Origin of the sequence: Corynebacterium imitans, assembly GCF_000739455.1 — a bacterium.
GTDB classification, from domain to species: Bacteria; Actinomycetota; Actinomycetes; order Mycobacteriales; family Mycobacteriaceae; genus Corynebacterium; species Corynebacterium imitans.
The window spans coordinates 512,228-626,747 of record NZ_CP009211.1; the positions used below are offsets into that span (position 1 = coordinate 512,228).

Below are 114,520 nucleotides of genomic sequence, written 5' to 3' on the forward strand. Positions count from 1 at the left end.
GTATGTGGGTCATTAGCACGTCAGCGGAACACATTGAGCTCGCCTTGCCATCCGGGGGTGTCTCTACCAACAGAGATCGTAGTCAGGGCCTGGTGTTTCGTCGATCGAAACTGCTCCCGATGGACATTGGCGACGTTGACGGGCACCGACTGACAACCGGTTTCCGCACTTTCGCTGACATCGCCCGCTACCACGGATTCGTCGAGGGACTCGTGGCGGCCGACTACCTACTCCGGAGAGGGTTCGATCTGGAGATGCTGCATACACATGCAGCCTTGCTCGGAAGAGCCAAGGGGATCGGCACGGTGAGAAAATGTTTGGACCACGCGGTAGCCAACTCCGATTCACCGTACGAATCCCTCGCGCGTGGGCTGCTCATCCAAGCAGGAATTGGTCCGGTGACAACGCAGTATGAGGTGGCTGGGCGGTATGCCGATCTGTGCATCGATGGCTGGCTGCTCATCGAGATCGATGGTGAGGTGAAATACCAAGGTCCAGACGCAGAACAGGTGAGGCAGAAGGAATTTCGCCGGCAAAAGCGGATAGCGAACCAGGGGTATGTGTTCCTGCGGTACTCGCCGGGCTTCCTGCGCAGAAATCCGGAGACGTTTGTGCAAGAAGTGCGCGACACTCTGGTGGGGCAGCAGAAAGCGGTGCGGCGGAGGCTACGTTGATGCGGCTGACACGAAAGCTAAAACGTAGCGGGAGAAGCGTAGCCCCTAAAACGTAGCCTTTCGAGTAAATCATGTTTGAGTTGGCCAAAGTTTTTCCGTTTACTCGAAAGGCTACGTTCTAGAGGCTACGCATTAGGGGCTACGCTTCTGGGGCTACGTAATGCGGCATCGACAGGCCAGGTCAAGAGTCGCAAACCAAAACCCCGGCCGCCGCGAAAACGCAGCAACCGGGGCCGGAAAGTCGGACAGTCGACCTAACGCTTACTTCTCCAGCGCGTCGATGATCTTGTTAAACGTTGCGGACGGGCGCATGACCGCGGAGGTCTTCTCCTCGTCCGGCCAGTAGTAGCCGCCGAGGTCGGCAGCGTTGCCCTGGGCGTCCAGGAGCTCCTTGTCGATGGTCTCGGCGTTTTCGCGCAGGGCCTTGGCGATCGGCTCGAACACGGAGGCCAGCTCGGCGTCGTCGGTCTGGGCGGCCAGTGCCTCTGCCCAGAACAGGGAGAGCCAGAAGTGGGAGCCGCGGTCGTCGATCTCATTGACCTTGCGGGAGGGGGACTTGCCTTCGTCGAGAAGCTTTTCGGTGGCCTTGTCCAGCGCAGCGGCGAGGACGCCGGCGCGCTCGTTGCCGTTGGTGTTCTTCTCGTGGCGGAAGGACTCAGCCAGCGCGAGGTACTCGCCAAGCGAGTCCCAACGCAGGTGGTTCTCCTCCTGGACCTGCTGGACGTGCTTCGGGGCGGAGCCGCCGGCACCGGTCTCGAACAGGCCGCCGCCAGCCATCAGCGGGACGACGGAGAGCATCTTCGCGGAGGTGCCCAGCTCGAGGATCGGGAACAGGTCGGTGTTGTAGTCACGCAGCACGTTGCCGGTCACCGAGATGGTGTCCTCGCCGCGGCGGATGCGCTCGACAGAGGTCTTGGTGGCCTCAATCGGGGACTGGATGGAGATGTCCAGGCCCTCGGTGTCGTGGTCAGCCAGGTACTTGTTCACCAGGTCGATCAGGTTGCGGTCGTGCGCGCGCTCCTCGTCGAGCCAGAAGATGGCCTTCATGCCGGAGAGGCGGGCGCGGTTGACGGCCAGCTTGACCCAGTCCTGGATCGGGGCGTCCTTGGTCTGGGTGGCGCGCCAGATGTCGCCGGCCTCGACATCGTGCTCGATCAGCACGTCGCCTGCGGAGTTGACGACCTGGACGGTGCCGTCGGCCGGGATCTTGAAGGTCTTGTCGTGGGAGCCGTACTCCTCGGCCTTCTGCGCCATGAGGCCGACGTTCGGGACGGTACCCATGGTGGTCGGGTCGAAGGCACCGTTGGCGCGGCAGTCGTCGATAACAGCCTGGTAGACGCCAGCGTAGGAGGAATCCGGAATGACGGCCAGGGTGTCCTGCTCCTGGTCGTCGGCGTTCCACATGTGGCCGGAGGTGCGGATCATGGCCGGCATGGAGGCGTCGATGATCACGTCAGACGGCACGTGCAGGTTGGTGATGCCCTTGTGGGAGTTGACCATGGCGAGCGCCGGGCCGTCGACAAGCTGCTGCTCAAACGCCTTGCGGATCTCCTCGCCGTTGTCCAGCTCGGACAGGCCGTCGAGGATGGCGCCGAGGCCGTTCTCGCCGTTGAGGCCAGCCGCCAAAAGCTCCTCGCCGTACTTGTCAAAGACGGGCTTGAAGTAGGCGCGCACGACGTGGCCGAAGATGATCGGGTCGGACACCTTCATCATGGTGGCCTTCAGGTGCGCGGAGAAGAGCACGCCCTCTTCCTTCGCGCGCTTGACGGCCTCTTCCAGGAATGCGTCGAGCGCCTTCGCGGACATGTAGGTCGCGTCGATAACCTCGCCGGCCTGGACCTTTAGGCCCTCCTTGAGCACGGTGCCGTCGGTCATCTTGATGGTGAGGGTGTCCTCGGCCGGGATAATGACGGACTTCTCGTTGTGGCGGAAGTCGCCGGTATCCATGGTGGCGACGTTGGTCTTGGAGTCCTTCGACCACTCGCCCATGGAGTGCGGGTGCTTCTTGGTGTAGTTCTTCACGGCCTCCGGCGCGCGGCGATCCGAGTTGCCCTCGCGCAGTACCGGGTTGACGGCGGAGCCCTTGACGGCGTCGTACTTCTCCTGTGCGTCCTCGTAATCCGGGATGTCGAAGCCCGCGGCCTGCAGTTCAGCGATGGCCTTCTTCAGCTGCACCAGGGAAGCGGAGATATTCGGCAGCTTAATGATGTTGGCCTCGGGCGTCTTCGCCAGCTGGCCGAGCTGTGCGAGCGCGTCGTCGACCTTCTTGTCGCCGAGGCGGTCCGGGAACTGCGCGAGGATGCGGCCGGCGAGCGAGATGTCGGCGGTGTCCACGTCGATGCCGGCGCGGGAAGCGAAAGCCTCCACGATCGGCTTGAGGGAGTATGTCGCCAGCAGCGGCGCTTCGTCGGTGCGAGTCCAGATGATCTTAGCCATTGTGCTCCTCATAACTCAGGTTGGCAGTATTCAACTCTTCAGCGTACAGCTTTTGCATACCGCTTGTCCTGTAATAGGTAGTCTCGGGGGCATGAGTCTCACTATCGCTTCTGTGAATGTCAACGGGATTCGGGCCGCCACGAAGGTCCGCAACGAGCGCAATCTCGGGATGTTGGAGTGGCTGCGGCACACCCCGGCCGAGGTGGTGCTGATGCAGGAGGTCCGCGCGACCGAGGAGCAGGCGCGCGCTGCGCTCGCCCCGGCGCTGGAGGAAGGCTGGGAGCTTCTCGTCGCACCCGCCGAGGCCAAGGGGCGGGCCGGGGTTGGCATTTTGTCGAAGCGCCCGCTTATCGACGCCCAGATCGGCCTCCCCGGCTTCGAAACCGCCGGCCGACTCATCGCCGCCACCCTGCCGGGCGGGGAGCGCGTCGCCTCGCTGTACCTGCCGTCGGGCGCGGCCGAGACCGCGAAGCAGGACGAGAAGTACGAGTTCCTGGACCGCTTTGAGCCGCTGCTTCGCGAGTGGGCCGTGCAGTACCCGCAGATGGTGATCGGCGGCGACTGGAACATCTGCCACCGCCGCGAGGACCTGAAGAACTGGAAGGGCAACCGGAAGAAATCCGGCTTCCTGCCCTCGGAGCGCGCGTTTATGGACTCGGTGTTCGGCGCGTTCCCGGACGAGGAGGCACAGGATATAGAGGACAAAGACGTGGCCGGTTGGGCGGGCGCGGTCGAGTACGGCACGACCGGCACCGTGCCCGCTGCGCGTACCGCTGCGACCGAGCCGGTGTGGTTCGACGTGGCCCGTCGCTTGTCGCCGGACGCTGCGCCGTACACGTGGTGGACGTACCGCGGTCAGGCTTTTAATAACGACGCGGGGTGGCGCATCGACTACCAGGCGGCCACTGCCGACATGCTCGCGCGGGCCCAGCGCAGCTGGGTGGAAAAGGCGGAGGCGGTGGAGCTGCGCTGGTCGGACCACTCGCCGCTGTTGGTGGAGTACGCGGAGGGCTGAGCATGATCGCTGATTTTTTCGCCGGCTTCAGCACTGAGCACCTGCTGGTCATCCTCTACCTCATCGGCATTATCGCCGAGGCCATGACCGCGGCAGTCGCGGCGGGCCGGATGCGCATGGACCTCTTTGGCGTGATCACCCTGGGCGCGCTCACCGCGCTCGGCGGCGGCACGGTCCGCGACGTCGTCCTGGGGACCTACCCGGTCACGTGGGTCGAGCAGCCGCTCTACCTGCTCACCGTGATTATCGCTGCGGCCGTGACGGTGCGGATCAGTTGGTTGATGGTGCGGTTGCGGCGCAGCTTCCTCGTCGCCGATGCGATCGGGCTGGCCACCTTCGCCGTGCTGGGCATCCAGACCGCGGTGAGTCACGGGCACGGCTTCATCATCGCGTGCGTGGCGGCAGTGACCACGGGCGTGTTCGGCGGCGTGCTCCGCGACGTGCTCTCGGACCGCGTCCCGCTCGTCTTCCACAAGGAGATGTACGCCTCGGCCGCCGTTATCGGCGTCATGGTGTGGTGGGGGCTTGACTGGCTGGGCGCGCACGAATGGGTGGTCATCTTGGCTACGCTCGCGACAGTCCTCGGAGTACGACTGCTCTCCCTGAAGCGGGGCTGGAGCCTGCCCGTCTACGAGTACGACGAGGAGGCGGCGGCCGCCTACGACCCTCGCGACGCGCTGACCACGTTTTTGTATCAGCGCGCCCGCCGCATCCCGGGTGCCCGGACGGCGTACCGGGGCCTGCGGAAGATGCGGCTGCCTCCGAGCAGCGAGCGCCGCCGGCCGGAAAACTAAGATGCGCGCTCCGCCCCCAGATTTGGGGAGGCGGGGCTTTTTTCGGGGATTGACTGAACGGTGTTCAAGGTATGCGGTAGCCTTTTGTCAGTCATTACATTGAGAACGGAGTATTACCCATGTCACATGCACCAATTCTTGATATCGCCCGCGAAAAGGCCCTGGAAAAGGGCGAAGGCCTGAACCAGGAGGAGATCCTCCAGGTCCTCCAAGTTCCGGACGAGGACCTGAAGGAACTGCTGGAGATCGCGCACGAAACCCGTATCAAGCACTGCGGCGTGGACGTCTCGCTCGAGGGCATCATCTCCCTGAAGACCGGCGGCTGCCCCGAGGACTGCCACTTCTGCTCCCAGTCCGGACTGTTCGAGTCCCCAGTCCGCGCCGTGACCCTGGACATCAACGAGCTCGTCGAGGCTGCCAAGCAATCCGAGAAGATGGGCGCGGCCGAGTTCTGCATCGTCGCCGCCGTGAAGAGCCCGACCCAGCAGCTGCTCGACCAGGTCGCCGAAGCGGTCACCGCCATCCAAGAGGAAGTGGACATTTCTATTTCCGCCTCCCTGGGCATCCTCACCCAGGACCAGGCACGCCAGCTCAAGCAGATGGGCGTGTCCCGCTACAACCACAACTTCGAAACCGCGAAGTCCTTCTTCCCCAACGTGGTGACCACCCACACCTGGGAGGAGCGCAAGAACACCCTCGAGTACGTGCTGGCAGAGGGCATGGAGACCTGCTGCGGCGGCATCATCGGCCTGGGCGAGTCCCTGGAGCAGCGCGCCGAGTTCGCCGCCCAGCTCGCCGAGATCGAGCCGCACGAGGTTCCGATGAACTTCCTCGACCCGCGCCCGGGCACCCCGTTTGAGGACCGCCCGCTGGTTCCGCAGGGCGAGGCGCTGCGCGCTGTGGCCGCGTTCCGCCTGGCTATGCCGACCGCCCAGCTGCGCTTTGCCGGCGGCACCGAGCTCGCGCTTGGCGACGACGGCACCGAAGCCGGCCTCCTTGGCGGCGCCAACGCGATTATCGGCGGTAACTACCTGACCACCCTGGGCCGCCCGATCGAGCAGGACCGCGAGGCCGTTGACCGCGTGCTCGACCTGGGCATCACCCCGGTCGGCCAGAAGATGAAGTCCGGCCACGGCGCGCTCTACGACACCATCAAGGCCCTCTAATGCGCGTGCCCGACAGCACCGAGCTTGCCGACGCCATCCTGTCCGGCGAGCTCCAGCTGCCCGTCAACCCGAACCGCCCCTACGACGCGCCGCGGATCTGCCCGGTCTGCGAGCGCCGCATGGTGGTGAAAATCAGCCCCTTCGGGTGGGAGGCCTGCTGCTCCCGCCACGGGCTGCTGCGCTCGGAGTGGTTGGAGCATTAGAGGTCCTGGAGGGGCTCAGTGAAGTCGGATTGCTGCGTCCAGTTCAGCAGCCTCTTTCCGCCACTCTGGGTCGCGAGCTCAGCTCCGCTCCTGATTTGTCCAACGGCGCGTTTGTCATGCCAAAACCCTAGTGGTGCGTCTAGCCAAAGTGAAGGGCGGCGGAGACTGAACCTCCGGGAGTTTTCCCACCCAAACCCGCTCTTCCGCCCGCGCTACGGATAGACTAAGGAGCCATGTCGAAGCAACGCGTCCTTTCCGGAATCCAGCCCACCGCCGACTCCTACCACCTGGGGAACTACCTGGGTGCGCTGAAGCAGTGGATCGACCTGCAGGACGACTATGAGGCGTTCTACTTCATCCCCGACCTGCACGCGATCACGGTAGAGCAGGATCCGGATGAGCTGCGCCAGCGCACGATCGCCGGCTGCGCGCAGCTGATCGCGCTGGGTATCGACCCGGAGAAATCCACGCTGTTCGTGCAGTCGCACGTGCCGGAGCACGCCGAGCTGACCTGGGTGCTGCAGTGCCTGACCGGTTTCGGCGAGGCCAGCCGCATGACGCAGTTCAAGGACAAGAGCCAGAAGCAGGGCCAGGACCGCACCTCGGTGGGTCTGTTTACCTACCCCGTCTTGATGGCCGCGGACATTCTGCTCTACTCGCCGCACCTCGTGCCGGTGGGTGAGGACCAGCGCCAGCACCTGGAGCTGACCCGCAACCTGGCCGAGCGCTTCAACGCGAAGCGCGGCGAGACTTTCGTGGTGCCGGAGGGCTTCATTCCGGAGGGCGCGGCGAAGATTTACGACCTGCAGGATCCGACCTCCAAGATGAGCAAGTCGGGCGCGAACCCGAAGGGCCTGATTAATCTGCTGGATGAGCCGAAGACGTCGGCGAAGCGCATCCGCTCCGCGGTCACCGACACCGACGGCGTGATCGCCTACGACAAGGAGAACAAGCCGGGCGTGTCCAACCTACTGGTCATCCAGTCGGCGCTGACGGGCAAGTCCATCGACGACCTGGTCGCCGGCTACGAGGGCCAGGGATACGGCGCGCTCAAGGTGGACACCGCGGACGCGCTCGAGGCCTTCACCACGCCGCTGCGCGCCCGCTATGAGGAGCTGATGGCGGATCGCGCGGAGCTCGAGGCGATCCTGGCTCGCGGTGCGGCCCGCGCCCGCGAGGTGGCTGCGCCTTTGCTCGCCGAGGTCTACGAGAAGACCGGTTTTCTCAAGCGCGCCTAGGCGCTCGCTTATCGACGGCTGCGTCTTTCCTCTACGATTGAGTTCCTGACACCAGCTCACTGAACTTGAGGAAGGACTGCCGTATGGCAACATCGACGTCGCCAACCAAGGCGTACACCGACGACCATGGCATCGAACGCGCAACGAAGCAGCAGCAGGAGGGCGCCGCTGACGAGATCGCGGAGAAGGCCCCGGCCGTCGGCCACCTGATGCGCATGAACGAGCGCTTCGCGGCGCAGGGCGGCAACCAGTTTGCCGCGGGCGTGACGTACTTTTCTGTGTTGTCGCTGTTCCCGCTTTTGATGCTGGTGTTCGCTGGCCTTGGTTTCTTCCTCAACGCGCGGCCTGACCTGATGCAGCAGATTCAGGACCAGGTCACCCAAAGCATGGACGGGGACCTAGGCGAGATGGTCAACGGCCTGATCGCCTCTGCGATTGATCAGCGCGGGGCCGTGGCCGGGATCGGTTTGCTCACCACCCTGTGGTCCGGCCTGGGCTGGATGAACAACCTGCGCGTCGGTGTGTCCGCCATGTGGAACCTGGACGCGGACGAGGGCGGCAACTTCGTGACGAAGAAGCTGTGGGACCTGCTCGGCCTCATTGGCCTGATCGTCCTGTTCGTCGTCGCGTTTGCAGTCACGGCGCTGGGCGTGTCCAGCTGGACTAATACTCTGCTTGAGTACGTCGGTCTCGACGAGGTACCGGGCGCGCGCGTGCTCGTGTGGGTGGTTGGCCTGCTCGTTGGCGTGCTGGCGAACTTCCTGGTCATGCTGTGGGTGGTCATGTTCCTGCCACGCACGAAGGTGCCGGTGAAATCCGGTATGAAGGGCGCGCTGCTCGGCGCGGTCATCTTCGAGGTGATCAAGCAGTTCGCCGGCGTGATCATCAGCTCGCTGACGGGCAACCCGGCCGGTGCCATCTTCGGCCCGTTGATCTCGCTGATGGTCGTGATGTACCTGATCTGGCGCGTGGTGCTCTACGTCTCCGCCTGGACGGCGACGACGGAGGAGAGCCTGCGCCTGGCACCGGCAGAGGTGCCGGAGCCCGCAGTGATTAACGTGCGCGCGGGTGCCGCCCGCCAGGAAACGCGCAGCACTGGTACCGGCAAGGCGGTCGGTGTTGGCGCGGCTATTGGCGCGCTCGGTGTCGGGGTCGTTTCCCTCTTGACCCGAGACTAAGCACAAGCGCCACAAGCGCGAGCACGGTGACACCGGCGACGATCCCGATGGACAGCCACGGGATTGTTGCCGGTTTTTCTTCTATTGCAGGGGCAGCAGTCGGGGTGGGAGTAGGCGTGGGGGAGGGGGTCACGGGGGCGTCGAGAAGCGAGGCGACGCCCGCACCTGCGGCGATCGGGTAGGCGGCATGCAGCAGCTCCTGCGCCTGGCCCCACGCGCGGTGCTTACCGATCGTGGTGTCGAGGACGACGGCAAAAAGGCGGCGGCCGTCGTGGTTGACGGCGCCGACGAAGGTGTGGTTCGCGTCGTCGGTGAACCCGGTCTTGCCGCCGATCCCGTCCGGGTCCTGCAGGTAGAGCTGGTTGTCGTTCCACATCTCGAAGCCGGGTGTGTCATCGAAGCCGGGGAAGGGGTAAGACTCCGTGTCGACCGTCGCCGCGAAGACGGGGTTGTTGAAGGCGGCGCGGTAGGCCAGGCCCAGGTCCCAGGCGGAAGACGACATGCCGGGGGCGTCGAGCCCGGAGTAGGAGGCGACGAAGGTGTCGCGCATGCCCAACTCGTGGGCGAGCGCGTTGACCTTGCGCAGGGTTTCCTCGTCGCCGCCGAGCTCCTGGGCGAGCGCGTGCGCCGTGTCGTTGCCGGACGACATGAGCAGACCGTGCAGCAGATCGTCGACGGTGTAGATGCCGCCCGCGCCGAGGCCTGCGCGCGAGCCTTCCTGGTCCGCGGACTCCGCCGAGACGGTGACCTGCTTGTCCAGCGGGAGCTCATTGATGGCGACGAGCGCGAGGAGCACCTTGATCACCGACGCAGGCCGGTAGCGCCCGTGCGGATCCTTCATTGCCACGACCTCGCCGGTGTCCGCATCGGCGACGAGCCAGGCCGAGGCGTAGACGTCGTCGGGGACCTCGTAGCCCGCCGGGGCGCTGACGCCGCACGGGCCGTCGTAGTCCTGCGGCAGTGGGGGCGGGGTAGGCGCGCCCGGCGCGAGCCGCTCCGAGGTGGACACGGCCCGGGGCGGGTGCTGCGCGTTCGGGCAATTATCGGTGTTGGGTGCCTCGATGCGCACAGGCGGGATCCATTCGCCGTTGTCGGCGAAGTAGCCCTCAACCGGCTCCAGGGGCCACTCCGTCAGCGGATCGGGTTCTTGTGCGGCAGCCGGGGAAGCGAGCGCGAGCGGGGCGCTGAGCAGCAGCGCGGAGAGACAGAGTGAAAGATGAGCGTTTCCAGGCACAGGGACTGATGCTACGCCGCCGGACACGCGGGGCAGTGGCGCGGCACGCGCTACGCCTCCTTATCGCGTTGCGCGTAGCGGGCGGCGAGGCGTTCGATCAGTTCGTCGGTGAGTTTTTCGTCGGCGAGGATCGTGTCCAACATGTCGTTGTGCATCGCCACCGTCTCCGGATCGACGGCCTCGAACTGGCCGGTAGTGTGGGTTTCTGCGTCGTAGTCGTCGTAGGAGTCGCCGGCGAGGTCGACGCCGAGGCCGTCGAACAGGCTCTCTTCCTCTTTGGCGTACTCGGGCTGCGGGATGCCCGCCTCAGCGAGCATCGACGGGTCGATCGCGGCGAACTCGGTGGTGAAATCCTCGAGGAAATCGTTCGCCTCGTGCTGCGCGGTGGAGCGGCGCTTGCCCTTCTTTACCTCGTTTTCGATCCGGCGTTGCAGCGCCTTTTCCATCTGGCGGTGGCGCCAGGAGCGCACGCGCGTCGGCTCCAGCTCGCGGGCGACGGCGCGGGAGCGGTGCTCCGCCTTCTTCGCCAGCGTGGCCACCTGGGCCGCGCCCTGGTTTACCGGGGCGTACTCGGAGTTGGTGGACACGCGCCAGTTGCCGTAGTACCCGATGAGGAACAGCGCAAAACTCACCACGGGTCCCAGGATCATGCCGAGCGCCATATACCCGGTGGCGCTACCGAGCAGCGTGATCAGCGAGCAGGCGACCGCGGGGATGACGGTGGGTTGGTTGTCGCCGAAGATGGAGGGCACGCCGCCGGTGACGACGTCGCGAAGCATGCCGCCGCCGGTCGCGGTAAACACGCCCATCATGATCGTGGGCAGAATTGGCAGCCCGTATTGGATCGCTTTCGATGCGCCTGTCGACGCCCACAGCGCGGACACCAGCGCATCGCCGTGGCTCTGGAGGAACTCCCAGGCTTTGCCCTTGAAATAGGTGAAGCGGGCGATCAGTGCGCCCGTGAACGCGAGGATGAGGTACTCCGGCTGGCTCATGGCGGCGACGGTGCCTTCGTTGATCAGGACGTCGCGAAGCATGCCGCCGCCGAGGGCGGACAGCATGGCGATGAAGAAGAAGCCGATGATGTCGTAGCCGCGGTGGCGGGCGAGCGTGCCGCCGATGACGCCCATCAGCAGCACGCCGGATACGTCAAACCAGCGGTAGATGGACGTGATGAGCGGATCGACTTGGTCGGCAGTCATAGCACCACATTCTAAGAGATGACCAGTGGCGGCGGCCGAAGAGTGCGACCTAGAACTTGGAGAAGCGCTTGATCAGCTGGTCTTCCATCTCGCGCCAGCTCTGCGCCTTATCCGTAAACGGTGCGGACGGCACGTAGCCTGCGGCCTCGGTGGAGCCGAGCATGTACGCCAGGTAGTCCTGGAAGCGCGGGTTGGCCAGCAGGAACTCGTTGAGGGAGTCGTCCTTGGCCCAGTCCGCGGCGTCGGCAAGCAGCTCGTAGGCCTTCGCCATCTGCTGGGTGTCCACCGCGTCGACGCCCTTGGCAATGTCCTCAGCCAGGCCGTTGAAGGAATAGGAGTTGTCCGGGTGGACCTCCACCTTCAGCGTGCCGGCGTTTGCCGCGCTGACCAGATCAGGCCAGGTGGACACGCCGCCGAGGTCGTGGTCGTCGTGCTCCAGGATCCAGCGGGTCAGGTGCTTGCCGGTGGGGAAGGTAAAGATTTCGCCGAACTTGCCCAAGAACACCGGGGTGGAGCCCAGGTAGGTGCGCAGCGTGTAGACGCTTTTGCCCTGCACCGAGATTTTCACCGGGTCGATGCCAGCGGTGGCCCACAGCGTGGAGTCGTACGGGTCGGCGGCAGCGGCCTGCTCCCGCGCCTTGGACTCTTCCGCCTGCTTCGCCTGCGCGCGGGCGGCCTCGGCGGATTCGATGGCGCTTTGAGCGGCGCTGACCGCAGTCGCGTCGAGCTCGCTTGTCGGCACGCGGCGCACCGAGTCATCCAGCGAGGCGACGACGTCCTTCCAATTCGCCAGCACGACGTGGCCGAGGCCGGACCATTCGTCCATGCCGTTGTCGCCGGAGTAGTGCTCCGAGCCGCGGGCGACGTTGCCCAGCACCGAGTGGGAGGCGAAGAAGATCTGCGCTTGCTCGGCGCTCGCCACATCAGCCAGGGAGCGCGCGACCTGCAGCACGCCGTTGAGCGAGGACACGTTCACGTGGCTCGGGCGCCCAGCCAAGTACTCGGGCGCGCCGATGATGTCGAAGGTGTGCTTCTCATCCGGAACAACCCGGTCGTCGCCCTGGGCGCTAAAGGCCTTCCACTTCGGGTGGTCGCTCAGGTCGTGCTTGGCGTGCGTGTTCAGGTACGCCAGCAGCTCGGCTGGTGAGTCGAACACTAACACGGATTCGTCATCGCCCAGGAACGCCTGCCATTCGGCGCCGTGTTCCTTCCAGGTTGGAGCCCACAGGGTGTAGAAGTCGCCCTGGGTCAGCGAGATTTTCACGGGGAGGATTGCGCGCGTGCTCATGAACGCAAACTCTACTAAAACCCAGCGCGCGCACCACACCCAACCCGCGCGCTAGGCAGTCGGCCGCCAGAAGCCACGGAACGGCATGCCGATGTTTTCGGTGCGCACCGGGTTGAGCTGGACGGGGTCGCCCGCCTCGATCATCATCCCGTCCCCGGCGTACATGGCCACGTGCCCGTCCCACACCACCAGGTCGCCTTCCTGCAGGTCCTCGTAGGCGACCTGCTGGCCGATGGCTTGTTCCGCGGCGGTGCGCGGGATGTCTACCCCGGCCTGGTTGTAGGCCCAGGAGGTCAGTCCTGAACAGTCGAAGCCGCCCGGCTGGCTGCCGCCCCACACGTACGGGGTGCCCAGCTGCGACTTCGCTGCCTGGACGGCGGCGTTGCCCGCGGCGTTGGGGCGCTCGCCCAGCTCGTCGGAGACCGGCTGGTTCGGCTCCGGCGGGGCGACATCTGTGGAGGCGGCGGTGGGGGTGACCTGTGGGGCGTCGGCAAGCGAGCGCAGCGTATGCTCGGCCTGCTGGGCAATTGGCGACGCCTTAAGCGCCTGCTGTGCCTGACGCGCCGCCGTCGTTTCATTGAGCTGGTTGGCCAGGCTATCCAAATCCTTGCCGAGCGTATCCAGGATGAGACCCGCCCGGGTCAGGCCGGCGGTGACGACGGGCGCGGCTGCGGCGAGTTGGGCGAGCGGGCCGCCCACGGTGGCGGCACCAGCTGCGGCGAGCGCGTTGCGCACCATCGAATTGGCGGTGGTTACGAGCTCGGCGACTGCCGTGGCGACGTAGACGCCGCCCGCAACGACGAGGTCGCTGATCTCGTCGCGCTGCGCGGCGAGCGACACGGCGGCCTCCTGGAAGCGCTGCGGGTCACCGCCGACCATTGCAGCGAGCGCGCCGAAGTCGTCGAAGCCCGGGGTGGAAAACGGCGGCAGGGTGGGGATCGGCTCGGGGCATGCCCCGAGGATCTTGCCCATGGCGTAGATCGGGTCGATGGGGGAGCCTTTGACCACGTTGAGCGTGGCGTCAACCGTGGGGTGCTGCGCGAATTGGGTGAGCGCGCTACCGAGTGTTGGTGTGCTCACAGTCCTGCCTCCAGACACTGGCCGGTGGTTTCATCGACGTGGTAGGCCGCCTGGGCGGTTAAGTCCATGTTGCCGGCGATGCGGTGGGCGGCCTCCCGCAACTCGTCGGCCTTGGTGTTAGCACAGGCAATGGCGCTGTCGACGGCGCGGGCGAAGTTGGCTACGGGCCCGAGTTCGGGGATGGGGAGATGCGTCAGGTGGTTGAGCGCACCGGCGTCGGCGCGCAGGGAGTCGGTGTGCGAGTTGACGAGCGAGGCTTCGAGTTCAAATATGTCCATGCATTGTTAGACGCACGCAACGCGGGTCCGGTTCCCTCCGGAGGCGAAAAAGTTTAAAAAGGCGTCCGCGAACACGTCGTCTACCATTGGGGCCTATGGACATCACCATTGTGGAACACCCCCTGGCCGCCTCCCGCCTGACGATCATGCGCGACGAGCGCAGCAACAACGCCGCCTTCCGCGCCGCGCTCGCTGACCTCGGAGCCATGCTGATTTATGAGGCCTGCCGTGACCTCGAGGTGGAGACCTTTGACACCGCCACGCCCGTGGCCACCGCGCGCGGTTCGCGGCTGCGCACCCCGCCGATTATCGTGCCGATCATCCGCGCGGGTCTCGGCATGATCGACCCGGCGCTCTCGATGATTCCGGATGCGCAGGTCGGCTTCATCGGCATGGCGCGCAACGAGGAGACCCACGAGCCGGTGCCATACTTGGAGGCGCTGCCGGAGGACCTGTCCGGCCAGCCGGTGTTCTTGGTTGACCCGATGCTGGCCACCGGCGGTTCGCTCATCCACGCGATTGACCTGCTCGTGGCGCGCGGGGCGGACGATATTACGTGCGTGTGCATGGTGAGTGCGCAGCCGGGCGTCGATAAGCTCAAAGCTCACGGCGGGCCGGTCCGCCTGATTACTGCGGCGATTGACCCGGGCCTCAACGAGCAGGCCTACATCGTGCCGGGCCTGGGGGACGCGGGCGATCGCCTGTACGGGCCGCGCAACATCGACGTGTAAGGGGGCGCGTAGACTTAACACGTTCAACACCTAAATCAGCGAGGCAGAAGGAGGCGCAGTGGCAGAAACGGCATCAATCGCCGCGGCCGTCGACGCTTGGGTGACGCAGCACCACGACGAGGTTTTGGGGTGGCGTCGCCATCTGCACTCGCACCCGGAGCTGTCCAACGAAGAGGTGGAGACCACCAAGTTCCTCCACGATGTGCTGGTCGCGCACGGTCTGCAGCCCGTGCCCTTTCCCGGCACCGGTCTGTACGTGGACATCGGCCCGGAGACGGGGGATCGCCTCGCGTTTCGCGCGGACATCGACGCGCTGAAGGTCACTGAGCAGACCGGTCTGCCTTTCGCCTCGACGGTGCAGGGGATCTCCCACGCCTGCGGCCACGACGTGCACACCACCGTGGCCTTGGCGCTCGCCTGCGCGCTTGCCGACGTCGACCTGCCCCACGGCGTCCGCATCATCTTCCAGCCGGCCGAAGAGGTCATGGGCGGCGGCGCGCTCGACGTGATCAAGTGGGGCGGGCTCGAAGGCGTGCGCACCATCTACGCGCTGCACGCGGAGCCGAAGCTGCGCGTTGGCCAGGTCGGTGTGCGCGCCGGGGCGATCACCTCGGCCTCGGACGTGCTGCGCCTGCGGGTCGAAGGCCCGGGCGGGCACACCTCGCGCCCGCAGCTGACGGCCGATGTGGTCTACGCGCTCGGCGCGCTGATCACCCAGCTGCCCGCGCTGCTCTCGCGCCGTGTGGACCCGCGCACCGGCACGGTGCTGGTCTTCGGGCACGTGGATGCGGGCGACGCGCCGAACGCGATCCCGAAGGCGGGCGTGCTGGAGGGCACGATCCGCACCGCGGATATCACCACCTGGCGCGGCCTGGAGGACCTGCTCACGGACCTGATCGACCTGGTCGTCGCCCCGACTGGCTGCACGTACCACCTCGACTACGTGCGCGGGGTGCCGCCGGTGCTGAACGACGACGCGGCGACCGCCCTTGCCGCCACCGCCGGCCGCGCAGTCGACCCGCACGCGATCGTCACGGCCCCGCAGTCCTCCGGCGGGGAGGACTTCTCTTGGTACCTCGAACACGTCCCGGGCGCGATGGTGCGCCTCGGTGCGTGGAGCGGAGCGGGCGAGAAGTACGACCTGCACCAGGGCAACCTGAACATCGACGAGCGCGCGATTGCCGTCGGCGTGCGCTTCTTCGGCTCGGTGGTGGAGCAGTACTTCAACGCACAATCAGCGTCGCCTGCGCCTGGCCGGTAGACTGGCTCAGGAAAAATCTAGATTCACGTACATAAGGGGAGAAGAACTCGGTGTCGAAGAAGATCGTCATTGTTGGTGGAGGCCCGGCGGGCTACGAGGCGGCGCTGGTCGCCTCGAACTACGGCGCGGAGATCGTCGTGGTGGAAGACCAGGGGGCTGGCGGTTCGGCGATCCGGAAGGACGTCGTGCCGTCGAAAAGCTTCATTGCGGGCGCCAACATTAAGACGGACTTGCGCCGCGCCGACGACATGGGGCTCAACCACGGCCTGGGCGAGGCGAAGCTGGCGCTGAGCGCGCTGAACAACCGTGTCGTGGCGTTGGCCGCCGAACAATCGCGCGACATCCGCGAGCAGCTCGACCGCGTGGGCGTGCAGTTTATCGACGGGCGGGCGCGCTTTACCGACGAGCAGAAGGGCCACACCACCCACAGCCTCGAGGTCGAGCTTGCCGACGGCACGACCGAGGAAATCACCTGCGACATGGTACTCGTCTGCACCGGCGCGAGCCCGCGCGTGCTCAAGGGTGCGGAGCCGGACGGGGAGCGCATCCTCAACTGGCGCCAGATGTACAACCTGATCGAGATGCCCACCCACTTGATCGTGGTCGGCTCCGGTGTCACCGGTGCGGAGTTCGTCTCCGCCTTCGCCGAGCTGGGTGTGAAGGTGACCATGGTCGCCTCGCGCAACCGCATTCTGCCGCACGACGACGCGGATGCCGCCGACGTGCTCGAGACCGTCCTGGGCAACCTGGGTGTGCAGCTGGAGAAGGATGCGCGCGTCGAGCGCGTGGAAAACACCGGTGACGGCGTGATCGTCCACACCACCGACGGGCGCGCCATCGAGGGCTCGCACGTGATGATGTCGATTGGCTCGATCCCGAACACCGCCGACCTGAACCTGGAAGCTGCGGGCGTGGAGACCACCCCGTCCGGCCACATCCACGTCGACCGTGTTTCCCGCACCAACGTCGCCGGTATCTACGCAGCGGGCGACTGCACCGACCTCATGCCGCTCGCCTCTGTCGCCGCGCAGCAAGGCCGCATCGCCGTCGACCACGCGCTCGGCGAGGGCGTGAAACCGCTGCGCATCAAGACTGTCGGCAACGCCGTGTTCACCCGCCCGGAGATCGCGGCGGTGGGCGTGACCGAGCAGGAGATCAAGGACGGCAAGATCGCCGCCGACGTGTACAAGCTGCCGCTGGCCACCAACGCGCGCGCGAAGATGCGCTCGCTGCAGCACGGCTTTGTCAAGATCTTCGCCCGCAAGGGCTCCGGCCAGGTCGTCGGTGGCGTGATCGTCGCGCCGACCGCCTCCGAGCTCATCCACTCGCTGACCATCGCGGTGGCGAACAACCTCACTGTCGCGCAGCTGGCCAATTCCATGGCGGTCTACCCGTCGCTGTCCGGCTCCGTGACGGAGGCGGCGCGCCGCCTGGTGAAGAAGTCAGATCTGGACTAGACCTGTCATGTCTAAGGGCTTTTTGGACAAGGAGTCCAACGACTTTTTGGACGGGATGTCTAAGGGCATTTTGGACATTCCCAGTAGCGGAAAGGCTGAATGGTTTTCGCTATAGAAAAACGCCGCGAGCTGGTTGCCCTCGAGTCCCCTAATGTCGACAAAGCCATCACTCCGATGGCGTCGTTCAGAAGCGCGGATGAAAGTCCAAGGCCAACTACGCGGGAGCAGCGGTGCGTGTATAGCCGCCGACGGCAGACCACCCTAAGACTCAAGGAGCACGTGCTTTAAGCCCTGGTCGCCGCCGACAGCCCCGAGATGATCTACACAGCCCCTGGCGGCGAGAGCTCTTCAGTGCGCAGCCTCCGGCAGCGGTACGCCACGGGCCGCACGGCCGGTGAGCCAACCTCACCTTGCCGAGGCAACGAAGCACGATCAAGCACGGCGAAGCACCCCGTAACTGTCCTGCTTGTGACCGCAGCACAGACCACGAGAATGATCCGCTAGAAAGTGTCCAAGAACTCCATGGATTCCGTGTCCAATAAGTCATTAGACTCCGTGTCCAAAAACTCTATAGACATAACAGATCTGGACTAGACCTGGACTAGTTCACAGCGCTGGGAACGCCCGCTGCGGGCATTCGTGCCGCGGGCAAGTCTCGCAGCCGGGCCCGATCGGGGTGGCGGAGTCCGGTGAGAGGTCGAGCCCGTCGGCGTAGACCATGCGGTCGGCGTGGGCTGCGTTGCAGCCGAGCGTCACCGCGTTTTCTTTCCGGGGCGCGCCGAATTCCACGGCGGGGCCCTGCACCATCCGCGCCACCCACATGTACGTGCGCCCGTCGGGCATGACGGAGACCTGCCGGGTGACGCGGTTTGGCGTTTCGAAGGCGCGGTGCACGACCCACAGGGGGCAGGTGCCTCCGCGCTGTGAGAAGTGGAACGAGGTGGTGGACTGCCGCTTCGAAATGTTGCCCGCCCGGTCGGTGCGGATGAACACGAAGGGGATTGCGGCGGCGCCGGGGCGCTGCAGGGTGCCGAGGCGCTGGCAGGTCGACTCGAAGCCGGTGCCGAAGCGGGCGGAGATGACGTCGATGTCGTAGCGGGTCTCCTCGGCCGCCTCCAGGAAGAGCGAGTACGGCATGGTGACGGCGGCGGCGAAGTATTGCGCGAGTCCGTGGCGGGCGAGTTGGCGGGCGCGGGGGGCGGCGATGGGGGAGACGTGGGCGTCGAGAAGCGGGCGGTGCGCGATGCGCGCGTAGTGGTAGGACAGCTCGAAGCACTGCTGGGCTTCGGTGAGCCCGGCGCGGACGCGGATTTCGCGGCTTGCGGCATCCGCGAGTGAGCGCTCGCCGGCGGTTGCCTGGTTGAAGCGGACGGTGTAGCCGTAGTCGCGGTCGAGCGCGCCGGCGATGCGGGTGAGCCGCAGTTGGCGGGCGTGGGCGCCGGCGGCGAAGTCTTCGGCGGCGCAGTCGAGGTCGTGGAAGTAGTTGTTGTGCTGCTGGAAGAAGTCGCGGACCACGATGTGCGGGTTGTTGGCGGTACCGGCGAGTAGTGCGGGCAGCGCTTTGATGCCTTCGGCGACGGCGGGGTAGCGCAGGGCGATGTCTGCGAGGTCGGCGTCGGGGACGCCGGGAAGCAGCTCTGCGAGCTCGCCGGCGACTCGCTGTTCGGAGGCGGGGGAGAAGTAGCTGGCGTCGAGGCCGAACACCTGGGTGAGTTGCAAAAGCACGGTCACGGTGAGTGGCCGCTGGTCGTTTTCGAGCTGGTTGAGGTAGCTGGTGGAGATGCCGAGTTTGCGCGCCATGTCCACCTGGGTGAGCCCTTCGGTGGTACGCAGCGTGTGAATTCTTGCCCCCGCGTAGTGCTTGGCCATCGCGTTTCGCCTTTGCTTCCCTGTCCTGAACTGTATGTTTACAAAGTTTACAAAATTTACGCGCCCGTGACACTAATTTTCACACATTGGAGAATGACCTGGCACACATTTACGGCCCTAGTATGAGTTCCGACAACAGGGCCATCGCTTATCGACGCCCACTCGTCCCCACACAAGCCGAGGAGTTGCACTCACAATGATCAACCATGAAGTTCGCACCCGGAAGTCCGCCGACGACTTCCCCATCGAAGAGCACCTTGCGTACAAGGTGGCCAAGGTTGCCGCTGACCCGGTCGAGGTTCCGGAAGACACCCGCGAGATGATCATCAACCGCATCATCGACAACGCGTCGGTCGCGGTCGCCTCCTACGGCCGCCGTCCCGTCGCCACCGCCCGCGCGATGGCCGAGGCGCACCCGGTCGCCGAGGGTGGCGCGCAGATCTTCGGCATCGACGGTTCCTTCTCCGCAGAGTGGGCCGCCTTCGCCAACGGCACTGCCGTGCGTGAGCTGGACTTCCACGACACCTTCCTCGCCGCCGAGTACTCCCACCCGGGCGACAACATCCCGGCGCTGCTCGCCGTGGCCCAGCACAAGGGTCTCGACGGCAAGGCGCTGATCCGCGGCATCGCCACCGGCTACGAGATCCAGGTCAACCTGGTCAAGGGCATCTGCCTGCACGAGTGGAAGATCGACCACGTCGCCCACCTCGGCCCGTCGGTTGCCGCAGGTATCGGCACCATGCTCGAGTTGGACGTGGACACCATCTACCAGGCCGTCGGCCAGGCGCTGCACACCACGACCGCGACCCGTCAGTCCCGCAAGGGCCTGATCTCCTCCTGGAAGGCCTCCGCCCCGGCGTTCGCCGGCAAGATGGGCATCGAAGCCGTCGACCGCACCATGCGCGGCGAGGGTGCCCCGGCCCCGATCTGGGAGGGCGAGGACGGCTTCATCGCCTGGATGCTGCACTCCCCGGAGCGCACCTACATCGTCCCGCTGCCCGCAGACGGCGAGGCCAAGCGCGCAATCCTGGAGACCTACACCAAGGAGCACTCCGCCGAGTACCAGGCGCAGGCCCCGATCGACCTGGCGCGCCGCATGAAGCAGACCATCGCCGATGCCGGCAAGTCCACCGCCGACATCGAATCGATCGTCCTGCACACCTCGCACCACACCCACTACGTCATCGGCACCGGCGCGAACGACCCGCAGAAGATGGACCCCACCGCATCCCGCGAAACCCTGGACCACTCGATTATGTACATGTTCGCCGTCGCGCTCGAGGACGGCACCTGGCACCACGTCAACTCCTACACCCCGGAGCGCGCCGGCCGGAAGGAAACCGTCGAGCTGTGGCACAAGATCTCCACGGTCGAAGACGAGGAGTGGACCCGCCGCTACCACTCGCAGGACCCGAACGAGAAGGCCTTCGGCTGCCGCGCCGTGATCACCTTCGCGGATGGCACCGTCATCGAAGACGAGATGGCAGTTGCCGACGCCCACCCGTTCGGTGCCCGCCCGTTCGAGCGCGAAAACTACATCACCAAGTTCCGCACCCTGGCCGAGGGCATCGTCACCCCGGAGGAGCAGGACCGCTTCCTCGCAGCCGTGCAGGACCTGGAAAACCTGAAAGACCTGTCCGAGCTCAACGTCGTGGTGAACGACGAAGCGAAGGCAAACGCACCTGAGATCCCGGGAGGTATCTTCTAAATGTTTGCACCAGAAAAAACGCCGCATGAGCGTCGTAAAGCACTGCGCGAATCGCTCGCCGCGGAGACCATCACGAAGCTGCCGGGCGCGTTCAACCCACTGACCGCGCGCCTGATCGAGGACATCGGCGCCTTCGAAGGCGTCTACGTCTCCGGCGCAGTGGTGGCCAACGACCTGGGCCTGCCTGACATCGGCCTGACCACCCTGTCTGAGGTGGCCAACCGCGGCGGCCAGATCGCGCGCGCCACCAACCTGCCGGTGCTCATCGACGCTGATACCGGCTTCGGCGAGCCTATGAGCGCCGCCCGCACCGTCGCCGAGTTCGAAGCCGCCGGCTTGGCCGCGCTGCACCTGGAGGACCAGGTCAACCCGAAGCGCTGCGGCCACCTCGACGGCAAGGAGGTCGTGCCGCGCGACCTGATGGTCCGTCGCATCACCGCCGCGGTGCGCGAGCGCTCCGACGACCAGTTCGTCATCTGCGCCCGCACGGACGCCGCCGGCATCGAAGGCATCGACGAGGCCATCGAGCGCGCGAAAGCCTACGCGGATGCGGGCGCGGACCTCATCTTCACCGAGGCGCTGTACTCGGAGGAGGACTTTGCAAAGTTCCGCGCCGCCGTCGACACGCCGCTTTTGGCCAACATGACGGAGTTCGGCAAGACCGAGCTGCTCTCGGCAGAGACGCTGCAGAACCTCGGCTACAACGCCGTGATCTGGCCGGTGACCACCTTCCGCATCGCCATGGGCCAGACCGAGGCGATGCTGCGTGACATCGCAGAAACCGGCATCCAGACCGAATGGCTGGACAAGATGCAGCACCGCTCGCGCCTCTACGAGCTGGTCCGCTACAACGAGTACAACCAGTTCGACCAGTCCGTCTTCACCTACTCCAAGGACAGCTACAAGTCCACCTTCGAGTAGGGCAGAAGCAGCCAACCCCCAACCCATTTCTTTCCAAAAAGGAGTACACATCATGTCTGATCAGGAAATCCGCAAGGGCCTCGCCGGCGTCGTCGCCGACTACACCGCCATCTCTAAGGTCAACCCGGAGACCAACTCGCTGCTGTACCAGGGCTACCCGGTCCAGGAGCTGGCCGAGAACTGCACCTTCGAGGAGGTCGCCTACCTGCTGTGGCACGGCGAGCTGCCGGACGAGGCAGGCCGCGAGGAGTTCCGCAACGGCTGCATGACCAACCGCGACATCGACGAGGAGCTCATCCAGGTCATCAACTTCCTGCCGAAGGACTGCCACCCGATGGACGTGCTGCGCACCGCAGTGTCCTTCCTGGGCACCCGCGACGAGTACAAGTTCACCCCGAACTCTGAGCACATCCGCAAGATCGGTACCCAGCTGCTCGCCCAGCTGCCCACCGTTGTGGCCACCGACATCCGCCGCCGCCAGGGCAAGGACTACATCGCCCCGACCAAGGACAAGGGCTTCGCCGAGAACTTCCTCTGGATGGTCTTCGGCGACGAGGAGGGCTCCCCGGCCACCATCAAGTCCGACATCGAGGCTTTTGAGAAGTCGCTCATCCTGTACGCGGAGCACTCCTTCAACGCTTCCACCTTCACCGCGCGCACCGTCACCTCCACGCAGGCGGATGCCTGGTCCGCCATCACCGCGGCCATCGGCGCGCTGAAGGGCCCGCTGCACGGCGGCGCGAACGAGTTCGTCATGCACAACATGGTCGATGTCGGCTCGCCGGAGAACGCGGAGGAGTGGACGCTGAACAAGCTGAAGAACAAGGAGCTCGTCATGGGCTTCGGCCACCGCGTCTACAAGAAGGGCGACTCGCGCGTGCCCACTATGGAGGCCGCTTTCAAGAAGCTGGCTGCCGAGCACCCGGAGAAGGACGCCCAGAAGTGGGTGGAGATCTACGACATCATGGCCAAGACCATGTACGAGAACACCTCCATCAAGATCCGCCCGAACCTGGACTTCCCGTCCGGCCCGGCCTACTACATCCTGGGCTTCGACATCGAGTTCTTCACCCCGCTGTTCGTCATGGCGCGCATCACCGGCTGGATCGCTCACATCATTGAGCAGTACGAGAACAACTCCCTGATCCGCCCGCTGTCCGCCTACAACGGCCCGGAGGAGCGTCACCTCTAAGCGCCTGCCGCTTCTCGACGCCCCGCTCACCCCAGCCCGCCGCACCGCTTCGCCGCCGGCGGGCTGCGGCGTGTGTGAGCCCACCCCCGTTTCGCAGATTTCCCAAATAAAAATGACCATTACAGTCGGGATTAGCGGTATGATCGATCTGCTGTGTTCGACATGCGAACCGCGCGCTCCTGGCACAAAAGCGAAAGGACCTACCTCCAGTGGACACGCTTCCTCTCAATGACCTGCCCGCATTCAAGAAGATTCTGGTTGCGAACCGCGGTGAGATCGCCGTCCGCGCGTTCCGCGCCGCGTTTGAGACCGGGGCGAAGACAGTCGCCGTCTACCCCCGGGAGGACCGCAACTCCTTCCACCGCCCGTTCGCGGACGAGGCGGTGCAGATTGGTACCGAGGGCCAGCCCGTCAAGGCGTACCTGGATATCGACGAGATTATCCGCGCCGCGAAGCAGACCGGCGCCGACGCCGTCTACCCGGGCTACGGCTTCCTTTCCGAGCGCGCTGACCTCGCCCGCGCCTGTGCCGCCAACGGCATCAAGTTCATCGGTCCGTCTGCCGAGACCCTGGACCTGACCGGCGACAAGGCCGCCGCCGTCCACGCCGCCGAGCGCGCCGGCCTGCCCACGCTGAAGGACTCCGAGCCCTCCGCCGACCCGAAGCAACTGGCCGAGTATGCGAAGGAATTCCAGTTCCCCGTCTTTGTCAAGGCTGTCGCCGGTGGCGGCGGGCGTGGCATGCGCTTCATTGAGAAGCCGGAGGACGTCGAGGCCCTCGCCGCTGAGGCATCCCGCGAGGCGGAGGCCGCTTTCGGCGACCCGAACGTCTACATCGAGCGTGCTGTGATCAACCCGCAGCACATCGAGGTGCAGGTCATGGCCGACTCCTACGGCAACGTGATCCACCTCTACGAGCGTGATTGCTCCCTGCAGCGCCGCCACCAGAAGGTCGTCGAGATCGCGCCCGCTCAGCACATCACCGAGGAGCAGCGCCAGCGCATCTGTGCTGATGCCGTGGCGTTTTGTAAGGAGATCAACTACGAGGGCGCTGGCACCGTCGAGTTCCTCGTGGACGAAGAAGGCAACCACGTCTTCATCGAGATGAACCCGCGCGTGCAGGTTGAGCACACCGTGACCGAGGAGGTCACCGGCGTGGACATCGTGAAGAACCAGATGTACATCGCCGCGGGCGCGAAGCTCGCGGACATCCACCTGGAGCAGGACCTCATCGAGGTCAACGGTGCGGCCCTGCAGTGCCGCATCACCACCGAGGACCCGAACAACGGCTTCCGCCCAGACTCCGGCACCGTGACCGGTTACCGTTCCCCGGGCGGCGCGGGTGTGCGCCTCGACGGTTCTGTGGCCGTGGGCACCGAAATCACCCCCAACTTCGACTCGCTGCTGGTCAAGATGACCTGCCGCGGCCGCAACTTCCAAGTGGCCGTGGACCGCGCCCTGCGCGCGCTCAACGAGTTCACCGTCAACGGTGTCTCCACCAACATCGGTTTCCTGCGCGCGCTGCTGTCGCAGCAGGACTTCCAGAAGGAGCGCATCAACACCGGCTACATCGCCGCGCACCCCTTCCTGCTGGAGGCCCCGCCGGCTGCCGACGACGCTGGCCGCATCCTGGATTACCTGGCTAACGTCACGGTGAACCGCCCGAACGGCCCGCGCCCGACGGAGATCCGCCCGTCGAAGAAGCTGCCCACCACCGACTACGGCGAGACCCCGCGCGGCTCTCGCGACGAGCTGCTCGAGCTCGGCCCGACAAAGTGGGCGGAGAAGCTGCGCAACCAGACCGCGCTGGGTGTGACCGAGACGACCTTCCGCGACGCGCACCAGTCGCTGCTGGCCACCCGCATCCGCACGAACACGCTCGTCGCAGCGGCGAAGCATGTCGGCCACCTCACCCCGGAGCTGACCTCCGTGGAGGCCTGGGGCGGCGCGACCTACGACGTGGGCATGCGCTTTTTGCACGAGTCGCCGTGGATGCGCCTTGATGAGCTGCGCGAGGCGATGCCGAACGTGAACATCCAGATGCTGCTGCGCGGCCGCAACACGGTCGGCTACACCCCGTACCCGGACTCGGTCACCCGCGCGTTCGTGCAGGAGGCGGCGAACTCCGGCATCGATATCTTCCGCATCTTCGACGCGCTCAACGACGTCTCCCAGATGCGCCCGGCCATCGACGCCGTGCTGGAGACCAACACCACCGTCGCCGAGGTTGCCATGGCCTACTCCGGCAACCTGCTCGACCCGGCCGAGGACCTCTACACGCTGGACTACTACCTGAAGCTGGCGGAGCAGATTGTCGACGCCGGCGCGCACGTCCTTGCCATCAAGGACATGGCCGGCCTCATGCGCCCGGGCGCGGCGGCGAAGCTCGTCACCGCGCTGCGCGAGCGCTTCGACCTGCCGGTCCACGTGCACACCCACGACACCGCGGGCGGCCAGCTGGCCACCTACCTCGCCGCCGCCAACGCCGGCGCTGATGTAGTTGACGTGGCATCCGCCCCGCTCGCCGGTACGACCTCGCAGCCGTCGATGTCCGCCCTTGTCGCGGCGTTTGCCAACACGGAGCGCGACACCGGCATTTCGCTGCAGGCTGTCTCCGACATGGAGCCTTACTGGGAGGCCGTGCGCCAGGTCTACGCGCCGTTCGAGTCCGGTATTCCCGGCCCGACCGGTCGCGTGTACAAGCACGAGATCCCGGGCGGCCAGCTTTCCAACCTGCGCACGCAGGCCAACGCCCTGGGCCTGGGCGACCGTTTCGAGCTGATCGAGGACTACTACGCCGCAGTCAACGAGATCCTCGGCCGCCCCACCAAGGTCACCCCGTCGTCGAAGGTTGTCGGCGACCTGGCGCTGCACCTCGTGGGCGCGGGCGTGGACCCGAAGGACTTCGCGGAAAACCCGCGCAAGTACGACATCCCCGAGTCCGTCATCGGCTTCCTGCAGGGTGAGCTGGGCACGCCTCCGGGCGGCTGGCCGCTGCTTCGCGACGCGGCACTCGCCGACCGCAGCCCCGTCGATCACACCGTCGAGGTCCCGGCCGAGCTCGAGGGTGACCTCGCTTCCGAGGACCACACCACCCGCCGCGCGGCGCTGGACAAGCTGCTGTTCCCGAAGCAGTACGCGGAGTTCCTCGAACACCGCCGCACCTACGGTGTGACCGACCAGCTCTCCGACAAGACCTTTTTCTACGGCCTTGTCGAGGGCGAGGAGACCATGATTTGGTACGGCGAGATCGACGAACAGCGCCCGCCGCTGTCCGTGCGCCTCGACGCCGTCGGCGAGCCGGACGAGAAGGGCATGCGCCAGGTCATCCTCACCGTCAACGGCCAGATCCGTCCGATGCTGGTGCGTGACGAGAGCGCCGAGTCCACGGTCGCGGAGGCTGAGAAGGCCGACACCTCGAACCCGGGCCATGTGGCCGCACCGTTCGCGGGCGTGGTCAACCTCACCGTGAAGGTGGGCGACGAGGTCAAGGCCGGCGACCAGGTCGCCACGATCGAGGCGATGAAGATGGAGGCCGGCATTTCCGCCACCAAGGACGGCACGATCGAGCGCCTCGCGTTTAGCCAGCCGACCAAGGTGGAGGGCGGCGACCTGGTGGTGGTCATCTCCTAGCGGTTATTTTGCCCACCCGGGTGCTCGGGTAGACTCGGTGGGGTGAAAAAACTCGTTGTGGCCTGCGGTGTGGCGGCGCTTGCGCTGTCTCACACTGCAGCGACCGCGGCGGAGCCGACGGTGGTGGACCAGGGCGACGGGATCGTCGTTAATGGCTCTGCGTGCACCGTCGGCTTTAACCTTGGCGCATCCAGCTACACCGCAGCGCACTGCGGGGAAAGTGGCGACCGGGTGCGCCTTTTGCTTGCCGACGGCACGCTCACCCCGCCCACCGGCACCCTCACCACCTCCGCCACGAGTGAGGGCACGACGAACGACTGGGCGCGCATCGACTGGGACGCGGGCGTCGAGGTCGGGCCCAACGAGTACAGCGGCGACGGGGCAGTGGCGCTGGATGCGGTCCGCCCTGGCGAGCCGGTGTGCACCTACGGCCGAGCGACGCGGGCCACCACCTGCGGGGTCTTCCACGCGCGGGTGGGCAACTCTTTCCTCGTCGACATCGCGCCAGGCGAGCCCGGCGACTCCGGCGGACCGGTGTGGGCCCCGGGCCGCGGGTTTATGGGCGTGCACTCCGCCACGGTTTCCGGGCGCAACAACCTCAACGGCGAGACCAAGACCTTGCTGCTGGGTGCCACGACCGCCGACGGCGATGACATCGCAGACGCGCTAGCGGACGCGTTCGTCGACTACTTCGGCAGCCCGGCGCTTGCGGGCGCGCCGAAGCCCCCGCCGACGGCGGCGGGTGGGGCCATCCCCGAGGACAGCGCGCCGCAGGAGACTGGTGGGGAGTCCTGGTACATGGCGGCGCTCATCGGTGTGGTCGCGCTGTTGACCGCGGTGATTAACCTGATCCTCTAGGCGGTGCGCCTTGGGCGGGTCCGCCGATGATGGTTTCGGCATCAATGTAGTCGCGGCCGGTGAATCTGGGTGTGCCGTATTTTGGGCCGATCCAGGCGATCCGGCCGTCGATGCGCGCCATCCTGCCCCGGTCTGGTTGCCCGTTAACCGCGTTGTGGTGCGGGCACAGCCAGCACATATTCGACGGGTGCGTCTCTCCACCTTGGGCGTAGTCGGTCAGGTGGTGGGCCTGGCACTTGGAAATCGGGGTGGTGCAGTCCGGCCAGCAGCAGGTTGGCGAGTCCGCCTCCAGTGCGAGGCGCTGCACCGGTGAGGCAAGGCGTGCCCGGTGGGTGTTAATGGGACCTAAGTGTGGTGCGGCCAGCGTGATGTAGCCATCCGGCAGGATATGTCGGCGCAGCACCTGGCTGGTGGTCATCTTCACACCGGTGTTGGTCACCACCACAGGTTCCTGGTCGGGTTTATCGTCGGTGCCGGAAAGGACGTGGTCGATGTCCTTGTCGGTGATAATCGCGTGTATTGCCACGGGGGCTTGGACGATGTGGCGGTTGTTGACCAGCCAGTCGATCGGATCAATCGGTTTTCCATCCTCGCCGGGGGTTTCAAACGTGGTGACCAGGTCCTGTAAGTCGTTGGTGGGCCCGGTGAGCCGAATGATGAATTTGTCGTGTTGTTCGCTGCGTTGGATGCGTACCCCGTCTTGTGGTGGGCGCGGCGGCAGGAAGGTTTTGCGCAGCCGGGCGGCCTTTTTGCTGATGGTGGTGGTATCACCCTCGGTGGCGCACAGCTGCGCGGTGTATTCCCAGCGTTTGGTGGGGTTGGTGATGCGCCTGGCGGTGCGTTCGATGAGTTCTAGGGTTTCGATGCAGTGGCGGTTGGTTTCTGCCGCGCTTCGTGCTTCGAGTTGGTAGCGCGAGTGGCTGGTGGGCCGAAAGAAGCGGCGGGCAAGGCGCACGAGTGTGTCGGCGTAGTCGTCTGCCGCGCCCATCCCAATGAGCGTATCCGCATCAAGGCCTGCCTCGTAGACAAGCCGGAGTGTGGCGATTCCCCCTGCTTTAAAGGCCAAAAAGGCCCGTAATTGTTGTTGATCCCCCATAGGCCCACAACCTAATGCAGCCCCGGGCACCCCGCAACTTAGAGATTGAGCGCCATGACGTTGGCTTTGCCCTTGACGTCGTCGAAGCCGAACTGCTCGTAGCGGTGGCGGGCCCGCGGGTTGTCCGGGTCGACCCACAGGGCGAGGCGCTCGGCACCCTGCTCCTGGCCCAGAAGTACGGCCTGCTCCAGCAGGAGCGCGCCGAGCCGGTGCCCGGCGTAGCGGCCCTCCACGGCGATGGCGAGCTCCGGGATGTCCGGGCCGAGGTTCGCGTGCCCCTCATCCGGCGAAGCCCAGTAGCGGAACCAGATGCCGCCGGCCGGGGTGTGGAATTCGTCGCTGACGATGATGCCGCCGTCAGAATCCGGGTCCCAGCCGTAGATGTACTCGTGCACGCCGGCGACGATGCCCTCGCGTTCCTGCGGGTGCATCGGGGCCGTCTCGTCACCGAAGACCTCGGTGAGGAAATTGAGACGTTGGAGGTAGGTGCGGTCGGCTTCTTTGGCTCTGCGGAAGTGGAATTCCATGCGCCCCACAATAGCAAGGCGATAGGTTGTACTATTTGGCCCATGCATACCGTTGCCCGTCGCGCCGCCGTCTTCGCCGCAGCTGCCGCACTTGCCGCCCCGCCGGTTGCGGGAGCGGCAGAAGTGGTGCAGCAGGGCTCGCAGATCGTTGTGGCGGACGCCTCAAGTTGCGCGATCGCCTACAACGACCGCGCGGAGAACATCAGCTACACCGCAGCACACTGCGGGCTCACCGGTGAGCGGGTGCGCCTCAAGCGCGCGGACGGGTCAACCACCGGCGAGGTGGGCACGTTTTACCCCTCATCAAAGTGGGGCAAAGGTACCGGCAACGACTGGGCCGCGATCCGCTGGGATCCAGGCGTGCGGGTGGGGGTGAATGGTCGGAGTGGGGACGCGGTGGCGTCGCTAAGCGAGATGGCGAAAGGCGAGCAAGTCTGCACCTTTGGGGTGGCCTCGCGGCAGGTGCAGTGCGGGACGTTCGCCGGCAGCATCGACAACAATCTCTACTTCGACGGGGTCAGCGGGCAGCACGGCGACTCCGGCGGGCCAGTGTGGTCGCCGCGGCGCGGGTTCCTCGGGGTCTACTCGGGAATCAGCGTTATTCGTACGACGAGCGGCAGCGAGCACCAGCTCTCGCGCGCGTCCGTACCGAACAACGGCGACGAGGTGACCGAAGGCGAGGAGATCCGGCTGATCGCCGACTACTTCCGCGCCCCACAGGTCAACGACCACCGCGCGGAGCTGCCGGACGACGCGCTGTCCGGCGCGGCGGCGGGGTCCGCACGCCGCATCGAGGCCAGCAGCAATATGGATGAGGGTACGCTGCCGGTCATCGCGATTATCATCGTCGGCGTGCTCGCCGCCTCGGCACCGGTGATCGGCCAGATTTTGCAGACCGTGGCGCAGTGGCGCATCGACGGCCTGCTGCCGCGCTAGGCTAGTTCAGCTCCATCAGCACGGCGGCCTTGTTCACTTGGGCGCCTTCCTCGGCGGCCAGGCCGGTGACGGTGCCGGCTTTGTGCGCCTTGACGGGGTTTTCCATCTTCATGGCCTCGAGCACCACGAGGACGTCGCCCTCTTCGACGGTGTCGCCCTCGGAAACGTTGCACTTGATCACGGTGCCCTGCATCGGCGCAGCGACGGCATCGCCCGAGACGGCAGCCTTCGAACCGCTGGAGCGGCGCTTCTTCGGGCGCTTGCGCTGCGCCCCGCCGAGCAGCAGGGAGGAGGGCAGAGCCACCTCGATGCGGCGGCCGTTGATTTCCACGGCGAAGGTGCGGGAGTTGTCGGTGTCCGTCTCGGTCTCGGTATCCGCGTCGGCGGCGGGCAGCTCGTTGACCCACTCCTCCTCGATCCAGCGGGTGTAGACGCCGAAGGAGTCGCCGTCGCCGACAAACGCCGGGTCGTCGACGATCGCGCGGTGGAAGGGGATGACGGTGGGCAGACCCTTGACCACGTACTCGTCGAGCGCGCGGCGGGCGCGCTGCAGCGCCTCCTCGCGGGTCTCGCCGTGGACGATCAGCTTGGCCAGCATGGAGTCGAACTGGCCGCCGATGACCGAGCCGGCGCGCACGCCGGAGTCGACGCGCACGCCCGGGCCGGCCGGCTCGGCGTACTCGGCGACGGTGCCCGGCGCCGGCATGAAGTTCGCCGCGGCGTCCTCGCCGTTGATGCGGAACTCGATGGCGTGGCCGTGCGGGGCGGGGTCGGCGTCAAAGCGGAGCTCCTCGCCGCGGGCGATGCGGAACTGTTCGCGCACCAGGTCCACGCCGGTGGTGGCCTCGGTGACGGGGTGCTCGACCTGCAGGCGCGTGTTGACCTCCAAAAACGAGATGAGCCCGTCGGAGCCGACGAGGTACTCCACGGTGCCGGCACCGTAGTAACCGGCCTCCTTGCAGATCGCCTTCGCCGAGGAGTGGATGCGCTCGCGCTGCTCGTCGGTCAAAAACGGGGCCGGGGCCTCCTCGACCAGCTTCTGGAAGCGGCGCTGCAGGGAGCAGTCGCGCGTACCCATCACGACGACGTTGCCGTGCTGGTCAGCGAGTACCTGGGCCTCCACGTGGCGGGCCTTGTCCAGGTAGCGCTCGACGAAGCACTCGCCACGGCCAAACGCGGCGGTGGCCTCGCGGGTGGCGGACTCGAACAGCTCCGGGATCTCCTCGCGGGTGTAGGCGACCTTCATGCCGCGCCCGCCGCCGCCGAAGGCTGCCTTGATGGCCACCGGCAGGCCGTGCTCGTCGGCAAACGCGAGGACCTCCTCGGCATCCGCAACCGGGTCCTTGGTGCCCGGCGCCATCGGGGCGTCGGCAGCCTCGGCGATGTGGCGGGCGGTGACCTTGTCGCCGAGTGCCGCGATGGCTGAAGGCGAGGGGCCGATCCAGGTCAGGCCCGCGTCGATGACGCGCTGGGCGAACTCGGCGTTTTCGGACAAGAAACCATAGCCGGGGTGGATGGCGTCGGCGCCGGACTTCGCCGCGGCGTCGAGAAGCTTGTCCATGTCCAGGTAAGACTCCGCCGCGGTCGCACCGCCGAGGGCGAAGGCCTCGTCGGCGAGGGCGACGAAGGGGGCATCCTTGTCCGGCTCCGCGTACACGGCGACAGAGGCAATACCTGCGTCTTTCGCCGCGCGGATGACGCGGACGGCAATCTCGCCGCGGTTGGCTACCAGCACCTTCGTCAGCGAGTGGCTGAGGTTCTGGGTGGCTGCGGTAGAAGCGTCGTTTGAAGTAGGCACGAAAACATCCCGTCTTTCTTGCAAGCGATTAGTGATGCCAAACTATATCGGTTCTCGACGCCCCATGTTACAACTCGCCGGTAGGTCCCAGCGATTTCCTGCAACCAGGGCGCATGAAAAAACGCCGCGGAGGCGGGCGGCCAACGCGACGTCGAGAAGCAAACTAGGCCCCCGAGCCCTGCTCAACGGGCACGCGCACCATGTTGCCCCACTCGGCCCACGAGCCGTCGTAGAGCGAAATATTGGTGAAGCCGAGGATGTGGTTGAGCACGTACCACGTGTGCGCGGAGCTCTCGCCCAGCTGGCAATACACAACCGTTTCGGCATCCCGGTCGAAGTCCTCGTAGATCGCCGCGATGTCCGGCAGGTCCTTAAACAGCGCGTTGGGGAACAGGGAGCGGCCCCAGGTCACGTTCACCGCGCCCGGGATGTGGCCGTGGCGCAGCGTGGAGGGCGACTTGCCGGGCGCGCGGTCGGAGGCGTTGCCGTCGGTGCCGTCGAACTGGCCGGGGTGGCGGGCGTCGATAAGCTGGGCGGGAGTGTGCTGCAACAGATCGGTAGCGAAGGTGCGGTACGGCTTGTCCTGCCGCTGAACCACCGGGTACTCGGTGGCGGGGTACTCCGGCACGGCAAACGAGGTGTCGCGCTCCTCGCCCATCCACGCATCCCGGCCGCCGTCGAGCAGGCGCACATCCGGGTGGCCGAACAGCTCGAAGATCCAGGCAGTGTAGGCGGCCCACCAGTTAGACTTGTCGCCGTAGACCACGACCGTGTCGTCGCGGGAGATGCCGCGGTCGCTCATGAGCTTGGCAAAGGCCTCGCCGTCGATGAAGTCGCGGGTGACGGGGTCATTCAGATCGCGGTGCCAGTCGATGCGCACGGCGCCCGGGATGTGCCCGATGTCGTAGAGGTAGGCGTCCTCGTCGCTTTCCACCACGCGCAGCCCCGGCTTGCCCAGGCGCGCGGACAGCCACGCTGCGGAGACGAACTTCTCCGGGTGCGCGAAGTCTTTAAACTTCGGGTGATCATCGAGCTCAATGGCCATGGTTGCTCCCCTTCATCTGCATGCTTATCGACGCTCCCACGCCGGTTTTCTCCGCCCCAACCCTACAGAATGTACGCCCCCGGCGAGGCAAAATCGCCGCGCGGGGGTGCCTTGCGCACGGCTCAGCGCAGGGGGAGGGCGGCGGGTGTGAACTTGCCCACTTGGGGCGCGCTCGTGGAGAGAAAACGTGGCACTGGTCTTAAAATTTAATGGGTAAGAGCTGATTGGCGCCGGAACATAGCCGGGCCAAGAGAGAAAGGGCCACCCCGTGCACAAAGCAATTGTTGTCTTCGAGGTTGAAGGCGGATCCGACAAGTACTTTGACGGCCACCGCAAAGACACCATGCCCATCGTCAACGCCATCAAGGATGCCGGCTGGCACGCCGAGGTGGTCTACTACCGCCCCGAGTGGAGCGACGACATCTACGCGTACGTCAGCGAGAACTTCGACGGCTACATCTCGCGCGTCAACCCCGGCAACATCCCGGGCGGCGAGCAGGGCTACTTCCAGCTGCTGACCAGCCTGTCGGTCGCTGGCCTGGTCGGCATGTCGACCCCGGGCGAGATGATGGCCTACGGTGCCAAGGACGCCCTGGTCAAGCTCAACGACACCGACCTGGTGCCCGCCGACACCGCCGCCTACTACGACGTGGAGACCTTCCACAAGACGTTCCCGACGTCGCTGTCCTACGGCGAGCGCGTGCTCAAGCAGAACCGTGGCTCCACCGGCTCCGGCATCTGGCGTGTGCGCCTCGACGATGAGGAGGCCGCCGCCAGCGTCGAGCCGGGCACCGCGCTGCCGCTGGACACCAAGCTGCGCTGCACCGAGGCCGTGGACAACCACACCGAGGTCCGCCAGCTGGGCGAATTCATGGACTTCTGCGACCAGTACATCGTGGGCGACAACGGCATGCTCGTGGACATGCGGTTCATGCCGCGCATCACCGAGGGCGAAATCCGCATCCTGCTCGTCGGCCCGCACCCCGTCTTCGTGGTGCACAAGAAGCCGGCCGAGGGCGGCGACGCGTTCTCCGCGACCCTGTTCTCCGGCGCGAAGTACACCTACAACAAGCCGGAGGAGTGGCAGGAACTCATCGACATGTTCGCCGAGGCCCGCCCGGTGATTGCGGAGAAGCTCGGCGGCGACAACATCCCGCTGATCTGGACCGCGGACTTCATGCTTGCCGACGACGACGAGACCGGCGAGGACACCTACGTGCTCGGCGAGATCAACTGCTCGTGCGTCGGCTTCACCTCGGAGCTGGACATGGGCATCCAGGAGCTGGTGGCCAAGGAAGCCATCAGCCGCATCGAGGCGAAGCTTGCGTAAGCGCGGTTAATCGTACGTCCCGAGCAAATAGCTGACGGGGTAGTCCCACCACTCGTGGAACTTCGCGGTGTCACCGGCAACGGCTGAAACCGCGCCGTCGATGACGCGGAGTTCTGCGGAGTAGTGGTTGACGTAGCCGTCGGCGGTGTACTGGCCGCGCTCCGACCACTCGAAGGTGGCGCCGCCGTTTTCGAGTGGTGTGATGTTGTCGATCCGACCGAAGAGTTTCATCTCTTTGGCCGGTTCGCCGTTGATATAGAGCGCCAGCCCGTCGGCGATTGAGGCTGCGGTGCCGGCGTGGCTGTGCTCGTCGCCAAGCGAGCCGCGGAAGACGATCCAGCTCAGGGGCGCGCACGGGTCGTAGGCGTTATCGATGTCATCGATCCAGTAGTTGTAGTCGCTGCCGTCGTCGGCGGGCATGCGGCCGGGGGCTGTGCCGGAAGGGTAGACCTCGCGCGGGTCCTTCGGCAGCTGCGCGCAGGTCTCCGGGTTGTCCTGTGCTTGCTGAGCCGACGGCGCAGCGTCGTCTGCCGCGGTGGGTTCTTCCACCACGGTGGTCTGCGTGACGGTCACGGTGGTCGGGTCGGCTGGCTCGGTGCTGCAGGCGGCAAGCGGGAGCAGTGCCGCGAGGACAGCGGCGGGAACGATGCGTTGCATGGCTTCTTAGAGGAGTTCGTCGACGCTGGCCGGGTCGGCGTCGGAAAGCATTTGGCGGCAGCGGTCGTACTCGGCATCGTCGCCAATCGCCTTGGAAGCAAGCGCAAGCATCGCGATGGCCTTGAGCACAGGCTTGTTCGCCTCGTGGGAGGCGGGGACCGGGCCCCAGCCCTTCCAGCCGTTGGCGCGCAGGCGGTCGAGCGAGCGGTGGTAGCCGGTGCGCGCGTACGCGTACGCGACGAGCTCGTCGCCGCTGTCGAGCTCCGCCTCGGCGCGGGCGGCCCATACCGCAGGCGAGTCCGGGTGCGCGAGCGCGGTCTCGCGGTCCAAGAGGTCCTTGCCGTGCGCGGGGTCTTCGGGCAGGTGCAGGGGCGGTGGTGCGAGCATGTCGTTGATTTCCATGGCGCCAGGCTAGCAGTTTGCGCTTTTCGACGAGCGCCCACGCACCAGAGGCTTTACAGTAGTGCGCAACCCGACGCGAAGGAGGCCCCATGGCAAGCCCGCTGTATGTTGCACAGAAGGGCAGTTACGAAGAGTTCTGCGAGGTCTTCGATCCCGCGAAAAACGATGTGACTGACATGTTGTTCGCAGCACTGACCAACGGTGATCCGGAGGCGCGCGCGAAGATCTGCAACGACATGTTGGACCGTGGCGCTGACGCGTCGCGCGAGGAATACGGGCAGAACGCGCTGACGATCCTGCTTGGTCGGCATCGCGACCTCGGGGAGGGCGACGCTGCGCTGGTGCAAAGGCTTATCGACGGCGGCGCGGACGTGAATTTCCGCAACCGTAGCGGGGACGTGCCCATCAAGCTGGCTATTGACATGGGGACGGATGATGCACAGCGTCGGCCAATTTATGAAGCGTTGTTCGGCACGGGCGCGCTCGACCTGAGCGAACCTTCGAGCGTGCGCAACCCGAAAAACACGATCGGTGGTTGGCTACGCATGTGCGTGGACGCGAACCCCGAAGGGCTTGCGGTGCTCGACGAGTTTCTTCAAGCCCGCGGGTACTAGTCCCAAAAGTCGGAGGCGTTGAGCCCGAAGCGGTAGAGGCAGCGGCGCAGAAGCGGCATGGACAGGCCGATGACGCTGGTGGGGTCGCCGTCGATGGAGTCGATGAACCAGCTGCCGAGCGCCTCGAGCGTGAACGCGCCTGCGCACTCGAGCGGTTGGCCGGAGGCGGCGTAGGCGGCGATGTCGGCGTCCGAGACGTCGCCGAAGCGGATCGCGGTTGCAACGGTATCGACGACCCACTCTCCCTTGTGCGCCACGGCGTGGCCGGTGAGCAGGTGGGCTTCTTTGCCTCGCTGGGCTGTCCAGCGCGCGATGGTGCGCTCACGGGTGTGGGGCTTGCCGAGTAGTTCGCCGTCGAGAAGCAGCATGGAATCGCAGCCGACGACGACGTCAGCGGGGAAATCTCCGGCGACGGTGGCGGCCTTGGCCTGTGCGAGTTTTTGGACGATGATGCGCGGTTCGGCCTCGCCAAGCTCGGTTATGATCGCGTCCTCGTCGATATGGGCGGGTCGGAGGACGGGGGTGATGCCGCCTTGCTCGAGCAGCATGCGGCGGGAGGGCGATTGGGAGGCGAGGACGAGGCGCATGAATTAGAAGTAGGTGACGTTGGCGAAGGCGTGCGGGTTAAACACCACGTTCTGGTGCTGCGGCAGGGCGGGCGCGCCCCAGCGGTTGCGGTCCGCGGGCTGCTGCTTCGCCTTGGCGGCGGCCTGCATATCGGCGAGGATCGAAGACAGGGCGGCGAGCTCATCTTCGGTGGGGTTGCCCTTAGTGACGGTGAACAGGGTCGCGGTTGGTGCAGTCATAGTCATCCTTTCGTCAAGAAAGCATTTAGTGTAGCAAAAGTATAGCGGCTACAGCGGAATGTTGCCGTGCTTCTTCTGCACCGGGTAGACCACCTTGCGTTCCAGCAGTCGCAGGCCCTCGAGGACGTGGTGACGGGTCTCCGAGGGTGGGATGACCGCGTCGACCAGGCCGCGCTCCGTCGCCACATACGGGTTGATGTTTTCCGCGGCGTAAGCCTCGGCGTCGACGTCGAGGCGGGCGGCGGCGGTGGGGGCGTCGGCAAGCGCGATCTGCGCCGTCGGCCACGCGAACACCAGGTCCGCGCCCAGGCCCTTGGAGCCGAGGACGGTGTACGCGGTGCCGAGCGCCTTGCGGGTGATCACGGTGATGGTGCCGACCTGGGCCTCGGCAAAGGCGTAGGCGAGGGCGGCGGCACCGGCGGCCGCGCCTGCGCGCTCCTCGTCCTCCGAGGGGACGAAGCCGGGGGAGTCCACGAACTGCACGATGGGCAGGTTGAACGCGTCACAGGTGCGGATAAAACGGGCGGCCTTTCGCGCGCCCGCCGCGGTCAGGCAGCCGGCGAGCGCGCTCGGCTGCGTTGCGACAATACCGACGGCACGGCCGTTGACGTGCGCGAAGCCGGTGAGCACGTTGCCGGCGTGGGCGGCGGAAAGCTCGAAGAAGTCGCCGTCGGTGACTGCGGCGATGATGTCGGCGACCTCGTAGGGCTGCGCGTCGTCGTCGGGGATGATCGCGTCCAGGTCCGTCTCGGAGGTGGCGGCGTCCGTGCCGAGCGGGGAGGCGGCCTGGTTGTTCAGCGGCAGGTAGCCCACGATGCGCTGGACCGCGTCGAGCGCGTCCGCCGTGTCGGCTGCAGTGACCTGCGCCAGGCCCGTTTCCGCGGAATGGACACCCACGCCGCCGAGCGCCTCGGCCGTGGTTGGGGTGCCGGAGACCTGGCCGACGATGTCGGTGTCCGCCAGGTGCAGGCTCGCGCCCTCGACCATCACGGTGACGTCGGCAAGCGGCACCGTGGTGGCTGCAAGCGTTGCCACCTCGCCGGCGATCAGTGCGATCTGCGGCACCAGCCCGGAAGCCTGGGTGGCCGCGCGCAGCAGCTTGGCCTGCATGTGCGCGGTGACAATACCCTCCTGCCAGCGTGGGCCGGCAGAGTCGTAGATGCCGATGATCGGCACGCCGGTCTTGGTTGCCAGGTCATAAAGCTTCAGCATCTTCTCGGCGTAGACCTCGCCGATGGCACCGTCGAAGATGTCGGGGTCTTGGCTGAAGATGCAGACCCGGCGGCCGTCGATAAGCCCATAGCCCGTGATCACGCCATCGGTGGCGGGCTTGGTGCGGTCCATCTTGTAGGCCTCGACGCGGTGGCGGGCCAGCGCGTCGGTCTCTACAAAGGAACCTTCATCGAGCAGCTTCTCCACGCGCGCGCGAGCCGTCATCGCGCCCTCAGTCGGCGCCTCCGCGTGCTCGGCCGCAGGCGTGCGCGCCTCGTCGAGGCGGTTGCGCAGGTCTTGGATGCGGCCCGCAGTGGTCTTCAAATCGGGTTTAGCAGTCTTTTCGCCCATAAGCCCTCAGTCTATGCCCCTATCTGTCATGCAACAAAGATGAAACCACAGAGCCTATCGTCCGATCGGGCACGGGTGTTTCGGGGGCGTTGCTACGCGCCCCGCTCGTGCACCACAACCTGCGGTCCTTCCGTGCCCGCGAAGATGAGCTCGAGGCGGGTGACTTTTTGACCAAGCGCTTCCTCGAGGAACGTGGCGTAGATGTCCAACTGCACAAAGTAGCTGGTCACCGTCTCCGGGGTTGCGGTGACGTCGGTTTTCCAGTCGGCGATGACCCAAGCGTCGCCGTCGGCGTAGAGCAGGTCGATGTAGCCGTTGACCGCGGTACCGTCGACGGTACCGATGACGGGGACCTCCCGGTGCGACTCCGTTTCAAGACTGCGCGCGTACGGGGCGGACTGCGCGAAGCAGTCAGCGACGCGCGCCACCTCCTTCGCCGCCCCCTCCGGCAGTTCGTAGAGCGAGGCGACGGTCGCCGCGATCTGCTCGAGTTCGCCGCCGGCGGGCAGGTGCTCCATCACGTCGTGGACGGCGGAGCCGAACTCGGTTCCCGCGTTATCGCGGAACAGCCCGGTAGTGATCTGGCGCGCCGGGTAGCCCGCACGGGACACCTGCTCGTCGAGGGATGCGCGCAGGCGGGTGCCGGTCAGGCGCGTGTGCCGCGGGGTGTCGTTGGCCTGGTCTGCGGCGTGCGCGATGGCGGTCACCCCCATGCGTTGGGTGATACCGGTCGCCTCAGCGAGTGCTGCCGCGTTGGCGTTGAAGCGCTTAGCGGCCGGCGCGCCGGGTTCCGCGTCTGGTGCCGCGGGCGCTGCGGTGGTGTCAAATCCGGGCAGCTCCTCGCGGGTGATCGGGGCGTACTGGGTGGAGTCGTCGATGACCGCGGCGAGCTTCGCGCCACGCTGCGCCTTGGCGTAGTCACGCGGCCCGCCCTTCTTCCGGGGCTTATTCTTCTTCAACTGCAGCGGGATCGCCAGGACGGACTTGGCGCGCGTCATGGCGACATAGAGCAAGCGGGTCAGTTCGTTGGCGTCGGCTTCGTCGTCGAAGGCCTTGGCCAAAAGGTAGTCGGGGGTCTGGGCGTCCTTGAGTTTGAACTGCGCGGTGCCATCTTCGCGGGAGAAAGCCCGGACGGCGCGGCTGCCCGTGGTGTGCCCGGACATGCCGGCGGCGATGACCATGGGAAACTCGCGGCCCTTGGACTTGTGGATCGTCATGAAGCGGACCGCGTCGGTGCCGGTGTCGAGGAGCGGCTCGGTCACGCCCTGGTTGGTTTCGGCCTGGGCATCGGACCAGCGGACAAATTCGCGCAGGCCCAGCCCGGTGGCGGCGGAGAAGCGTTCGGCCAGCGCGAGCAGCGTCTCCACGCGCGGGAGGTGGTCGGGGTGGCCGCTGGCGGCGTAGGCCTCCGCGAGCCCGAATTCGGAAACGACGCTGCGCACCATGCTTGCCGCGTCGACGCGCAGCGCCTCCCCGGCTAGTCGTCGCAGTTGTGCCTCGGCCTCCACAACGCGCGTTGCGGTCGGATCCTGCTGCGCCCAGCGCGCGATCTCCGCGTCCGAGCACCCCACTAGCGCGGTGCGCAGGGCGGCGACGCGGGTGAAGTCGTCGGCCGGGTCGGCGATCGCGCGCAGCACGGTGAACAGGTCGTTGAGTTCCGGGGTAGCAAAGAGTGCGCCGGAGCCTTCGGAGACCCAGGGGATGGCGGCGCTATCAAGCACCTGCATCAGGCGCAGCGCATCGTTGTGCGTGGGCACGACGATGGCGATGTCGGAGTAGCGCATGGGCCCACCTGCGCGCGCGCCGCTGTGGTGGACGAAGCGCGGGTCCACCCCCGCAACCGCCGCGCGGATGAGCGCGACGACGTCCGCGGCTTCGCGCTCGCGCAGCTCAGCGGGTGTGAGGTCCTCCGCGTCCGAATCCTGTAGGACGATGAACGCACCCTCGCGGCCGTCCGTGGCGTCCTGGGGGAGCATGGGCACGTAGTGGGCTTGGGCGGGGCCGTTGGTGGAGGCCGCGTGGGCGTCGAAAAGCTGCCCGTAGAGCTCGTTGACGGCGGCGACGACGGCTTGCGAGGAGCGGAAGTTGCGCGAGAGTTGCTTGACACCGTGGTCGGCGTCGCGGGCGGCGGCGCTGGTGCGAGCGGCGACGTAGGTGTCGATGTCGGCGTTGCGGAACTTGTAGATCGACTGCTTCGGGTCGCCGACCATGAACAGGCGGCCGGGCTGCGGGGTGTCGTGTGGGCCGCGGGCGATCGCGGTGACGATGTCGAGCTGCGCAGGGTCGGTGTCCTGGAACTCGTCGACGAAGATGACGCGGTACTGCTCGTGCAGCTTCGCGCGCACCTCGTCGTTGTCTACGAGTTTTTGCGTCAGGTAGATCATGTCGTGGAACTCGAGCACGCCGGTGCGGCGGCGGGCGTCGGCGGCCTCCCGCACGAGTGCGGCGAGCACGGGGGCGATTGTCGACGTCGCCGCGTACCCGGCGTAGAGCCCAAGCGCACCGAGTCGCTCGCGGAAGGTCTTGTACTCCGCTCTGGCGTCCTTGGCTTCCGCGCCGTTGCCGCCGAGAGTACGTGGTGTAGGCAGGCTGAGCTCGGCGAGGGAGCTGGCCGCGTCGAGGTCGGTGAGGCGGTCGTCGAAAAACGCTAGGAGCTTTTCGGAAACGCCAGAGGTGTGGGCGCGGTCGCGAATCAGGCGCAGCTCTTTGCGCAGGCTGGCGCGGAGCTCGTCTTCCGCTGGGGCCTCGAAGGCGGGCGCGGCGATGGTGGCGTCGAGCTCGCCCCAGTGCGCATCCATCCACTCAGCCAGTTCCTGTATGTGCTGGAAGGTCACGCCCTCGCCCAGAAGAAACTGCAGTTGGGTGAGGAATTCGTCTGCGGTGATGTCCGTCGGCAGGGCGTTGATGGCTGCTGCGGCTTCCTCGTTGCCCTCGAACAGCGCGGTGATGGTCTCAATGATCGCCTCGCTGTGCTGGGCGGGGGAGAAGTAGGCGGCGAGGTCGTCGACGGCATCGACCTTGGGCGGCAGGCCCGCCTCGAGTGGGTACTGCTTGAGCACGCGCAGGCAGAAGGAGTGCAGCGTACCGAGCGCCGCGCCGGGCAGCCCTTGGAGCGCGCCCGCGGCGCGGGTTTTCGCCAGCGCAGCGTCGGCGAAGGTGCGGGGCGCGACTTAAGTGACAAAATGTGTGCTTTTCTCGGCGTGTCGACTTAAGTGACAAAATGTGTGCTTTTTCAGGGGGCCGGGATGGGGGGTAGGGGTGTTGTGCTGGGGTTATGAGCGTCCTGCCCAGCCGTATCGGATGGCCCAGGAGGGGTTGAAGTCGGTGTCGATGCCGGTGTCGTAGACTTTCGGCCGGCCGTCGGGTGAGTTGGCTTGGTCGCGTTCACGCATGTGTGCCTGGCGGGCGTGTGCGTAGCCTGCGTGGCCGAAGTCTTGCTCGATTGCTAGCGCCAGCGGGTCATCGTGGTGTTGGGTGTGCAGGTAGAGCCACCAGTCCATGATGATTCGTTGGTGTTCGTCAAATGCGCCGCGGTGGGCTCGGGCAAGGTGTTTCAGCTGTGCGTTCACGCCGCCTTCCAGGCTGTTTGTGGTGGTCTTCAACTCGGTTGTGGTGCGGTGTGGTGGGTTGAGCCAGACGAAGAGGTGGCCTTGTTGGTAGAGGCGCTCGAACCGGCGGTAGGCTCTGCGGGCTCTGGGATGGGTGTACCACCATTGCTGGTTGTCGCGGATGCGTTTTGGGATCTCCTCTGGGGCGACTTGGTTGCGGTAGGTGCGGTCTTTGAGCCAGTCACCGTAGAGGTCATGGAAGCGGTTGAGGCGAAGTGCCCAGTCAATTGCCTGATCGCGGGTGGTGATGTGGGTCAGCTGGTTGCCGAGGCGAAGCAGTGCTTTGTGGGCGGTAAGTGTTGGTTGGCGTGTGGTGTCTTTGATGGTGTCGCGGCGTACGTGGACGAGGCAGCGTTGGATAGCAGCGTTTGGCCAGCATTGTTTGATGGCTTTGTGGGCGCCACCGGAGCCGTCTGTAGTCACGACTAGGGGTTCGGCGATCAGGTCGAAGAGTTTGGCGTAGTCGTAGGCGGTTTCTCGTGTGCACCAGTGCCAGGCGACGACGTGCTCGCTGGTTGCAGCGACAAGCAGGCATTTCTTGTGGAAGTAGGTCCCGTCGATAAAGAGCTGGTCGTAGACGCGGTACGGGTCTGGTTTGCACGGGACAATGATGAACCAGAAGTAGGTGAACCAGCGGATCAGTGTGCGCCTGGAGACGTTGTGTGCAGCAGCTACAGCGTCGAGGGGGCGTTGGCCGGTGATCCAATCGATGAAGACGGAAAACCGATATGCGCTGGTCTTGGCCGTGTTGGGGTTGGTGAAGGTGTGCCCGCAGTGTGTGCAGCGCCATCGCTGTGTTCCGCTGGAGGTGGTGCCCATTTTTGTGGCGGTGTGCTCGCATGCCGGGCATAGGGGCCTGTTGTGTTTTCTCTTTCTGTGTTGAGTTGGCATGCAGCTGGTTTAACAGCCTGCTGCCATAGCACATCCAACGCCTGAAGTGGTGGACCTTCCGGTCTACGGCCGGGAATCCCGATTCAACGAGCACTGTCCCGCCGTAGGCCCAGGCAGGACCGGGAATCCATATCCAAAAAAGCACACATTATGTCGCTTAACCCCGGGGCGCTCCGTTGCCGAGCGTGTACTCGCCAGTGTCGCAGACTTGGATGAGCGCGCGGCGCAGGCGGGCGGTCAGCTCCGCGGCGGCGGCTTCGTTGAAGGTGATGGCGGCGATCTCGTCGATGCGCACGCCGTGCTCGATGATGAGCGTGAGCAGGCGCTGGATGAGCATAACGGTTTTGCCGGAGCCGGCGCCCGCCTCGACGAAGCAGGAAAGGTTGACCTGGTTCTGGATGAATTCGCGGTTGGCTTCGTCCTCGGCGAGGCGGTCGGCAAACTGTGCGGTAGTCATTTTTGGTGTTCCTCTCGCGGGCTAAGCGTCGGCGGGCTCGGTGGGCTCTGTGTACTCAGTGGGCAGCGGCTGGTCGAAGTCCAGCGGCGGCAGAATCGCGGTCAGCGCGTTGTAGTTGGACACGCCGAGGCGCAGGCGTTCGTCGCTGGCCCAACGCTCCGGGATGGCGTGCGGCGGGAACGCGCCGCGCTGGATGTGGCGGTAGACGTTGCCCAGGTTGGTTTGCAGCGTCGCGACCGCGTTGTCGTCGACGGTGATTTTGACGTGCGAATCCTTCGGGTCGCGGAAGAACCAGTAGCGCGCCTGCACTGCGGCGATGTCCCCGGGCCACAGGCCGGGCCCGCCGGGGAAAAGCTCGGTCGGATCTCCGGTGGCGGCGAGGGTACGCACGATGTAGCCGTACAGGGCGAGCTGGAAGTAGTAGTGCGGCGCGCCATCTTTGACCTGCCCGGTCGGCGTCTTTTGGTCCACGTACGAATCCGTCGTCTTGCCCTTGCCCGACTTGTAGTCGGTCACGCGCAGGGTGACGGCGCCGTCTTCTACCTTGTAGTCCACGCGGTCGGCGTAGCCCTTGACGGGAAGCTCGACGCCGAGCTCGGGCAGCGGAAGCAACGCGGCGGGTTCGTCCTCGGTGTTGCCGAAGGCGAACTCGGTCGCCAGCGGGGTCCACCCGTCCTCGGCTTCGCCTTGTTCGGCCTTCAGCCAGGTCAGCACGTCGGCAAGCGCCTGCTCGGCGAAAGTTTCCCATACCAGCGGGTTGACCTGGTCGGTGCGGCGCGCGGCGAGCTCCTCGCTGAGGATGCGCTCGAGCGCGGCGCGGGCCTCACCGTCCCAGTCCAGGTCGGCGTAGCACGCGGGGCGCGCGGGGTTGTCCAGCCACACTTCGTTGGTCCAGCGCTCGAACACGGCGTGCAGAATGGTGCCGGTGTCCGCGGCGGCGACTTCCATCTCCGCCGCGTCGTCAGCCAGCACCCAATTGCCGGTGACACGCTCGATGAAAAACGCCAGCGGAGACCTAGTAAAGCCCTCCAGTGCGGAGCTGGAGATCGGTTTTGTCAGCGTGCGCAGGCCAACATCGGAACCGACAAAACCGGTGAACTCGCCGGCCTCGCCAGCTTGTCGCGCCCGCATGATCTGCGCGTATCGCACCGCCCGCTCGCTCGGGGTACCTGCCAGTGCGTTCGCCAGCGCCAGCTCCGCGCGGCTGATCGGCGTGCGCTCACCACTTGCAAGTGCTGGGTGCAGCGCGTTGATGGGCACTTCCTCCCCGTCGAGCCAGGTCGAGGGCTCGGTCAGCCCTCCGCCGCTAATGCCGGATCGGGCCCGCGTGAGCACAATGCTTCTCGACGCCTCAAGCGCTGCCGCAAGCGTACGGCCCCGCCTAGCCAGAAACTGCTCCGGGGTGGTCTGCTGTTGCGCCTGCGTCAGCGTCGCACTTGGGTGCAGCGTGCCGGGCAGGGCCGCGTCGGTGGTGCCGGTGATGAAGGCGAGCTGGAGGTTGCGACCGTCCAGGCTTTCCAGCGGGCCGACCGTGAGCACGCCGGTGGTGGTGGCGCGCGTCGGGCGGGCGGCAAAGGCACTGGCGATCTCGAGCGCGCGCTCGCGATTGGGCGTGCCCTGCTGGGCGGCGAGCTGCTCGCACAGCGGGTCGAGGAAGGCGGCCAGCTGGGACTGGTCGGAGAGTACTGCGCCTGCCACGTCTCGGAACGCGCCGGCGAATGTCTCCCAGCTCTTCGTTTCCCAGAGTGGGGTGAGCACCTCGCGCAGGCCTACAACCCAGCGGGCGGCGGTAATGCTGCGCTCGGGGACACGCTCGCGGTCCGGGGTAGCGTCCTCGGCCTGGCGCGCGGCCGTGGCAAGGACCGCATCCCAATCGCGGCCGGTCAGCGCGGTGCCGAGGCGGTCGCGCGAACCGGCGTCAAAGGCGCGTAGGCCGGGGGAGTCTTTAATCTCCCCGGTGGAGAGCAGTTCCACGAGCTGGTGGCGGTGCATCTCCTCGGGGCGCAGCGTGAGCAGAGCGCGCAGCGCGCGAAACACGTTGTGCTGCGCCCATACCTCGCGCGCGGGCGCGTGGTAGGGGATGCCCGCCTCATCGAGCGTGTGGGTGAGGAAGGGCAGCTCTGCGTCCTCGCAGTAGGCCACCGCGATGGCGTGCAGTGGAGTGCCGTCCGCGACGGCATCGAGGATGCGGCCGGTGACGTAAGCCGCCTCGTCCGGCTCGGAGATTAGCGAGACACGCTCGGTGTGCTCGCGCAGGTCCGACAGCTCCACGGGTGTGGCATCCGGGAACTGGGCAAGCGCCCACTCAGTGCGGGCGTCGTGGGCACACGCGCCCACGGTGACAAGCGCCCCACGGTGGGAGGCGGCGGCCGCTTCTACTACGTCCGGGAAGGTGAAGTGGGTGTCGTGAAAGTGCGCGTTGGCACGCTCGGTGAGCTGCGCCACGATCTCGGGCAGCTTTGCCCCGCCGTGCTGCGTGCGCCATCCTGCGGGGCTGTTGAGGAGCGCACACAGGGCATCCGTCAGCGCCTCGTGCGTGGCCGCGGAGGTGTGCAGCTGCGCTTCGTGGAAGGGCGTTGGCGTCGCACCCTCGGCAAGTGCTGCGGCGACGAAGGCGGCGACGTCGCTGCGCTGCAATAACGTGCGCGGCGCCAGGTCGCGGGCGGCGCGGGAAAGCAGCATGTCGAGCGTGACCACGTCGACTCCGAGGCGTGGGCCGCCGGTGGCGAGCGCGGCGACGACATCGTCGAAGGCGGGCGTGGGGCACAGCACGGTCACCGGGGCGAGCGGGTTATCGGCTTGGGCGGTATCGACGGCGTTGAGCAGTGCGGCGGCGTACGGGGATGGAGTCATGCGCACTACAGTATCTGCCCGGGCGAACAGCGGCAGGAAGTTGGTCGAATGTGTGTTCGCAAGGGGGCGGGTTAGCGTCGAAAAGCGAGGCCCTCGTAGCCGGATGCCCTCCACTGCTCCAGCAGCTGGCGGAACGCGACGATGCTCTCGCCGTAGATCTGGGAGGTAAAAGCGCCGTCGCCGTGCTCGTAGCCGCTGTAGTAGCCGGGCACGCACTGGGCGAACGCGGCCCGCAGCGGCGCGCCCTTCTCTTTGACCTGTGCGGCCCAGGCTGCGGTGGCCTCGGCGGTGGGCACGACGGAGGTGGCGCCGCGGCGGCGGGTCTCGCAGATGATGTCGACGATGTGCTCGGCCTGGGTGAGAATGCCCGAGGTATTGCTGTGTGACAGTGCGATCTGGCTCGTCCCGATCTGGAACATGTTGGGGAAGTTATCCGTAAGCGCGCCGTGGAGGGTGCGCAGGCCTTGTCCGTGGTGCTCGGAGAGGGTCTCGCCGTCGGCGGCGATGACGTCTAAGCCTGTGCGGGAGAACGGATCCCGGGTGGTGTCGTAGCCGGTGGCGAAGATGATGCAGTCCGCCTCAAACACCTCGCCGCCAGCATGCAGGCGGTTGCCCTCGATCTTCTCGAGGCCGTTGACGGGGGCGTCGATGAGCGTGACGTCTGCGCGGTTGAAGGCGGCGAAGTAACCGTCGTCGTAGGTGACCCGCTTGCAGCGGTGCTTGTAGAAGGGTTTGAGCTTTTCGGCGGTGGTGGGGTCGGTGACGGTGGCGTCGATAGCTGCGCGAATATCCTCCATGAGCGCCATGTCCTGCAGCTCGAAGACCTCGGGCCGGTCGGCCGGGTCGACCTGTGCGAGGTCCGGCACGATGTCGCAGGCGGTGGCCAGGCGTTTGACGTAGCCGGTGAAGTGATCGTTCACCATGTCCTCGTCCTGCAGGAGGCCGGAGGTGTTGGCGTCGAAGTTCTGCATGCGGGCCTGCTGCCAACCCTTGGGCAGCGCGGACCACCACGCGGGGTCGGTCGGGGTGGTGTCCCGGTCGCCGATCGCCGGACCCGGCGTGCGCTGGATGGCGTAGGTGTGCCGCGCCTGACCCGCGACCGCGGGGATGATCTGGACGGCGCTCGCGCCGGAACCGACGACGGCGACGACCTTGTCGGCAAGCTTGGTTAGCGTCGGGTCTTGTGGCGAACCCCCGGTGTAGCCGTAGTCCCAGCGCGAGGAGTGGAAGATTTTTCCGGGGAAGGTCTCAATCCCCTCGATGGCGGGGGTGACCGGCGCACCGAAACCGCCGTTGGAGCGGATAACTACGCGGGCCCGGATGGTGTCGCCACGGTTGGTCGCAACCGTCCAGACCTGGTCTGCGTCGTCCCACACCGCGCGGGTTGCACCGGTGTGGAAGACGGCCCTGTCGTAGAGGCCGAAGAAGCGGGCCATGTGCTGGCAGTAGTCGAAGGTCTCGTGCGCCATGGGGAACCTACTCGACGGCACATAGCCCGTCTCCTCCAGCAGCGGGTAGTAGACGTAGGCCTCCACGTCGCACTGCGCGCGAGGGTAGCGGTTCCAGTACCAGGTCCCGCCGAAGTCACCCGCCTGGTCCACGATGAGAAAGTCCTCCAGGCCCGCCTTATGCAGCTTCGCGCCGAGCGTCAGCCCCGCGAAGCCTGCGCCGATGACGAGGATGTCCACCTCGCGGTCGAAAGGCTCGCGCGGCGTGGGCGTTGACCACGGGTCATTATCCTCCAGCGCGTGCGTGCGCTTCGGGGAGGTAGTGCCCGCGCGCTTGGTGTTTTCCTCGCGGTAGCGGCGGCGGAGTGCATCCGGGGAAAACTCGAGGTCAACCTGCATGCCAGAGTGCGCGAGCCGGTACTTCAATGGAGCCCTTTCAAGCCAGGTGCGTGAACTAACGTGGCACGCCTGTGAATTGAGATCCAGATAACACTATGCGCGCGCCCGGCTCGTGAACAAACGGGGGTACACACTCGCCCGAGTGCTTGCTTTTCGACGCCACGTGGCACAGCGGAAAGGCCCCGAAAAGCAGTTGTCCGGAGCCCGTAGCCAAGCGCTAGTCCATCGAAACCAGGATCTTGACCTCTTGCGGGTTCCGCAGCGCGTTGAACCCGTCCTCGACAACGTTCTCCGCCTTGATCTTGGACGTGATGAACGGGGCGAGATCGACCTTTCCATCCTGTACAAGCTTGATCACCGTGGGATGATCGTTGCAGTAGCCGATGGAAGAACCGATGACACGTTCCTTCATCGTGAGATCCGCCATGATGTCCATGGAGTAGGGGTGCATGTGAAGGGCCAAGACCTCAATCCGGCCAGCGGGGCGTGTTGCATGAATGAGGTCCTGAAGCACCTGAGGGACACCAGCCGCGTCGAAAGACACGGAGACCAATTCGCCGTCAGTGAGCTCAGTAACCTTCTCGTGCAGGTCCTCCTCGAGCGGGTTGACCACGTGGTCTGCGACCCCAGCTTCGAGCGCCTTGTCACGACGTGCGCCAGATGGTTCCGAAATGATGACCTTCATCCCATACGCCTTGAGAACTGCGCCAGTGAGCAGGCCGATGGGGCCAGCGCCGCCGACGAGCGCCCACTCGCCCTCGTGGTCGGTGTTGGCGTAGCCGGCGTGGGCGATGCCGTGGTGTGCCACTGCAAGTGGCTCGATGAGCGCTGCCTGGTCGAGGGGGATGCTGCCGGTGGGGTGTACCCAACGCTCTTCCACAACGATGTGCTCCGAGAGCCCGCCGCCGCGGCCGGAAATCCCGATGAACCCCATCTGGTCGCACAGGTGGTAGTCACCGCGATTGCAGGAGGGGCAGGTGCCGTCAACCATGAAAGGCTCAACAACGACGTGGTCGCCGACGCTGATCCCGGTCACGCCCGGGCCGACCTCTTCAACGACGCCGGAAAACTCGTGCCCCATCACGACGGGCAGCGTTTCTCCGGAGACGGGATGCGGCGCATCCTCTGACGGGGCGGGGGGGCATGGGGCCGTCGAAATAGAGGTGGACATCTGAACCGCAGATGCCTGTGTAGGCAGGAGCGATTTTGATTGTGCCGGGGCGTACCTCAGGCTCTGCAATCTCGTCGATTCGTAGGTCTTCTTTTCCGTAGTAACGAACTGCCTTCATGCCAAATCCTTTCGGTGCGTGTGCCTTCGATTCTACGCCGTGTTTACACGGTGTAGCCAGGGAAAATAGGTTTTCGCGCCGGCGTGCTGGCAAGAGTTGGTGAGGCGGGGCGGAAAACTGCTTAGTCCTCGTAGCTTGCGAGGTAACGGATCTTCGGAGTGATCTCCACGCGCCCTTTGCCCTCGCGGTGGCGCTTCATGATGAGTTTGGCCGCGGCGATCTGGCCCGCGTTTGGGGGAACGTTGGTCTTTGGGACGTAAATCTCTTGATTGGGGGTACGGCGCTTTTCCATGCATGTCACCTGCTCTCGGAGTCCCAACTTTTGGTTATTTGCTTGATTAATGAATCGACGAGGTCATTCTCATTATTTCCTAGGAAAGGCGCGTCATCAAGAGCATCGATGGCAGCGACTCCGATTGCGACGACTTCCGGCTCTTTTGATGCGCAGAGGTCCGTCGCCCAACGCAGATTTGAGTGCCATTCTTTAAGCAGATCTTGCTTACGTGTGTTCTCAAGAGTTTTCATGACTCCGTAAAAAGCCACTGCTGCTGGAATCGAGGGACCCAACACCTTAGCACCGAGATTGAGGACAGCTTCTTGTGTTACTGGATCCTTGAAGATTAATGCTGAGTAAAACAACCCGGCGAACAGGAACAAGATAATGATAAGAAAATCTTTGACCCAGGTTAAACCTCGGTCTGTAGTACCCCCACCACGTTTCATGCGCATAAACCATAGCAGGCAACCAGAGGTTGAGAGCGGACTTGGGAAGGAAGCTCTTGAGTCCCCCCCCACACACACCAACGGGGTGGGCCGGGGAAGTGGCCCACCCCGTTGACGTCTGCAGCAGGTATATCCCCTGCACGACTGGGTGGTGTTACCGGCGGCACGCACCGCCGGTGAGCTTACGGCGCGACCGGGTACACCCCGTCTTCGCCCAGGCGGGCGTCCGCGTCCAGCAGGAGGGCGATCTCACTGTCGTGGGTGTGGCCCTCGGCGAAGCGGCGGTTGTGCACCTGCTCGAACAGGGCTGCGCGTCCGACCATGCCTGCCTCCAGGTGGCCGGCACCGGCGCGCAGGCGCTCGGTGGCGCGTGCACGCCAGGCCTCGACGTCGCGGCCCTCGGCGGCGAGTGCCGCCTCGAACACGCCCGGGTGAGCGAGCACGACGAGCGCGCCGACGTGGCCGAAGCCCAGCGAGGTCAGCGCCGCCGCCTTCACTGCGCCCTCGCCAAGGTCGAGGGTGTCACGCAGCCAGACCAGGTTGGTGGCCTTCGGCGCAATCAGCGGATCGACGCAGTCCAGCGACGCATTCTGCGGCAGGCGGCCGGTGCGTAAGACCTCGATCAGCCCGCCGATCTGGAACAGAGCTGCGCCCGCCTTGGCGTGGCCGGTGAGCGACTTCTGCGAGATGACGTACATCGGCGCGTGCGGGTCGCGGCCGGCTGCAGGCCAGAGCAGGGAGTGCAGCTCGGACTCGTTCGGGTCGTTGGCGTTGGTGGAGGTGTCGTGCTTGGAGACGACGTTGACGTCGTCAAGTGAAAGCCCAAGCGACGTGATGCTGCGGGTCAGGCGCGAGTTCTCGCCACCGCGGGCCGCGGCGAGCACGCCCAGGCCCGGTGCCGGGATGGAGGTGTGCGCGCCATCGCCGAAGGAATCGGCGTAGGCGACCACCGCATGCACCGGCAGGCCCAGCTCCGCGGCGAGCGAGCCTCGCACTACCAGCAGGGTGCCGCCGCCCTCGCCTTCGAGGAAGCCGCCGCGACGGCGGTCGTTTGCGCGAGAGATGAAGCGGTCGTCAATGCCCTGCGCGGTCATCTTCGCAGTCTCGGCGGTGGCGTTCATGTCGCCGAAGCCCTGGAGCGATTCGACCTGGACATCGTCGATGCCGCCGGCGACGACGAAGTCGGCCTTGCCAAGTGTGATCTTGTCCACGGCCTCCTCCACGGATACCGCGGCGGTGGCGCAGGCGGCGACCGGGTGGATCATGGAGCCGTAGCCGCCCACCAGCGACTGCATCACGTGCGCGGCCACCACGTTCGGCAGGGCCTCCTGCAGGATGTCGGACTGGCGCTCCTCGCCAATGAAGCGGGAGACGAAGACCTGGTGCAGGGACTCCATGCCGCCGATGCCGGTGCCCTGGGTGGACGCGACATCCGCCGGGTGGATCGCGCGCAGCAGCTCAGCGGGGGTGAAGCCCGCGGAGATGAACGCGTCGACAGCGGTGACCAGGTTCCACACCGCGATGCGGTCCATGTTGTCCACCATCTGGGCGGGGATGCCCCACTTGGCGGGGTCGAAGCCCTCCGGCATCTGGCCGGCGACGGAGCGAGAAAGCGTTGCCTTGCGCGGCAGCTGCGCGGTCGCACCTGCCAGGCGGGTGACCTGCCACTCGCCGTCGCTGCAGGTGATGCGGGTCTTATCCGGGTCGGCCTCGGCGAACTCGCGTGCCTCGGCCTCGTTGGCGACGCTGAAAGTGACGTCGCGGTCCAAGAAGACCTCGGTCAGATCGATGGAGCCGCCGTCGGTGAGGAAGTACTTGTCGCTCAGGCGGCGCACACCGGCGCGCGCGATGACCTCGTCGCGGAAACGGTCCGCGATGTCCTCCTCGGCCACTTCCTGGCCGTCGGCGTCGTACCAGCCCGGGGTGGGGTCCTCGGCCCAGTGGACAAGGCCGGTCATCCAGGCGAGCTCGAGCACGCCGGCGGCGGTGAGCTCGACTGTGCCGTCGCGCTGGATGCCGTACTCGGCTTCCGTGCGCGTGCGGCCAGAGCCCCAGGAGGAGACCTCGCCGATGCCGGCGATGACGATCATGTCGTCCAGTGGGCAGGTGACCTCGCCGAGCTTGCCGATCGCCGAGCCGTCCGGCTGGGCGGGGTTGGCCACGTTCGGCAGCGCCTTGATGTGCGGGGCATCGGAGTCGGTGCTGGTGTCCTGCGCCGGGGTGGCCTCGATGTTCGCCTCGCGGGCGAGCTCAGCGATGGACACCCCCGAGTCGGCGAGACCACCGGTCAGGTCCAAGTCCAGCGGGTGCTGCTGTGCCTTCGCGCGCGAGGCAGCGCTGGCCAGGCCCATGAGCTGCGAGGAGATCTCCTCCGGGTCCCAGACGTGGATGCCGGCGTCGCGGGCGGCGGGGATGAGCACGTCGTTGCCGCCCATCAGGTGCGTGCCCGCAACCCAGCCGATGCGCGCCTGGGCCAGCGTCACGCCCTCGGGCCAGCCGGTCTCGGCGTGCCACTTGTTCACGATCGCGTCGAGCGCGGCCTTGACCTCGCCGTAGGCGCCGTCGCCGCCGAAGGTGCCGCGGTTCGGCGAGCCCGGCAGCACGATGTGCGCGCGAGTGGGCACGTCCGCGTCTTGGGCGAGGCGGGCCAGGCCGGCGATGGTGCGCTCCAGCGACCAGAGCAGCAGCCTTGCCTGCGTTTCGGTGTTCCCGCCGACCTCTGCCAGCGAGCCGGAGACACCAGGCGCGGCAAAGGGGAAGGCGAGTGTGGGGACGAGTGCGGGCTTGATCAGCTTGACCTCGTTGCCCACGGTCTCGCGCTGAGCAGAGCCGATCCATTCGATGAGCGCATCGACGTCGCGATACGACGACAGGTTCGCCGGGACCAGCCAGAGCGCGGCACCCGGGGTGCCGTGGTCGCGGAAGAGTTGGCGTGCGAACTCCTTGCGGGACTGGGTGATCCGCGAAGCCGTCATGATGACGGTCGCGCCGCCCTCGAGCAGGCGTTCGACTAAGGCGGTGGCGATGGAGCCGGGTGCGGCACCGGTGACAAGCGCGACGTCGTCTGCGTACTCGAGCTGTGGGGCCTCGAGCGCGTTGGCCGCGATCTCCTCTAGGACCTTGCGTGGTGCGTTCTCAGTGTGCGCGGCGTACCAGCGTGCCTGGTCGGCGATCGTCTGGCCGGTGCCGGTGAAGCGTTCTGCTGCGAATCGGGAAGTGTTTTCGCCGGTGTCGCCGGTGGCAATGCGGGCGAGGTCCTCGCGGGCCTGGGCCCAGCGGTCGTCGAAAAGAATGGCGCGGCGGGTGTCGAAGACAGGGGAGACCTGCGCAACCCAGTTCGTGCCGAGCTCGGCCTCGATGGTGTCAAGCACGTTGCGGGCCTCGGCGGCTGCCTCGGCGTCGGTGGAAGTGTCTGCGGCCGCGGACTCCACGCCGAGCTTGTCCAGCAGGGTGCGGGCGGTGGCGACCAGCGTGTCGGAGACTTCCTCGCGGTAGGCGTCGAGCGCTGCGGAGTCGACGACCCCGCCGCCGGAGGAGGCCGCGGCGGAAGCCTTGGCGACTTCCTGGTTGTGGTTGGCGGCGACGAGTTCGACGGCGGCGTCGAGAAGCGTGGCGACCTCGGCCTTTGAGCTGGCCTGCGGCAGGGTGGCAAGGGTGCCGCCGCGGACCGAGTCCTCCTCGCGGGTGCCCAGCAGGACGGCGGCCTCGACGTGCGGGACCCAGCTTGCGGGCAGCGCCCAGGTGCCGGTGACGTAGTCGGCGACGTGGGAGGGTGCGAGGCTTGCGGCGCCGAGGACCTGGCGCAGGCGCGCGCCGATCGCCTCGGTGAGCACCGGGCCGAAGGGGGTGTAGCTGGGTGCTGCGGTGTTCACGCGCTCGCGCAGGGTGACCACGTCGGCTTCGGCGGCGCCGTCGATGGCGGGCACGCCGAGCTCGGCGGACATGTCCATGAGCAGCTGGTTACGGCGCGAGGAGACGCCGCCGGTGAGCTCCTCGATCGTGTCTGCATCCGTGATCTGCTCGGGGCGGATCTTGTTCTGGAAGGCGAACAGCACGTTGATTGCGTCAGCGGCGTGAAACGGCAGGTCGGAAGCGGGTTGCGCGGGCGCGGCTGCCGGTGCCGCGGCGGGTGCCGCCGCAGCCGGTGCGGGCTCGGCAGGCGCGGTGTCTGCGGGCGTGGTTTCCGCGGACGCTTCTGCCTCGACGATTTCCTCTTCCGCGGCCTCCGGCTCGGGCGCGGCGACGGTGTCGCTGAGCGTGACCTGCTCCCAGTTCGCTTCTGCGTTGACCACCGGGATGTGGTGGCCGGTCACTGCCATCTCGCGCTTGGCCAGGTTGGTCAGGGTCGGCGCGGACGCCAGGCCCACCTCGATAGCCTGCTCGACGCGGGCGAAGATGAGATCCTGGGTCTCGATCCAGCGCACCGGCGAGGCGAACTGCCAGGCCAGGAGCTGGATCAGCAGGACGCGGGCGACGTCGGAGCGGTCCATGGTGTCTGGGTCGAGCGCGGCGAGGGCGTCCTGGGAGGCGCGGTCGTCGGTAGGTACTTCGGCGCGCACGGCGTCGATGAATTCCTGCGTGAGCTCGAAGGGGCGCGCGACCAGGTTGGGTACGTAGCGGTGCTCGAGGGCGTCGACGTCGATGCGCGCGGGCAAAAGCTCGTCGAGCTTAGCGGCGAAGTCGGCCACGCCGGAGCGCAGCACGCGCGAGTGGAAAGGCACGTCGATGCCCGGCACCGGCACGTAGGCGCGCTCGTGCACAGCGCCCGCGCGCTCGGCCAGGACGGCGAGGCCGCGCTTCGTGCCGGCGACGGAGTACTGCTGGCCCTTGATGTTGTAGTTGACAATCTCCAGGAACTCGCCGGTGTCTGCCGCCACCTTGGCGACGTAGTCGGCGACCTCAGCGTCGGACACCCCGATCATGTTGGGGCGCAGCGCACCCATGCCGTAGTCGGAGTTACCGTCCGCATCGCGCGGGACCAGCGAGCCCATGGAAGAGCCACGGGAGTAGACCACGTCAATGACGGATTCCAGGTCGAAGATGTTGCCCAGCGAGGCGAGCGCGGTGTACTCGCCCAGCGAGTGGCCCGCGTACATGGCACCGGTGGCCAGCGCGTTCGCGTCGCGAAGCCGCGTGGTCTGCGCGTAGGCCACCACGGCGAGCGCGACCTGCGTGAACTGCGTCAGGTGCAGCACGCCGTCGGGGTGCTTGAACACTTCGCCGCGCACGGTGAGCTCCGTCGGGTTGGCGTCCACGATGCGCTGGATGGAAAAGCCCAGGTTTTCGCGGGTGTGCGCGTCGGCGCGTCGCCAGATTTCGCGGGCGGCGGGGCTGGCCGCGCGGTCGCCGACACCCATGCCCTCGGACTGGATGCCTTGGCCCGGGTAGAGGTAGGCGGTCGCCGGTTGCGCGAGCAGCGCCAGTCCGCGGGAGACGACTTCGCCGCCGATGCGGCAGGTCACCTCGAGCGCGGGCTGGATGCCGGCGCGGCCGACGCGCTCGACGGTCAGCTCGACCTCGTCGCCAAGCTGCACCATGCCGTACATGGAGTAGGTCCAGCCGGTCACGCGTCCGTGGCGCCCGGCGAGGTGCTGCGCGGTGGCAGATAGCCACATGCCGTGCACCAGTGGCGCGCTTAAGCCCACGAGCCCGGAGGCGTTGTAGGAGGAGTGGATCGGGTTGTAGTCGCCCGAGACCAGCGCGAAAGGCGTCATGTCGGCAGGGGCCGTCACTGTTGCGCGGTCGACAAAGGAGCGCGGGGTCGCCTCGATGGAGGCGTCTACGCCGCCGAACTCGGGCGCGACACTCGGCGGGGTAGAGGTCGTCGCCCGGCCGCGGATGGCAAAGCGGTGCAATTGCTTGACGACGTCGCGCTCACCGTCTGCAATGCGCAACTCAACCGTGACGATGCGCCCGGAGACCGACTCCTCGATGCCGCTGCACCAGGAGGTGACAGTAAGCTCGCGGCCGTCGGCAAGCGCGTGCAGGTCCGTGCCCGGCGCAAGCGCGATGAGGTGGTCGAGGTGGACGGCGTTGAGCAGACCCTCGATGACTGGGTAGCCGTCTTGGAGGGCGGCGGAGCCGAGCGCGGTATAGATCGCCGGCCAGCATGGGCCGACCAGCGCATCGGGCGTGCCATTGGGCACGTCGGTGCCAAGGGCTGCGCCGGTGACCGCGGTGTGCGCCTGCAGCAGGGAGGCGGGGAAGTGGAAGCTGGTGCGCGCAAGCCCGAAGGGGTGCGCCGTATCCGCAGAACCCGCGATAATCGACGGCAGCTCGGTGATCGTATCGCCGGCCTCGGACACCGAGCCCACGCCGGCTAGACCTGCGAGCAGGTCGAAGACGGCCTTCGGCAGGCGCGCGTCGTCGACGACCGGCGAGGCACCGGTGTGCACGCCCTCGGGCAGGTTGATCGGGATGGTCACGTCGCGCACGTAGAAGGGTCGCTGGTCTTCCGGCAGGTCGTCCCAGTAGGAGTCGGTGTGGATGCGGATGGCCAGACCGCTGTCCCCATCGGAGGCGTCGGAGCCGTAGAAGTCGTGGACGATCTCGAAGCTCGCATCGTCCATGGTGTAGGCCGGGTTGTCCATGAGGTGCCCGTGCCAGAACAGGGTCGGGGCCGCGCGCAGGTAGTCCTCGACGCTCACGGCGTCAGCGAGGCGGGCGAAGCGGTCGGTGGGGGTGACGTCGGCGTCGAGAAGCGCCTGCGTCGTGGCGGCCTCGAAGCGGCCGAGCAGCTCTGCGACCGGCTCGTTCTTGCGGGTAATGCCGGCGACTGCGACGGGGCCGGGGATGATGCGGACCTCGTCGGCGGTATAGCGCGGGTCTTGGGCCTGCCAGAGCGTGTCCTTGCCAAACCACATCTTCAGGTCGCCGTCGATCGCCGGGACCCACGGCATCGGCTTCGGGTAGGCGTAGTGCAGCGAGATCCACCAGGCGGCATCGCGCGGGGAGACGCGGATCTCGCAGGCCTGCGGGTAGGCCTCGATGAGGCGGGCGAGCGCCTCGTGCGGGTCCTGCGGGCCGTCGGCAAACTGGCTGACAATCTCGCCGCTGTCCTGCGGAGAAAGGCGCGCCTCGATGCGACGCAGCGTGGAGGTAAAACGGGCGTCCCACGAGGCGTCGACGAACGGGTGCGCCAGCTCGATGAAGCGCTCGACCCACTCGGCATAGGTCATGTCCTCGATGTCGCCGAAGAACGGCTTGGAGGTCTTAGCCAGCGCGGCGATGATCTCCTCGCGGCGCTGGTGGTACTCCTCGGCGGGCATGTTGGTGATCAGGCGGGAGGCCTTGGCAAAAGAGTTGTCCAGGTCGTGGATGTCGGCGAGCAAGTGGCTTTGCGACGACGCCACGCCGTTGCGCCCCGAACCACGCGACACCCAACCACCGTTGTCCGCGGGACTGAGCCCCTTCGTGTTGACCAGCAGGTCTTTCACCGAATCGGTGGCCTTCGCCTCCTTGGTGGCCATCGCGACGGTGCCCAAGAAGACGGCGTCGACAGGCATGTGCGGCATCTCGAAGCGCTGCGCCCACGCGCCGGTGAGCAGCTCCGCGGCGCGCTCCGGCGAGTACACCCCACCCCCGACGGTAAGGATCGCGTTGTCGTGCTCGCGGACCTGCGCATAGGTGTCCACCAGCATGTCGTCCAAGTCCACCCAGGAGTGGTGGCCGCCGGCATGCCCGTCCTCGACCATGAGGATCACCGGCACATCCGGGTTTGCCGCAGCGATCGCGACCGCGTCGCGGACCTGGGTCGGGGTGCCCGGCTTGAACGCGATGTAGGGGAAGCCGTCTTTACGTAGGCCGTCGATGATTTCGGTGGCCTCCTCGACCTCGGGGATACCTGCGGAGATGCACACGCCGTTGAAGGGTGCGCCGGCGGCACGAGCCTTGGGCACCATGCGGGTCTGGCCGAAGTGCATGTTCCACAGGAAGCGGTCGAAGAACATGGTGTTGAACTGGGCGGTGCGACCCGGCGCGAGGTGCTCGGCGAGCGTGTCGCGGTGCTCGTTGAACACCTCCTCGGAGTACATGCCGCCGCCGGCGAGCTCGGTCCAGTAGCCGGCGTTGGCAGCGGCGGCGACGATCTCGCCGTCCGCCGAGGTGGGCGTCATGCCGCCCAGGATGATGGGGGACAGGCCGGTGACCTGCGAGAAGCGGGTCTGGGTGTAGACCTTGCCGTCCGGCAGGCGCACCAGGCGCGGGGCGAACTTCTCATAGGAGACCGCCTCGGGGATCTCGGTGCCCGGGGTGGCAAGCGCGTCGCGGGCACGCGCGTTATCGGCGGTGATCACGGGTACGCCGGCACCGGCGACGAGCTTCGACGTGATACCGGTGAGCGCTGCATCGAGCGAGACGACGTGCGTCGCCCCGCCGTCGAGCAGGCCGCGCACGGAGGCGGGCCAGTCGTGGCGGTCGACCAGGATGGCCTGCGCGAGCGCGCGCGGGGAGTTCTCGCCTAGATCCAGGCCGCACTGCTTTGCCCACTCGGCGGCCAGGTCGACGGCGCGGGTGTTGGCCTCGCTTGCGTGGTGGAAGGGGTAGGCAACCGGCAGCTCGTCGAAGATGGGGGTGAGCTCGGAGCCGCCGAACTCGGCTGCTTCCAGCTTGGCGTTGAAGGCCTCCGCATGCTTCTCGATGGCCTCGCGGACCTTTGCCAGCTCCGCGGGCTCGCCGGCGAGGACTGCGTGGCGCGGGCCGTTGACTACGGACAGATACTTCTCGTCGAGCAGGTCGGTAAGCGCCGGGACCGGGATACCGCGTACGCTGAGCATCCGCGGGGCCGTATCGCGCGCGCCATAGGCAGTCGAAGCGGCAGCGCCGAGAATGAGCGCGAAGGCGAGCGCGTGCTTCGGGTGCTTCACCGCGGACACGCCGAGCGCGCCCTGGGAATGGCCGGCGAGATCGACGTTTTCGACCTCCAGGCCGAGGTCGCGCAGGTGCTGCATCGCCGCGAGCTGGGCGAGCACGATGCCGGGCACCGAGACCGCCGGGTGCGCGTCCATGGGCAGCGACCCGACCTTTTCGTCGGCGTTCAAGATCGCGCCGAGTCGGTCGACCGTGCCCGGCACCGCAGAGGCCAGCGGGCGGGCGACTGGGCCGGTGAGGGAAAGCGCGGCGTCGAGAAGCGAGCGCAGTGTCACGCGCGCGGTGGGCGAGGCGGCATCATGCAGGGCGCGCTGCCAGGGGCTTCCCTGGCCCTGGAAGATGAGTGCGGGGCGGGCGGAATTGAGTGCGGCAATGGGATTAATCGTCATGAATCGTCCTTTTAGGCTGGTGAGAGGTTTACAGCGGCATGTTGCCGTGCTTGCGGGCGGGGCGGGCGACAGTCTTGTCGCGGTAGAGACGCAGGTTCGCGGCGATCGCGTCGCGCGTCTCCGAGGGCAAGATCACCGCGTCGATGAGTCCGCGCTCGGCGGCGTTGTACGGGTTTAAGATGGTGTCCTCGTACTCGCGCTCGAAGCTGGCGATCAGCTCGTTAAGCGCCTGCTCGTCCATCCCGGACTCGCGGGCGGCCTTGATCTCCTTGCGGTTGATAAACCCGACGGCGCCGGCCGCGCCCATCACCGCGATCTGCGCGGTCGGCCACGCGAGGTTCACGTCCGCGCCCAGGCCCTTCGAGCCCATGACGCAGTACGCGCCGCCGTAGGCCTTGCGCATGGTCACGGTGATCTTCGGTACGGTCGCCTCGCCGTAGGCGTAGAGCAGCTTCGCGCCGCGGCGCAGGATGCCGCCGTACTCCTGGCCCGCGCCGGGCAAAAACCCGGGCACGTCCACCAGCATGACAATCGGGATGTTGAAGGCGTCGCACGTGCGCACGAAGCGGGCGGCCTTCTCAGAAGAGTCGATGTCCAGGCAGCCGGCGAACACCTGCGGCTGGTTCGCCACAAAGCCGACGACCTGGTCGTCAATGTGCCCGAACGCGGTGACGACGTTCTCGGCGCGCTGCTCCATGATCTCGAGGTACTCGCCGTCGTCGGCAAGCTCGGCGATGACCTCGCGCACGTCGTATGGGGTGTTGGGGGAGTCGGGGATGAGCTGATCCAGCGCCTCGCGGGGCTCGCTGCTTATCGACGCCTTCGTGTCCACCTTCTCCCGACTATTCGCCGGCAGGTAGCTCACCAGGTCCATGACCCAGTCCAGCGCCTCCTGGTCGTTTTCGGCGACGTAGTGGCAGTTGCCCGCGGTGGCCATGTGCGTCCACGCACCGCCGAGCTCCTCCTGACTGATCTCCTCGCCGGTGACGGTCTTGATCACGTCCGGGCCGGTGACAAACATCTTGGAGGTCTTGTCCACCATCACCACGAAGTCAGTGAGCGCGGGCGAGTACGCGTTGCCGCCGGCGCAGGCGCCCAGGATCACGGAGATCTGCGGCACCACGCCGCTGGCCTGCACGTTCTGGTAGAAGGTCTGGGCGATCCAGTCGAGCGAGACCGCGCCGTCCTGGATGCGCGCGCCCGCGCCCTCGTAGAGACCAATCAGCGGGCGGCCGGTGGCAATGGCCAGCTTCTGGATCTTGATCATCTTCTCGCCGTAGACCTCGCCGAGCGCGCCGCCGAAGACGGTGCCGTCCTGGGAGAAGATGCAGACCTCGCGGCCGTCGATGGTGCCCCAGCCGGTGACGATGCCGTCGGTGACCGGGCGTTTGGCGTACATGCCGAAGTCGTGGGTGCGGTGGCGGGCGAGCATGTCGGTTTCCACGAAGGATCCCTCGTCCAGGATGTAGTCGAGCCGCTCACGGGCGGTGAGTCTTCCGGCGTCGCGCACCTTGTCGTGTGCTTGCTCGCCCATGGGGGCGAGCGCTTCGGCGCGGCGGGCGCGCAGGTCGTCGAGCTTTTCTGCGGTGGTTTGTGTCGTGTGTGACATCTTCGCTGAAACTGTCATGCGGGGTAGCATAAGCTTTCGTGCTAATAATTAGCTATACAAAACATGAATAACCTACGCTTCGGTAGGTTTCGGGGCGCGCGCCCGCCCGTTAAGGTGGGAGAACGCCCCGCTGTGAGTTTGATCACGTTTGTGTTACGAAGGGAGGCCACGCGTGCACATCGGCACCGATCTCGTCCACATCCCCACCTTCCGCGCACAGCTCGCCACCCCCGGCACCACCTTCGCTCGCGCGTTTACTGACCGCGAGCTGCGCGACTGCGCGGCCAAGCCCGACCGGGACGCCTCGCTCGCCGCCCGCTGGGCCGCCAAAGAGGCCTACATCAAAGCGTGGGGATCCAGCCGCTTCGGGCTCCCGCCCGTGCTCGAGGCCATCGACTTTCGCCAGCTCGAAGTGCTTATCGACGCCTACGCGCGCCCCACCCTCGCGGTGAGTTCGCAGCTCGCTGCTGCGGGTGCACCGGCGGTCGCGTCGGTTTCGCTGAGCCACGACGGCGACTACGCCACTGCCACCTGCCTTGTCGCCACCGCTTAAACTTGGCGGCATGACAGTCACAGACCTTGCCCGCATTCAAGACGCCGTCGCCCCTTATTGGCCGAAGGTGCGCTACGTCGAGACCACCGGCTCCACCAACGCCGACATGGTCAAAGAAGGTGAGGCGGGCATGGTGCTCATCGCAAACGAGCAGACCGCGTCCAAGGGGCGCTTGAACCGCACGTGGGTCACACCGAAGGGCGCGCAGCTGGCCATGAGTATGGTCATCGATGCTGGTACAGACCCCAACCACTACGGCCTGCTGTCCATCGCGCCGGGCGTGGCCGTGACCGACGTCGTCCCGCAGGCGCGCCTGAAATGGCCGAACGACGTGCAGATCGGCGGCAAGAAAATCGCGGGCATCCTGTCCAACCTCGCACTGCCGAACGTGGTCGTGGGCATCGGCATTAACGTCAACTTCCGCCCCGAGCAGCTGCCCGTCGACACCGCGACCGCGCTCAACCTCGAGGGCATCGACGTCGACTTCGACGAATTCACCATCGACATCCTGCGCGCCATGGGCCGCCGCTTGAAGCAGTGGCAGGACGGCGACCCGCAGCTGCTGAGCGACTACCGCAATGTCTGCTCCACCATCGGCCAGACCGTGCGCATGGAGCTGCACGACCGCGACGTCCACGGCGTCGTCGACGGCATCAACGAGCACGGCGAAGTCATCATCGACGGCACCGCTTACTCCGTCGGCGATGTGCATCACCTGCGCCCGAAACAGTAGCCTGGTCGCGTGTCAAAAAAGGTGCGGTTTCAAACTCACGACGGCGAGCAAGTGCTTGTCGACGTCTGCGCACCCCTTTCCACCCTCACCTTCCCTTTGATGGAGCTGATCGTGATTACGGGCGTGGCCTGGATCGCGATCGGCTGGATGGACGTGACCCCAGGCATCGACCCGGCGCTGCGCAACCTCGTCGTGGCGCTGTGGGCGCTGCTCGCCCTGTGGCGCTTCGTCGGCCCGCTGGTGGCATCGCGTCGCCGGCGCTTCATGCTCACCGACCGCCGCATCCTCGCCCGCGGGCGCCGCGGCGCGGTCGACTCCATCCCCTTGGAGCAAATCCACTCCGCGCGCCGCGTCAAGGGCGGGATCTCGGTGGCGGTCTACGGCTACGACCGCCCGCTGGTTTTCGAGGATGTCGGCAAGGCGCGCGCCGTCGATAAGGCGCTGCAGAAGGCGCTTAACCGTTGATCTGCGCGCCCTTGATCTCCGTGTCGTGCAGCTGGCTGTCCAGATCCTCCGGCGTGAGGTCGCCCTGCTGGAACTCTGCGGTGACCGGCAGGTGGAGGTCCATGTCGGTGCCGGGGCACAGCTCGATGCGGGCGTCGCGCACGGTGTAGTCGAGGACGTGGCCGCCGGAGGTGCGCGCCTCGTCGATGAAGTGCACGTGGCAGCCGGGCACGCTGATGCCCTTGGCGTAGGCCGGGGTGCGGAAGCCGCCGATGATGCCGGTGACGTTTTCGAAGTGGTGCTCGGCGTCGTCGTTAATTGCTTCGGTCATGGGGCGGTAGGGCTTTTCCTGCTTGCTCACGGTGCGGGTGACCACCTCGTCGAAGGTACCGGTGATGCGCACGGCGTAGAAGAAGTTGCGGCTGGGCTCGAGCGAGTCGATGAAGGAGGACAGTTCGCCGCGGCGCATGCCCTGCGGCGCGTCGACGGTGATGCGCGGCACGAAGTTCGTCACCACCGTAAACGGCGTGCGCTGGTCGAGGTCCGCGATACGGGCTTTGCCGTCGCTGGTGAGCTGGTAGCAGGTGCCGTCGAGGATGATCATCTCGCCGTCGAGGCCATCGAAGGTGCCGAGCCCGAAGTTGCCTTTGGCCAGGATGTCGCCGATGGTCAGCTCGCCATCGTAGATGCCGTCGAGGAGCGCGGTCATGAGCGAGTTCTGGAAAATCGTGTGGCGCGAAACCGCCTGAGAGTTCGTGGACATAGCACCAGGGTAAGGTGTGGTGTGTGAATGACGCACAAGGAATGCCAATTGTCGTGGTCGTCGGCGACGGCCAACTCGCCCGCATGATGCACACCGAGGCGATCGAGCTCGGTTTGCACATGCGATTGCTCGCCGGGAGCGAGGACGCATCTGCCGCCCAGGTCTACAGTGATGTGCGCCTCGGCGACTACCATAAGCTGGAGGACCTGCGGGAGGTAGTCCGCGGGGCGTCGGCAGTGACCTTCGACCATGAGCACGTGCCGAATGAGCACTTGGAGCAGCTTCTCGACGAGCACGTGCTCGTCGAACCACGCCCCAGCGCACTCCTGTACGCCCAGGACAAGCTGGCGCAGCGCCGCAAGCTCGAAGAACTGGGCCTGCCCGTGCCGGCGTACGCCGCGATTGACTCCGTGGACGCGGCTCGTGCCTTCTGGGAGCAGCACGAGCACCGCGTCTGCCTGAAAACCACGCGCGGTGGCTACGACGGTAAAGGCGTCTGGTTCCCCGACTCCCAGGGCGAGCTGCTCGACCTGGTCGAGGACCTGCTGGGCCGCGGCATGGAGCTCTACGCGGAGGAGAAGGTCGACTTCGTCCGCGAATTGTCGATTATGGTGGCGCGCTCCCGCTCCGGCGAGATGCGCGTGTGGCCGGTGGTGGAGTCGCGCCAGGACAACGGCATCTGCCGCGTCGCGATCGCGCCCGCCCCGGACCTGCCGTCGCGGCTCGCGCGCGAGTGCAAGAAGCTTGCGCGCCTGATTGCGCGCAAGCTGGATGTCACCGGCGTGATGGCGGTGGAGCTGTTCGAGTACAAGACGGAAACCGGCACCGCCGTGTCCATCAACGAGCTGGCGATGCGCCCGCACAACACCGGCCACTGGACCCAGGACGGCTCGCTGACCTCCCAGTTCGAGCAGCACTTGCGCGCCGTGCTGGACTGGCCGCTGGGTGAGACCGAGACCGTCGCCCCGGTCACCGTGATGGTCAACGTCCTCGGCGGCGAGGAGGACCCGGAGATGTCGATGGAAAACCGCGTCAAGGAAGTGATGCTGCGCTACCCGGAGGCCAAGATCCACCTCTATGGCAAGAGCTGGCGTCCGGGCCGCAAGATCGGGCACGTGAACGTGACCGGATACGACGTGGTCACCACCCGCAAGATCGCGGAGCACGCCGCGAAGTACCTGATTACGGCCCGCTGGAACTAGAAAGGCTTTCGCACCTATGTCTGCACCCCTCGTTGGCCTGATTATGGGCTCCGATTCTGACTGGGACACCGTTAAACCCGCCGCCGAAGTACTCGCCGAGTTCGGCATTCCCTTCGAGGTCGGCGTCGTGTCCGCGCACCGCACGCCTGAGAAGATGCTCGCGTATGCCAAGCAGGCGCACGAGCGGGGACTGCGCGTGATCATCGCGTGCGCCGGCGGTGCCGCCCACCTGCCGGGCATGGTCGCCGCCGCGACCCCGCTGCCGGTCATCGGCATCCCGCGCGCGCTCGACACGCTCGACGGCATGGATTCTTTGCTGTCGATCGTGCAGATGCCGGGCGGCGTGCCCGTTGCCACCGTCTCCATCGGCGGGGCGAAGAACGCCGGTCTGCTCGCCGCCCGCATCCTGGGCGCGGCCGATGCACAGCTGCAGGAGAAGATGGTGCGCTACCAGGAGGACATGGCTGCCTCCGTGGAGAAGAAAGACGAGGCGCTGCGCAGCAGGTTGCTGGGTGAGTAGCAGCCCCATTGTGGTGCTGGGCGCGCGCATTGTCGACGGCCACCCGTCGCGCATGCTGCACGCCCGTCTCTGCGCCGCGCTGGTGCGCTGGCGCACCGACGCGCGCAGTGGCGTGCGCCGCACCATTGTGGTCACCGGCCGCGGGGAAGCGGCAGTGATGGCGGGCTGGCTCGCCGGGCGCGGCGTGCCCCGCGAGCTGATCGTTGAGGAGCCGTATGCCACCTCGACGAACGAAAACCTCGAGCGCACCCGAGCGCTGTTTCCTTCCGCCTCGCGGCTGATCGTGGTGACCAGCAACTTCCACGTCCGCCGCACGCGCGTATGGGCCTGGCACCTGGGCATTCCGGTGGAGATGGTGCCCGCGCGCACCCCGCGCCGCTCCCGGCCGAAAAACTACGCGCGCGAGCTCGTTGCGCTGCCGCACTCCGCAGCGCGGGTTGTGTGGCGACGCCTTATGCACAAAATGCGCTAAAGTACATCCGATGGTGCTACTTTTGGTGCCATGTACTTCAGGTCTAGGAGGGCTCCATTCATGGCACACTTACAGCGCCGCATCACCGGCTTGATCACCGTTGCAGTACTGGGGGCCAGCGTGGCTTCATGCGCCGGAGATGGCCAAGACGCCACAAACGCGCCGCAGACCGACAAGGACGGTACCGCAGTGACTGCCGGGGCCAACCAACCCGCAGAAGTCAATGGGGTGGATCTACATTTTGTGGCGATGATGACACCGCATCACCAACAAGCAGTGGATATGAGCGAGATCATCCTGGCCGCCGACGGCATCAGCGAAGCCACCGCAGACTTGGCCGAGCGGATTAAAGCCGGGCAACAAGAAGAGATCGACACCATGGTCGACTGGGCGGAAGAATGGGACCAGGGTGACCTCATGGCTCATCACGCCCCGCACATTGCCAATGGCATGCTCACTCCGGAACAGATGGACCAACTGAAAACACTTTCGGGCGAGGAAGCAGACACCTTGTTTCTCCAGCTGATGCATTTCCATCACGCAGGCGCCGTTGCCATGACCCAAGACGAAATCGACAACGGCGGCTACAAGCCGCTCGTGGACCTCGCTCAACAAATGATCGACGTCCAGACCGCTGAGATGCACGAGATGGAACAACTCCTAGACGCCAAAGGCGAAAGCCTGTTGACTGAGTAATGAAAAGACGCGAGGGAGCGCAAAACCGGGTATAAGTTCGTGGTGCACCTGTAGTTCGACTGTAAAGGAATGCCCATGACTTCCAATTTCAACACCGCGCAAAGCAAGCAAACCGCCGACGGCTTCTTCTCCGCACTCTTCGACTTCTCCTTTTCCCAGTACATCACCCTGAAGTTCGCCCGCGTGATCTACCTGATCTCCGCCGTGCTCATCGGTCTGTGCTGGGTCTTCGGCCTGCTCGTGTCGCTCGCAGCGTTCAGCGACGGCTTTGGCTCCGGCCTGTTTGCGCTCATCGGCTTCCTCATCGTCGGCACGCTGGCCGCGCTGGTCTCGCTGATCAGCGCGCGGGTCACGCTGGAATTCATGGTCTCGGCGATCAAGACGGCGCAGAACACCTCCGAGATCGCAGAGGCGCAGCGCCGCTAAAGCCCACCCGGGAGGCTGTGTAGCGTGAGTCCGCGCGCGGCGGCGGCCTCGCCGAAGCGGGCCACGAAATCGGCCGAGCGCTTTCCCGAGGCGCAGTAGACCACGACGTCACCCGCGCCGCGCAGCTCATTGAGCAGTGCGAGCGCGGCGTCCGGGTCTTCGCGCCATACCGAGGCGGGCAGGTGTACAGACTGTTGCGGCAGGTCCTTGATCGCCTTCTCGCCGAGTTCGCGCACGTCCAGCGCGGTGGCGTTACCGCCGGCGACCTGCGCGAGCAGGCGCGTTTTCTCACCGTCCTGCGGCAGCGCGCACGACGTCGCCTGAACCTCCAGTTCGGTGACCAGCTCGCGCTCCGGGTCGGCGGCGACCTCGAAGCGCCGCACCGTCCCGGCGAGCGCCTCGTAGACGTGCAGCACGCCGACCTCGGCGTCCATGCCCGCGAGGTACTTCACGGCCTCGGTGGCCATCAGCCCGCCGACGACCGAGGTGGTCACCCCGAGCACGCCCGCGGTGGCGCAGTCCGGCGTGTCTTCGGGTGCCGGGTGGGTGGGGTAGAGGTCGCGCAGCCCGACCCCGCGCTCAAAAGGCCCCGAGTGCCACAGCGCGAGCTCGCCGTGGAAGCGCAGCACCGAGCCCCACACCAATGGCGTGCCGGTAATTTCGGCGGCGTCGGCGGAAAGAAACTTGGTGCCAAACGTATCCGAGCCGTCGATGACCAAGTCATGCTCGCGGAAGAGCTCGGGCGCGTTGGAAGCATCGAGCCGCTTGCGCAGCGGCACGATCGTGGCGTCCACGCGGTGGCGGCGCAGCTGCTCGGCCGCCACCTCCACCTTCGGTCGGCCCACGTCGGCTGCGCTGAACAGGATTTGGCGGTGGATGTTCGTGTCATCCACCACGTCGTCGTCAATCACCGTGAGCGTGCCGACGCCCGTGGCCACCAGCGCCTGCATCACCGGGCAGCCGAGCCCGCCCGCGCCGACGACGAGCACCCGCGCCCGGTTCAGCGCCTCCTGGCCCGCCAGCCCGAAGCCCGGCAACAGTGTTTGGCGCGCAGTGCGCCGCAGCTCAGCGTGAGGCAGGTTCATAGGACCTCATCCGCCCAGCTCGCCAGGCCTTCAAAGCTTGACGACGCCAACGCCCCCTCCGCATGCGTCCGCCGCGGAATCCGCCCCGCGCCCCGAGCCAGCCGGCCCGCCTCCACCGCATGGCGCATCGCGCGCGCCATCGCGACCGGGTCCTGGCAGCGGTTGACCGCGCTGGCGAGCAGTACGCCGTCGCAGCCGAGTTCCATGGCGGCGGTGGCGTCGGAGGCGGTGCCGACGCCGGCGTCGAGAAGCACGGGCACCTGCGCACGCGCGCAGATCAGCTCGATGTTGTGCGGGTTCAAAATGCCAAGCCCGGTGCCGATCGGCGAGCCGAGCGGCATCACCGCATGCACCCCGACCTGCTCCAGGCGGGCGGCGACGACCGGGTCGTCGGAGGTGTAGGCAAGCACGACGAAGCCATCGGCGACGAGCAGCTCGCAGGCGTCGACAAGCTCGACGACATCCGGCAGCAGCGTGTGGTCATCCGCGATGACCTCTACCTTGACCCAGTTCGTGCCGAGCGCCTCGCGCGCCAGCTGCGCGGTGAGCACCGCGTCGCGGGCGGTGCGGCAGCCCGCGGTGTTCGGCAGGGGGTCGATGCCGAGCCGGGTGAGCATCTGGAAGACACTCTCGCCACCGTCGGCGCGGGCAGCGTGCCGACGCATCGCCACCGTGGTCAGCTGCGTACCGCTGGCCACCAGCGCGTCCTCGAGCAACTGCTGGCTGGTCGCCCCGCCGGTGCCCATGATCAGGTGCGAGTCGAATTCCTTGTCGGCGATGTTCAGCACGGCTAGCCTCCTTGGACGGCGGTGAGGATGTCGACGGTGTCGGCGTCGGCAAGCAATTGGCCCCAGCGACTTGCGGGCACAACCTTGCCGTTGACCGCGACGGCGACGCCTTCCGAGTGGCCGACGACCTCGTCGACGAGCGACTGCACAGTCGGCGCGGTGTCGAAGGTGCGGGGCTGATCGTTGATGGTGATGCGCATGATGCTCCTTTACAGTTCGTGGCGGGCGGGGTCGCAGGCGGAGATATCGACGGCCGTTTCGCGCTCGAGCCCGAGGTCGGCACCGACGCGCGCGCCGAGCGCCGCCAGCAGGATCCCGTGGCGGAAATAGCCGGTCGAGACCACCAGGTTCTCGCCGCGTAAGCCCAGGTAGGGCAGGTCGTCGGGCGTGCCGGGGCGATTGCCGACGAGCGCCTCCACAAGCTCGCAGTCCTCGATGGCGGGGACGACGCGGATGGCGTCGCGAAGCAGCGTGTACACGCCGTCGACCGCGGGACGTACGCGCGCGTCCTCGCGGCTGGTCGCGCCCACGGCGATGGTGCCGTCGGTGCGCGGAATGATGTAGACGGGGCGGTCTTCGACGAAAGCGCGCACGACGCGGCCGACCGGCATGCGGCCGGCAAGGCGCAGCATGTCGCCGCGCACCGGGCGCAGGTTCAGTGGCAAGCCGAGCGCGCTGGCGCCGAGCCCGTTGCAGACGTAGACGGTGTCGCCGCGCAGGGTATCGACGCCGACGCACCTATCGCCCTCCCAGCGCAGTGCGTGAGCCTTTTCGCGCACGAGGGTCACGCCGCGCGATTGCAGCTCGCGCAGCAGGGCGGCGGCGAACATGCGCGGGTTGACCTGGTGGTCGCCCGGAATCTCCACCACGCCCGCCAGCTGCGGGCTTAAGCCCGGCTCCTGCGCGCGTGCCTGGCGCAGCGTGAGGCGGTCGACGTCCATGCCGTGGGCGTGCTGGTGCTCGGTGAGTTCGCGCAGGTGGGTGGCGTCGGCGCGGTCGGCGGCGACAACGAAGGTCGACTCGGTGCGGTACCCGACCTCGGCGTCCGGCAGGTCCGCGATGAGCGCAGGGTACAGCGCCGCCGACTCCAGCATCAGCGGGTAGAGCGGCTCCTGGCGGTACTGCACCTCCGCGGCAGGGGCGAGCATACCGCCGGCGACGTTGGTCGCGCCGCTTGCCGGGGCCGGGTCTATCAGCGCGATCTGGCGCGGGTCCACGCCGCGGCGTGTGAGTTCGAAGGCGGTGGTCAGGCCGATGATGCCGGCACCGACGATGAGGTGTGCGAAGCTTTTCACGACGCAGCCTCGAAATCTTTAACGATGCCCGCCGCCATCGCGCGCGGGTCCTCGGCGCGCATGAACCCGCGCACGATCGCCACGCCGGCCACGCCCGTGGCGGCGAGCGCCGCGGCATCCGATGCGTGCACGTCGCCGATCGCCACGACTGGCACCTTCGAGGCGGCGACCAGCGGCGGGTAGCCGTCGAGGCCGAGCGGGGCACGCCCGGAGTCCTTCGTCGGGGTCGGGCGGAATGGGCCCGCGCCGACGTAATCGATCACGTCGGCGTACGCGTTTGCCGCCTCCACCAGCGCGAGCGTGCCGGTGGTCAGCCCGAGGATCGCGTTGGGTCCAAGCAGCTCGCGGGCGGCGCGCGGGTCCATGTCGTCCAGGCCGATGTGCGCCCCGTGGATGTGGTGGGTTTGCATGAGGTGGGCGGCGAGGGGGACGTTGTCGTCGATAAGCACGCGCGTGCGCGGGTTCGCCGCGGCGACCGCATCGGCGACCTCGCAGGCGAGCCGCTCGAGCGCCGGCTCGGCGATCGGCTTGCTGCGCACCTGGATCACACCCGCCCCGCCGGCTGCGGCCGCGGAGGCAACGCGCGCAACATCGGCGGCAGGCTGGCCCGTGACGAAGTAGCAGCGCAGGTCAAGCGAGCTAGGCATCGCGCACCACCCACGCGCGGTCGGCCTGGTCGAAGAAATCGAGCTCGTAGCGCGAGGCGACCGCGCACGCGCGCACCGCCGCATCCAGCGCGTCGGGGTTCGCCGCAAGCGTGGCCTCGCAACGCTCGATCGCGCCGCGCACCGCCTCGTGGAAGCCGTCGCCCGCGTAGGTGGCCAGCCAGTCGCGGTAGGGGTGCGCGTCGTGGTTGCGCTCAGCCAGACGCGCGCCGACCTCGTAGTAGAGCCAGTAGCAGGGCAGCACCGCCGCCTGCCCGATCGCGGCCGACTCGCCCAACGTCGAAGCGAGCAGGAAGTCGGTGTAGGCGCGCGTGACCGGCGAAGGCAGCGTCTCGCGGCCCAGGTCAGCGAGCCAGGTGCGCTGCATCTCCTGCTCGTCGGCGATCGCGGCGTCCGCATCCGATGCCCACGCGCCGCCGAGCGCGCGCAGTGAGCGCGCGTACTTGGTCAGGTAATAGGCGTCCTGCTCGAGGTAGAACATGAAGTCGGCGTGGTCGAGCGTGCCGTCGCCGAGCGTGCGGATAAACGGCAGCTCCATGATCGCGGTGAGGTAGGGCGCCGAAGCGTCCCACAGTGCCTGGGTGTGCGGACCGGCGGGCTTAGCCAGAGGTGGGGTTGGGCCGGCGTCGATAAGCAAGAAGTGCTCGGGGTTGCAGTCGGCGGCGCGCTGCATGCGGCGGCCCACATGGCCGTGGTCGACGGGGCCGCGGCCGTGCCCGACGGCGAGCGCGTCGGCGTGCGCGATCGCCTCGTGCAGCCAGCGAGACGCCCACTCGGTCGCCGCGGGCGTATCGAAGCCGGCCCCCAGGCGCGTGGCCAGCGCCGAGGAAAACGAGCAGCCCGTGCCGTGCGTGTTCTTCGTCTCCACGCGGGTCACCGGCACGTGGTGCACGCTGTCCGCGGTGACCACGGCGTTGTCCGCGCGCTCGCCGGTGAGGTGCCCGCCTTTGACGATGACGGTCGTGCCCAGCGTATGCGCCAGGCCTTGCGCCTGCGCGATCGCGGCGTCGAAGTTTTCGGCCGGGTCAACGCCAGCAAGGACGGCGAGTTCGGGGAGGTTGGGCGTGATGACGTCGGCAAGCGAGGCGAGCTCGCGCAGCGCCTCTTCCGCCTCGCGCGTGAGGAGCCTATCGCTTGACGACGCCACCATCACCGGATCCAACACCACCTTGCAGTCGCGCGCGTGTGTGGTGAGGAACTCGCGCACCACCTCGATGATTTCGGTGGTGCCGAGCATGCCGATCTTGATCGCGTCGATCGCCACGTCGTCGGTGATCGAGCGCAGCTGCGTGCGCAGAAAATCGATCGGCGGGGTGAAAATCTCCTGCACGCCGGTGGTGTTCTGGGCGACGAGCGAGGTCACCACGCTGTAGGAAAAACCGCCGGCGGCCTGGATCGATTTGATATCGGCCTGGACTCCTGCGCCCCCGGTCGGGTCGGTGCCGGCGATGGTCAGAATGCGGGGCAGGGCAGGTGTATTCATGTGGGACATCCCTTCGCTAGGTCGAGCTAGAGCAGGTTCGACGGGTTTGATCTCAGCACCACGTTGGGTGCACCCCGTGTCACACTGGCGACGCTAGCACAGCGCCCCTGCCGCACTTAGAAGGGGAGCGCGATGCCGATCGCCGGGGCGGAGAAGTACAGCCAGCCGGCTGCGAGCGCGCCGAAGACGGCGAGCAGGCCGAGCACTGCGCCGAGGACGTCCAGGCTCTTGCCGACGTTCACGTTTGTGGTCTCGGCGGGAGCTCTGTCGTTCGAGTCGACGTTGACGTTGGCGTTGGCGACCACCTCGTTGCTGTCGGTCGTGTCCTGCGCGAGCGCCGGTTGCGCGGCGGCGAGCAGTGCCAAAGAGGTGAACGTTGCGGTGATGTACTTCATGCTTCTACTAGTAGCAGGCGGAAAAGGGTATCCCTATTAGACGCATGAATTGGGCTGCCGGTTCCCTTTTGGGACGAAAGTGGAATACTTCTCACATTTGCTTGTTTGCGCAGCTCATGGGTGTTTATGGTGGGTGGCATGAATCTCGTAGACGCACTGATCGCCCAGGACCGCGCCGGCATCGCCATCGTTGCCGACGCGGCTTCAGCGAGCGTCTCCGAGCTGGTCGCCCGCGGCATGGACCGCGACCGCGCCGAACAACTCGCGCTCGCCGCCGAGGTGTTTTACGGGTCGGTGCGCAACAAGAAAGCACAGGCCGCCTGTGTCGCGGCGGCGCGGGAAAACGGGCACCGACTAGACACCCTGGCGTATATCGCACGGTCTTCGCGCTCGCTGGACTCCGATAAAGACCGGTGGCACTATCGCCAGAAGCTTTGTGAGACTGAAGGTGACATGCGCACCGTGGTCAAACGCGCGAAAGCCTTGAAGAAGGAACTCAAACCGCCCGCACCGCGTGCGCCGAAAGCCTCGGTGACCTTCCACGACACAGGCTGGTCCACAGTCCACATCACCGGGCGCACCACGGATATCCTGCCGGTGTATCGCGCGGCGAAAGACGACCCGCAGGCGTGGCTGAGGGACACACGCACGGGTGGCGATGCGGCGATTACTACCGTGTTGAACATGGACATCGGCGACTTCGTCCAGTGGCGCATGTGCGACGACGGCGAGGTTGAAGTCCAGCTGACCAACGGTGAGTGGCTGCGCGGAGCCGAGCTGGTCAACCGGAAGCTGCGGGCGGCCGGGTACATCGCGCTGATTTCAGCTACGGACGGGCCGGTCAACCTCTACCCGGTGAAATTTGAGCGCCACGCCACGCGCGAGCTGCGCGCCCTAATGAGCGCCGACGGCGCCACCTGCGCGTGGGCCGGCTGCAACCAGCCGGCGGATTTCTCCGAGGCGCACCACATCCAGGAGTGGTCCAAAGGCGGTGCCACGGAGGTCGAGAATATGTGCTGGTTGTGCACTTACCACAACCGGCAAAACGGCAGGCCGGACCGGGGCAGGATGCAGCGGATCGGCGGCCAGATCATGTGGCAAAGCCCGAAAGGCTACCTCACGCCCCGAGGCGTAAAGCACACCGACCCGGCACGAAGACACGCCCGAGCCGCACACATCCCAGCAACAGGACCGCCCGGTTAAAAGCACCTACGTGTCGCGCCACGCAAGCCAACGCCGCACGAGCCACCACTCGGCAACCGCGAAAGCACCGGCGAGCAGTCCTGGCCAGATCGCGGGCTCGGCGCGAAAGAGATTGACCAGGCCCTGCACCAGCGCCACGAGCGCGAAGAAGCCGACAAAACCGATGATGGCCTGCCACATGAGGTCTTTGCGCTGATCCATGCTTAGCCCTTCACGCCGCCTGCGGTCAGGCCTGCGACGATTCGGCGCTGGAACACCAGCACCATGATGATCAGCGGCACGGTCACCAGCGAGCCGGCCGCCATGATCGCTGCGTAGGGGTACTCGAACGCGCTCGGGCCCGAGAAGCGCGCGATCGCGACGGTCACCGGCTCGGTCGCGGTGGTGGACAGCTGGCGCGCAAGCATGAACTCGTTCCACGTCGTGATGAACGCGATGATCGCGGTGGTGAAAATCGCGGGTGCGGCCAGCGGCAGTAGCACGAGGCGGAACGCCTGGCCGCGTGTTGCGCCGTCGACACGCGCGGCCTCCTCGAGCTCCCACGGCAGCTGCTGGAAGAAGGAGATGAGCGTGTAGACGGTCAGCGGCAGTGCGAACGAGATGTTGGGGATGATCATCGCGCGGTAGGTGCCGATCCAGCCGAGGTCGCCGAACAGCTGGAACAGCGGCGTGACCAGCGCGATGCCGGGGAACATCGACGCCGCCAGAATGATGCCGGTCACGATCCCTTTGCCGGGAAAATCGAGCCGCGCGAGCGCGTACGCGGTGAACACGCCGACGAGCACGGCAAGCGCGGTGGTGGTCAGGGAGATCAAAAGCGAGTTACCGATCGCCCCGAGGAAGTTGTTGCCCTTGTCGGTGGCGAGCGCGTCGCGGAAGTTCTCCAGCGTGACGTGCGTCGGCCACGGCGTGGTGTCGAAGGTGTGCGACTTGTCGCGCAGGGCGGTGATCAGCATCCAGTAGAAGGGGGCGAGCCCCCAGAACATGATGAAGATGACGCCTGCGTAGTGCCAGAATTTTCTCATCGCGAGCCTTTCTTGCTTTTCGACGCCCGCCTGCCCCCAACATCAGCGCCCAAGAACCGAATCATGACGAAGGCGACCGTGAAGATGAGCAGGAAGATCAGCGTGGACAGGGCGGAGGCACTGTTGAAGTTGCCTTGGCGCATGTCTTCGACCACGAGCTGGGAGATCGTGGCGGTGGGCGAGTTGGAGGAGCCCGAGATCATGATGACGGGCAGGTCGTACATGCGCAGCGCGTCGAGGGTGCGGAAGAGGATGGCGACCATGAGCGCCGGTCGTACCAGCGGCAGGGTGATGCGGGTAAACGACTGGAAGGCGGAGGCGCCGTCGACACGCGCGGCCTCGTAGACGTCTTTGGGGATCATCTGGAGCCCGGCGAGGATGAGCAGCGCCATGAACGGGGTGGTCTTCCACACGTCGGCGACGATGACGGCGGCGCGCGCGGCGGTGGGGTCGGTCGTCCACGCGATGTCGGTGCCGAGCAGCGAGTTGACGATGCCCGCGGGCGCGAACATGAACTGCCACAGCTTCGCCGTCACCGCGGTCGGGATGGCCCACGGGATGAGTACGGCGGCGCGGATGAGCGCGCGGCCTTTCGACGGGTGGTTCATGATCAGCGCCATCACCATGCCGAGGACCGTCTCCAAAAGGACGGTGACCACGGTGAAGAACAGCGTGATGCGCACGGCCGGCCAGAAGTCGGTGGCGAGCACGCCGGGCGGGCAGGAGCCGACCTCACCGGAGGCGGTCATGCAGCGGTTGGTCAGCCAGTACAGGTAGTGCTCGGCACCGGCGAAGCCACCCTCGGTGAACACGCCTGTGGTCGGGTCGAGTGTCTTGTCGGCTTGGAAGGAGAGCCAGATGGCACGCAGGATCGGGTAGCCGATGACGACGGCCAGCACGGCCAGCGCGGGCGTGACGAGCAGCGCGGCTTTGCGCGTGTCGCCGCGCGGTTTGCGCGCGCGGGTGGGGGAAGCGGTAGTCATGCACCACACTCCAGTTCTGTTTGGGGCCTACACGGGCAAAACGCCCGCGACCGTAGTGTAAACGGTGGCGGGCGTGAGCAACCAGGTACTAGGAGGCCTGCTTGATGGCAGAAGCCATGTCCTTCGTTGCGTCGTCGACGCTCTTGCCGGAGGTCAGCGCCGCGTAGGCGTTGTCCTGGATGGCCTTAGAGATCGCCGGGTAGAACGGGGAAACCGGGCGCGGCTTCGCGTTCTCCAGGGACTCCTTCAGGGCCGGCAGATAGGGGTGCTTCTCGACGAGCGCCTCGTCATCGTAGATCGACGCGAGCACCGGCGGGAAGGAGTTCTCGGCCAGGGAGAGCTGGTTCTCCTCGTTGATGATGAACTTCATGAAGTCCAGGGCGGTCGCCTTGTGCTTCGAATTGACGTTGATGCCGTTGTTGTAGCCGCCGAGGGTGGACACGCCCACGCCGTCCTTGCCAACCAGCGGCTGGACCTCGAAGTTCAGGCCCGCCTCCTCGGCGTTGGAGTACATGTACGGCCAGTTGATGGCCAGGGCGGTCTTGCCCTCGGTGAACGCGAGGTTGGTCTCCTCCTCCGTCGCGGCGGTGGAGGACTGGGCGATGGTGCCGTCCGCGTAGGCGTCGACAAGCGCCTGGAGGCCCGCCTTGGCCTCGTCGGACTCGACGGTGGGCTCGCCGGACTCGTCGATGACCTCGCCGCCCCAGCCGTTGATGAAGCCGAGCGTGTTGACGGTCAGGCCCTCGTACTGCTTGAGCTGGGTGGTCAGGCAGTCGGTGTCGGACTCGACGGCCTCGCAGGCGCTGCGGATGTCGTCGAAGGTGTCCGGCGCTTCCTCGATGATGTCGGTGTTGCGGAAGAGCAGCTGGCCGTTGGTGTTCTGCGGCAGGGCGACGAGCTTGCCGCCGTAAGTTGCCGAATCCACCGTGGACTGCAGCAGGCCGGAGGTATCCACCTCGTAGTCGCCCTCGAGCGGCTCGAGCCACTGGTTGGCGGCGAAGTCGGCGGTCCAGACCACGTCGAGCGCCATGACGTCATAGTCGTCGTTGCCGGCCTGCAGCGACTGCACGAGCGTGTCGCGCTGGTCGTCCGCCTCGCCGGCGAGCTCCTTAAGCGTGACCTCCTCGTCCGGGTGCTCGGCGTTCCACTTCTCGATGATGGGGATGAGCTTGTCCGTGTCGTTGCGGCCCATCGCGAAGGTGATCGGGCCGCGGCCCTCGCCCTCGGCGGCGGTGTCACCGGACTCTGCGGCGGTGGTGGAATCAGTTTCGGTTGACTCGGTGGAGTCGCTGGAGCAGGCAGCGAGCGACGCGCCGGCCAGTGCGATCGCGCACAGCGCGGCACCAGTCTTGCGGGAAGCGGTGAAGTGCATACGGAAACCTTTCGTAGTTACTGGTTTCCCACAATGTATAAGCCACACCCGTATCGCGTACGCGGATTTCCGGTTTTGCCCACCAACGGGGGTAGGCGGATCAGTCCTCGCCGAGGATCTGCTCGATCTTCTCGGTGTCCATGATTTCTTCGCGCCTGTCTGCGGAAATCGGCCCAGCCGAGGCGCAGACGGAGCCGCCCGCGGCGAGCGGGGCGAGCACGAAGTCGCGGAACTCGGCGGCGGTGCGCCAGCCCGGCACCCAGTACCTGGCAGGCCCCAAGTCGGGGGTGGCAAACTCGGCCAGCTCGGGCGAGGCACCGAAGTACTGGTCCCCGTAGAAACGCACGGTGGGGCCGAAGTCGACGGTGCCGAACGGCAGCTCGCCGCCGGCCTCCACCACGCCGCGGCCGAAGGGGTCGTCGGAGACCACGACGCAATCCGGCACTTCGGCCCAGCGCGCGGCATTATCGACGGTGGTGAAGATGGTGGTTGGCGTGGCGTCGGCAAGCAGCTCGGGCGCGAAACGCACGGTGCGGCCGGAGTTGTACGCGCCGAGCGCGATGACGGCGGACTGCCACGAGGTCGGCAGGTCGATGGCGATCGGCGCGTCGGCGTCCAGCTCGAATTCCTCGTCGAGCAAGTTGGCGACCTTGCTGGCCCAGTTGTCCAACGTTTGGGCGGAGAACTCCATGCGCGCGCCGCGGGCGTCGTCGTAGACAGTCAGGCGCGGGCTGGCGGGGTCAGTGCGAAGAAGCGGCGAGAGCATGCTCATGCCCGCCGATCATACGCGCAGGCTAGTTCACGCAGCGGGGGCCGTCGCCGCCGGCATCGATCTCCGGGCCGGTCTCCGCCGCGCCGAAGTCTTCGCCCGGTGTGCCCACCGGCGTATCCGAGCTCGCCTCCTCGCGCTCCTCGGGGCTGAGCAGGGCGGGGCCGGCGTAGTCCGCGGCGATCACCACGATGAGGCTGCCTGCGTCCACATTCGCGTTCGACGTCACCGGGATCCCGCCGAGGCGGTCGGCGAGTTCCTTGGCGGCCGGGTCCTCCGGGTTCGCGGCGACGATCTGGCTTTCCCAGTACACGCCGTCCATCGCGTTGGAGACGTCGGCGACGCGCATGCCCTCGTCGGTGAGATAGTCGCCGACCGCGCCGGCCTGGCCGGTGCCCGCGCCCGCGTTGAGGATGTACAGGCTCAAGTTCTCAAAGCCGACCGCGGTGCCTTCCTGGCTGTGCTCTTCGGTCTCGCTGGTCGGGGTTTCTTCCTCCGGCTCGACGACCTTCTCCATGAAGCGCTGGACTTGGCCGGGGTCGACGGTGACGATGGACTCGCCATAATCACCCGTACCGTTGACCGAGGTCACCGGGATGGTGGTGAAGGTGACGTTGCCACCGCCCAGGCCCGACATCTGCTGCGCAAAGCGCACGACGTCCCAGCCGCGGTCCAGCGTGACGGAGCGCTCGGCTGCGTTCGACAGCTCGCGCAGGGTCGCCGGGTTGGTCAGCGTGCCGGCCGAGAGGATCTTCTGCACCAGGGACGCCATGTACGCCTGTTGGCGCACGATTCGGTCCAGGTCGCCGCGCGGCAGGTCGTGGCGCTGGCGCACGAACGACAGCGCCTGGGTGCCGTCGAGGGTTTGCTCGCCGGCGGGGAAGTTTGCGCCCGAGAGCGGCTCGTTGACGGCGGCGTTGAGGCAGACGTCGACGCCGCCGACGGCGTCGGTAAGCAGCACGAAGCCCAAAAGCCCAACCTGCGCGAAGTGGTCGACCTCCACGCCGGTGAGGTCCGCCACCGCGTCGATCAGCCCCTCCTGGCCCGCGCGCGCGACTTGCTGCTCGAGCTGGGCGTCCTCGGCGGCGCCGTCGGCAAGCAGCTTCTCCCGCTTTTCGCCCGCGTGCGCCGCGTAGACGCCGTTGATCTTCATGTTGCCGTAGTCATCCGTGTGGATGTAAGTGTCGCGCGGGATCGAGATGGCGGTCGCGCGCGAGCCGTCCTCGGGCACGCGCACGATCATGATGGTGTCCGTGTTGATCTCGCCGTCGGCCTCACCCGCGTTCAGGCGCGCGAGCTCGTCTTCGGACAGCGGGTTGCCCTGGGCGTCCGTGCGCGAGTCGGAGCCGACGAGCAGGATGTCGACCGCCCCGTCGAGTACCTCTTCCTTCTTGCGCTTCTTGCCGCCGATATTCAGCTCGGAGGCAGACAGCTGGTTGTCGAGCTGGCCGACGGTGAAGTAGCCCACGCCGGAAAGCACCAGCGCAGCGGCGGAGGCAGCCGCAAGCACCCCCTTGACCACGGGGTGGCCCGATTGCTTCAGGTCCCTCGCACGGGAGGGGGCCGGCTGGATGTCTCGGGCGCGCCTGGGGTTGTCATTCACGGGCAGCATTATACGGCATGGTGTACGTATTGCCCGCGCGGCTTCGTGCGCCGTACCCGGGTTTCGTCGCGGCAGTCGGTATGCTGAGCGCATTGTGAGAAACGACGAAGGAAGACGCCAACCAGCTTTGGCTGTGGTCACGGTGACGTTTTCGCCGGGCGAGCACTTGGCGCAGCTTGTGGGCTCGCTGGAGCAGGCGACGGGCCGCGACGTGGTGCTGGTGTGCGCGGATAACGGCTCGACCGACGGCGCGCCGCAGGCCGCCGCCGAGCGTTTTACGCACGTGGAGTTTCTCCCCACCGGCGGCAACATTGGCTACGGTGCGGCGATCAACGCGGCGGCGCGCGCGCTGGCTCCGCGGCGGGCGAGCGGGGAGATCGACCCGGAGGCGTTTTTGGTGGTCAACCCGGACGTTGAGTTCCAGCCGGGCAGCGTCGATGAGCTGCTGCGCTGCCTGCACGCGACGCCGCGCGCGGGTGCGGTCGGCCCGCGGATTGAGGAGGCCGATGGTTCGGCCTACCCCAGCGCCCGCCAGGTGCCAGGGCTCGCGGTGGGCATCGGGCATGCCCTGCTTTTCGACGCCTGGCCGTCCAACCCCTTCAGCGCCACCTACATGGCCGGGGCGGATATGGATGCGCAGCGCGAGGCAGGCTGGCTGTCCGGCGCGTGCCTGCTGGTTCGCTGGGAGGCCTTCGATGAGATCGGTGGCTTCGACGAGCGGTACTTCATGTACTTGGAGGACATTGACTTCGGCGATCGGCTCACGCGCGCCGGGTGGAGTAACTTGTACTGCCCGTCGTCGGTAATCCTGCACGACCAGGGGCATGTGGCGCACAAGCACCGGCGGGTGACTGTGCCGGCGCACCATGTTTCGGCGTACAGGTTCCAGCGAGATCGGCATCCGCAGTGGTGGCAGGCACCGCTGCGGTGGTGCCTCTGGCTGGGGTTGAAACTGCGAAGCGCGTTGCAGTTGCGCTCGCGCGCGGCACAGAAAACGGAAGTGAAGGACGAAAACCATGGAACACGTTGAAGCGCACCCGGAGAATACGGACGCGGTCATCCTGGTTGGTGGTCGTGGGACGCGCCTGCGCCCGCTGACGGTCAACACGCCGAAGCCGATGCTGCCGACGGCCGGCTACCCGTTCTTGAGCCACCTACTGGCGCGGATCAAGGCGGCGGGCATGCGGCACGTGGTGCTTGGCACCTCGTATAAGGCGGAGGTGTTCGAGGAGTACTTCGGTAACGGCGCGGACTTCGGCCTGGAGATCGAGTACGTCGTGGAAGAAGAGGCGCTGGGCACCGGCGGCGCGATCCGCAACGTGGCGGACAAGCTGCGCCATGACAACGCGATGGTGTTCAACGGTGACGTGCTTTCCGGCGCGGACTTGAGCGCGATTCTGACGACGCACGCGGAGCACGATGCGGACGTGACGCTGCACCTGGTGCGCGTGCCGGACCCGCGCGCGTTTGGCTCGGTGCCGACGGACGCGGACGGCAACGTCGAGGCCTTCCTGGAGAAGACGGAGGACCCGCCGACCGACCAGATCAACGCAGGCTGCTACGTGTTCAAGCGCGAGGTGATCGATCAGATCCCGGCGGGCCGCGTGGTGTCGGTGGAGCGCGAGGTCTTCCCGGGCCTGCTTGCCGACGGCGCGAAAGTGGTCGGCCACGTCGACTCCTCCTACTGGCGCGACATGGGCCGCCCGGACGATTTTGTGGAGGGCTCCTCGGACCTGGTGCGCGGGATCGCGTACTCACCGCTGCTGGAGGGGCGCACGGGCGAGTCCTTTGTAGACGACTCGGCCGGGGTGGCCGGCGGCGTGATCCTGATTGGCGGTACTGCCGTGGGGCGCGGCACCGAGATTGGTGCGGGCTCGCGCATCGACGCCTCCGTGGTCTTCGACGGTGTCACGATCGAGCCGGGCGCGGTGGTGAGGAATTCGATTGTCGCCTCCGGGGCGCGGATTGGTGCGAACTCGCGGATCGTGGACTGTGTGATCGGTGAGGGCGTGCAGGTCGGCGCGCGCTGCGAGCTGCAAGCGGGCATGCGTCTGTGGCCCGGGGTGAACATCCCGGATTCCGGCATTCGCTTCTCGCCCGACGCTTAACGGCGGGGGAGCGACACGCGGTTTTGCGCAATTAGTTACCCGCGGGCGGGGTGCCTACCACATGTAGTACCCCCGCGAATCACCCCCGGCGCGTCGGCTATGTGACGAATGTGACTGGAGTGGCGAATGACGTGGGCAATGCGAAGAAGTCGCGCACGAGTTGCCGGATTATGTTGCGGCTATTTAGTGCTTCGGTGTGTAATCGCTTGTGTAATCACATCGACGTGAGTTGATGAGCACGCTACAGGTACGACAACAACGGAAGGAGGGGGAGGCGTGGAAAATAAGGCAAATAACGCCAACGTCCGTGGCGCGACCGCGGACGGCATGACCCTCGAGGAGTTGTTTGGCGCTGTCGAGAAGGAATGGCAGGACCAAGCGCTGTGTGCGCAGACTGATCCGGACGCATTCTTCCCAGACAAGGGCGGATCTACCAGGGAGGCCAAGCGCATCTGCAAGGCCTGCGCCGTGCGCGACGAGTGCCTGGAATACGCGCTGGAGCACGACGAACGCTTCGGTATCTGGGGCGGGCTCTCTGACCGAGAGCGCCGCCGCTTGAAGAAGCAGATCGGCTAAAAGGGAAACGCGTCGTCGATATCGCGCGGATCCAAGTTGAGATAGTTCGCCACAAGAGCAGTCAGGACCCAGTTCAAAAGTTCTGACTGCTCTTGTGCTGTCTTGGCCCGTCGCTCGATGGGGCGGCGGAAGATGACCAGGCGGGGTCGGGTCGGGGCCCCGTGGCGATCCACCCCGGCGGGCAGGACGCGGCCGAGGGGGACAGGCCCGTCGGCGACCACCTCGTCGGGAAGCACGCTCATGTCGGCGCGCAGCCGCATCCGCGGAATGGTGTCGACGGCGAGGTCCACCCCGGCCAGCTGCTCCGCGTACGCGTTGTGCAGCGGCGCGTAGGTCTCCAGCACGAGCTGGTCGAAGGCGCTCGAGCGCGTGCGGTAGCGCGGCACACCCACCGGCAGTAGCGGGCCCTGCGGGCCGCGGCCGTGGCGGTCGCGGGCGGTGCGCAGGTGCAGCGGGGAAGAACCTCTCATAGGCCCACATCCTAGGGGTCGCGCGGCGCGGTTTCGGTGGGGCGCGCCGCGTTGCACTTCACAAACCTCAAGGAGGGGTTTAGACTTGGGCGGCGTGAATACATTCCGTCGTTGCTGTCGTCCTGGCTGCGGTCGCCCCGCCGTGGCCACCTTGATCTATGCCTACGCGGAATCTACAGCCGTGATCGGCCCTCTCGCCGTGGAGAAGGACCCGCACGCCTGGGACCTGTGCGAGAAGCACTCCGCGCACATCACTGCGCCGGTGGGGTGGGACATGGTGCGCGTCGAGCAGGTCGACATCGAGGAAGACGCTGAGCACGAAGAGCCCGAGGAGGGGAACTTCGACGACTTGGACGAGTCCGAGCTCACCGCGCTCGCCGAGGCGGTGCGCGAGGCAGGCCGCGTGACCACCGGCCTGGTCGACACGTCCGCCGACCCGATCGAGTACTCCGCGTCCCACGACTTCAACGACCCGGCCACCTCGAATCACCCGGTGCACCGCACGAAGCGGATCGAGGCGCACGTCGCGGCGCAAAAGGCGCAGCGCCGCGCCCACTTGCGCGTGGTTCCGGATACCGAACAGGAGTAGCTGGCGCGTAGACTATCGCGCATGGCAATTGCACATACGGAAGCTTCTCTGAAGAACGTCATCAAGGCGTACGACGTCCGCGGCGTGGTCGGCGAGACGATCGACGCCGATTTTGTCCGCACCGTCGGCGCAGCCTTCGCGCATATCCTGCGCGGCGAGGGGGAGACCACGATCGCGGTGGGCTACGACATGCGCCCGTCGTCGCCGGAGCTTGCGCAGGCCTTCGCTTTAGGGGCGAGCGAGCAAGGCCTCGACGTGCTCGCGCTGGGCTTAACCAGCACCGACGAGCTCTACTTCGCTGCCGGCACGCGCGGCTGCGCGGGCGCGATGTTCACCGCTTCCCACAACCCGGCCAAGTACAACGGCATCAAGCTGTGCCGCGCGGGCGCGACCCCGGTCTCGACCGACACGGGCTTGGCCGAGATCGCCCGCATGCTTCTCGACGGCGTTCCGGCCACCGACGCCGCCCCCGGCACCATCACCGAGGCCGATGTGCTCGACGACTATGCCGCCTTCCTGCGCAAGCTCGTTGACGTCCCCACGCGCCGCCCCCTCGTTGTCGCAGTCGACGCCGCCAACGGCATGGCCGGGCTGACCGTGCCCGCGGTGCTCGGCGACATGGATATCCGCCCGCTCTACTTCGAGCTCGACGGCACCTTCCCCAACCACGAGGCGAACCCGCTCGACCCGAAGAACCTTGTCGACCTGCAGAAGTTCACCGTGGAGCAGGGTGCGGACATTGGCCTGGCTTTCGACGGGGACGCGGATCGTTGCTTTGTGGTGGATGAGCGTGGGGAGCCGGTGAGTGCGTCGTCGATAAGCGCACTGATCGCGCGCCGCACACTTGCGACGCACCCGGGTGCGACGATTATTCACAACCTGATCACCTCGCAGGCGGTGCCGGAGATCATCGTCGAACACGGTGGGACGCCGGTGCGCACGCGCGTCGGGCACTCCTACATCAAAGCCGAGATGGCGCGCACCGGCGCGGTTTTTGGCGGCGAGCACTCCGCGCACTACTACTTCGCCGACTTCTTCAACGCCGACTCTGGGCTGGTCGCGGCGCTGCACGTGCTTGCGGCGCTCGCGGAGCAGGACGCGCCGCTGAGCGAGCTGATGGCCGAGTACAACCGCTACGCCGCTTCCGGCGAGATCAACTCCGAGGTGGCGGACCAGGACGCGGCGACCCAGCGCGTCATCGACGCGTTTGCGGACCGCACTGAAAAGCTCGACCGGCTCGACGGGGTGACCGTGTGGCTGAGCGGCACCAAGGCGTGGTTCAACGTGCGCGCCTCCAACACGGAGCCGCTGCTGCGCCTGAACGTTGAGGCGGAAACGGTAGGAGAAGTTGAGGAGTTAGTCGAGGAGATCCTGGGAATCATCCGCGCTGCGTAAGATTGCGGGGTATGAGCGACTACTACGAGGGTGCCGGCAACTACGACCGCGAGACCGTCCGTTTCTTCGACATCGCCCACGAGGGCGCGCAGGTCAGGGCGATTATCGACGCCCTCGCGCCCCTCGCCCAACTCCACGGGCTCAACCCCCGTAGCCTGGTCGTGCTGGCGACCGACCAGATCGCGCGCGCTGCCGCCCGGGCGGTGACGCAGGTCCGCGAGCCGCTGCCGCTGCCGGTGGTGGTCACCGACACGCTGCCGGGATATGTGGGCGCGCTTGACGTGGTCGTGGTGGTTGGGGACGCGGCCGACCGCGAGGACGACCTGCGCGCGCTGACGACCGCCGCCCAGCGCGGCGCGGAAACGGTGCTGGCAGGGCCCGCGCGCGGCCCGATCGTGGACGAGGCGCCGCGCTCGACTGTGGTCGTGCCCGCCCTGCCGACAGCGATGGGGCCCTCGCCCGCGCGCACCATCGCGGTGGTTGCCGCGGTGCTCGACGTCCTCACCGCGCGCGAAGTGGACGTTGAAGCGGTTGCGCAGCGCTACCGAGTGCTCGCCGACGAGCTCGACGCCGAGCTGACCGCCGTCTCGCCGGAGCGCGACGAGGACGTCAACGCAGCCCGCCAGCTGCGCGCCTTCATCCGGGACGCGCGAGTGGTCCACACAGGGGTGACGCGCCACGGGGCGGCGCTCGCGGAACTCGTGGCAACGCTGTGGTCGTGCCGCGGGCTGGCGAGCGGCGTGGTCAGCGCCGAGGAGCTGTCGCAGGCACTCGAGCTGGCACGCGGCACGCACGCGGCTGCCGACGACATCTTCCACGATCCATTCCTTGATGGGCCGGTGGAACTGGTACCCTTGAAGGTCGTTTGCTGGGCGCAGCCGGACGCCGACGCGTCGGCCGGGCCCAATACGCGCGCCGAAACCGTCGCCTCGCAGGAATTGGGCGAGGCCGCCGCGGCGCTGCGACTGCTGGCGCGCGCGTACGCCGTGACCGCGCTCGACGACCCGGCGCTTTAGGCCTTTAGGCGCTGTGCGCCAAGAAGAGAACAACGACAGAAACGAGGCACGACCACCGATGGAGCACCTCAAGGGCGCCCTGCGTACCTACACCTGGGGCTCGCGCACGCTGCTTGCAGACCTGCGCGGCACCGCCTCGCCCGCCTCCACCCCGGAGGCGGAGCTGTGGTTCGGCGCGCACCCGGCCGCCCCGTCGACTATCGACGGACGCGGCCTCGACGAGCTCATCGCTGCCGATCCGCGCGGGGCGCTGGGGGAGCGTGTCGTCGAGAAGTTCGGCGAGCAGCTGCCATTTTTGGTCAAGCTGCTGGCAGCCGGGGCACCGCTGTCGCTGCAGGCGCACCCGTCGAAAGAGCAGGCGCTTGCCGGTTTCCAGCGGGAGGAAGACAGCGGGCTGGACCTGCACGACCCGCGCCGCAACTACAAGGACCCGAACCACAAGCCGGAACTGATCGTGGCGCTGACTCCCTTCCAGGCGCTGGCGGGCTTCCGCCCCTTTTCGCGCACTGCGGAGCTGCTCGCGGTGCTCGACGCCCCGGGGCTCAACCGCTACACCACGATGGTGGACCCGGAGGACGAAGAGGCGAGCTTGCGCGCGCTGTTCACCACGCTGATTTCGCTGCCGCGCAAGGCGGCGGTCGCGCTCGTGGAAGAAGTCGAGCAGCGGGCCCGGGAGGTCGTGCAGGGCGAGCTCGAGGAGTGGATGCGCGAGGTGCTCACCATGTACCTCGAGCTGGTCGAAGCCTACCCGGGCGACATCGGTGCCCTGGCCGCGCTGCTGCTCAACTACTTCAACCTTCAGCCCGGCGAGGCGCTCTACCTGGACGCCGGGCAGCTGCACGCCTACCAGCACGGGCTGGGCGTGGAGATCATGGCGAACTCCGACAACGTGCTGCGCGGCGGCCTGACCTCCAAGCACGTTGATGTGCCGGAGCTGGTGCGGGTGCTGAAGTTTCACGCGCTGACGTCGCCGCGTCCGGAGACGTCGACAAGCGAGACCGGCGAAGAATTCATCCTGCCGATCGAGGACTTCCGGCTCGGCCGCCACCGGCTCGCGGGCGAAGCGACGCTGAAGGTGAACACCGACGGGCCCGCGATCGTGCTGTGCACGGACGGCGAGGCCATCGGTAGCGGCCAGTGCGTCTTGCGCCCCGGTGAGGCCGTGTGGATCCCCGCGAGCGACCCACGGCCCGAGTTCCGCGCCCGGGAGGGCGGGCAGGCGGAACTGTTCTACGCCAGCGTCTAGCGGTCCGAGCTGCCGGGTTCGGCGGGGGTGCAGGCGTCGTAAATGATGACGCCCGCGGTGATGCCCGCCGCGACGAGCGCGAGCCCAGCCGCCACGCTAGCCAGGTTCATCCGTGCCTTGCGCAGCTGGGCGTTGATCTCGGAAGCCTGCTTGGCCAGCGCCGGGTTAAGAATGCCCAACTGCTGCTGCAGCTGCGTGTTCGCGTCCTCCAGCTGGCGGGCGATCTGGTCGGCCACATCGCTGAGGCCCGGGATTGCGGTCTGGGTGGCGATGCCGAGCGGGATCAGCGCGAGCAGCGGCACACCGAAGCCCACGCCCGCGGCCAGGCAGCGGCTGTAATCGAGCTGCGGGGCGGCACCGGCCTTCGGGGAAATCGGGATGGTGACGGAATCCACCAACTCGCCCACCCTGTCCTTGACGTTCGCGGTGACGTTCTCGCCTGGGATGGCCTGCTCCTCGACGACGATGATGAGGTTGCCGCCGTCGTCGATGCTGCCGTCGGCAGGCCCCTCGACGTCGACGATCAGGTCCTCGGGCACGAAGCCGCCGCGGTTGGGCAGGCTGATGCGGCCGCCTGGGGTGAGCAGGCCGTCGTCAGGCGTGAAGTCCCAGCTCGGCTTGGCCGAGTCGTGGACGAACGGGTTGGAGCCGTTGAAGGCCTCCTGCCCGTTGGTGATCCCGTCGCCGTCGGCGTCGCCGGCAGGCGAGAGCAGCGAGATCTCGGACTGGTCGAACATCTCGAAAGTGACGCTGGCAATGTAGCTCGAGCCATCGGGGTAGGCGAAGCGCACGTTCGCCTCGGGCGTGAGCACCGGCCGCAGCGCGGCGACCAGCTTGTCCCAGTCGCGCTTCTCCGCATTGCCGAGCGTGGCGTACTGCGCGGCCAGGTCGGCGATGCTGGGTGCCTGGGCATGGACGACCGCGTTGTCGTCGGTGCTGAATGTCCAGCCCGGCGCGTTGTCCGGGAAGTCCCCGCTGACCTCGGTGCCCTCCGGCATCTGCTTGTCACCGTAGGGGTTCGGCGAGGCGGCCTTGCGGCTTGGCTTGATGCGCACGGTGTCCTTACCGAAGGAGGGGATGTGCTTCTGCGTCGGCGAGCGCAGGTCCTCTTTCACCGTCACCCGGGCCGCGCCGAGGTACTTGCCCTCGGCGTTCTTGATGGTCACGGTGATGGCGGTGCCGGGCTCAGCGTCCTCGTCTGCGGTGATGCGCAGGTCGCCGCTCTGGTCAAGCGAAGCGGTCGCCGGGCCTTCGACCGTGACGGTGGTGCCGGGGGCGGGGATGCCGCCGGCGTTCGGCACGGTGACGGACTCGCCGGCGTAGACCTCGCTTGAGCGGCTGGTGTCCCACTTCGCGGGTGCTTCGGGGACGACTTCCGGGTCGAAGGGGTTGGAGCGGTGCTCGACTTCCTTGCGGTTGCCGTGCGTGTCGCCGTCGGCGTCGCCGTCCGGGTCGAGCAGGGGACGCTCGTCTTGCGCGTTGAGCTCGAAGACGACGCTTTCGGAATCCACCGAGTCGTCCTCGTAGATAAAGTCCACGAACACCTCGGGCTTGGCCACCGAGTGCAGCACCGTTTCGATGGTGTCCCAGTCGACGTCGGTGCCCTGGGTGAGGCGGGCGTAGTGCTGCGCCAGCTCATCGACGCTCGGCGCAGTCGCCGTAATCACCCCGTCGCTATCGATCTCGAAGGTCCAGCCGACGGCATCCGCCGGGGTTTTGAGCACGGCCACCTTGAGCTTCTCCGGCGCAGGGCCGTTGAAGGGCTGGTTGGTCGCGACCTGCGCCTCCTTGTCGACGGTAATCGGCGAGTCGTACTTCGGGCGGTACAGGCTGGCGTCGGAGGGGCGCTCGTGCACGGTGATCGTGGTTGCCACGGTATCGCTGGTGCCGTCGTTGTAGGTGACCTCGATGCTCGGGCGGTAGGTGCCGACCGTGTTCGGATCCGGGGTTTCGTCGTTTTTAACGAACTCGATCCTGTCGGCCTGGAGCTCCTCCGGGTTGGTGATCGCGTCGCTCGGGTCGAGCTCGTCGCCCACAGTGATGCTGAGGTTGCGGGTGGTGGGCTCGTTGACCTGGTTGAGCGGGCGCGGCTTGACGACGATCACGGTGCCTACCTCGTCGGTCGAGCCGTCTGGGTACGTCACCACGATGGTCACGTTCTTCTCGCCCGCGATGGTTGCCTGCGGGGCCTCGCCCTGCTCATCGGCGGCGAAGTCCGCGGTGGTGCCGCTCGGCAGCGTGCCTAGGTTGGTGATCAGGGAGCGCGCCAGACGCGCGTCCAGCGTGGTGCCGACGGTCACGCTGTGGTCTTCGCGTGCCTCTGGTGTGTACATCTCCGCCAGCGTGCTGACGGGGATCTCGAGGGTGAGCGGGGAGTTGCTGAGCGAGTAGTCGTTGACGGTCAGGGTGAGGGTGCCCCTTGCGTCGGTGCCCGGGATAAGCGAGATGTTGCCGTCAGCGTCGACGGTGATGTCGCTTTCGGGGATTGTCCCGCTGTTGCCCTTGCCGTCCTCCCACGTCGCGCTGAGCTTGGGCTGCTTGCCGCCGGTGACGCGCAGGCCGGTCGGCTGCGAGCGCTTGGTCGGGTTGAGCTTGGCGGCCTTGCCGGTCACGGTGGTTGTGGTGCCGAGGGGGACGGTCTTGGTCACTTCGCCGAGGCTGGGGTCGGTCACGGTGACGGTGATCGGGCCTGTCGCGTCGGCGGCGGGGTTGAGGAGGATCTCGTGGTCGTCGTTGAGCGTGGCGGTGACGTTTTTGCCGTTGGCGTCCTTAGCGGTGACCTTGGTGAGGCCCTCGTGGTATTCGCCGATGGTGATGCCGGTGGCCTGCTTGCCGCGGCTCGGGTAGACGGTGGCCTGCGGGTTGCTGACCGTGGTTGTGGTGCCGAGTGGGACGGTCTTGGTCACTTCGCCGAGGCTGGGGTCGGTCACGGTGACAGTGATGGGGCCTGTCGCGTCGGCGGCGGGGTTGAGCTCGAGCTCACCGTTTGCGTTGAACTTGGCGGGGACGTCCTTGCCCGCTTTGTCCTTCGCGGTGACTGTGGTCTTGCCCTCGTGGACCTCGCCGACTGCGATGCCAGCGGGCTGCGACCCGCGGCCCGGGTAGACGGTCTTCTCTCGGTACACGGTGACAGGCAGGAAGACGGCCGGGGAGGTGGTGCCGTCGGCAAACTGCGCTTGGATGGGGACGTCGATCGTGCGGTGCGATGCGCCTCCGAGCAGCGCATCCTTCGCCCCGGGCTTCACGTTGATCACGGGCTCGCCGCCGTGGTCTTCGATGCTGACCCAGTCGCGGTACGGCACGCCGTCGTCATCGGCGGGGATGAAGAACGTTGTGCCCGCTGGTGCGTCGATGAGGGAGCCATCGGGGTCGCTCGCGTCGATAAAGTCCGCGGTGTCCGCCGTCTCGGTTTCGCTCATGCCGACGATGACGGCCTTGTTGAGCACGGGGTGGTAGCGCCCTGCGTGGTCCACATGGCCGATGTAGAGCGGCAGGTTCACCGTGTCCCAGGAGACACGAGTTTCGTCCTCTGAGTAGTTGAAAGTGATTGGCAGCTCGACGTAGCCGAGCGGGTTCTCCCCAGCAGTGACTTGGATGCCAGAAGAGATTCGGTACTGCTGTGCCTCGTTCGGATCATCGATCACGTTGGTGTCTGCCGTCCCATAGAAGACTTTGATCTTGGGGTCGCCGTCCTTGCACGCGCTCTTCTCCGCGCTGGCGTCGCAGAACTTGTCTGCCTGGTGAGCGAATTCAATAGCCTGCGTCTCGAACTTGGCGCGGGCGTTGACGAGCAGCTTGCGCTTCTTATCTCCGATCTCGTGCTCCTCCACCAGCGGATTACCGTCTGTGTCGGTCATCACCGGCCAGTGGCTGTCCACGTGTTCTGGGTTGTTCGGATCGAAGTTGGGATCGGTGGCATCGCTGTCGCCGTAGCGCACCGGATCGCTCCACGCGACGTCGCGGATGGTCTTCGTCTCGCCAGGCTTAAGAATCAGCGGGTGGCGTGGGAACTTCGGCTGGTAGCGGACGTAATCGGGGAGATCCTCGTAGCTTAAGTTCCCCGCTTCGTCCACGTACAGCGTGATTAAGGTGATGAAGTTGCCGCGGTTCTTGTTTGCTAGTGACGCCTCCACGCTCAGGGTGTAGACACCCTTCGCGGCGTCTGCCGGGACCGTGCCTTCGACGCCTCCATCGGGGTGTACCGTGATCCAGTCAGGGTTGGCGGGGGCATCATCGGTCGGTGTTGGCTCCTTGTACGTAATCTCCTCCAGCGGCGTCCTGCGGATTGCTTGGGGGAAAAGCTCCCAGTACTCGGGAGCGTCAATACGGAACTCTTCGCCGGGGGAGGCGGTGTAGTAGTTCGCGTAGGTGGGCTGGTAGGTCAAAAACCAGGGGAGGACAGTTGTGCTATATCCCGTGGTACCGATGAAGTCGCCGTCGTCGTATCTGGGCAGGGCCGTGAACTTGTCCAGGCGCGTTTCCGCGTTGAGCTCCCCGGTAGCTTCTGCTGCCTGCGCGTGGACCGCGGTTGGCGCGGCAACGCTGACTGCCGCGGTTCCGGAGATGGCCAGCGTTGCCGCCATTGATGCGGCGAGCGCTGGGCGCAGGTTGAGCGTGCGGGGAGTGGAAAACGGCCGCATTGAATTCCCTTTCTCAGATGACGGCGAGTTAAAGAGGAAGCTGCGACGTCTCTGCCCGGCTCGGCGCACGTAAATCACAGGTGATCGCCGTGTGAGGGAGCTGTGCGAAGTTTGTAGCAGCTTGGATTGACCTTAAAAAGTCTTCTGCAGCGCATGGTACTTCATGGAAGGGTGACAAGGGGAAGTGCAATGGATGACGCTTGCCCACGGAAGGGGGATACGAAAAAGCAGCGACCCGAAATAACGCGGGTCGCTGCGTGAGGTGTGCTAGCGGCGGAAGTTGCTGACCCAGCGGTTCCAGGCCTGCTGTGCCTCGGAGGAGAAGCCTTGCTGCGGGGCTCCCGCCTCCCGTGGCGCGGGTGCCGGGGTCGGTGGCGCACCCTGGTCGACCTCGGGCCCGACCTGAGTGTGCGCCTGGCCCTCCTGGGGCGTAGCGCTCTGTGCGCCCTGCTCGGCCGACTGCGGCGCACTGCTCGACGTCGGGGTGGCACCGGCAGGCGGTTCCGGTGCGGGCTCGCCGGCGGGATCTGCGGGCTTCGGCTCCGCTGGCGTCGGCTCGGTCGTCGTCGAGCTGCCCTCGCCCGGATTACCCGGCGTTTCCTGCGTAGGAGGTGCGGAGGACTCAGCGGCGCTCGGAGTCTCAGCAGCCTCGCCCTCGCCCTGCATCGCCGCGGCGGTGGTGGGCAGCACGGTGGTGGGTACCACGTTGGTGGGGCGGAAGACGCGCGTGGACGCCTGTTGCTGCGCGGTGCCTACGACCGCGTGTTGCGGGGCGTAGGGGTCGGAGTTGAGGCTGTAGGCCTCGCCCTGACCTTCTGTGCTGGGTTGTGCGAGGTTGACCTGCGGCTGCTGGGGTGCAGCGTCTGGGGCCTGCCCCGCGTCGTCGTCAACCTGCTCCGAGCGCGTATCCGAGGTCACCCTGGAGGTTTTGGAGACTGGGCTTTCCTTGCGCGGCTGCTCGCTTGTCGTCTCGGAGACGTAGCCGGCCTGGGCTGAGCGTTCGGATGAGGAGGCATTCCAGACGAAGAAGCCAATGACGATGGCGGCGACGATGCCTGCCGCCATAAAGATGCCGACGCGCGGCTTCTGGTTATCCACGGGTCCTCCTTCCCCGACTCAATTGTCACAACCGTATAACAATTATCTCGTTGCGCCTTTTATAGCACGCTTGTTATGAATTCTCCTGTTCAAGTGATCACAAACACATCAACGCTGCCTCCGTGCCGGGTGAAGCAGAATCGTGGTAGACCTATGGCAAGTGCGCAAAGTCCGCCCAAAAGGAAAAGGAGATGCCGATGAGCGCGTGGGATGAGGAGATCTTCTCCGTCGAGGCCAATGTCGATTTTCTCGATGAGCTTGACTCGCTCGAGGAGGACGAGGTCGAGCAGGCGGTTATCGACGCGGCGTTGTTGACCGCCAACCAAAACCCCGCCTCCGTCAGCGAGGATGAGCTGCTTAACGGCCGCGCCGCCGCGACGATCGTGGCGATCTGGGCCGGGGCTCCCTTTTCCGCCGGCGAGGTCGCCGATACCTATCCCTTTATCCGCAACCGTCCCGCGACGGTGAGCGACGAGGCGGTCGAGGCCGCGACCGCAGTGCTGGAGGGCGTCGGCGAGGATGAGGCGGGCGCGAGCCTGGATCAGTTCCTCGAGGCGCTAGCGTAGGCGAGGGCGGCCATGATTATTGCCGTAGAAGGTATTGACGGGGCGGGAAAGCGCACCATTGTCCAGGCGATCCAGCGCGAGTACGGGGCGCGCACGCTTGCTTTCCCGCGCTACGAGGATTCCATCCACGCACAGCTCGCGCAGCAGGCGCTGCACGGGAAGATGGGTGATTTAACCGATTCGATTTACGGGATGGCCACCATGTTTGCGCTGGACCGCTACGGGGCGAAGGCCCAGATCGCCGAGTACGCGGAGACAGGTGTGCTGGTGTTGGACCGCTACGTGGCCTCGAACGCGGCCTACTCCTGGGCGCGCTCGGGGGAGAAGGCGATTGCGGATTGGGTGGCAGACCTAGAATTTAGCCAGCTCGGGCTGCCGGTGCCGGACCTGCAGGTACTGGTGGATACCCCGCCTGCCGTCGCGCAGGAGCGGGCGTTAAAGCGCGCGGCGGCGGACGCGACGCGAGAGCGGGACCGCTACGAGCGTGACGCGGCGCTGCAGCAGGCCACCTACGAGGCGTACGTGGCCTTGGCCGAGCAGGGGTGGGCGAGCCGATGGCTTCGCACCACTGATGCAGGAACTATCATGCAAGCAGTCGAAGCCGTACGTTGAAGGAGCCCTGATGCAGCCGAAGATCCTCGTTGTTGATGATGACCCAGCCATCAATGAGATGTTGACCATCGTGCTGGAGGCCGAGGGCTTTGATACCTCTTCTGTTCAGGACGGCGCGGAAGCGGTGGAGGCCTTTCACACGTACGATCCCGATCTGGTGCTCTTGGACCTGATGCTGCCCGGCGTCAACGGGATTGATATTTGCCGCGAGATCCGCCGGACCTCCGCGGTACCGATCGTCATGCTTACCGCAAAGACGGACACCGTGGACGTGGTGTTGGGCTTAGAGTCCGGGGCGGATGACTACATCACGAAGCCCTTCAAACCGAAGGAGCTCATCGCCCGAATCCGCGCGCGCCTGCGCCGCGTCGACGACGAGCCTGCCGAGGTACTCAAGATCGGCGACCTGACCATCGACGTGCCGCAGCACATGGTCAGCCGCGGCGACGAGGAGATTGCGCTGACCCCGCTGGAGTTTGACCTCCTGCTGGAGATGGCGCGCAAGCCGAACCAGGTGCACACCCGTGACGAGCTGCTGGAGACGGTATGGGGCTACCGCAACGCCTCCGATACCCGCCTGGTCAACGTGCACGTGCAGCGTCTGCGCTCCAAGATTGAGCTGGACCCGGAGCACCCGGAGATCATCCTCACCGTGCGTGGGCTGGGCTACAAGACTGGTAAACCGGGGGTGTAGCCGATAAAGGGCAACGCAATCTGGCGGGCGAGAGAGCGCGTCGCAGAGTCGTGGCGCACCTCGCTGCAGGTGCGTTTCGTAGGCACGGTGCTCATCGTGTCCACCATCGTCATGCTCGTGCTGGGTTTCGCCATGGCTTCGGTGGTCACCCAGCGCATCACGCAGAGCAAGTTGGACGCGGCGAGCGTCGAGATCGAGCGTGCGCGCGTGGTGGTCGAGGAACAGATCGACAACACGGGCAGCGCCTCCTCGTTGCAGGTGCGGCTGAACTCGGCGCGGGCCGCGCTCACGCAGCGCTCGCAGGGCAGTTCCGAGGCCGCCAACGTCTACGACCCGGTCCTTCTGGTCAGCGGAGGGCCGGGTGCGGGCACGTCCTCGCCGGAATCCTACTCCATCCCGGAGAAACTGCAGGCGTTCGTGTCGGAAGGCAACGTGGCCTACCAGTTCTCCTCGGTTGAGCGCGCCGACCGTTCCACCTACAGCGCGCTGATCATCGGTACGCCGACGAACGCGGAACTACGCGACCTCGAGCTGTATTTGGTCATGAACATGGAAAACGAGGCGTCGACACTCGCGCTCATGCGCGGCCTTATTGCCTCGGCCGCCGTGATCGTGATCGTGTTGCTGGTGGGCATCGCGTGGCTGGCCTCCCAGCAGATCGTCGCGCCGGTGCGCTCCGCCTCCCGCACCGCCGAGCGCTTCGCCAGCGGGCACTTGCGCGAGCGCATGCCTGTCGACGGCGAGGACGAGATGGCCGTGCTCGCGCTTTCCTTCAACAACATGGCGGACAAGATCTCCGAGCAGATCAACCACCTCGAGGAGTACGGCGACCTGCAGCGACAGTTCACCTCGGACGTCTCGCACGAACTGCGCACCCCGCTGACCACGGTGCGCATGGCCGCCGACATGATCGCGGCGAACGAAGACGACCTCGACCCGGTGACTCAGCGCGCTTCGCAGCTGATGACCCGCGAGCTTGACCGCTTCGAGGCGCTGCTGGCCGACCTGCTGGAGATCTCGCGCCATGACGCTGGCGTGGCCGACCTGGCGCTGGCCACCATCGACGCGAAGACCCCCATCGAGTCCGCGTGGGCGCAGACCCAGCACCTGGCCGAGGAACTCGATGTGGAGGTCACTTTCGACCTGCCCGAGGAGCCGGTCAACCTGGAGGGCGACCCGCGGCGCATCGAGCGCATCGTGCGCAACCTCATCGCCAACGCGATCGACCACTCGGAGGGCAACCCGGTCGCCGTGCGCCTGCGGGCCAACGACGAGGCCGTGGCGATTACCGTCACCGACGGCGGCGTCGGGCTCAAACCCGGGCAGGAGGAGCTGGTGTTCAACCGCTTCTGGCGCGCGGACAAGTCGCGCAAGCGCCACTCCGGCGGCACCGGCCTGGGCCTGGCGATCGCGCGTGAGGACGCGGTGCTGCACCACGGCCAGCTGGATGCGGCAGGCCAGCCCGGCGTCGGCGCGCAGTTCCGCCTCGTGCTGCCGCGCCACCCGGAGCAGGGCTACACGCAAGCCCCGCTGCCGCTGGTCGCGCCGGGCGAGGATGAGCGCAGCGCGGAAGGCAACCAGGCGCGTCCGCTGGTGGCGCGTACGAAAGAGGAGGCGGCAGATGGGCGTGACTAGGAAGGCGAAGGTGGTGGCGTGGGCGTCGATAATCGCCCTGACCTCGGGGTGCACCTCCCTGCCCACAAACTCCGACCCGCACGTGCTGCACAGCTTCAACGCGCAGACGGCGGCTGAGCCCGACGCGCGCCCGATCGAGGGCCGCGAGCCGGACCTGCTCCTGCGCGACTTCTACGCTGCTTCGGCGCTGCCGGCCGCGGATTACGAGGCCGCGCGCGCCTTCCTCACCGGCGACGCCCGCTCGGCCTGGGACCCGCGCGTGCAGACGCTGATCGTGGACAATATCGGCGTGACCACGCTCGTGGGCGGCGCCGGGACCAAGCGCAGCTACAGCGTGCACGGCGACGTCGTTGGCGAGCTCCACGACGGCGGGGCGTTCACGCCCGAGCACGGCAGCTACGAGGCCACCTTGGAGCTCGAGCTTGTCGACGGCGAGTGGCGCATCTCCTCCCTGCCGTCCGGCGTCGTGCTGGAGCGTTCCGAGCTGCGCGAGCACTACCAGCCGTACAACCTCTACTTCTTCGACCCGGCCGGCAACGAGCTGATCACCGACCGCCGCTGGGTGGTCTCGCGTCGGGAGTCGCTGCCGAGCGCCCTGATCACGCTTCTGACCAGCGGCCCGTCCGAGCGCCTCATCCCGGCGGTGGATGAGTCGTCCCCGGCACACCTGACAGCGGACGATGAGGCGATCGCGTACGCGGGGATGGAAGACGGCGCGTACACCTTTACCGGCTTCGGCGGGCTCGATGAGAAGGCGCGCAAGCAGTTTGCGGCCCAGGTGGTGTGGACGTTGGCCTCTGCTGGCGTGACCGGGCCGTACAATCTGCGCGCCGACGGCGAGGTGCTTTTCGACGGCGCCGACGCGCTGACCGTCGACGACTTCGCCGAGTTCAGCCCGCTGGTGGATCTGGTTGGCGAGACGACGCTGTACTCGCTGGCCAACGGTCGCGTCTCGCGTGTCAGCGGCGGCACCGCGCACCAGGTCGAGGGCGCGCTCGGCGAGGCGGGCGACGCGCTGACCGCCGACATCTACGGCGAGAAGTACTGGGCCGGGGTCTTCGGCAAGGCTGGCGGCAACAACGAGGAGCACGACGAAGATAAGGACGTCTTCCGCGTCGGCGAGTTTGGCGGGCGCGAGGAGGATATCGTCGAGGGTACGACGTTTTCGCGGCCCACCTTTGAGCCCGACGCCGCTGCGGTGTGGGTCGTGGCCGACGGCACGAAGGTGCTGCGCACCATCCAGTCCGGTGCGACCGACGAGATCATCACCAGCGAGGTGGACGTCGAACTACCGGAGGGCGTCGAGGGCAACATTTCGGTGCTGCGCCTGTCGCGCAGCTCGGCGCGCGTGGTGATGGTGATTGATGGGCGGCTCTACACCGGGATTGTCAAGCGCGGCGCGACCGGCGAGCGCTCCGTGGTCAACGTGGTGGAGTACGCCTCCGAGCTGGGCGGGTCGGTCATCTCCGCGGACTGGCAGCCGGACGGCTCCCTGCTCGTGGGCACCTCCAGCGGGCTCTCGCCGGTGATGCGCGTCGAACAGGACGGCTCCGGCAGCACCACCTTGTCCGCGGGCAACATCTCCGCGCCGGTGGTGGCGGTGGGTACCTCGCCGAACATGCTGTACGTCACCGACTCGAACGCGCTGCTACAGATGCCGGTTTCCGGCAGCGACAACCCGCTGTGGCGCGAGGTACCGGGGCTGCTCGGCACCCGCGCCCTGCCGATCGTGGCGCGCAACTAGCACCATGTTGGGGGAGGTGGCGGACCTTTTGTTGCCGCGCTACTGCGCGGGCTGCGGGGAGCCCGCCGAGCGCTGGTCGGTGCTGTGCGCGCGGTGCCGTCGCCTGCTTGCGCGGCCCCCGCAGCGGGTGTTCCCGAAGGTGGCGGTGCCCGCCCCGGTCTTCGCGCTCGGGCCGTATGCGGATGCGCACCGCGGGGTGATTCTGGCGATGAAGGAGCGCAACAACCTGGCGGTGCGCGCGCACGTCGGCGCGGTGCTTGCGGCGGCGCTCGAGCACTTGGAGGTGCGCGGGGATATCGCGGTCGCGGACGCGCTGGTGCCCGCCCCGACGCGCAAAGCCAACGCGCGCGCCCGCGGCGGGGACCCGGTGCGCGCGGTGTGCGAGGCGAGCGGGCGGACCACCTGCCCGGCGCTGACGTTGCGCAGCGCAACGGCGGATCAGGCCGAGCTGGACGAGGTCGGCCGGCGCGCGAACTTGCAGGGGGCGGTGCACGTGCGAAAACTGCCTGCCGGTAGCGTGGTGGTGGTCGACGACGTCGTCACCACGGGGGCAACGCTCGAGGCTAGCGTGGCTGCGTTGCTTGCGCGCGGGGTGGGCGTAGCGGGGTGCGTCACACTCGCGGAAGCGTGAGACGCAGGAAACTGGCAGGAACTTCTTCCCCTCAAAGCAACACATTGGTTATGACCAGTTGTATAGTTGGGGTAGACCGAGTTCCTACTACTCTAGGGAGGAAGCAGATGACTTCTGCAGAGCACAACGACAGCCTGAGCCCCAACGCACAGGTGACCATCACCGGCCGAAATGTCGAGGTCCCAGAGCACTTCCAAGAGCGCGTCAACGCCAAGCTCGCAAAGATTGAGAAGCTTGACCCCTCGCTCACGTTCTTCAATGTGGAGCTGCAGCACGAGCCCAACCCGCGTCGAGAAGCGCAGGCGCAGCGCGTGCAGATCACCGCGACCGGCAAGGGCCACCTCGCCCGCGCCGAGGCGAAGGAGGACAGCTTCTACGCTGCCCTCGAGTCTGCACTAGGCAAGATGGAGCGCTCGCTGCGCAAGGTGAAGGTGCGTCGCCAGGTGGCGCGCTCCGGCCACCGCGCGCCGAAGTCCACCGGCAAGATCGCGGCCGAGCTGGCGCGCGAGGCGGAAGAAGCACGCGCACAGGCGAAGGACAACTTCGAGACGGATCCGTACGCGGACACTGTTGAAGATGTGGTGCCGGGCCAGATTGTGCGTCGCAAGGAGCACTCCGCCACCCCGATGAGTGTGGACGATGCGCTGTCCGAGATGGAGCTGGTGGGCCACGATTTCTACCTCTTCGTAGATGAAGAGACCAACCAGCCGTCCGTGGTGTACCGCCGCCACGCCTACGACTACGGCCTGATCGCCCTGACCGCTGAGGCGAAGGAAGCCTAAGGGCTAGACCAGTACGCCCGCCACGGCCTTGCGCTGTGGCGGGCGTTTGGCGTATTCACACCAAATTGTGCGAGGTTGGGCAGACGAGCGGTTGTCAAGGCACGCTGCCTTGTGCGTACAATTGCGGGTTGGTACACCTTAAGTAACTTTTTTGTGCTCGTACTTTTGCACTGACTACCGAAGGATTCACAGAACGTGTTTGGACTTTCCAAGTTGCTCCGCGCCGGTGAAGGGCGCACCGTCAAGCGTTTGTCAAAGATTGCTGACCAAGTCATGGCGCTGGAGGGTGAGTACGAGAAGCTCACTGACGAGGAGCTCAAGGCAAAGACCGACGAGTTTAAGCGGCAGATCGAGGACGGGGCGTCGCTGGACGACCTGCTGCTCGACGCGTTCGCGACCGCCCGCGAGGCGTCCTGGCGCGTGCTGGGGCAGAAGCACTACAAGGTGCAGATTATGGGTGGCGCGGCACTCCACTTCGGTAGCGTCGCCGAGATGAAGACCGGTGAGGGCAAGACCCTGACCTCGGTGCTGCCCGCGTACCTGAACGGCCTGTCCGGTAAGGGCGTCCACATCGTCACGGTGAACGACTACCTGGCTAAGCGTGACGCCGAGATGATGGGGCGTGTGCACCACTTCCTGGGCCTGGACGTGGGCGTGATCCTTTCCGAGATGCGCCCGGACGAGCGCAAGAAGTCCTACGCAGCAGCGATTACGTACGGTACGAACAACGAGCTCGGCTTCGACTACCTGCGCGACAACATGACGCGCTCGACCAGCGAGATGGTGCAACGCGGCCACAACTTCGCCATCGTGGATGAGGTTGACTCGATTCTTATCGACGAGGCGCGTACCCCGCTGATTATCTCCGGCCCCGTCGACGGGTCGAGCCAGCTCTACACCGTGTTCTCGCAGCTCGCGCCGCGGATTCGCGAGGGCAAGCACTACGAGGTGGACCGCCGCAAGCGCACCATCGGCGTGACCGAGGAGGGCGTGGAGTTCGTCGAGGACCAGCTGGGCATTGGCAACCTGTACGCGCCGGAGCACTCGCAGCTGGTCAGCTACCTCAACAACGCGATTAAGGCGAAGGAGCTCTTCGAGCGCGATAAGGACTACATCGTGCGCCAGGGCGAGGTGCTCATCGTGGACGGGTTCACGGGCCGCGTGCTCGCGGGCCGCCGCTACAACGAGGGCATGCACCAGGCGATCGAGGCGAAGGAAAACGTCGAGATCAAAAACGAGAACCAGACGCTGGCGACGATCACGCTGCAGAACTACTTCCGCCTCTACGACAAGTTGGCGGGCATGACTGGTACGGCGGAGACCGAGGCGGCCGAGTTGCACCAGATTTACAAGATGGACGTGGTGCAGATCCCGCCGAACCGTCCGAACCAGCGCCAGGACCGCGACGACCTGATTTACAAGACGCAGGAGGCGAAGTTCGCGGCCGTGGCCGAGGACATTGCGGAGCACTCGGAGAAGGGCCAGCCGGTGCTGGTGGGTACTACCTCCGTGGAGCGCTCCGAGTACCTGTCCCAGCTGCTGACCCGCAAGGGTGTCAAGCACAACGTGCTGAACGCGAAGCACCACGAGGAGGAAGGCCGCATCATCGCCGAGGCGGGCCTGCCGGGGCGTGTGACCGTGTCCACCAACATGGCTGGTCGCGGTACCGATATCGTGCTGGGTGGCAACCCGGAAATTCTGCTGGACGCGAAGCTGCAGGAGCAGGGCCTCGACCCCTTCGAGGATGAGGAGCGCTACCAGGAGGCCTGGAACGCGCAGCTGCCGGCGGCGAAGGAGCGCTCGAAGCAGCTTGGCGACGAGGTCCGCGAGGCCGGTGGCCTCTACGTCATCGGCACGGAGCGCCACGAGTCGCGCCGTATTGACAACCAGCTGCGCGGCCGCTCCGGCCGCCAGGGCGACCCGGGCGAGACCCGCTTCTACCTGTCGATGCGCGACGAGCTGATGGTGCGCTTCATGGGCCAGTCCATGGAGAACATGATGAACCGCCTCAACGTGCCGGACGATGTGCCGATCGAGGCGAAGATGGTCTCGAACGCCGTCAAGGGTGCCCAGGCGCGCGTGGAGAACCAGAACTTCGAGATGCGCAAGAACGTGCTCAAGTACGACGAGGTACTCAACGAGCAGCGCAAGGTGGTCTACGGCGAGCGTCAGGAGATCCTGGGCTCCAAGGACATCAAGGACCAGGTCCGCCGCATGATCGAGGACACCGTCAGCGCGTACGTCGACGGCGCGACCCGCGAGGGCTACGTCGAGGATTGGGATCTGCGCGAGCTGTGGCACGCGCTCGAGTCCCTCTACGGCCCGACGGTGACGGCCGAGGAGCTCATCGAGGGCTCGACCTACGGCAGCCCGGGCGAGATCAGTGCGTCTGAGCTGCGCCAGGCGCTTGTCGACGATGCGCAGGCCCAGTACGACGCCCTCGAGGAAAAGATCGCCGAGATCGGCGGCGAGGAGCAGATGCGCAACCTGGAGCGCTCTGTGATCCTGCCGGTGATCGACACCAAGTGGCGCGAGCACCTCTACGAGATGGACTACCTGAAGGAGGGCATCGGCCTGCGCGCGATGGCGCAACGTGACCCGCTGGTGGAGTACCAGAAGGAGGGCGGCGACATGTTCGCGGCGATGAACGAGGCCATCCAGGAGGAGACCGTGCGTCAGCTGTTCTTGATGCGTAAGCAGTTCGAGAGCCAGGATGAGGAAGCGGCGCAGGCTTAACGCCCGTAGACTCACAGAAAAGACGTACTAGGCGGAGAAAGGCGAGCACGCATGCAGGGACTGATTTTTGATTACGCAGGGGTCCTGGACCAGGACAAAGAGGATGAGCAGCGCTGGCGCGAGCTGATCAAGGCGGTCAAGGCCCAGGACGTCAAGGTGGGCATCCTCTCCAATGAGGAGGCGGACAGCCCACTAGCGGAGGAAATCCGCGAGTGGGAATTCCGCGGCGACGTGGACGCGGTGGTGCTTTCCGGCGAGATCGGGATTGGCAAGCCGGACCGCGCGGCCTTCCAGGCTGCGGCGGATGCGATCGACGTGATCATCAACGATTGCGTGATGATCGACGACGACATTGTGAACGTCCGCGCGGCGGTTGAGTTCGGCATGATCGGCATCCTGCACACGGCGTTCGAGCGCACGTCGGTGGAGATCCAGTCGCTGTTCGAGGTCGAGGGCGAGTTTTAATGCGCGTCTACATCCCCGCCACCTTCGGCATGCTCGAGGCCTTAAACGACACGGGCGTGCTGCATGCCCGCAACGGCTGGGGCTTCGCGGCCACTCCGGCGTTGACGGAGTTCTTCACCTCCGGTGACCAGGAGGAGATCGAGGCGATTGCTTTCGACGACGCCGCGTTGGCGTCGATCCGCCTGCTGGCGATCGGCGACGAGGAGCGCTTCCCGCACCGCCGGGTGGTGGTCTCCGCCGACGTCGAGGCGAGTGGGGAGCCGGACATGGGCGAATCGGTGGTCAAGGTCGCCGGTCCGGTCGAGCTGAAGGATGTTGCCGCGGTGCACGTGGACGTGCGCGAGGCCGAGGAGGCCACGGCTAAAGCTATCGAGTGCATCGACGCCGCCGACTTGGGAGACCAGGACGCGGAGCTGACAGTGGGGGACGCCCAGGACCTTTACATGGCCTTCTTTGACCCCAGCGAGCTACCTTTCCTCATCGAGCTGCTTTAGTTCCCACTCGTTGTTCGAGTGCAGCGCTACCAACAGGTGGCGCACCGCCGCCGCACGCCTGCCTGAAGGTGAGTCGGCGGCGAAGTTGTCGAGGGCGCACTCCGGGTCTGCGGGTGGTCCCAGGTGCGTGCAGCCGCGGGGGCAGTCCGCGGACGCCTCGGCCAGGTCCGGGAAGACGTCGATGATCTGCTCGGGCTGCACGTGTGCAAGGCCGAAGGAGCGGATGCCGGGGGTGTCGATAATCCAACCGCCGCTCGGCCCGTCGAGCTCGAAGGCGACGGACTGGGTGGAGGTGTGGCGGCCCTTGCCCACGCCGGAGACCTCACCGGTGGCGCGCTCGGCGTCCGGGACGATGCGGTTGACCAGGGTGGACTTGCCGACGCCGGAGTGGCCGATGAGGGCGGTGACGTGGCCGTCGATAAGCGAGCGGAGCGTGGACAAGTCATCGGCGGTGCCGGTGCGCAGCACGGTGACGTCCATACTGGCGATTTCGCGCTCGAATGCTTCCGGGTCTTCCAGATCGGACTTGGTCACGCACACGACTGGGCGGACGCCGCCGACGAAGGCGGCGATGAGCGCGCGCTCGACGAAGCCGGTGCGCGGCGGGGGATCGGCGGCGGCGACCACGATGAGCAGCAGCTCCGCGTTGGCGACGATGATGCGCTCGTAGGGGTCGGTGTCGTCGGCGGTGCGGCGCAGCACCGAGGCGCGGTCGGCGCGTTTGACGATGCGCGCCATCGTATCTTTCGCGCCCGAGGTATCGCCGACGACGCCGACGCGGTCGCCGATTTCGATGCTGGTGCGCTTCAGCTGGCGGGCGCGTACACAGTTGACCAGCGTGCCGTCGTCGAGCACGACGCCCCAGCGCCCGCGGTCTTTGGTGACCACCATGCCGAAGCGGGCGTCCTTGTGGCTCGGCCGGTCTTTCGAGCGCGGCCGCGAGCCCTTGCCGGGGCGGACGCGGACGTCGGACTCGTCGTACTCGTCGTAGCTGGAGAAGCGACGGGCCATTAGCGTCCCACCATGGTTTCCCACATCTGCGCAAAACCGGGCAGCGTCTTGGAGGTGGTGTCGATGTTTTCCACCTCGACGCCCTCGACGACCAGCCCCAGGATCGCGCCGGCGGTGGCCATGCGGTGGTCCGCGTAGGAGTACCAGGTGCCGCCGTGCAGCGACGCCGGGGTGATGCGCAGCCCGTCGGGTAGTTCCTCGCAGTTGCCGCCGAGCCGGTTGAGCTCTGTGGTCAGCGCCTCGAGGCGGTTGGTTTCATGGCCGCGCAGGTGCGCGATGCCGGTCAGCTCCGAAGGCGTCGACGCGCACGCGGCGAGCGCGGCGACGGTGGGGGTGAGCTCGCCGATGTCGCTCATGTCGATGCGGATGCCGCACAGCTCGCCGTTTTGCGGACCGCGCACCTCGAGGGTGTGGTCTGGGCCGGTGACGACGAGCTCGACCTCGCAGCCCATGCGCTCCAAGATGTCGCGGATCACGTCGCCCGGCTGTGTGGTGCTAATCGGCCAGTGCGGCACGGAGACCGCGCCCCCGGTCACCGCGGCGGCGGCGAGGAAGGGCGTGGCGTTGGAAAGGTCCGGCTCGATGACCCAGCGGTTGGACTGGATCGGCTGCGGTTCAACCTTCCAGGTGTTGCCTTCCGCCTGCACGCGCACTCCGGCCTGCGCCAGCATGTCCACCGTCATCTCGATGTGCGGCATGGACGGCAGCGTTCCGCCGGAGTGGGTAATCTTCACGCCGCGCTCAAAGCGTGGTGCGGCCAGAAGCAGGCCGGAGACGAATTGGGAGGAGCCCGAGGCGTCGATTGTGACCTCGCCGCCGGGCGCGGACCCGGTGCCGTGCACGGTGAAGGGAAGCGTGTCGCCCGCGACCGAGACGCCGAGGTTGCGCAGGGCGTCGAGGATGGTGTTCATGGGGCGGGACTTGGCTTGCACGTCGCCGTCGAAAAGCACGGGGCCCTGCGCGAACGCGGCTACGGGCGGCACAAAGCGCATGACGGTGCCGGCGAGTCCGCAGTCCACCTCCGCGGCCTGAAGCTCGGACGGGGTCACGCGGATTTCTTCACCTTCGCGGGCGAAGTGGGTGCCCATTGCGGCGAGCGCGGACTCCATCAGCTCGGTGTCGCGCGAGCGCAGGGCACCGACGATTAAGGATTCGCCCTGCGCGAGGGCGGCGAGGATGAGTGCGCGGTTGGTCATCGATTTAGACCCCGGCACCGTCTGCGTGTGCGAGACGGGGGCGGGGGCGTACGGCGCTGGCCACAGATCAGTCATGCGTCCATCATAATGGAGGCATGTGTGGACGTTTCGTGCTTTTCACCACCGGCGAGGCGCTCGTGGACGCGGTGGCCGCCCTACCTGGCGCAGGCACCGTCGCCACCCCTGATGGCACCCCGCCGCCGCGCTATAACATCGCCCCGACTCAGCAGGTTGCGCTCGTGCGCTTCGACGCGTCCGGCGCGCGCATCGACGCCGCCCGCTGGGGTCTGCTCCCGTCGTGGAAGAAAGACGATTCCGGCCCGCCCCTGTTCAACGCGCGCGCCGAAACGGTCGCGGAAAAGCCCTCCTTCCGCTCCGCCTTCGCCCATAAACGCGGGCTGATGCTTCTCGACGGCTACTACGAATGGCTCCCCACCGAACACGGCAGGAAGCAACCATATTTTGTCGCCCCCGAATCCGGCATGCTCTACGCCGCCGCGCTGTGGGAGACGGGCTTGGACCGCCTTTCCACCACGATGGTGACCACCGAGACAACCGAGAATATGGCGTGGCTGCACCACCGCCTCCCGCTCTTCCTCGGCGCGGACGAGGTGGCCCAGTGGGTCGACGGGACCCCGGAGGAAGCCGCGGAGCTTTTGGCACCCTCCCGGGTGGCGAACACGCTGCGCTGGCGCGAGGCGGACCCAGCGGTGGGCAACGCCCGCAACGAGTACGCCGGGCTTGTCGGCGAGGGTCCGCTGGGTGAGACGCGGCCTTAGTCGGTCGAGATTTCGGCGAACTTCGCGCCCGCGAGGGCGGCGAGGTCCTTTGGGGATAGCTCGAGCGAGAGTCCGCGCTGGCCGGCGGAGACGATGATGGTGGGGAAGGGGGTCACGGAGGCGTCGATAAGCACTGGCAGTTTCTGTAGTGTGCCCAGCGGCGAGATGCCGCCGACGATGTAGCCAGTGGCATGCTCGGCTTTCTTCGGCTCCGCGAGCTGCGCCTTCTTCCAGCCCAGCGTTTTTGCGGCTGCCTTGAGCGAGAGGTGGCCCGCGACCGGCACGCAGCACAGCGCCATCTCGCGCGGCTGCGCGGTATTGGATACCACCAGGGTTTTCAGCGTGCCGCGCGGATCGGCGCCGAGCTCCGCAACGGAATGCTCCCCGAAATGATCCTGGCTCGCGGTGTACTCCAGCACGGCGTGCTCGACACTTTTGGCGGCGGCGATTGCGCGGGTACGCGCGGACATGTGGGGCTCCTTCTTGCTTGGCGTATGGGCCGATCCTACGCCTGGGGAAGTGGCCTACAATAGCGGGCATGCCCGAGCAAGATCTGAAAAACCGCTTCACTGAAGAGGCGATGCCGCTGCTGGACCAGCTCTACGGAGGCGCGCTGCGGATGACGCGCAACCCGCAGGACGCGGAAGATCTCGTGCAGGAGACCTACTTAAAGGCGTACAAGGCCTTCGACCGGTTCACCCCGGGCACGAACCTGAAGGCGTGGCTGTACCGGATCATGACGAATACGTACATCAACACCTATCGCAAGAAGCAGCGCCGGCCCCTGGTCACCTCGGCAGACGATGTGACCGATAACCAGCTCTACACGTCCAGCTCGCACGACTCGACCGGGCTGGAGTCCGCCGAGGTGGAAGCGCTGAAGCAGATGCCGAACTCCCGAATTTCGGAGGCGCTCAACTCGCTGAACGAGGACTACCGCATGGTGGTCTACTACGCCGACGTGGAGGGCCTGGCGTATAAGGAGATCGCCGAAGTGATGGACATTCCGCTCGGCACGGTAATGAGTCGGCTGCACCGTGGAAGAAAACAACTGCGCGAGATGTTGAAAGACGTAGCGCATGATCAAGGCATTGGGCTCGAGCGAGCGGCTACAGATGCAAAAAACGCGGAGGAGAAGTGATGGACACGCCCAACAACCACTGCGAAGCGGCTGATTGCACCGAGGTGCACGCACTGCTGTGCGAGCTGTTTGACCCGTCGACTACGCCCGAGCGGGTCGAAGAGATCCGCGTGCGCGTCAAGGCGTGTCCGCACTGCTTTGGGCAGCTGGAATCGGAGGAGGCGGTGCGCCGGATCGTCCGTTCGTGTTGCGGGCAGGCGCATGCCCCGGAGCCGTTGCGCAAGCGGATTATCGCGTCGCTCTCGTCGGTGACGTATACCGAGATCCGCTACCGGTAGCGCTGTTTTTCGACAGGTGCCCGCGACCGTGCAGGTCGCGGGCTTTTTGTGTGTGGAGGGGGATGGGACCGTCCGTGGCGACGAAGTGTGAGCGAGCCCCCGAAAACGGGGGTAATTTTCGGGGGTGGCAAATGGTGAACAATTCCGTATTGGTCATTCTTAAGGAATGGCGGATTGGTGTTAGCTGAGCGTTTCACACGTAAAGGTCTTAAGGATGCGTACGTTATGCCCCCCTTTTTCGAAAACTCCCAGGGTGGATGTTGAGAAATCTACAAAGTGCAGCATTCTATTTCTTAGGAAGCATAATATGCATTCATAAGTATCGTTGAACACTTTGGAGTTCGTAGACACTTATAGCGAGTTTGCGCTCAGGTATGGTGCACCCAACGAACCGATTGTTCAACTAAGCTGCAGCCAGTGGGGCTAATTGTGTTGAACAATCGCGATATAAACCAGAAAAAACCGTGCAAATAAAGGCAGTTTTCCAAGCGACTTCACAGTGCATACTCTTTCTGCATAAACTAGAGCCAGAACAAAGACAACAACTTCCGGCGTTGCCGCCGGGAGGCAGCACGAGAAGAGGAATACGAAAATGAATGCCATCGCTCGCAAAGCACTTGCCGCAATGTGTGCGCTTTCTGTATTCGTTCCCGCCATCCAGGCACCGGCAGAGGCTGCGGTTGTTGAAGAGTCTTCCGTCGTCACGGTCACCGCTGACGAGGTCGGCCCCTTCTTCCACAACGTGGAGCTGGACAAGGGCCGTATCTCCTCGCTGAAGTTCACCGACCCGGCGTCGGTTGGCGGCACCCAGGATTCTTCCTTTTACATTGACTTCCGTTTCAACGGCCAGCGCGGCCTCGCAAACGCCGAGAACACCACGGTAGATACCCGCAAGGAAGGCAACGTTCAGGTTGTGACTATGCGCAACCGCGACGACGCCCTTGGCACTGCCTGGACCCGCGAGTTCCGTATCGACGGCAACAAGATCACCGTCCGCGTTGAGGTGGAAAACATCAGCGCAGACGACGCGTACTTCCAGCTGGACATGACCAACCAGGTCAACACCGCCCGTGAGCTGCAGGGCGCTTACGAGGATGGCGTCTTCACCGTCGGCCCGGAGTTCGGCGGCTACAACGCGCAGCTGACCTTCGACGGCGCGTACAGCTCTGGCGTGGCCAACTCCTTCAACGACACTACCGAGGCCGGCGAGGTCGGCTTCGTCGATGAGGCGGGTGCTATGTTCCAGCGCGGCCGCTGGATCCAGGAGATTGACGCCGGCCAGACCGCAGTTGCCGAGGCCACCATCACGATGGAAACCCAGGACAGCGCAGTCGACACCGATGGCGACGGCCTGCCGGACGTGTGGGAGGAGCAGGGGCTCACGCTTGCCGACGGCACCGTGATGCCGCTCAACGAGTGGGGTGCAGACCCGAACCGCCCCGACATCTTCCTGCAGATGAACTGGATGCCCTCGGAGTTCGAGTCGCTCGGTTGCTTTGACAACCCGCAGCAGCGCGCCTGCGCTGAGGCGAACACCAAGAGTTACCGCCCGAGCGCTGACGTCCTGCAGCAGCTGGTGGACAAGTTCGACGAGCACGGCGTGAACCTGCACATCGATGCAGGCGCAAGCTACAGCAACATCCCGAACTACGCTGAGCGCCACGGCGGCGAGTACGGCGAGTTCTCCCGCTACTACTTCCAGGGCGTCATGCCTGGTCTGAAGCTCATGGACAACATCGGCGAGCTCCTCGGCGACCGCTCCGCGGTCTTCCGCAGCGGCATGATCGGTGACTCGATGGGCCCGGGCAACTACTCGGTCGGCCTCTCCCTGGTGGGCGACAACGCCTTCTACGTTGCCAACCACGAGCGGATGACCACTGACGAGCAGCTCCGCAACACGATCATGCACGAGCTGGGCCACACCCTCGGCCTGGACCACAACGGTTCGACCAAGTTTGCCAACGAGGTCCCCAAGTCGGACTACCTGCCGAACTACTACTCGGTGATGAACTACCTGTACCAGTTCAGCCACTTCGACTACTCGGATGAGGAAGCTGTCTCCGGCGGCCCGCTGCCGCAGGAGTGCAACCGCCCCGGCGTGAACTGCTACACCGGCGACTACCGGGTGCCCGCTGACTGGGACAACCTGATCATCAACACCGGGCACATCGGCCGTCCGGTCGGCGCCGCTGGTGTTGACGGCAAGGCTGTCGATACCAAGGCGTTGCAGGCAGTGGAAGCACGCGCCAAGCAGGTCGCCGCAGCGGAAGCACAGAACGGGACCGCTGAGGTTGAGCTGGACGCGAAGAAGCTGCAGGCTGGCAAGAAGGGCGAAGTCACCCTGCGGGTGAAGAACCCTGGTGCGGACCTTGACCGCTACGACATCCAGGTCGTCACCCCGAACGGCGCGTTCCACGACGCGGTCGTTCTGGGTGGTGCCTTCGGCCAGGCCGACAACGAGGTCACCGTGAAGGTGCCGGTCGTCCCGGGTAACGCTGCAGTCATGCCGGTTGACGTGAAGGTCACCAACGGCAAGGGTGCAACCGCCTTCGAGGACCGCTTCGCAGTCGACGTTGAGACCAACGCCAAGGCAGCTCCCTCCGACGCGATGGCTGGGGCCACCAACACCGGTGCAGCACAGGCACCGCGCCCGGAGCGGCAGCGCGAGACCTCGACCTCGTTGACTACGGCGGCTGAGCAGCCCGCAAAGCCTGCCGCGCAGGACAAGCAGGAGCCCGCAGAGCAGAAGCCTGCAGCTGACAACCAGAGCAACGCCAAGGCTGAGAGCCCGAACATCGCAGCGATTGTCATTCCGATCATCGCCATCCTGGCCATCATCGGCGGTATCGCAGGCGTCGTTGGCTCGGGGATGCTGGGCTAGCGCCCCTGGGAGAGAGACCCTTCAGAAGACGGTAACCCGCCCGGTTCAATGCGAACCGGGCGGGTTGCTTTGTGGTGTGTGGGGCGGCCGGGTCTGGGGTCTGAACGGAGCTAGCTCCATTTGGGTCTGGGGCGCATATATCAGCGGCCGTCAGCAAACAGCCCCGACACCGCACGACGACGCACCCGTGAACGCACAAAAACAACCGCCCCCTTCCCGGAACTGAACTGCCGGGGAGGGGGCGGTTGCGCTGTTCTTAAGAGTTAGGACGCTTGCCGCGGTTTGCACTCTTCTTGCGACGGTCCTTGCGCTTACGACCACGCTTGCTCATGGGGGCCTCCTTCGAATTGGGCGATTAAAAGTACAGGTATTCCACTTTATCGCTCACACACGCCTACAGGGAAATTCTGCGCGCGTACGGTGGTGAGGTTTAGGCCGACAGGCGTGCGCGGTTGCGGGCGAGCGCCTTGTTGCGGCGCTTGATTGCGCGGCGCTCTTCCTCGGAGAGGCCGCCCCAAACGCCGGCGTCCTGGCCGGTCTCCAGTGCCCACTTCAGGCACTGGGAGGTGACGGGGCAGCGGTTGCAGACCAGCTTGGCCTGGGCGATCTGGGAGAGTGCAGGGCCGGAGTTGCCGACCGGGAAGAAGAGCTCCGGGTCCTCGTCGCGGCAAATTGCTTCGTGGCGCCAATCCATGGTGAAATACTCCTTATATATAAGCGTTGAACAGTTGTTGCGCACACCACTTCATCGCCCCCGGGGAAAGAGGCGAGTTGCAAACGAAGTTTGATTCCAGGATCCGGGCGGTGTGCTCTGGTGAGTTCCGGCTGCCGGTTTCCCTGGCGTTAACCCTGTGGTGTCTTCGGGTTAAGGGCTGTGTTACCAGCCCGTTGTTTTTGCTACCTGAGAATCATGGCATGAAATTGCAATGTTGGCTAGGGGTAAACGTCAAAATGTGATAGGAATCATACGAATATTTGTTGCGTGGGCAGTTCATATTGGGATTCCCCAGGGTTTTTCGCACCGCCCGACATGTCTCTGAGCTGCGGAAACGGGGAATTCTGCGCACGCATACGCGCCGGAGAAGGTCAAATCGGATACCTGTGATGTTCCTCGGGGAGTTGGTTGGGCGTCGACAAGCGGCACTGCGCATGCGTTTACCAAAGTGACGGATAGACTAACGCAATGTGACCAACAAAGACTCGAGTAAGCAGACCCCCAAACCCGCAATGGACCTAGATACGGCAGAGCGCCTCAGCGGTAGCGTGCCTCCGCTGATGCGCTTCGGTGCCGTCATCGTGCTGGTGCAATGCCTGGCCATCTTCGTCTACGCGGCCAGCCTCATCTATAACCAACTGATGGGGGCAAGTGACAGCACCCTTGAATCGGATTCGGCGGCGGTCCACTTCGTCTCGCTGGGTACGGCGATCTTCCTACTGATCATCTTCGGCTTCATCGCCTTTGTCGCCGTGTCTACGTTGCGCGGTAAACCGCGGAGCACGGGCGCGATCGTGTTGATCGAGGCGATCCTGACAGGTGTGGCCTTCTACATGTTCTCCGGCGGCGCGATCCTGTTGGGAATCGCCACGCTGCTGTCCACGGCGCTCGTGCTCTACACCGTCTTTAACCCGGAGTCGGCGCGCTACAACGAGGCGCGCTACGAGCTCCGCAAGGCCCAGCGCTAGGGCTTACTCCTCGATCGCGAGGACGACGACCTCATCGCCGCGCTTTTCCACGATGGTCGGGCCAGCCGAGCTAATGGAGATGGGGCCGGAGTAGTCGCCGCGGTCGACCGGGATGATCTTCTCCACCGAGTTCTTGTCCCAGTTCACTACCGCGACACCCTTCGATGAGGCGTAGAGGAGGCGGTCGCCCGCGGAGAACCCGGTGCCGAGTGCGCCCTGGAACACGCCCGTGACGCCGAGCTCCGCCGGGTCCATGAGTACCAGGTAGTCGTCCTGGAAGTAGCTCATGTGGTGGGGGAGGTCTTTGGTTGGCAGCATCCGCGTGCCGTCGTCAAGCGAGCTCGGCTCGCCCAAGTCCGGGATTTTCGAGGCGGTGATTTCCTTGCCGTCCATCTGATAGGAGCGGACCTCGGAGGTGGTCGGATCGTAGATCGCCGCGGCGTCCTGCGAGATGCCGACGAGGTACGCGCCGTCGTGAAGCTGCACCGAGCCGTGCATCTCCGGCTCGCGGGAATCCTCCGGCGTGGTCTCCTGGAAGCGCAGGAAGGTGTCGCCGCCGCACTCCTCGGTCACCGCGAGCAGCTCGGTGCGGGTCAGCGCCGAGGTGATCGGGCACTCGTTGGGCTGCATGTTCGGCTCTTGCGGGGCCTCGATCGTGCCGTACTCGACGGTGCGCACCATGTCCGAGCGCCACAGCTCCACCCGGTCGCGGTTCACCTGGCCGACGTGATCGTTCGAGGCAACAGGCGTGATGTGCTCAGGGCCTGGCGCCGAGCGCGTCGAAGCGTACTCGCCGGAAAGTGCGTTGATGGCAACCACGTCGCCGCAGCCAGCGTTGCCGCGGTAGTTGGCTACCACCTTGTCCCACGCGCCGCTTAAGCCGCACAGCTCTTCTTCGCGGTGGTAGGTCCAGGCGGTGTCGCCTTCCGGGGTGGTCGCGGTGATCGTGCCCTCGTTGTAGGTGATCAGCATGCCGGCGACTACGAGCGGGGCAGCGTCCGGGGAGGTATCGGGCAGGCGAAAGGACTCGTGCAGCTGATCGGGCACGATGGCCAATTGGCCGTAGTTCTCGTGCTCCTCGGCGGCTGAGACCAGCTCGGAGGAGCGGATCGGCGCGGTGAGAAACGCGGTGCCGAGTAGGCCGACAGTCAGTGCGGTGATTGCCGCAGTGGCGATCAGGTCACCCTTGGTGCGTCGCAGCGGAGCGTTCAACGCCGTTTCCTTCCCTGCCGTGGTCTCTTGGGGCTTTTGGCCGTGCGCTGTCTCGCCGGCCGGCTCCCGAGCACTTTACGCGGCCGCCCAACGGTGGCGGTAGCCGAGTCCGGAATATCGAGTGCCTCGAAAAGCTCCGGGGAGGTAGAAAACCAGGCCGGGGGAGTGGGCTGCCCGAGTTCGAGCTCGTCGTTAATTTGCTCCCACTTGTACATCTCATCAAAACCGATGAGGGTGATCGCCGTGCCCGAGTGTCCGGCGCGGCCCGTGCGGCCGATACGGTGCACATAGGTCATGGGGTCGTCCGGAGTCTGGTAGTTGACCACGTGGGTGACGTCGTCGACGTCGATGCCGCGTGCCGCCACGTCGGTTGCCACGAGGATCTCCACCTCGCCGGTGCGGAATGCGTCCAGCGACTTCTGGCGCGTCTCCTGGCGCAAGTCGCCGTGCACGGTGCCGACGAGGAAGCCGCGGCGCGCCAGGTCTTCCGCCACCTGGGCGGCGGTACGCTTCGTGCGCGCGAAGATGATGGTGCGGCCGCGCCCGTTGGCCTGGAGCACGCGTGCGAGCACCTCGGGCTTGTCCATGCGGTGCGACTGGAAGACCACCTGTTTGGTGCTGGCGTGAGCGGCAGAGGCGTCCTCGGATTCCGCGCGCATGTGTACCGGCGTGCGCATCATGGAGCGCGCCAACGTGAGGATGGGCGCGGGCATGGTGGCGGAAAAGAGCATGGTCTGTACCTCTTTGGGTACCGCCGACCACAGCTTCTGGATGTCGGGCAAAAAGCCCATGTCCAGCATCTCGTCGGCCTCGTCCAGCACGAGGATGGCCACATGGCCTAGGTCGAGATCGCCGCGGTTGTACAGGTCGATCAGCCGACCCGGGGTGCCGATGACCACGTCCACGCCCTGCTTGAGTTCGCGCAGCTGGTCCTCGTAGGGGGTGCCACCGTAGATGGTGGTGCAGCGAACCGGCGTGTACTTCGCGGCGCGGTCAAGGTCCTCGCCGACCTGGACGGCCAGCTCTCGAGTGGGAACGACGACGAGGGCGCGCGGCGTGCCGTCGAGTTCCGCGATGCGGGCATCGTCGAAAACCCGGTCCAAAAGCGGGATGCCGAAAGCGTAGGTCTTGCCCATGCCCGTGCGGGCCTGGCCGATCAAATCTCGGCCGTCTAAGGCGAGCGGTACCGCGAGCTCCTGGATGGAAAACGTGTCCGTGATGCCCTGCTCGGCGAGTGCATCGAGCAGTTCTGCGGCCACGCCCAGTGCCGCGAAGGTGGGCGCTTTGTCGTGTTCACTCTCAGCTGATCTAGGCACACGCTCATCTTAGCCCGGGGCCGTTACAATGGGGCCACTGCTCGGAGACGGGCGTGAATGAAGAGTAATTACACACATTTCAAAGGAACGTGAGCGTCACCCATGGACATCAAGATTGGTTTGGCCGATACCCCGCGCGAGCTTGTGATCAAGCTGCCGGAGGGGCAGGAAGACTTCATCTCTACCATCGAGCAGGCGATTGACGCGGGCCAGGCCACTGTCAAGGTGGTCGATGACAAGGAGCGGACCTACCTCATCCGCACCGACCGGATTGCTTACGTGGAGCAGGGCTCGACCACCGCACGCAGCGTCGGCTTCATGCGATAGA

General features: G+C 66.3%; 100 protein-coding genes and 1 riboswitch (1 of these 101 only partly in view). Of the genes, 50 read left to right on the top strand and 50 right to left on the bottom strand.

The features are described 5' to 3' along the window. Positions 1-674, top strand: partial view of a hypothetical protein gene (locus tag CIMIT_RS12030; protein ID WP_051904735.1) — the 3' portion only. The gene continues 274 nt to the left of window position 1, outside the view; the window shows 674 of its 948 coding nt (coding positions 275-948); the start codon falls outside the window, past its left edge; it ends in the stop codon at positions 672-674. A gap of 261 nt (positions 675-935) precedes the next feature. Here the strand turns inward: CIMIT_RS12030 and CIMIT_RS02380 are convergent, their stop codons facing one another. Beyond that, positions 936-3,110 (bottom strand): NADP-dependent isocitrate dehydrogenase, encoded by a 2,175-nt coding sequence (locus tag CIMIT_RS02380; protein ID WP_038588641.1) that lies wholly within the window; start codon positions 3,108-3,110, stop codon positions 936-938. A gap of 91 nt (positions 3,111-3,201) precedes the next feature. On the opposite strand from CIMIT_RS02380, the gene CIMIT_RS02385 reads away from it, so the two are divergent. The 6 genes from CIMIT_RS02385 (at position 3,202) to CIMIT_RS02410 (ending at position 8,704) form a co-directional block, all read left to right on the top strand. Continuing rightward, positions 3,202-4,125 carry an exodeoxyribonuclease III gene (locus CIMIT_RS02385; RefSeq protein WP_038588643.1) on the top strand — a complete coding sequence of 308 codons (924 nt, stop codon included), beginning with the start codon at positions 3,202-3,204 and terminating at the stop codon, positions 4,123-4,125. 2 nt (positions 4,126-4,127) lie between these two features. Then, a complete protein-coding gene (locus CIMIT_RS02390; RefSeq protein WP_051904736.1) occupies positions 4,128-4,919 on the top strand; it encodes a trimeric intracellular cation channel family protein in 792 nt (263 codons plus the stop codon). A gap of 119 nt (positions 4,920-5,038) precedes the next feature. Continuing rightward, complete coding sequence (bioB, locus tag CIMIT_RS02395) at positions 5,039-6,085, top strand: biotin synthase BioB (protein WP_034997388.1); 1,047 nt, start codon at positions 5,039-5,041, stop codon at positions 6,083-6,085. Next, on the top strand, positions 6,085-6,288 hold the full coding sequence (gene bsaP, locus CIMIT_RS02400; RefSeq protein ID WP_038588649.1) for a biotin synthase auxiliary protein BsaP: 204 nt from the start codon (positions 6,085-6,087) through the stop codon (positions 6,286-6,288). Before bioB ends, bsaP begins: the two co-directional genes overlap by 1 nt. 233 nt (positions 6,289-6,521) lie before the next feature. After that, entirely contained in the window at positions 6,522-7,526 is a 1,005-nt protein-coding gene (gene trpS, locus CIMIT_RS02405) for a tryptophan--tRNA ligase (RefSeq protein ID WP_038588653.1), read from the top strand. 83 nt (positions 7,527-7,609) lie between these two features. Then, positions 7,610-8,704 carry a YhjD/YihY/BrkB family envelope integrity protein gene (locus CIMIT_RS02410; protein ID WP_038588656.1) on the top strand — a complete coding sequence of 365 codons (1,095 nt, stop codon included), beginning with the start codon at positions 7,610-7,612 and terminating at the stop codon, positions 8,702-8,704. Here the strand turns inward: CIMIT_RS02410 and CIMIT_RS02415 are convergent. From CIMIT_RS02415 to CIMIT_RS02435, 5 genes are read right to left on the bottom strand one after another with little or no spacing between them, the layout of a single operon-like run. Continuing rightward, entirely contained in the window at positions 8,655-9,938 is a 1,284-nt protein-coding gene (locus CIMIT_RS02415) for a D-alanyl-D-alanine carboxypeptidase family protein (RefSeq protein WP_038593782.1), read from the bottom strand. The two genes, CIMIT_RS02410 and CIMIT_RS02415, sit on opposite strands and share 50 nt — an antisense overlap. A gap of 50 nt (positions 9,939-9,988) precedes the next feature. Next, positions 9,989-11,140, bottom strand: a complete 1,152-nt coding sequence (locus CIMIT_RS02420) for a trimeric intracellular cation channel family protein (protein WP_038588659.1) — start codon at positions 11,138-11,140, stop codon at positions 9,989-9,991. Positions 11,141-11,189: 49 nt separating this feature from the next. Beyond that, positions 11,190-12,428, bottom strand: coding sequence for a hypothetical protein (locus tag CIMIT_RS02425; protein ID WP_038588661.1), 1,239 nt, complete (start codon positions 12,426-12,428; stop codon positions 11,190-11,192). 51 nt (positions 12,429-12,479) lie between these two features. Then, on the bottom strand, positions 12,480-13,508 hold the full coding sequence (locus tag CIMIT_RS12295; protein ID WP_231910325.1) for a C40 family peptidase: 1,029 nt from the start codon (positions 13,506-13,508) through the stop codon (positions 12,480-12,482). Beyond that, a complete protein-coding gene (locus CIMIT_RS02435; protein ID WP_038588664.1) occupies positions 13,505-13,786 on the bottom strand; it encodes a hypothetical protein in 282 nt (93 codons plus the stop codon). The genes CIMIT_RS12295 and CIMIT_RS02435 overlap by 4 nt, the downstream gene beginning before the upstream one ends. 95 nt (positions 13,787-13,881) lie before the next feature. Here CIMIT_RS02435 and upp point away from each other — a divergent pair, with 95 nt between their 5' ends. The 3 genes from upp to CIMIT_RS02450 are packed head-to-tail and all read left to right on the top strand — an operon-like array spanning position 13,882 to position 17,235. Continuing rightward, positions 13,882-14,517 (top strand): uracil phosphoribosyltransferase, encoded by a 636-nt coding sequence (gene upp / locus CIMIT_RS02440; RefSeq protein ID WP_038588667.1) that lies wholly within the window; start codon positions 13,882-13,884, stop codon positions 14,515-14,517. 58 nt (positions 14,518-14,575) lie between these two features. Continuing rightward, positions 14,576-15,778 carry an amidohydrolase gene (locus CIMIT_RS02445; protein ID WP_095066745.1) on the top strand — a complete coding sequence of 401 codons (1,203 nt, stop codon included), beginning with the start codon at positions 14,576-14,578 and terminating at the stop codon, positions 15,776-15,778. A gap of 50 nt (positions 15,779-15,828) precedes the next feature. Next, positions 15,829-17,235, top strand: a complete 1,407-nt coding sequence (locus CIMIT_RS02450; RefSeq protein WP_038588670.1) for an NAD(P)H-quinone dehydrogenase — start codon at positions 15,829-15,831, stop codon at positions 17,233-17,235. 606 nt (positions 17,236-17,841) lie between these two features. Here CIMIT_RS02450 and CIMIT_RS02455 read toward each other — a convergent pair. After that, positions 17,842-19,104 (bottom strand): short-chain fatty acyl-CoA regulator family protein, encoded by a 1,263-nt coding sequence (locus CIMIT_RS02455; RefSeq protein WP_038588673.1) that lies wholly within the window; start codon positions 19,102-19,104, stop codon positions 17,842-17,844. A 196-nt stretch (positions 19,105-19,300) separates the two neighbouring features. Between CIMIT_RS02455 and prpD the strand changes: the two genes are divergently transcribed. From prpD to CIMIT_RS02480, 5 genes are all read left to right on the top strand, one after another. Beyond that, positions 19,301-20,812 (top strand): 2-methylcitrate dehydratase PrpD, encoded by a 1,512-nt coding sequence (gene prpD / locus CIMIT_RS02460; protein WP_038588675.1) that lies wholly within the window; start codon positions 19,301-19,303, stop codon positions 20,810-20,812. After that, a complete protein-coding gene (prpB, locus tag CIMIT_RS02465; RefSeq protein WP_038588678.1) occupies positions 20,813-21,733 on the top strand; it encodes a methylisocitrate lyase in 921 nt (306 codons plus the stop codon). A gap of 52 nt (positions 21,734-21,785) precedes the next feature. Continuing rightward, positions 21,786-22,925, top strand: a complete 1,140-nt coding sequence (locus CIMIT_RS02470; RefSeq protein ID WP_038588681.1) for a bifunctional 2-methylcitrate synthase/citrate synthase — start codon at positions 21,786-21,788, stop codon at positions 22,923-22,925. Positions 22,926-23,134: 209 nt separating this feature from the next. Next, positions 23,135-26,557, top strand: coding sequence for a pyruvate carboxylase (locus CIMIT_RS02475; RefSeq protein WP_038588683.1), 3,423 nt, complete (start codon positions 23,135-23,137; stop codon positions 26,555-26,557). A 42-nt stretch (positions 26,558-26,599) separates the two neighbouring features. Then, the gene (locus CIMIT_RS02480; RefSeq protein ID WP_095066746.1) at positions 26,600-27,415 is read left to right on the top strand and encodes a chymotrypsin family serine protease; all 816 of its coding nucleotides are present in this window, start codon (positions 26,600-26,602) and stop codon (positions 27,413-27,415) included. On the opposite strand, the gene CIMIT_RS02485 is transcribed toward CIMIT_RS02480, so the two are convergent. Next, a complete protein-coding gene (locus CIMIT_RS02485) occupies positions 27,399-28,511 on the bottom strand; it encodes an HNH endonuclease signature motif containing protein (RefSeq protein WP_144311797.1) in 1,113 nt (370 codons plus the stop codon). The two genes, CIMIT_RS02480 and CIMIT_RS02485, sit on opposite strands and share 17 nt — an antisense overlap. A 38-nt stretch (positions 28,512-28,549) precedes the next feature. Further along, positions 28,550-29,038 (bottom strand): GNAT family N-acetyltransferase, encoded by a 489-nt coding sequence (locus tag CIMIT_RS02490; RefSeq protein WP_038588686.1) that lies wholly within the window; start codon positions 29,036-29,038, stop codon positions 28,550-28,552. Positions 29,039-29,080: 42 nt separating this feature from the next. Between CIMIT_RS02490 and CIMIT_RS02495 the strand changes: the two genes are divergently transcribed. Continuing rightward, on the top strand, positions 29,081-29,974 hold the full coding sequence (locus CIMIT_RS02495; RefSeq protein WP_038588689.1) for a trypsin-like serine protease: 894 nt from the start codon (positions 29,081-29,083) through the stop codon (positions 29,972-29,974). 1 nt (position 29,975) lies between these two features. Here CIMIT_RS02495 and CIMIT_RS02500 read toward each other — a convergent pair whose 3' ends face one another. Continuing rightward, positions 29,976-31,772: an acetyl/propionyl/methylcrotonyl-CoA carboxylase subunit alpha gene (locus CIMIT_RS02500; protein ID WP_231910326.1), complete on the bottom strand. Its 1,797-nt coding sequence runs from the start codon at positions 31,770-31,772 to the stop codon at positions 29,976-29,978. 163 nt (positions 31,773-31,935) lie between these two features. Continuing rightward, a complete protein-coding gene (locus tag CIMIT_RS02505) occupies positions 31,936-32,817 on the bottom strand; it encodes a sulfurtransferase (protein ID WP_038588692.1) in 882 nt (293 codons plus the stop codon). Between the two features lie 268 nt (positions 32,818-33,085). Here CIMIT_RS02505 and CIMIT_RS02510 point away from each other — a divergent pair, with 268 nt between their 5' ends. Beyond that, the gene (locus CIMIT_RS02510; protein ID WP_038588696.1) at positions 33,086-34,147 is read left to right on the top strand and encodes a Cj0069 family protein; all 1,062 of its coding nucleotides are present in this window, start codon (positions 33,086-33,088) and stop codon (positions 34,145-34,147) included. A gap of 6 nt (positions 34,148-34,153) precedes the next feature. On the opposite strand, the gene CIMIT_RS02515 is transcribed toward CIMIT_RS02510, so the two are convergent. Next, positions 34,154-34,804, bottom strand: coding sequence for a hypothetical protein (locus CIMIT_RS02515; protein ID WP_038588699.1), 651 nt, complete (start codon positions 34,802-34,804; stop codon positions 34,154-34,156). A gap of 6 nt (positions 34,805-34,810) precedes the next feature. Next, complete coding sequence (locus tag CIMIT_RS02520) at positions 34,811-35,206, bottom strand: DUF3151 domain-containing protein (RefSeq protein WP_038588702.1); 396 nt, start codon at positions 35,204-35,206, stop codon at positions 34,811-34,813. A gap of 89 nt (positions 35,207-35,295) precedes the next feature. On the opposite strand from CIMIT_RS02520, the gene CIMIT_RS02525 reads away from it, so the two are divergent. Continuing rightward, on the top strand, positions 35,296-35,820 hold the full coding sequence (locus tag CIMIT_RS02525; RefSeq protein WP_038588705.1) for an ankyrin repeat domain-containing protein: 525 nt from the start codon (positions 35,296-35,298) through the stop codon (positions 35,818-35,820). On the opposite strand, the gene CIMIT_RS02530 is transcribed toward CIMIT_RS02525, so the two are convergent. The 13 genes from CIMIT_RS02530 to CIMIT_RS02585 all read right to left on the bottom strand — a co-directional run bounded on the left by CIMIT_RS02530 (position 35,817) and on the right by CIMIT_RS02585 (position 60,753). Then, complete coding sequence (locus CIMIT_RS02530; protein WP_038588708.1) at positions 35,817-36,407, bottom strand: Maf family protein; 591 nt, start codon at positions 36,405-36,407, stop codon at positions 35,817-35,819. The genes CIMIT_RS02525 and CIMIT_RS02530 overlap by 4 nt on opposite strands. Positions 36,408-36,410: 3 nt before the next feature. Continuing rightward, a complete protein-coding gene (locus tag CIMIT_RS02535; protein WP_038588711.1) occupies positions 36,411-36,626 on the bottom strand; it encodes an acyl-CoA carboxylase subunit epsilon in 216 nt (71 codons plus the stop codon). Positions 36,627-36,674: 48 nt separating this feature from the next. Beyond that, positions 36,675-38,189: an acyl-CoA carboxylase subunit beta gene (locus CIMIT_RS02540; RefSeq protein WP_038588714.1), complete on the bottom strand. Its 1,515-nt coding sequence runs from the start codon at positions 38,187-38,189 to the stop codon at positions 36,675-36,677. Between the two features lie 92 nt (positions 38,190-38,281). Next, entirely contained in the window at positions 38,282-41,329 is a 3,048-nt protein-coding gene (locus CIMIT_RS02545; protein ID WP_268870448.1) for a UvrD-helicase domain-containing protein, read from the bottom strand. Between the two features lie 132 nt (positions 41,330-41,461). After that, a complete protein-coding gene (locus CIMIT_RS02550; RefSeq protein WP_084674244.1) occupies positions 41,462-42,688 on the bottom strand; it encodes an IS1249 family transposase in 1,227 nt (408 codons plus the stop codon). Between the two features lie 157 nt (positions 42,689-42,845). Next, complete coding sequence (locus CIMIT_RS02555; RefSeq protein WP_038588731.1) at positions 42,846-43,145, bottom strand: UvrD-helicase domain-containing protein; 300 nt, start codon at positions 43,143-43,145, stop codon at positions 42,846-42,848. Between the two features lie 21 nt (positions 43,146-43,166). Further along, a complete protein-coding gene (locus tag CIMIT_RS02560; protein ID WP_038588734.1) occupies positions 43,167-45,998 on the bottom strand; it encodes a PD-(D/E)XK nuclease family protein in 2,832 nt (943 codons plus the stop codon). A 71-nt stretch (positions 45,999-46,069) separates the two neighbouring features. Beyond that, entirely contained in the window at positions 46,070-47,872 is a 1,803-nt protein-coding gene (locus tag CIMIT_RS02565; protein ID WP_051904739.1) for a flavin-containing monooxygenase, read from the bottom strand. Between the two features lie 190 nt (positions 47,873-48,062). After that, positions 48,063-48,926: a zinc-binding dehydrogenase gene (locus CIMIT_RS02570; RefSeq protein WP_328286455.1), complete on the bottom strand. Its 864-nt coding sequence runs from the start codon at positions 48,924-48,926 to the stop codon at positions 48,063-48,065. Between the two features lie 329 nt (positions 48,927-49,255). Beyond that, positions 49,256-49,426, bottom strand: coding sequence for an RNA helicase (locus tag CIMIT_RS12540; RefSeq protein WP_095066748.1), 171 nt, complete (start codon positions 49,424-49,426; stop codon positions 49,256-49,258). A gap of 5 nt (positions 49,427-49,431) precedes the next feature. Further along, positions 49,432-49,857 (bottom strand): hypothetical protein, encoded by a 426-nt coding sequence (locus tag CIMIT_RS02575; protein ID WP_038588737.1) that lies wholly within the window; start codon positions 49,855-49,857, stop codon positions 49,432-49,434. A gap of 182 nt (positions 49,858-50,039) precedes the next feature. Further along, positions 50,040-59,114, bottom strand: a complete 9,075-nt coding sequence (locus CIMIT_RS02580) for a type I polyketide synthase (protein ID WP_038588740.1) — start codon at positions 59,112-59,114, stop codon at positions 50,040-50,042. A gap of 28 nt (positions 59,115-59,142) precedes the next feature. Then, positions 59,143-60,753, bottom strand: a complete 1,611-nt coding sequence (locus tag CIMIT_RS02585) for an acyl-CoA carboxylase subunit beta (RefSeq protein WP_407919538.1) — start codon at positions 60,751-60,753, stop codon at positions 59,143-59,145. 142 nt (positions 60,754-60,895) lie between these two features. Here CIMIT_RS02585 and acpS point away from each other — a divergent pair, with 142 nt between their 5' ends. The 3 genes from acpS to CIMIT_RS02600 are packed head-to-tail and all read left to right on the top strand — an operon-like array spanning position 60,896 to position 62,474. Then, positions 60,896-61,276: a holo-ACP synthase AcpS gene (acpS, locus tag CIMIT_RS02590; RefSeq protein ID WP_038588746.1), complete on the top strand. Its 381-nt coding sequence runs from the start codon at positions 60,896-60,898 to the stop codon at positions 61,274-61,276. A 10-nt stretch (positions 61,277-61,286) separates the two neighbouring features. After that, positions 61,287-62,009 (top strand): biotin--[acetyl-CoA-carboxylase] ligase, encoded by a 723-nt coding sequence (locus CIMIT_RS02595; RefSeq protein WP_038588749.1) that lies wholly within the window; start codon positions 61,287-61,289, stop codon positions 62,007-62,009. A 21-nt stretch (positions 62,010-62,030) separates the two neighbouring features. Further along, a complete protein-coding gene (locus tag CIMIT_RS02600) occupies positions 62,031-62,474 on the top strand; it encodes a hypothetical protein (protein WP_038593802.1) in 444 nt (147 codons plus the stop codon). Here CIMIT_RS02600 and budA read toward each other — a convergent pair. After that, the gene (gene budA, locus CIMIT_RS02605) at positions 62,464-63,216 is read right to left on the bottom strand and encodes an acetolactate decarboxylase (protein WP_038588752.1); all 753 of its coding nucleotides are present in this window, start codon (positions 63,214-63,216) and stop codon (positions 62,464-62,466) included. The genes CIMIT_RS02600 and budA overlap by 11 nt on opposite strands. Before the next feature lie 41 nt (positions 63,217-63,257). Here budA and CIMIT_RS02610 point away from each other — a divergent pair, with 41 nt between their 5' ends. From CIMIT_RS02610 to CIMIT_RS02630, 5 genes are all read left to right on the top strand, one after another. Then, the gene (locus CIMIT_RS02610) at positions 63,258-64,418 is read left to right on the top strand and encodes a 5-(carboxyamino)imidazole ribonucleotide synthase (protein WP_051904740.1); all 1,161 of its coding nucleotides are present in this window, start codon (positions 63,258-63,260) and stop codon (positions 64,416-64,418) included. Positions 64,419-64,434: 16 nt separating this feature from the next. Further along, positions 64,435-64,938 carry a 5-(carboxyamino)imidazole ribonucleotide mutase gene (purE, locus tag CIMIT_RS02615; protein ID WP_038588758.1) on the top strand — a complete coding sequence of 168 codons (504 nt, stop codon included), beginning with the start codon at positions 64,435-64,437 and terminating at the stop codon, positions 64,936-64,938. Then, entirely contained in the window at positions 64,931-65,410 is a 480-nt protein-coding gene (locus CIMIT_RS02620; protein ID WP_038588761.1) for a YdcF family protein, read from the top strand. Before purE ends, CIMIT_RS02620 begins: the two co-directional genes overlap by 8 nt. A gap of 60 nt (positions 65,411-65,470) precedes the next feature. Beyond that, complete coding sequence (locus tag CIMIT_RS02625) at positions 65,471-66,106, top strand: DUF305 domain-containing protein (protein WP_038588764.1); 636 nt, start codon at positions 65,471-65,473, stop codon at positions 66,104-66,106. Positions 66,107-66,181: 75 nt separating this feature from the next. Continuing rightward, a complete protein-coding gene (locus tag CIMIT_RS02630; protein WP_051904741.1) occupies positions 66,182-66,532 on the top strand; it encodes a DUF4282 domain-containing protein in 351 nt (116 codons plus the stop codon). Here the strand turns inward: CIMIT_RS02630 and CIMIT_RS02635 are convergent. The 7 genes from CIMIT_RS02635 to CIMIT_RS02665 all read right to left on the bottom strand — a co-directional run bounded on the left by CIMIT_RS02635 (position 66,529) and on the right by CIMIT_RS02665 (position 72,243). Further along, a complete protein-coding gene (locus CIMIT_RS02635; RefSeq protein WP_038588767.1) occupies positions 66,529-67,617 on the bottom strand; it encodes a ThiF family adenylyltransferase in 1,089 nt (362 codons plus the stop codon). The genes CIMIT_RS02630 and CIMIT_RS02635 overlap by 4 nt on opposite strands. Then, positions 67,614-68,405 carry a thiazole synthase gene (locus tag CIMIT_RS02640; protein ID WP_038588770.1) on the bottom strand — a complete coding sequence of 264 codons (792 nt, stop codon included), beginning with the start codon at positions 68,403-68,405 and terminating at the stop codon, positions 67,614-67,616. Before CIMIT_RS02640 ends, CIMIT_RS02635 begins: the two co-directional genes overlap by 4 nt. Before the next feature lie 2 nt (positions 68,406-68,407). Continuing rightward, positions 68,408-68,605, bottom strand: a complete 198-nt coding sequence (gene thiS / locus CIMIT_RS02645; protein ID WP_038588773.1) for a sulfur carrier protein ThiS — start codon at positions 68,603-68,605, stop codon at positions 68,408-68,410. A 9-nt stretch (positions 68,606-68,614) separates the two neighbouring features. Further along, positions 68,615-69,700, bottom strand: coding sequence for a glycine oxidase ThiO (gene thiO / locus CIMIT_RS02650; RefSeq protein WP_038588776.1), 1,086 nt, complete (start codon positions 69,698-69,700; stop codon positions 68,615-68,617). Further along, the gene (locus CIMIT_RS02655) at positions 69,697-70,347 is read right to left on the bottom strand and encodes a thiamine phosphate synthase (protein WP_038588779.1); all 651 of its coding nucleotides are present in this window, start codon (positions 70,345-70,347) and stop codon (positions 69,697-69,699) included. Before CIMIT_RS02655 ends, thiO begins: the two co-directional genes overlap by 4 nt. After that, positions 70,340-71,848, bottom strand: coding sequence for a bifunctional hydroxymethylpyrimidine kinase/phosphomethylpyrimidine kinase (locus CIMIT_RS02660; RefSeq protein ID WP_038588782.1), 1,509 nt, complete (start codon positions 71,846-71,848; stop codon positions 70,340-70,342). The genes CIMIT_RS02655 and CIMIT_RS02660 overlap by 8 nt, the downstream gene beginning before the upstream one ends. Beyond that, positions 71,840-71,935, bottom strand: a riboswitch (TPP riboswitch). It overlaps the preceding gene by 9 nt. Positions 71,936-71,964: 29 nt before the next feature. Beyond that, positions 71,965-72,243, bottom strand: a complete 279-nt coding sequence (locus CIMIT_RS02665) for a hypothetical protein (RefSeq protein WP_038588785.1) — start codon at positions 72,241-72,243, stop codon at positions 71,965-71,967. Between the two features lie 138 nt (positions 72,244-72,381). Here CIMIT_RS02665 and CIMIT_RS02670 point away from each other — a divergent pair, with 138 nt between their 5' ends. Beyond that, positions 72,382-73,446, top strand: coding sequence for an HNH endonuclease signature motif containing protein (locus tag CIMIT_RS02670; protein WP_051904742.1), 1,065 nt, complete (start codon positions 72,382-72,384; stop codon positions 73,444-73,446). 6 nt (positions 73,447-73,452) lie between these two features. Here the strand turns inward: CIMIT_RS02670 and CIMIT_RS02675 are convergent, their stop codons facing one another. The 6 genes from CIMIT_RS02675 to CIMIT_RS02700 all read right to left on the bottom strand — a co-directional run bounded on the left by CIMIT_RS02675 (position 73,453) and on the right by CIMIT_RS02700 (position 79,207). Beyond that, a complete protein-coding gene (locus CIMIT_RS02675; RefSeq protein WP_038588788.1) occupies positions 73,453-73,647 on the bottom strand; it encodes a hypothetical protein in 195 nt (64 codons plus the stop codon). Between the two features lie 2 nt (positions 73,648-73,649). Then, on the bottom strand, positions 73,650-74,471 hold the full coding sequence (locus CIMIT_RS02680) for a carbohydrate ABC transporter permease (protein WP_038588791.1): 822 nt from the start codon (positions 74,469-74,471) through the stop codon (positions 73,650-73,652). Continuing rightward, on the bottom strand, positions 74,468-75,454 hold the full coding sequence (locus CIMIT_RS02685; protein ID WP_038588794.1) for a carbohydrate ABC transporter permease: 987 nt from the start codon (positions 75,452-75,454) through the stop codon (positions 74,468-74,470). The genes CIMIT_RS02680 and CIMIT_RS02685 overlap by 4 nt, the downstream gene beginning before the upstream one ends. An 88-nt stretch (positions 75,455-75,542) precedes the next feature. Next, positions 75,543-76,826 (bottom strand): ABC transporter substrate-binding protein, encoded by a 1,284-nt coding sequence (locus tag CIMIT_RS02690; RefSeq protein ID WP_038588797.1) that lies wholly within the window; start codon positions 76,824-76,826, stop codon positions 75,543-75,545. A 100-nt stretch (positions 76,827-76,926) separates the two neighbouring features. Beyond that, entirely contained in the window at positions 76,927-77,598 is a 672-nt protein-coding gene (locus CIMIT_RS02695) for a TIGR03089 family protein (protein WP_038588800.1), read from the bottom strand. 22 nt (positions 77,599-77,620) lie between these two features. Then, the gene (locus CIMIT_RS02700; RefSeq protein WP_084674246.1) at positions 77,621-79,207 is read right to left on the bottom strand and encodes an LCP family protein; all 1,587 of its coding nucleotides are present in this window, start codon (positions 79,205-79,207) and stop codon (positions 77,621-77,623) included. Between the two features lie 82 nt (positions 79,208-79,289). On the opposite strand from CIMIT_RS02700, the gene CIMIT_RS02705 reads away from it, so the two are divergent. From CIMIT_RS02705 to CIMIT_RS02715, 3 genes are all read left to right on the top strand, one after another. Then, positions 79,290-80,228, top strand: a complete 939-nt coding sequence (locus CIMIT_RS02705) for a glycosyltransferase family 2 protein (RefSeq protein ID WP_407919543.1) — start codon at positions 79,290-79,292, stop codon at positions 80,226-80,228. Next, complete coding sequence (gene manB / locus CIMIT_RS02710) at positions 80,215-81,306, top strand: mannose-1-phosphate guanylyltransferase (protein WP_038588809.1); 1,092 nt, start codon at positions 80,215-80,217, stop codon at positions 81,304-81,306. Before CIMIT_RS02705 ends, manB begins: the two co-directional genes overlap by 14 nt. Before the next feature lie 276 nt (positions 81,307-81,582). Next, on the top strand, positions 81,583-81,882 hold the full coding sequence (locus CIMIT_RS02715; protein WP_038588811.1) for a WhiB family transcriptional regulator: 300 nt from the start codon (positions 81,583-81,585) through the stop codon (positions 81,880-81,882). On the opposite strand, the gene CIMIT_RS02720 is transcribed toward CIMIT_RS02715, so the two are convergent. Further along, entirely contained in the window at positions 81,879-82,352 is a 474-nt protein-coding gene (locus CIMIT_RS02720; protein WP_038588814.1) for a metallopeptidase family protein, read from the bottom strand. The genes CIMIT_RS02715 and CIMIT_RS02720 overlap by 4 nt on opposite strands. Positions 82,353-82,446: 94 nt before the next feature. Between CIMIT_RS02720 and CIMIT_RS02725 the strand changes: the two genes are divergently transcribed. The 4 genes from CIMIT_RS02725 to manA are packed head-to-tail and all read left to right on the top strand — an operon-like array spanning position 82,447 to position 86,598. Further along, positions 82,447-82,941 (top strand): DUF3499 domain-containing protein, encoded by a 495-nt coding sequence (locus CIMIT_RS02725; RefSeq protein WP_084674395.1) that lies wholly within the window; start codon positions 82,447-82,449, stop codon positions 82,939-82,941. 21 nt (positions 82,942-82,962) lie between these two features. Then, the gene (locus CIMIT_RS02730; RefSeq protein ID WP_051904743.1) at positions 82,963-84,336 is read left to right on the top strand and encodes a phosphomannomutase/phosphoglucomutase; all 1,374 of its coding nucleotides are present in this window, start codon (positions 82,963-82,965) and stop codon (positions 84,334-84,336) included. Positions 84,337-84,347: 11 nt separating this feature from the next. Further along, positions 84,348-85,352, top strand: coding sequence for a hypothetical protein (locus CIMIT_RS02735; protein ID WP_038588820.1), 1,005 nt, complete (start codon positions 84,348-84,350; stop codon positions 85,350-85,352). Positions 85,353-85,410: 58 nt separating this feature from the next. After that, entirely contained in the window at positions 85,411-86,598 is a 1,188-nt protein-coding gene (gene manA, locus CIMIT_RS02740; protein WP_038588822.1) for a mannose-6-phosphate isomerase, class I, read from the top strand. Here manA and CIMIT_RS02745 read toward each other — a convergent pair. Further along, the gene (locus tag CIMIT_RS02745) at positions 86,595-91,238 is read right to left on the bottom strand and encodes a Rib/alpha-like domain-containing protein (RefSeq protein ID WP_038588826.1); all 4,644 of its coding nucleotides are present in this window, start codon (positions 91,236-91,238) and stop codon (positions 86,595-86,597) included. The genes manA and CIMIT_RS02745 overlap by 4 nt on opposite strands. A 267-nt stretch (positions 91,239-91,505) precedes the next feature. After that, positions 91,506-92,336 carry a hypothetical protein gene (locus CIMIT_RS02750; RefSeq protein WP_038588829.1) on the bottom strand — a complete coding sequence of 277 codons (831 nt, stop codon included), beginning with the start codon at positions 92,334-92,336 and terminating at the stop codon, positions 91,506-91,508. Between the two features lie 197 nt (positions 92,337-92,533). On the opposite strand from CIMIT_RS02750, the gene CIMIT_RS02755 reads away from it, so the two are divergent. From CIMIT_RS02755 to CIMIT_RS02800, 10 genes are all read left to right on the top strand, one after another. Further along, entirely contained in the window at positions 92,534-92,902 is a 369-nt protein-coding gene (locus tag CIMIT_RS02755) for a DUF4259 domain-containing protein (protein WP_038593810.1), read from the top strand. Positions 92,903-92,914: 12 nt separating this feature from the next. Continuing rightward, complete coding sequence (locus CIMIT_RS02760; RefSeq protein ID WP_038588832.1) at positions 92,915-93,514, top strand: dTMP kinase; 600 nt, start codon at positions 92,915-92,917, stop codon at positions 93,512-93,514. A 10-nt stretch (positions 93,515-93,524) separates the two neighbouring features. Continuing rightward, positions 93,525-94,208 (top strand): MtrAB system response regulator MtrA, encoded by a 684-nt coding sequence (gene mtrA, locus CIMIT_RS02765; RefSeq protein WP_038588835.1) that lies wholly within the window; start codon positions 93,525-93,527, stop codon positions 94,206-94,208. A gap of 63 nt (positions 94,209-94,271) precedes the next feature. Next, the gene (mtrB, locus tag CIMIT_RS02770) at positions 94,272-95,843 is read left to right on the top strand and encodes an MtrAB system histidine kinase MtrB (protein WP_051904744.1); all 1,572 of its coding nucleotides are present in this window, start codon (positions 94,272-94,274) and stop codon (positions 95,841-95,843) included. Continuing rightward, entirely contained in the window at positions 95,830-97,587 is a 1,758-nt protein-coding gene (lpqB, locus tag CIMIT_RS02775; RefSeq protein ID WP_038588838.1) for an MtrAB system accessory lipoprotein LpqB, read from the top strand. The genes mtrB and lpqB overlap by 14 nt, the downstream gene beginning before the upstream one ends. 16 nt (positions 97,588-97,603) lie before the next feature. After that, positions 97,604-98,218 (top strand): ComF family protein, encoded by a 615-nt coding sequence (locus CIMIT_RS02780; protein WP_231910327.1) that lies wholly within the window; start codon positions 97,604-97,606, stop codon positions 98,216-98,218. Positions 98,219-98,325: 107 nt separating this feature from the next. Beyond that, positions 98,326-99,000: a ribosome hibernation-promoting factor, HPF/YfiA family gene (gene hpf, locus CIMIT_RS02785; protein ID WP_038588841.1), complete on the top strand. Its 675-nt coding sequence runs from the start codon at positions 98,326-98,328 to the stop codon at positions 98,998-99,000. 195 nt (positions 99,001-99,195) lie between these two features. After that, positions 99,196-101,736: a preprotein translocase subunit SecA gene (secA, locus tag CIMIT_RS02790; RefSeq protein WP_038588844.1), complete on the top strand. Its 2,541-nt coding sequence runs from the start codon at positions 99,196-99,198 to the stop codon at positions 101,734-101,736. 51 nt (positions 101,737-101,787) lie between these two features. Then, positions 101,788-102,201, top strand: coding sequence for an HAD-IA family hydrolase (locus CIMIT_RS02795; RefSeq protein WP_038588847.1), 414 nt, complete (start codon positions 101,788-101,790; stop codon positions 102,199-102,201). After that, the gene (locus CIMIT_RS02800) at positions 102,201-102,695 is read left to right on the top strand and encodes a DUF6912 family protein (RefSeq protein ID WP_038588850.1); all 495 of its coding nucleotides are present in this window, start codon (positions 102,201-102,203) and stop codon (positions 102,693-102,695) included. Before CIMIT_RS02795 ends, CIMIT_RS02800 begins: the two co-directional genes overlap by 1 nt. Here CIMIT_RS02800 and rsgA read toward each other — a convergent pair. Continuing rightward, positions 102,669-103,706: a ribosome small subunit-dependent GTPase A gene (rsgA, locus tag CIMIT_RS02805; protein ID WP_038588853.1), complete on the bottom strand. Its 1,038-nt coding sequence runs from the start codon at positions 103,704-103,706 to the stop codon at positions 102,669-102,671. The genes CIMIT_RS02800 and rsgA overlap by 27 nt on opposite strands. Beyond that, complete coding sequence (aroA, locus tag CIMIT_RS02810; RefSeq protein ID WP_038588856.1) at positions 103,706-104,977, bottom strand: 3-phosphoshikimate 1-carboxyvinyltransferase; 1,272 nt, start codon at positions 104,975-104,977, stop codon at positions 103,706-103,708. The genes rsgA and aroA overlap by 1 nt, the downstream gene beginning before the upstream one ends. Before the next feature lie 20 nt (positions 104,978-104,997). On the opposite strand from aroA, the gene CIMIT_RS02815 reads away from it, so the two are divergent. Further along, on the top strand, positions 104,998-105,681 hold the full coding sequence (locus tag CIMIT_RS02815; RefSeq protein WP_038588860.1) for an SOS response-associated peptidase: 684 nt from the start codon (positions 104,998-105,000) through the stop codon (positions 105,679-105,681). Here the strand turns inward: CIMIT_RS02815 and CIMIT_RS02820 are convergent. Further along, positions 105,678-106,151: an aminoacyl-tRNA deacylase gene (locus CIMIT_RS02820; RefSeq protein ID WP_038588863.1), complete on the bottom strand. Its 474-nt coding sequence runs from the start codon at positions 106,149-106,151 to the stop codon at positions 105,678-105,680. The genes CIMIT_RS02815 and CIMIT_RS02820 overlap by 4 nt on opposite strands. Positions 106,152-106,219: 68 nt before the next feature. On the opposite strand from CIMIT_RS02820, the gene CIMIT_RS02825 reads away from it, so the two are divergent. The 3 genes from CIMIT_RS02825 (at position 106,220) to CIMIT_RS12040 (ending at position 109,981) form a co-directional block, all read left to right on the top strand. Further along, a complete protein-coding gene (locus tag CIMIT_RS02825) occupies positions 106,220-106,822 on the top strand; it encodes a sigma-70 family RNA polymerase sigma factor (RefSeq protein ID WP_038588866.1) in 603 nt (200 codons plus the stop codon). Further along, positions 106,822-107,100: a mycothiol system anti-sigma-R factor gene (rsrA, locus tag CIMIT_RS02830; protein WP_038588869.1), complete on the top strand. Its 279-nt coding sequence runs from the start codon at positions 106,822-106,824 to the stop codon at positions 107,098-107,100. The genes CIMIT_RS02825 and rsrA overlap by 1 nt, the downstream gene beginning before the upstream one ends. Before the next feature lie 592 nt (positions 107,101-107,692). Further along, the gene (locus CIMIT_RS12040; RefSeq protein ID WP_051904745.1) at positions 107,693-109,981 is read left to right on the top strand and encodes a zinc-dependent metalloprotease; all 2,289 of its coding nucleotides are present in this window, start codon (positions 107,693-107,695) and stop codon (positions 109,979-109,981) included. Positions 109,982-110,237: 256 nt separating this feature from the next. Here the strand turns inward: CIMIT_RS12040 and CIMIT_RS13100 are convergent, their stop codons facing one another. Continuing rightward, entirely contained in the window at positions 110,238-110,312 is a 75-nt protein-coding gene (locus CIMIT_RS13100; protein ID WP_095066802.1) for a 50S ribosomal protein bL37, read from the bottom strand. Positions 110,313-110,411: 99 nt separating this feature from the next. Beyond that, a complete protein-coding gene (locus CIMIT_RS02840; protein WP_038588872.1) occupies positions 110,412-110,675 on the bottom strand; it encodes a WhiB family transcriptional regulator in 264 nt (87 codons plus the stop codon). 491 nt (positions 110,676-111,166) lie between these two features. On the opposite strand from CIMIT_RS02840, the gene CIMIT_RS02845 reads away from it, so the two are divergent. Then, on the top strand, positions 111,167-111,664 hold the full coding sequence (locus tag CIMIT_RS02845; RefSeq protein ID WP_231910328.1) for a hypothetical protein: 498 nt from the start codon (positions 111,167-111,169) through the stop codon (positions 111,662-111,664). A gap of 3 nt (positions 111,665-111,667) precedes the next feature. Here CIMIT_RS02845 and CIMIT_RS02850 read toward each other — a convergent pair whose 3' ends face one another. Together CIMIT_RS02850 and CIMIT_RS02855 are read right to left on the bottom strand one after the other, a co-directional pair. Further along, complete coding sequence (locus CIMIT_RS02850; protein ID WP_038588875.1) at positions 111,668-112,876, bottom strand: Rv3212 family protein; 1,209 nt, start codon at positions 112,874-112,876, stop codon at positions 111,668-111,670. Next, complete coding sequence (locus tag CIMIT_RS02855; protein ID WP_038588878.1) at positions 112,873-114,192, bottom strand: DEAD/DEAH box helicase; 1,320 nt, start codon at positions 114,190-114,192, stop codon at positions 112,873-112,875. The genes CIMIT_RS02850 and CIMIT_RS02855 overlap by 4 nt, the downstream gene beginning before the upstream one ends. 102 nt (positions 114,193-114,294) lie before the next feature. On the opposite strand from CIMIT_RS02855, the gene CIMIT_RS02860 reads away from it, so the two are divergent. Beyond that, entirely contained in the window at positions 114,295-114,519 is a 225-nt protein-coding gene (locus CIMIT_RS02860) for a DUF3107 domain-containing protein (RefSeq protein ID WP_038588881.1), read from the top strand. Position 114,520: the final 1 nt, after the last annotated feature.

What these genes read in the sequence shown, in the direction of transcription:
- CIMIT_RS02555 (WP_038588731.1), bottom strand. Translation starts at nt 43,145, where the DNA reads ATGACTACCGCACAGTTTGCCGACCGCCTCGCCGAGGACGAAGCCAAC.
- CIMIT_RS02795 (WP_038588847.1), top strand. Translation starts at nt 101,788, where the DNA reads ATGCAGGGACTGATTTTTGATTACGCAGGGGTCCTGGACCAGGACAAA.
- rsgA (WP_038588853.1), bottom strand. Translation starts at nt 103,706, where the DNA reads ATGGCCCGTCGCTTCTCCAGCTACGACGAGTACGACGAGTCCGACGTC.
- CIMIT_RS02695 (WP_038588800.1), bottom strand. Translation starts at nt 77,598, where the DNA reads ATGAGCATGCTCTCGCCGCTTCTTCGCACTGACCCCGCCAGCCCGCGC.
- CIMIT_RS02840 (WP_038588872.1), bottom strand. Translation starts at nt 110,675, where the DNA reads ATGGATTGGCGCCACGAAGCAATTTGCCGCGACGAGGACCCGGAGCTC.
- CIMIT_RS02680 (WP_038588791.1), bottom strand. Translation starts at nt 74,471, where the DNA reads ATGAGAAAATTCTGGCACTACGCAGGCGTCATCTTCATCATGTTCTGG.
- bsaP (WP_038588649.1), top strand. Translation starts at nt 6,085, where the DNA reads ATGCGCGTGCCCGACAGCACCGAGCTTGCCGACGCCATCCTGTCCGGC.
- CIMIT_RS02665 (WP_038588785.1), bottom strand. Translation starts at nt 72,243, where the DNA reads ATGAAGTACATCACCGCAACGTTCACCTCTTTGGCACTGCTCGCCGCC.
- CIMIT_RS02525 (WP_038588705.1), top strand. Translation starts at nt 35,296, where the DNA reads ATGGCAAGCCCGCTGTATGTTGCACAGAAGGGCAGTTACGAAGAGTTC.
- CIMIT_RS12540 (WP_095066748.1), bottom strand. Translation starts at nt 49,426, where the DNA reads ATGGAAAAGCGCCGTACCCCCAATCAAGAGATTTACGTCCCAAAGACC.
- CIMIT_RS02625 (WP_038588764.1), top strand. Translation starts at nt 65,471, where the DNA reads ATGGCACACTTACAGCGCCGCATCACCGGCTTGATCACCGTTGCAGTA.
- mtrA (WP_038588835.1), top strand. Translation starts at nt 93,525, where the DNA reads ATGCAGCCGAAGATCCTCGTTGTTGATGATGACCCAGCCATCAATGAG.
- CIMIT_RS02745 (WP_038588826.1), bottom strand. Translation starts at nt 91,238, where the DNA reads ATGCGGCCGTTTTCCACTCCCCGCACGCTCAACCTGCGCCCAGCGCTC.
- CIMIT_RS02660 (WP_038588782.1), bottom strand. Translation starts at nt 71,848, where the DNA reads ATGAATACACCTGCCCTGCCCCGCATTCTGACCATCGCCGGCACCGAC.
- CIMIT_RS02720 (WP_038588814.1), bottom strand. Translation starts at nt 82,352, where the DNA reads ATGAGAGGTTCTTCCCCGCTGCACCTGCGCACCGCCCGCGACCGCCAC.
- CIMIT_RS02380 (WP_038588641.1), bottom strand. Translation starts at nt 3,110, where the DNA reads ATGGCTAAGATCATCTGGACTCGCACCGACGAAGCGCCGCTGCTGGCG.
- CIMIT_RS12040 (WP_051904745.1), top strand. Translation starts at nt 107,693, where the DNA reads ATGAATGCCATCGCTCGCAAAGCACTTGCCGCAATGTGTGCGCTTTCT.
- CIMIT_RS02815 (WP_038588860.1), top strand. Translation starts at nt 104,998, where the DNA reads ATGTGTGGACGTTTCGTGCTTTTCACCACCGGCGAGGCGCTCGTGGAC.
- CIMIT_RS02735 (WP_038588820.1), top strand. Translation starts at nt 84,348, where the DNA reads ATGAGCGACTACTACGAGGGTGCCGGCAACTACGACCGCGAGACCGTC.
- manB (WP_038588809.1), top strand. Translation starts at nt 80,215, where the DNA reads ATGGAACACGTTGAAGCGCACCCGGAGAATACGGACGCGGTCATCCTG.
- CIMIT_RS02425 (WP_038588661.1), bottom strand. Translation starts at nt 12,428, where the DNA reads ATGAGCACGCGCGCAATCCTCCCCGTGAAAATCTCGCTGACCCAGGGC.
- CIMIT_RS02520 (WP_038588702.1), bottom strand. Translation starts at nt 35,206, where the DNA reads ATGGAAATCAACGACATGCTCGCACCACCGCCCCTGCACCTGCCCGAA.
- CIMIT_RS02390 (WP_051904736.1), top strand. Translation starts at nt 4,128, where the DNA reads ATGATCGCTGATTTTTTCGCCGGCTTCAGCACTGAGCACCTGCTGGTC.
- CIMIT_RS02690 (WP_038588797.1), bottom strand. Translation starts at nt 76,826, where the DNA reads ATGCACTTCACCGCTTCCCGCAAGACTGGTGCCGCGCTGTGCGCGATC.
- CIMIT_RS02385 (WP_038588643.1), top strand. Translation starts at nt 3,202, where the DNA reads ATGAGTCTCACTATCGCTTCTGTGAATGTCAACGGGATTCGGGCCGCC.
- CIMIT_RS02540 (WP_038588714.1), bottom strand. Translation starts at nt 38,189, where the DNA reads ATGGGCGAAAAGACTGCTAAACCCGATTTGAAGACCACTGCGGGCCGC.
- CIMIT_RS02570 (WP_328286455.1), bottom strand. Translation starts at nt 48,926, where the DNA reads ATGGGGCACGAGTTTTCCGGCGTCGTTGAAGAGGTCGGCCCGGGCGTG.
- CIMIT_RS02560 (WP_038588734.1), bottom strand. Translation starts at nt 45,998, where the DNA reads ATGACTCCATCCCCGTACGCCGCCGCACTGCTCAACGCCGTCGATACC.
- prpD (WP_038588675.1), top strand. Translation starts at nt 19,301, where the DNA reads ATGATCAACCATGAAGTTCGCACCCGGAAGTCCGCCGACGACTTCCCC.
- bioB (WP_034997388.1), top strand. Translation starts at nt 5,039, where the DNA reads ATGTCACATGCACCAATTCTTGATATCGCCCGCGAAAAGGCCCTGGAA.
- CIMIT_RS02420 (WP_038588659.1), bottom strand. Translation starts at nt 11,140, where the DNA reads ATGACTGCCGACCAAGTCGATCCGCTCATCACGTCCATCTACCGCTGG.
- CIMIT_RS02760 (WP_038588832.1), top strand. Translation starts at nt 92,915, where the DNA reads ATGATTATTGCCGTAGAAGGTATTGACGGGGCGGGAAAGCGCACCATT.
- CIMIT_RS02630 (WP_051904741.1), top strand. Translation starts at nt 66,182, where the DNA reads ATGACTTCCAATTTCAACACCGCGCAAAGCAAGCAAACCGCCGACGGC.
- CIMIT_RS02860 (WP_038588881.1), top strand. Translation starts at nt 114,295, where the DNA reads ATGGACATCAAGATTGGTTTGGCCGATACCCCGCGCGAGCTTGTGATC.
- CIMIT_RS02580 (WP_038588740.1), bottom strand. Translation starts at nt 59,114, where the DNA reads ATGACGATTAATCCCATTGCCGCACTCAATTCCGCCCGCCCCGCACTC.
- CIMIT_RS02670 (WP_051904742.1), top strand. Translation starts at nt 72,382, where the DNA reads ATGAATCTCGTAGACGCACTGATCGCCCAGGACCGCGCCGGCATCGCC.
- CIMIT_RS02585 (WP_407919538.1), bottom strand. Translation starts at nt 60,753, where the DNA reads ATGCTACCCCGCATGACAGTTTCAGCGAAGATGTCACACACGACACAA.
- CIMIT_RS02800 (WP_038588850.1), top strand. Translation starts at nt 102,201, where the DNA reads ATGCGCGTCTACATCCCCGCCACCTTCGGCATGCTCGAGGCCTTAAAC.
- CIMIT_RS02685 (WP_038588794.1), bottom strand. Translation starts at nt 75,454, where the DNA reads ATGACTACCGCTTCCCCCACCCGCGCGCGCAAACCGCGCGGCGACACG.
- CIMIT_RS02635 (WP_038588767.1), bottom strand. Translation starts at nt 67,617, where the DNA reads ATGAACCTGCCTCACGCTGAGCTGCGGCGCACTGCGCGCCAAACACTG.
- CIMIT_RS02595 (WP_038588749.1), top strand. Translation starts at nt 61,287, where the DNA reads ATGACAGTCACAGACCTTGCCCGCATTCAAGACGCCGTCGCCCCTTAT.
- CIMIT_RS02495 (WP_038588689.1), top strand. Translation starts at nt 29,081, where the DNA reads ATGCATACCGTTGCCCGTCGCGCCGCCGTCTTCGCCGCAGCTGCCGCA.
- trpS (WP_038588653.1), top strand. Translation starts at nt 6,522, where the DNA reads ATGTCGAAGCAACGCGTCCTTTCCGGAATCCAGCCCACCGCCGACTCC.
- CIMIT_RS02675 (WP_038588788.1), bottom strand. Translation starts at nt 73,647, where the DNA reads ATGGATCAGCGCAAAGACCTCATGTGGCAGGCCATCATCGGTTTTGTC.
- upp (WP_038588667.1), top strand. Translation starts at nt 13,882, where the DNA reads ATGGACATCACCATTGTGGAACACCCCCTGGCCGCCTCCCGCCTGACG.
- CIMIT_RS02470 (WP_038588681.1), top strand. Translation starts at nt 21,786, where the DNA reads ATGTCTGATCAGGAAATCCGCAAGGGCCTCGCCGGCGTCGTCGCCGAC.
- aroA (WP_038588856.1), bottom strand. Translation starts at nt 104,977, where the DNA reads ATGACTGATCTGTGGCCAGCGCCGTACGCCCCCGCCCCCGTCTCGCAC.
- manA (WP_038588822.1), top strand. Translation starts at nt 85,411, where the DNA reads ATGGAGCACCTCAAGGGCGCCCTGCGTACCTACACCTGGGGCTCGCGC.
- CIMIT_RS02535 (WP_038588711.1), bottom strand. Translation starts at nt 36,626, where the DNA reads ATGACTGCACCAACCGCGACCCTGTTCACCGTCACTAAGGGCAACCCC.
- CIMIT_RS02730 (WP_051904743.1), top strand. Translation starts at nt 82,963, where the DNA reads ATGGCAATTGCACATACGGAAGCTTCTCTGAAGAACGTCATCAAGGCG.
- CIMIT_RS02530 (WP_038588708.1), bottom strand. Translation starts at nt 36,407, where the DNA reads ATGCGCCTCGTCCTCGCCTCCCAATCGCCCTCCCGCCGCATGCTGCTC.
- CIMIT_RS02655 (WP_038588779.1), bottom strand. Translation starts at nt 70,347, where the DNA reads ATGCCTAGCTCGCTTGACCTGCGCTGCTACTTCGTCACGGGCCAGCCT.
- rsrA (WP_038588869.1), top strand. Translation starts at nt 106,822, where the DNA reads ATGGACACGCCCAACAACCACTGCGAAGCGGCTGATTGCACCGAGGTG.
- hpf (WP_038588841.1), top strand. Translation starts at nt 98,326, where the DNA reads ATGACTTCTGCAGAGCACAACGACAGCCTGAGCCCCAACGCACAGGTG.
- CIMIT_RS02485 (WP_144311797.1), bottom strand. Translation starts at nt 28,511, where the DNA reads ATGGGGGATCAACAACAATTACGGGCCTTTTTGGCCTTTAAAGCAGGG.
- CIMIT_RS02505 (WP_038588692.1), bottom strand. Translation starts at nt 32,817, where the DNA reads ATGGCCATTGAGCTCGATGATCACCCGAAGTTTAAAGACTTCGCGCAC.
- CIMIT_RS02825 (WP_038588866.1), top strand. Translation starts at nt 106,220, where the DNA reads ATGCCCGAGCAAGATCTGAAAAACCGCTTCACTGAAGAGGCGATGCCG.
- CIMIT_RS02820 (WP_038588863.1), bottom strand. Translation starts at nt 106,151, where the DNA reads ATGTCCGCGCGTACCCGCGCAATCGCCGCCGCCAAAAGTGTCGAGCAC.
- CIMIT_RS02550 (WP_084674244.1), bottom strand. Translation starts at nt 42,688, where the DNA reads ATGCCAACTCAACACAGAAAGAGAAAACACAACAGGCCCCTATGCCCG.
- CIMIT_RS02575 (WP_038588737.1), bottom strand. Translation starts at nt 49,857, where the DNA reads ATGAAACGTGGTGGGGGTACTACAGACCGAGGTTTAACCTGGGTCAAA.
- CIMIT_RS02755 (WP_038593810.1), top strand. Translation starts at nt 92,534, where the DNA reads ATGAGCGCGTGGGATGAGGAGATCTTCTCCGTCGAGGCCAATGTCGAT.
- CIMIT_RS02610 (WP_051904740.1), top strand. Translation starts at nt 63,258, where the DNA reads ATGCCAATTGTCGTGGTCGTCGGCGACGGCCAACTCGCCCGCATGATG.
- CIMIT_RS02435 (WP_038588664.1), bottom strand. Translation starts at nt 13,786, where the DNA reads ATGGACATATTTGAACTCGAAGCCTCGCTCGTCAACTCGCACACCGAC.
- lpqB (WP_038588838.1), top strand. Translation starts at nt 95,830, where the DNA reads ATGGGCGTGACTAGGAAGGCGAAGGTGGTGGCGTGGGCGTCGATAATC.
- CIMIT_RS02410 (WP_038588656.1), top strand. Translation starts at nt 7,610, where the DNA reads ATGGCAACATCGACGTCGCCAACCAAGGCGTACACCGACGACCATGGC.
- budA (WP_038588752.1), bottom strand. Translation starts at nt 63,216, where the DNA reads ATGTCCACGAACTCTCAGGCGGTTTCGCGCCACACGATTTTCCAGAAC.
- CIMIT_RS02490 (WP_038588686.1), bottom strand. Translation starts at nt 29,038, where the DNA reads ATGGAATTCCACTTCCGCAGAGCCAAAGAAGCCGACCGCACCTACCTC.
- thiS (WP_038588773.1), bottom strand. Translation starts at nt 68,605, where the DNA reads ATGCGCATCACCATCAACGATCAGCCCCGCACCTTCGACACCGCGCCG.
- CIMIT_RS02700 (WP_084674246.1), bottom strand. Translation starts at nt 79,207, where the DNA reads ATGCTGCCCGTGAATGACAACCCCAGGCGCGCCCGAGACATCCAGCCG.
- CIMIT_RS02515 (WP_038588699.1), bottom strand. Translation starts at nt 34,804, where the DNA reads ATGCAACGCATCGTTCCCGCCGCTGTCCTCGCGGCACTGCTCCCGCTT.
- purE (WP_038588758.1), top strand. Translation starts at nt 64,435, where the DNA reads ATGTCTGCACCCCTCGTTGGCCTGATTATGGGCTCCGATTCTGACTGG.
- CIMIT_RS02455 (WP_038588673.1), bottom strand. Translation starts at nt 19,104, where the DNA reads ATGGCCAAGCACTACGCGGGGGCAAGAATTCACACGCTGCGTACCACC.
- prpB (WP_038588678.1), top strand. Translation starts at nt 20,813, where the DNA reads ATGTTTGCACCAGAAAAAACGCCGCATGAGCGTCGTAAAGCACTGCGC.